Here is a 90,552-nt window from a genome sequence, read left to right as displayed (position 1 = left end):
GACATGGGCACCACGGTGCAGCCCGCGCGCTCGGCTCCGTAGTGGGCGCCCAGGCCGCCCGTGAACAGGCCGTAGCCGTAGGCCACATGCACCATGTCGCCGGGCCGCCCGCCCGCCGCGCGGATGGAGCGCGCCACCAGGTTGGCCCAGTTGTCGATGTCATTCAACGTGTAGCCCACGACCGTGGGCTTGCCCGTGGTGCCCGAGGAGGCATGCACGCGCGCCACCTTCTGGCGCGGCACGGCGAACATGCCGAACGGGTAGTTCTCGCGCAGGTCCTTCTTGGTGGTGAAGGGAAAGCGGGCCAGGTCGGACAGCGTGCGCAGGTCGGACGGATGAACGCCCTTCTCATCGAAGGCGCGGCGGTAATGCGGCACATGGTCGTAGGCATGCTGCAGCGACCAGCGCAGGCGCTGCAGCTGCAACGAGGCGATCTCGTCGCGGCTGGCGGTTTCGATGGGATCGAGTTCGCCGGGGGCGGGGCGCTGGACAGGCATGGCTGGGCCTTTTCAGACGGGCTGGTTCAGGCCGGGCACGGTGGGCCGGCCCTTGAAGCTGTGCGAGCGGCCACGGAACAGCGCGATCACTTCCTGGCGCTGGTTGGTGACCTGCACGTCATAGACGCCGGTGCGGCCTGCACGCGAGACTTCGCGTGCCTGCGCGGTGAGCACGTCGCCGGGCCGCCCGGGCGCGACGAAGTCCACGCTCAGGCCCGAGGCCACCGTCATCTCGTTGCGCGCATTGCAGGCATAGGCAAAGGCCGTGTCGGCCAGCGCCGTGATGAAGCCGCCGTGGCAGATGTCGAAGCCATTGAGCATGTCGTCGCGCACGGCCATCTCCATGCGCGCCGTGCCGGGCGCGATCTCGGTGATGCGCAGGCCCAGGCCTTGCGCGGCGCGGTCGCGCGCCAGCATGCCGTCGCGCACCTGCTCGGCCAGTCGCTGGGCGGCCTCGCCCGGGGTGTGGTTGTCTTGCATGGCGGGCTCCTCAGCGGTCCGAGAACACGGCAGCCCGCTTGCCCAGGAAGGCGGCCACGCCCTCCTGGTAGTCGTGGGCTGCGCCCAGCTGGCCCTGCTGGCGCGCCTCGCGCGTGAGCGCATGTTCGTAGTCCAGCAGCTGGGCCGAGTCCATGGCCTCCCGCGTGCGCGCCAGGGCCCGCACCGGCATGGCGGCCAGGCGCTGCGCCAGGGCCTGGGCCTCGCTGCGCAAATCGGCATCTTCCACGCAGCGCCAGATCAGGCCGATGCGTTCGGCCTCGGCCGCAGGCAGCTTGTCGCCCAGCAGGGCCAGCCCCAGGGCGCGCGCACGGCCCACCAGGCGCGGCAGCAGCCAGGTGCCGCCGCAGTCGGGCACCAGGCCGATCTTGGCAAAGGCCTGGATGAAGCTGGCCGAGCGTGCGGCCAGCACCAGGTCGCAGGCCAGCGCGATATTGGCGCCCGCGCCGGCAGCCACGCCGTTGACCGCGGCCACCACGGGCACGGGCATGGACTTGAGACGCAGGCACAGCGGCTGGTAGCGGCGCTCGATCAGGTCGCCCAGGTTCTGGTCGGGCGCGGCCTCGGGGTCGGACAGATCCTGGCCCGCGCAAAAGCCGCGCCCCGCGCCCGTGAGCACCACGCAGCGCACCGAGGCATCGCCGGCAGCCTGTTCCAGGGCCGAAAGCAGCTGCTCGTGCAGCTGCGCGTTGAAGCTGTTGAGCGCGTCGGGGCGATTGAGCACCAGGGTGCGGACGGCGTCGTGCTGCTCAACCAGAACCAGCGATGGGGGCATGGAAGTCTCCGTGGCCTGTCTGCCGTCTTTATGCGGCAGATCAAACATAATTTACCGAATGGTCGGTAAATGTTAGTCGCCAGACCCTTTCCACCACAAGCGCCCAGGCACCGAGGAAACCCTAGGCCCCATGAAAAAAGGCCCTCACGGGCCGATTTGTCGAAGGTTCAGGGCTTGAAGCCCGAGCGCTGCACCACCGGCGTCCACTGCGCGCGGTAGGCCTTGAGCATCTCGGCCGTCTGCGCGCTGCTGCTGGAGACCGGGGTCAGCCGGCTGGCCTCGAATTTCTGGCGCGTGTCGGGCTCCTTCATGATCTCCTGCACCATGCGCGACAGGCGCTCGGCAATGTCGGGCGCCATGCTCTGGGGCGCGAACAAGGTGTTCCAGCCCATGCCCGACAGGTTCAGGCCCGATTCCTTGAGCGTGGGGATGTCCGGCGCCATCGTGCTGCGGCGCTCGCCCGACACGGCCAGCACGCGGATCTTGCCGGCCTCGTGCTGGGGCAGCAGCACGTCGAAGGTGTCGATGGCCAGCGGTACCTGGCCGCCCACCAGGTCGGTCAGCAGCGGGGCCGAGCCCTTGTAGCCCACGGTTTCGGTCCGGACCTTGGCGGCCTCGCCCAGCATCAGCGAGAAGAAGTGCGGCAGGCTGCCCGTGGCCGGCACGCCCACGTTGGCCTGCTGCGGATTGGCACGCAGCCAGGCCAGCAGGTGCGACAGCTGCCTGACGGGCACGGCACTGGCCACGGCCACGCCGAATTCGTAGCGATTAACCTCGCTGACCGGGCGGAAGTCCTTGTCGGGGTCGTAGCCCGAGTCGGGGAACACCAGGGGCGCCACCAGCATCACGGCCGGGTTGGCCAGCAGCAGCGCGGGCTGGGAGGCCGGCGCGTTCTTCACATACTGGGCCGACAGGCGGCCGCCCGCGCCGGGCTTGTTCTCCACCACTACGGGCGAGCCCACGCGCGCCTGCAGCTTGTCGGCCACGATGCGCGCCACGCGGTCGGTGGCGCCACCGGGCGGGTAGCCCACGACGATGCGCAGCGGCGCCTTGCCCGGAAACAGCGGCTCGGCCGCCGTGGCACTTCCAGCCAGCCCGCTGGCAGCCCAAACGGCCGAGGCCGGTGCCAGGGCCAGGATCTGGGTCAGGGTTCTTCGCTGCATCGCAAACTCTCTCCTTGCATGGACGGATTCCTGTGCGGAACGCACGCCGCACAATGTAGCGGCCTCAAAAAGCCCGTTGCCGCCGATATTGACCAGGGTTAACCCGGGGCAAGACGCCCTGCGCTGCTCGGGCATCGCGGCAACCTGGCGAAGCCGACTCGGCGACAATCGCCCACCATGAGCTTCGCCCCCCTGACCAACGACACCTTCCTGCGCGCCTGCCGGCGCCAGGCCACCGACTACACGCCGCTGTGGCTGATGCGCCAGGCGGGCCGCTACCTTCCCGAATACAAGGCCACGCGCGCCCGGGCCGGCAGCTTCATGGGCCTGGCCACCAACGTGGACTACGCCACCGAGGTCACGCTGCAGCCTCTGGAGCGCTTCCCGCTGGACGCGGCCATCCTGTTCTCCGACATCCTGACCGTGCCCGACGCCATGGGCCTGGGCCTGTCCTTTGCCGAAGGCGAAGGCCCGCGCTTTGCCAAGGTGGTGCGCGACGAGGCCGCCGTGGCCGAGCTGGCCGTGCCCGACATGGACAAGCTGCGCTATGTGTTCGACGCCGTGACCAGCATCCGCCGCGCGCTCGATGGCCGCGTGCCGCTGATCGGTTTCTCGGGCAGTCCCTGGACCCTGGCCTGCTACATGGTCGAGGGCAAGGGCAGCGACGACTACCGCCTGGTCAAGAGCCTGATGTATGCGCGCCCCGACCTGATGCACCGCATCCTGTCCGTCAACGCCGACAGCGTGGCCGCCTACCTCAACGCCCAGATCGATGCAGGCGCCCAGGCCGTGATGGTGTTCGACAGCTGGGGCGGCGTGCTGGCCGATGGCGCCTTCCAGGAATTCAGCCTGGCCTACACGAAGCGCGTGCTGGCCGGACTCAAGCGCACGGGCGTCGATGGGCAGGACGTGCCGCGCATCGTCTTCACCAAGGGCGGCGGCATCTGGCTGCCCGACATGAAGGACTTGGACTGCGAGGTGCTGGGCCTGGACTGGACGGCCAACCTGGCCCGCGCCCGCGCCATCGTCGGCGGCGAGGTGGGCGGACCCGGCAAGGCGCTGCAGGGCAACATCGACCCCAATGTGCTGTTCGCGCCGCCCGAGCGCGTGGCCGAGCAGGCGCGCGCCGTGCTCGACAGCTTCGGCGCCCCGCACACCGACAGGACCACCACGGGCCCCACGCACATCTTCAACCTGGGCCACGGCATCAGCCAGTTCACGCCGCCCGAGCATGTGGCCGCCCTGGTCGAGGCCGTCCACGGCCATTCGCGCGCCATGCGCCAGCGCTGAGCGCCCGCCCTGTTCCTCATCACACGCCGGGCCGGATGCCAGCGCAGCGCCGGCCCCCTGCCGTGACAGCCACCGGCCCGGCTGGGCCGCGCTGTCCACAGTCCGCGCGCCCGGCCGGCGCTTGCTGCACAAGATGGCCACAGACCATCTTATGCACAGAAAAATCTGAGCGAGGTCTTAGGACTCACAGTTGTCACCCGCGCCTGCACGCGGGCGACATATCGATATAAGCCGTTGTTTTTGAATATTTTTTTTGATAGCACCGTTTTCAGAATGCACCACTCGGAAAGGTCAGACAAATGGGGGGATGGCCATAGATCCGAATAATCCCCACAAAGTTATCCACAGAAATTGACGATATACCCAGAAACCCGTAGCCACCGCCCGGGATGTCTGGTGTAGAACGCCGCTTCCCACGCCTCGGACGCTGCCCAAGGCTTATGCTTGGCGGCTTTGTTGCCGCTGCTCGTGCCCTGCGGCGCCAGCGTTTTCAGGCCCCGGTTTCTTCCCATGCCCCTTCCCGCCCATACCGTCCATGTCGCCGTCCAGACGCCGGCGCACAGCGCCGTGGGTGATCTGCTGAGCTACACCTGCGAGCAGCCGCTGGAGCCGGGCACCCTGGTGCGCGTGCCGCTGGGACGCCGGGAACTGCTGGGCGTGGTCTGGGACGCGCCGGCCCAGCCGCCCGCCATGCCCGAAGGCGTGGAGCTGCGCGCCATCTGCGCCGTGCTGGAGGGCATCGCGCCGCTGCCGGCGGCCTGGCGGCGGCTGGTGGCCTTCGCCGCCTACTACTACCAGCGCAGCGTGGGCGAGATCGCCGTGACGGCCCTGCCGCCGCAGCTGCGCGACATGACGGCCGAGCAACTGGCGCGCCGGCTCAGGCCGCCCAGGACCGCATCCAAGAAAGCGTCCAAGGCCGCACAGGCGATGCAGGCAGTGCAGGTAGTGCAGCCCCCCGCGGCTGCGACTGCAGCGGCGGCGGCAGACATTCCCCCCATCGTGCTCAGCGCAGAGCAGGCCGATGTGTTCGCGCAGGTGGCCGCCCACCCCGGCCCCTTCCTGCTCTACGGCAGCACGGGCAGCGGCAAGACCGAGGTCTACCTGAGGACCACCCAGGCCGCGCTGGATGCCGACCCCGGCGCCCAGGTGCTGGTGATGGTGCCCGAGATCAACCTCACGCCCCAGCTGGAGCAGCGCTTCCTGGCGCGCTTTGCGCCGCAGTACGGCGCGGCCTGCGTGGTCAGCATGCACAGCGGCATGACCAACCCGCAGCGGCTCAAGAGCTGGCTGGCGGCACACACGGGCACGGCGCGCATCGTGCTGGGCACGCGCATGTCGGTGTTCGCCAGCCTGCCGGGGCTGTCGCTGATCGTGGTGGACGAGGAGCACGACGCCAGCTACAAGCAGCAGGAAGGCGCGCGCTACTCGGCGCGCGACCTGGCCATCTGGCGCGGGCGCGATACCGGCGCCAAGGTCATCCTGGGCAGCGCCACGCCCTCGCTGGAGAGCTGGTACGCCAGCCGCCCGCCCAATGCCGACGAGCCGCAGGGCGGCCGCTACCTGCGCCTGCACATGCCCAGCCGCATCGGTGCGGCCGCCCTGCCGCGCGTGCGCCTGGTGGACATGGGCCAGCAGCCGCGCAAGGCCGTGTTCTCGCCGCCGCTGATCGATGCCATCACCGAGCGTGTGCAGCGCGGCGAGCAAAGCCTGGTGCTGCTCAACCGCCGCGGCTTCGCGCCCGTGCTGTTCTGCGCCGACTGCGGCTGGAAAAGCGACTGCCCGCACTGCAGCGCCCACCAGGTCTTCCACAAGGCCGACCGCACCCTGCGCTGCCACCACTGCGGCTACACCCAGCGCGTGCCCATGGCCTGCCCCGGCTGCGGCAATCCCGACATCCTGCCGCTGGGCAAGGGCACGGAGCAGCTGGAGGAAGAACTGGCCCGCCTGCTGCGCAACGTGCAGCGTCCCGACCGCGAGCCCGCCCGCGTGGCGCGCATCGACGCCGACACCACGCGCGCCAAGGGCGCGCTGGAGGAGCAGCTGGCCCAGGTGCATGCCGGCGACATCGATGTGCTGGTCGGCACCCAGATGGTGGCCAAGGGCCATGACTTCCGGCGTATCACCCTGGTGGCCGCCGTCCAGCCCGACAGCGCGCTGTTTTCCAGCGACTACCGCGCGCCCGAACGCCTGTTCAGCCTGCTGATGCAGGCGGCCGGCCGCGCAGGGCGCGACGCGCACTACGTGGCCGCCCAGGGCAGCCATCCGGAGATGTGGATACAGACGCACGACCCGTCCCATCCCGTCTACACCGCGCTGCGCTCGCACGACTACCCTGCCTTTGCGGCGCGCCAGCTGCGCGAGCGGCGCGATGCGGGCATGCCGCCGTTTGCCTTCCAGGCCATCGTGCGGGCCGATGCGCGCAGCCAGGAGGCCGCCCAGGCCTTTCTGGCCGCCGCCGCCCAAGCCGCGCGCCAGGCCGGCCTGCCCCATGTGGACGATGTGTTTCTCTACCCGCCCATTCCCATGTCCGTCCAGCGCGTGGCCAATGTGGAGCGGGCGCAGATGCTGATCGAGTCGGCCCAGCGGCCCGCCCTGCTGCGCTTTCTCTGGGCCTGGCAGGCGCATCTGCACTGGATCAGGGCACAGCCCGAGCACCGCGCCCTGGTGCGCTGGCTGGTGGACGTGGACCCGCTGGCCATCTGAACGTGGCACAGCCTCTGGAACGGCCCCAAAAAACCTCAAGCCTTTCAGGCCTTTGGTGCAATCCCACAAAGCGTTCACCGCTCCTTTTTCGGAAGCGCTTTTAGCGCATCCGCCGCACGGCTCCCATCGGGATTTGCGCTGATGCAGGCGGGGCATGTTTATTGCATCGTGCCGCATTCAGCCCACAAGGCTGGATCATTCAATGCCTTTCCAGGAGCGATACATGCCGTTCACCCCCTTCCGTATGACCTTGATGGCCGTCGCGCTTGCGCTGGCAGGCTGCGCGTCCCAGCCCGGCGCCAGCCAGGCCCCCGCAGCCGCAGCGCCCGCCGCGGCGACCGCCCCTGCACCCGCTCCCGCCGCACAGGCCGGCAAGCCCAACGTGGTCGTCCTGGCCACGGGCGGCACCATTGCCGGCGCGGGCGCCAGCGCCGTCAACAGCGCCACCTACACGGCCGCCAAGGTCCCCGTGGACAAGCTGCTGGCCGGCCTGCCCGAGCTGAGCAACATCGCCAACGTCTCTGGCGAACAGGTCTTCCAGATCGCCTCCGAAAGCTTCACCAACAAGGAACTGCTGACGCTGGCACGCCGCGTCAACGAGCTGGCCAAGCAGCCCGGCGTGGACGGCATCGTCGTCACCCACGGCACGGACACGCTGGAGGAGACCGGCTACTTCCTGAACCTGGTGGTGCCCACCGACAAGCCCATCGTCATGGTCGGCTCCATGCGCCCCGGCACGGCCATCTCGGCCGACGGCGCGCTGAACCTGCTGGGCGCCGTGGCCACGGCCGCCTCCAAGGACTCGGCGGGCAAGGGCGTGCTGGTCAGCATGAACGACAACATCGACTCCGCGCGCGATGTGGCCAAGCTCACCAACATCAAGACCAATGCCTTCTCCAGCCAGTGGGGCCCGCTGGGCATGGTGGTCGAGGGCAAGACCTACTGGTTCCGCGCCCCCGTCAAGCGCCACACCAGGGGCAGCGAGTTCAACATCGAGCAGATCACCGACCTGCCCGCCGTGGACATCGTCTACGGCTACGGCAACGTGCCGGCCACGGCCATCGACGCGCTGGGCAAGGCCGGCGTCAAGGCCATCGTGCACGCCGGCACGGGCAACGGCTCGGTGGCCGACCGCATCGTGCCCAAGCTCAATGAACTGCGCCAAAAGGGCGTGATCGTGGTGCGCAGCTCGCGCGTGCCGGCCGGCTTCGTGCTGCGCAACGCCGAGCAGCCCGACGACAAGTACGACTGGGTCGTCGCCCATGACCTGAACCCGCAGAAGGCCCGCCTGCTGGCCGCCGTGGCCCTGACCAAGACGCAGGACACGAAGCAGCTGCAGCGCATCTTCTGGGAGTACTGATAGCACCCCCTGAGGCGCTGGCGCGCCTTCCCCCTCTCTACCCGCTTCGCGGGGGAGGGGGACGACACCCTCGGTGCGGGGCGGCCCTTCCTCGGTGTCTCTCGCCTTGGGGTGCGTCGGTTTTTTTGCGTTGCGCCCTGAAAGCCCGGTCATTTTTGGCCGGGCTTTTTCTATTGCCGCTTGCTAGTTCGATGTGAACAGCGGGGTGAGGGGGCCTTGGGCGATGTGGCAGTGCGCTTGTTCCAGGGCCTGGGCGAAGGCGTCGGAGCGCAGGTAGGCGTATTCGACGGCGCGCTGGGCGCCTATGGCGTCGCCCTGGACGGGGGCGGTGGCGGGGTGGCACATCATGAGGCTGCCGGGCTGCAGCTGGGCCAGCCATTGGGCCATGTGGCGGCCATAGCCTTCGGGCGTGGGCTGGTCGAAGGCGTAGACGCCGCCGAAGCCGTGGTTGAGCGGCACGCCCTGGCGGCGCAGGCGGCGGGTGGTGGTCCAGCCGCCCAGCAGGGCGATGATGGCGGCCTTGGGGTCGCGCCAGAGCTGGCCGGCGGGAGCGGTGGAGCGGACCCAGGGCAGGTCGTCGGCGTTGTCGCCATAGCGCTGGCGCAGTTCCTGCACCAGCGCGGCGCGCACGCCGGGGAGCTGGTGCACGTGCTGGTGGCCGTCGATGAAGTCGGGGGCCATGCCCAGCGCGTCCTCGAAGGCGTCGAGCTGGCGGCGCCAGGCGTCGCGCATGGCGGCGCCGCCGAGTGCACCGGCATAGGCGCGCGCGATCACGGCACCGATGCCGGCGGCAGGCTGCAGGCCGTGGCCCTCGGTCAGGTTGAAGTGCAGGCCCAGCGACAGGCGCGGGCGCAGCGCGGGCAGGCGCCTGGCCGCCTGCCTCCAGTGCGGCGAGGTGGTCATGCAGCTGGTGGCCGACAGCCGGCCCTGCAGCGTGAGCTGCTCCACGGCCTCGTCGACCAGGGGGTGCAGCGCATAGTCGTCGGCGCACAGGACGACGGTTCTGGCCGGGGACTTCTCCCCGTTTATGGCAGGCATGGTGTTCATGGGGATTCCTTGCGTCCGGGGGCCGCAAAGGCCCAGAACTTGGCCAGGACGAAGGTGCCCACCGCCACCAGCACCAGCACCAGGGCCAGGCTCCAGAAATAGTGCCAGTGCAGCCAGTGCAGGGCCGCCCAGTACAGCAGCTCGTTGGCCACGAAGGAGACGCAGGCCACGGCGAAGTATTTGGCCACCACGGCCCGGCCACGCGCCTGGGTCTGCACGAAGGTGAACAGCGCATGGCCGTTGTAGCTGACCACGAAGGCCACGAGAAAGGCCAGCACATTCGCATGCAGCGGCGCCATGCCCGCCAGCTGCACCAGCAGGGCGACCACGGCCAGGTGCGTGGCGGCCGCGCAGCCGCCCACCAGCACGAACTGCAGCGCCTGCGGCAGGCGGCGCAGCTGCGCGATCACATCGTGCATGGCTACTCCCGCGGCGCCAGCGGGCTGCGGTCCTCGTCGCGCGCCAGCAGATAGGTGGGACGGCGCTTGACCTCGTCATAGATCCGGCCGATGTACTCGCCCAGGATGCCGATGGACATCAGCTGCACGCCCGAGAACAGCATGATGCTGGCCGCCAGCGTAGGCCAGCCGTCCAGCGGGTTGCCGAAGATCAGCGTCTCCATGGTGATCCACAGCCCGTAGAGCAGGGCCGCCAGCGAGATCATCCCGCCCACGATGCTCCACACGCGCAGCGGCAAGGTGGTGAACGAGGTCAGCCCCAGCAGGGCCAGCGAGCCCAGGCGCCGGAAATTGAAGCTGGACGCCCCGGCCGTGCGGTCGGCCGGCACGAACGGCAGTGCCGCCGCCTTGAAGCCCACCCAGGCGTACAGGCCCTTCATGAACCGGTGGCTCTCGGGCAGTGCCTTGAGCGCGTCGGCCACGCAGCGGTCCAGCCAGCGGAAGTCGCCGGCATTGGGCGGGATCTTCACCAGGTTGCCGGCATTCATGAGCCGGTAGAACAGGTTGGTGCCCACGCGCTTGGCGCCGCTTTCGGCGCCCCGGTCGGCGATCACGCCATAGACCATGTCGTAGCCGGACTGCCACAGCTCGCACATCTGGGGCAGCATCTGCAGCGGATGCTGGAAGTCGGCGTCGATCAGCACCACGGCATTGCCGCGCGCATGGTCTATGCCGGCCGACAGGGCCGCCTCCTTGCCGAAGTTGCGAGACAGCGCCAGGTAGCGCACGGGCAGCTCCTGCGCCATGCGCAGCGCGATCTCGTGCGTGGCGTCGCGGCTGCCATCGTTGACGACGATCAGCTCGTAGTCGGGCGTCAGCGTGCGCACGGTCGCGTCCAGGGCGCGCAGGAACGCCTCCAGGTTGCCCTCTTCATTGTGGGCCGGCACCACGCAGCTCAGCCGCAGCGGCGCGCGCGGCAGCATTCCCTTGGGAGCGGCCGGAGCAATGTCAGCATGCAATTCGGTCATAGGCCAGCATTGTCAGCGGGCTGGCTGCCCGCGCGCGGCAACACATCAAAAACCGCATACGCATAAGGTGTGGGCACAGGAAAACGCCAGCCCGAGCGTTGCAGCGTGAGCACACGCGGCTCCTGCGGCAGGCCCAGCTTCGCCAGCCAGGCCTGCGCCTGCCGCTCGCAATCGCGCGATTTCGCGGTCGGCCCGGGCTCGCCGGCCACGGGGCCGCGCGGGCACAGCAGCAGGCCGGGCTGGCGGCGCCAGTCCGGCAGCGCCAGCACACGCGCATATTCGCTGTCGGGCAGGCCGGGGATGGTGCGCAGATGCGGCTGTGCATAGAAGGAGAGCATGGCGTTTTCCGCCCAGTCGCCGCCCACCCACTGCAGCGGCTGCTCCGGGTGGCGCTGGTTCCAGGACAGCACGATGGCCTGGGCCGCATCGGCCGCGGGCCGGTAGTAGTCGGAACTGCTCTTGCGCGCATTGCCCCAACCCGCGGCCACGCCAATCACCAGCACCACGGCCAGGCTCGGCCACCAGGCGCGGCGCAGCGCGGCCAGGGCGGCCTGCGTCGCGGCAGGCGCCTCGGCGTCCAGGTTGCGCAGCCACAGCAGCACGAAGGCATAGCCGATGGGAATGGCCCAGGGCGTGGACAGCTCCACCACGCCGGTGGCGCCAAAGCCCAGCGTCGTCAGCCAGGGCATGAGGGCCAGCCAGAACAAGGTGTCGCCCCGCCCCTGCCAGGCCCAGCTGCGGCGCAGAAAGCGCGCGCTCCAGCGCAGCCAGCCACCGCCTTGCTGGCGGGCCTGCATGAAGCCATACACCAGGCACACGGCCAGCCAGGCCGGCAGCCAGTAGAAGATGGGCGCCAGCGCAAAGCGCAGCACATAGCCCCACACCACCTGCCCGCCGCCCTGGTCCATGGCATAGCCCAGCGTCACCCACTGGTGGTGGGCAATCCAGGCCACATGCGGCGCCAGCGCCAGGCCAAAGGCTGCCAGCGCCACATAGGGCCTGGGAGTGAGCAGCCACTGGCGACCTTCGCGCACCAGGAGGATGGGCAGCAGAAAACCGGCCAGGAACACGCCGCTGTAGTACTTGCTGAGCATGCAGGCGGCCGAGACCACGCCCAGGGCCACGCTGAAGGCCAGGCCCCGCACACCCTTTTCCTGCCAGCTGGCCAGCAGCAGGGCCGCCGCCCAGGGCCACAGGGACAGCAGCTGGCTGTTGGCGTTGAACTTGCCGGCCAGCGTCGTATACGGGAAGCACCACAGCAGCAGCAGCGCCCCCAGCGGCGCCAGGCGCGCCAGCCCCAGGCGCCGGCCCAGCACATAGACACCCCACAGGCCCACGCCCACATTGGCATAGGACAGCAGGCGGTAGAAGGCGTCGTTCTGCGGAAACACCATGAACCACAGGCCGACCACCCAGGCGAAGAACGGCGGGTGCTTGTGCGTGCCCAGCTGCAGCGGCTGGGACCAGGCATAGTTCTCCAGCATGTCGTGGTAGCCGTCCAGGTTGCCATTGGCCAGCCAGGACACCAGGGCCCAGAGCAGGCAGGCCAGCGTCACCATCCAGAGCAGGCCCGCGCCCGTGGGGGCGCCGGCCGGGGCAGAGGGGGAGGGTTTCATGCAATCCCGTCGAGGTGGTGAAAAAACATGGGCGCGATTGTAGAGAGCGCCAGCCTGCCGACAGGCCTGGACTGTCCGGGCCTGCCAGGCCTGCCGCTCGGACCTGCTCAGGTCATCAACGCCACGGCGCCCGAGAAGCTCAGGAAGGCCAGCACCGTGGACACCAGGATGATGCGGGCCACCCGCCCGCCATGCGCACCGAAGCGCTCGGTCAGCAGCGAGACATTGCTGGCGCTGGGCAGTGCGGCCAGCAGCACCAGGGCCACGAAGGCCTCCTCACCCAGCGGCAGGCCCAGCGCCATGGCCGCGCGGGCCACGGCCCAGACCAGCAACGGATGGACCAGCAGCTTGGCCAGCGCGATGGGCACGTAGTCGCGCGCGGCCACGCGCTCATGGCTGTTCATCTGCGAGCGCGCCAGCACGGCGCCTATGGTGAACAGCGCCACGGGCGAGGCCGCGCCCGCCAGCATGGCCACGGTGCGGTCGATGGGGCCTGGCAGCGTCCAGCCCGCCGCCGACGCCACTGCGCCCAGCACGATGGACCAGGGCATGGGGTTGGAGGCCATGCCCGCCAGCGCGCGGCGCAATGCCACCGTCACACCGTGCCCGCCCGGCATTCCAAGGCGCGACAGCGCAATGCACAGCGAGGTGGTCACCACCATGTCGATGGCCATGGTGACGATGACCGGGCCCGCCGCACGCTCACCCAGCAGCGCCACCAGCATGGGCACGCCCATGAAGCCGGTATTGGGGAAGGCGGCCACCAGCGCGCCGAAGGCCGCATCGTTCCAGCCCACGCGCCGCAGCGTGAGCGCCACGGTGGCGCCCACCATCAGCAGCGCGCACAGCAGGTAGACCACGGAGACGCCCACATCCAGCAGTTGCGCGATCGGCGTCTGCGCGCCAAAGCGAAACAGCATGCAGGGCAGCGCGAAATACAGCACGAAGGCGTTGAGCCCCGGTATCGCCGCCTGCGGCAGCACGCCACGCCAGGTGGCTGCGAAGCCGCAGGCCACGAGAGCGAAGAAGGGGAAGGTGATCAGCAGGACGGACAGCACGCGGCGATTCTGGCAGCAAGCCGGCGCGTACGCTGCGCGCCCGTGGCGCACCGGTGACGGCGGGCGAAAAAAACCTGCCGGAATCCGTCTCCGGCAGGTCTGGCGGCAAGAGCGCGGGCGCTCTCAGAGTGCCAGGTCCTTTTCGATCTCCTGCACCTTGCGGCGGGCCAGCGCCAGGTTGGAGCGGCTCTTGTCCAGCACCAGGTAGAAGAACACGCCTTCATGGGCGGCCACGGGCCGGATGACGTGGTACTGGTGGGTCAGGGTGATCAGGATGTCGTCGATGGCATCGTCCAGCTTGAGCATGCGCATGGTCTTGAGCTTGGCGCGCACCACCTCCGTGTTGCCGGCGGCCGCCAGCTCCATGTCGAGGCCGGAGCCCGCGCTGCCCATCAGCATGCCGCTGGTGCTGTCCACCAGGGCTGCGCACAGGGCGCCATCGATGCCCAGCAGGCCGTTCAGAGAATCATGTATCGAAGCCATATGCCACCTCTTTCAAATAGCAAGGGCAGGCGATGCGATGGACTCATCGCGCCCGCTCCTCGGGGGAGAAAACTCTTGAATCGGATACGGGGGTCAGAGACGGGACAGATCGCCGGCCACTTCGCCCGCGGCCCACAGCGCACGTCCCAGCAGGGCGCTTTGATCGACCACCATGCACAGGATGGCCGGGTGGCTGCCGCCCACGGCCTGGAAAAGGACGGTACCCAGTTCGGTCTCGAAGGTCAGGCGGTGGCAGGACTTGTGGCCTATCTCGGCGGCCACGGCCTTTGCCATGGCCATCAGCGAGCCCGCCATGGCAGACAGGCGCTCCGTCGGCAGCTCGCTCTTGACCCGCAGGGCCGTGATCTCGAAACCATCGGGCGTGCACAGCAAGGCGATATGCACGCCCTCGAGAGGCGCCACCACGCGATTGAGTGCAACTTGGCCAGCTTCGATCACGGTGGAGGAAATCTGGGGATGCGTTGGTGTCTTCATGCCTGACTTTGCAAGGAAAGCAAGGAAACGAGCACCCCCAGCGCATCCAGCAACTGCTGCCGGTCACGGGGGTCCGCCTGGATGACAGGCACTATACCGCGACCTCGATCGGCCAAGGCGGTGCTGAACGCCTCCTGCTGTTGTTCGCTGGCGTCACGGCAACTGAGCAGCAGCACCTGGGGTTCGACCTCCAAGGTGGCGATCTCGGACAGGAGCTGCGCGGCATAGTCCGGCGCCGAGGCATCGCCCACATCCACCATCAGCAGCACGCCCACCGAAGCATTGAGCACCCAGCGGCGCACGAAGTCGAAGCGGTCCTGGCCCGGGCTGCCCACCAGCTGCAGCCGCATTCCCTCGCCCAGATCGATCTCGCCGAACTCCGCGCCCACGGTGGTGAACTCCTTGGAATGGGCGGCCCGGTCGAGATTGGGCACATCCGTTGCGGCCATCAGCGCTCCGCACAGGCTGCGCAGCGCCGTGGTCTTGCCGATGCCCATGGGGCCGATCAGGCTCACCCGCACCAGTCCCGCACCGGGCTGGTCGCTCATCCACATGCTCATGCCTGCCCTCCGCGGCGTATCCAGCCGGTCAGCCGCTGCACCCACTGGCGCGACAGGCCTGGCGCCACGGCAGTGGCAGCCCCGTGCGCCTGCGCGCGGTGGCCGCCCAGCGGCATTGGATCGTCCGCACGGGCCGGCCTCAGGCTGCAATCGAGCATGCCGCGCAGCCGGGGGTGGCGCAGCAGCTCGGCCACGGCGGCAGGCGCCATGCCGCTGTGCTCGCACAGTGTGGCCACATCCATCGGGCCACGGCACAGCATGGCCAGGGCCCGCAGGGATTCGGCACTGTTCCAGGGCGCGGGCAGCGCCACCCAGGCCTTGAGCCGGAATTGATAGCGGCAGCCCTCAGCCTGCTGCTGAAGGTCATCCAGGGCGCGCACCAGGGTCTGCGAGGACGCCACCTGCTGGCGCACCGTCCAGTCCATGAGAAAGACGGCGGCCCGGTCCAGCATGTCGATCAGGTCGGAGAGCGTGAAATCCAGATCCAGATAGGTGGCCAGGCGCTGGGGCGTGCGTTCCAGGTGCTGCCCCTGGGGCACACCGCCCACATAGACCACGCAAGGCAGCCATCCGGCCGCCTCGGGCACGGGCAGGCTGCCGTCCACCACCAGCACCTGGGCGCTGACCAGGGGCACCTGCCGCCAGCCGCGCAGCGACTTGCGGGACGCCACGGCAAACAATGTCTCAAAACGCTGCTTGAGCAGCGGCGACCACAGCTCGGCAGCCAGGCCAATCTCATCGGTAGTGCGAGCCAACTTTAACGCCTCCCCGGATAGCAGCGGGAAATGAACAGATCGAGGTCGCCTGGAGCAAATATAGGCGAGCGCTGATATTTTCGATAGTTTTCGCTCAACGATCACACCCATCAATGTGAACTTTTCTATCGGTGGCTGTACAGCCACAGACAGCTCCCCGCGGGTCGCGAGATTTGTCGCCGAATTCCAAGGGTGCTTACACCTGCCCGGACGGCCCCGACCCCCGAAGCGGTATGCTCCCGCTTCCCTCACTTTCACGCCTTTCCCCGCGCAACGCACCCATGTCCGCAGGACTCAATCTGGCCCAGCTCCAGGCCGTCCACTACACCGAAGGCCCCTGCCTGGTCCTGGCCGGCGCGGGCTCGGGCAAGACACGCGTGATCACGCACAAGATCGGACGCCTGATCGAGACGGGCATGGCGCCACGGCGCATCGCAGCCATCACCTTCACCAACAAGGCAGCGGCCGAAATGCGCGAGCGCGCAGCCGGCCTCATCGGCCGACAGGCCAAGGATGTGCTGGTCTGCACCTTCCACGCCCTGGGCGTGCGCATGGTGCGCGAGGACGGCCATGTGCTGGGCCTCAAGCCCCAGTTCAGCATCCTGGATGCCGACGACGTGACGGGCATCCTCAAGGACTGCTCGGGCGGCACCACCGACCTGGCCACGGCGCGCCAGTGGCAATGGACCATCAGCAACTGGAAGAACGCCGGCTGGGACAGCCGCAAGGCCCTGGCCATGGCCCAGGACGACAACGAACGCAGCACGGCGCTGATCATGCAGCGCTACGAAGAGCGCCTGACCGCCTACCAGAGCGTGGACTTCGACGACCTGATCGGCATGCCCATGCGCCTGCTCAAGAACCACGCCGAGGTGCGCGAGAAATGGCAGCGCCTGCTGGGCCATGTGCTGGTGGACGAATACCAGGACACCAACGCCACGCAGTACGAGCTGCTCAAGCTGCTGGTGGGCAGCCGGGCCCACTTCACGGCCGTGGGCGACGACGACCAGAGCATCTACGGCTGGCGCGGCGCCACGCTGGACAACCTCAAGAAGCTGCCGGTGGAGTTCCCGCAGCTCAAGGTGATCAAGCTGGAGCAGAACTACCGCTCCACCTCGGCCATCCTGCGTGCGGCCAACAACGTGATCCAGCCCAACCCCAAGCTCTATCCGAAGACGCTGTTCTCGGAGCTGGGCGAAGGCGAGCCCGTGCGCATCGTGGACTGCGACACCGAGGAGCACGAGGCCGAGCGCGCCGTGGCCCGCATCCAGAGCCTGCGCGCGGCCAGCAACCCGCCGCCGGACTGGAAGGATTTCGCCATCCTCTACCGCGCCAACCACCAGGCCAAGCCCTTCGAGAAGGCCTTGCGCAAGGCCAACATTCCCTACAAGGTCTCGGGCGGCACCAGCTTCTTCGACCGCGCCGAGATCAAGGACCTGTGCGCCTGGTTCCGGCTGTGGATCAACAACGACGACGACCCCGCCTTCCTGCGCGCCATCGGCACGCCCAAGCGCGGCATAGGCCACACCACGCTGGGCAAGCTGGGCGAGTTTTCCTCGCAGCACAAGCTCAGCATGTTCGGCGCCCTGTTCGCGCACATGCTGGAAGCGGCCCTGCCCAAGAAGGCGCATGACAGCCTGCTGGAGTTCGGCCGCTACATCAACGACCTCGAATACCGCGCCCGCCACACGCTGGGCGCCGAGCAGTCGCGCGGCTTCATGCTCGACTGGCTCAAGGAGATCGGCTACGAGCAGTACCTCTACGACAGCGAGGACAGCGAATCGGTGGCCGCCGCGCGATGGAGCAACGTGCTGGAGTTCTGCGACTGGATGGCCCAGCGCGCCGGCGGCCAGATCGAGGATGCGGCGGGAACGACCACGCACACCGAGGTCAAGAGCCTGCTGGAGGTGGCGCGCAACATCGCCCTGCTGTCCACCATCAGCGAGCGCGAGAAGGAGCAGGACATGGTCATCCTGTCCACGCTGCACGCCTCCAAGGGCCTGGAGTGGCCGCATGTGATGCTGGTCGGCGTGACCGAGGGCATGCTGCCCTTCAAGCTCGACGACGACGATGGCCGCCAGCAAAAGGTCAGCGACGAGACGGCCCAGCGCCTGCAGGAAGAGCGCCGCCTCATGTACGTGGGCATCACGCGCGCCCGGCGATCGCTGGCCGTGAGCTGGACCAAGCGCCGCAAGAAGGGCCGCGAGATGGTCTCCACCCTGCCCAGCCGCTTCATCAAGGAAATGGGCCTGGACGCCGCCACCTCGCGCGAAGACCCGCGCGAGAAGCTGCGCCAGCTGCGCGCCGAGTTCGCGCTCAAGGCACAGCAGTCCACGCCCGCCGACTCCTGATTCCCCGAAAGACACCGCATGCGTTTTTACCGCCCCGTTCTCAGCCTGGCGCTGGTGGCCGTGACCGCCGCCTGCTCCAGCACCGCCTTGCAGCCCACTGCCCAGGCCACCCCACAGTCCACCGCCCAGGCCAAGGCCGCACCCAAGGCCGCCCGCACAGCCTCCGCACAGCCCCCTCTCTCATGCCCCGAGGGCGAGGAAATGAAGGACAGCCAGCTGCAGGGCGAATGGACCGGCACGGTCGAAGGCCAGGCCCAGCCCGTGCGCCTGCAGCTGGGGCCGCACCCCCAGTGGAAGGGCAACGTCAAGGGCACGATCGCGCGCGGCGCAGACACCCGGCCCATGGTCGGCGACGTGGCCGATGACCACATCACGCTGGAAGAAAGCGCCGACGGCAAGCGCATCACCGCCACCTGGCTGGGCGATGTCGTCGAAGGCAGCTGCGCCCGCGAGATCCGCGGCAACTACCTCGAAGGCGAGGATGCCGCGCCCCGGCCCTTCGTGCTGCGCAAGCTCACGCCCTGACCGGCCCCCGAGCCTGCACACGAGCCCCCTGCTGCCTCTTCACTCATTACCCCTTACTCTTCGCTCCTTCCATCACCGGACCCCTGCCATGACGAATCCTCCACACCTGGATCGCCGCAAGCGCCCAAGCCGCACGCCGACACCCCTGCAGTGGGCCCTGGCCATGGGCCTGGGCGCCACGCCCTGGCTCGGCGCCCAGGCGCAGGCAGCGCCCCGCCCCCTGTCCGAGGACGCCTGGCGCCAGTGCGCCGCCACCACGGACAACCAGTCTCGCCTGGCCTGCTTCGACACCTGGGCACAGCAGCAGCAACCGCTGACCGCGCCGCCGGCCACCGGCTGGAGTGCTCCGGCCGCCAGCGCCGCAGCCGATCCTGGCGCCCTGCCCACGCCCGCCCCCGTGGTGACGGCCGACAGCGGCCAGGGCCTGGCGCTGCCCACCACCCCCACCAACGGCGGCTGCCGCGACCCGCGCTACAGCGAGCTGTCGCGCTACTTCGAGCTGGAACCGGGCAGCGACTGCGGCACCTTCAGCTTCCGCGGCTACCGGCCCATGTCCGTATCCGTGGTGACGGCCGACCATGTCAACCGGCAGCCCACCACGCCCGGCAAGGACCCTGCGCAATCGCAGCCCTACAAGACCGAGGAAATGCGCGTGCAGCTGTCCGTGCGCACCAAGGTCGCCCAGGGCCTGCTGACCGGCAGCACCTCGGCGGGCAAGGACTCGCTGTGGGTCGGCTACACCCAGCAGTCGTACTGGCAGCTGTTCAGCCCCGCCATCTCGCGGCCCTTCCGCAACACGGACCACGAGCCCGAGATCTTCTACGTCTACCCCACCGATGCCCGGCTGCCCTTCGGCTGGCGCTGGCGCTACAGCGGCGTGGGACTGGTGCACCAGTCCAACGGCCAGAGCGATCCGCTGTCGCGCAGCTGGAACCGCTGGTATCTGATGACCGGCTTCGAGCTGGACAACCGCTGGCAGCTGCACGCCAAGGCCTGGCAGCGCATCCGCGAAAGCGCCGAGCACGACGACAACCCGCGCATCCAGGACTACATAGGCCGGGGCGAGGTGAAACTGGGCTGGAACGTCAATGCACAGAACTATCTGGGCTTCACTGCGCGCGGCTCGCTGGGCCAGGGCCGCGGCTCCGGCCGCGTCGAATGGCTGCGCACCCTAGGCGAAGGATGGAACGGTGGCAAGAGCAATTTGCGCCTGCATGTCCAGCTTTTCAGCGGATACGGTGACAGCCTGATCGATTACAACTACAAGCGCACCGTGCTCAGCGTGGGCTTCAGCCTTCTGGACTTCTAGAAGGCCGGCCCTCGCGGGCACGCTTTGCCGCTTGCCCTTCGCGGGGAAGCCCCGCCCCGCTGGCTGCATTGCCAGCGGCCGGGGCCATGCGTCAGAATGCGCCGATGCCCCGGGCCTTTGCAGGCAGGCCCGGAACCCGCCCCAGAACGAACCGCGGAGGTCCGCCATGGATTTGCAATACCAGCTCAAGGCCGGCAGCTACTGCCTGTACGACATGCGCGAGACGCCCAGTGCCATCACGGGCGAGCGCCGCTGCCGGCTCAGGACCGAGCTGGTGGCCATTGCCTTCGACCTGGTCACGGGCCAGGTCCATGAGCATGGCTCGCCCACGCGCATCCATGCCTGGGCGCTGTGCATGCGCCGGCGCCTGCGCGCGGCCGGCGACTGGGACCAGGCCGACAGCATCGTCGTGGTCTCGGGCCCCCTGCCGGTGGACGAGATCAACAAATGCCTGGGCATACGCGGCTATTGCCGCCGCATGTTCCAGCGCCTGGCCAGCCTGCCGCACGGCAAGCTGCAGCCCCACGCGCATGCGCACGCTCATGGTGCCCACGGCGCCTACGGAGCTTACGGCGCCCATGCAGGCCGGCACCAGAGCCATCAGGGCCAGCAGCGGCGGGCTGCCTGAAGGCCCGCGCGCCTGCCCGGCGCGGCCTCACTCGGGACTCAGGTCCTGCTCCTCATCTTCATCGCGCGGCTCGGCATGCTTGACGATGGTCACCGGCAGCCGGCTGTTGCGCGCCACCTCGCGCGAGACCGAGCCGATCAGCACGCGCCGCAGGCCGCCCTGGCCCAGCGCGCCGATGATGATCTGCTCGCAGCCCGTGCTCTCGGCAATGTCGGCCAGCGCGGCGGCGGGCTCGCCCAGGCCGATCTCCACCTCGTAGGAAATGCCGGCCGCCCGCACCAGGGCCACGGCCGGCGCCACCAGGTGCATGCCGGCGTCCACGCTGGCGGCGGCGATCATGTCCGAGTCCTGCGTGGCCAGCTCGAACAGCGAGGCCTCCTGCTGCACATGGGCCAGCACGAAATGCGCCTGAAGGCCCTGGCGCACCAGGGAGATGGCGTGGTGCACGGCATCCAGCGAGGGCTCGGACCCGTCGACGGCAATCATGATCTTCAGCATGCAGACCTCCTTTTTTGTAGCTGGCGAATCGCAACCACCCCAGTGTAGACGCGGGCCGGCTAAGCCGGACGGGCTCCGGGGACAGTCGCGGCGCGTCCGACACGCGCATGCGGCCATCTGGGACAATGGAGGGCTATGCTGCAATTCGACCTGCTCAAGACCGATCCCTCCAGCCACGCGCGCCGCGGCCAGCTCACGCTCAACCACGGCGTGGTGCAGACACCCATCTTCATGCCCGTGGGCACCTATGGCACCGTCAAGGGCGTGATGCCGCGCAGCCTGCAGGAGATGGGCGCGCAGATCATCCTGGGCAACACCTTCCACCTGTGGATGCGCCCGGGGCTGGACATCATGCAGAGCTTCGGCGGCCTGCACGGCTTCGAGAAGTGGGACAAGCCCATCCTCACCGACTCGGGGGGCTTTCAGGTCTGGAGCCTGGGCGCCATGCGCAAGATCACCGAGGAAGGCGTGCACTTCGCCAGCCCCGTCAATGGCGACAAGCTGTTCATGTCGCCCGAAGTCAGCATGCAGATCCAGACGATCCTGAACTCGGACATCGTCATGCAGCTGGACGAATGCACGCCCTACGAGACCAACGGCCACAAGACCACCGAGGCCGAGGCACGCAAGAGCATGGAGATGAGCCGCCGCTGGGCCAAGCGCTCCAGCGACGAATTCCAGCGCCTGGGCAACCCCAATGCGCTGTTCGGCATCGTGCAGGGCGGCATGTACGAGAACCTGCGCGAGGAATCGCTGCAGGCCCTGGTCGAGATGGACTTCCCCGGCTACGCCGTGGGCGGCGTCTCGGTGGGCGAGCCCAAGGACGAGATGCTGGCCATCATGGCCCACACGCCCCACCGCCTGCCGGCCCACAAGCCGCGCTACCTGATGGGCGTGGGCACGCCCGAGGACCTGGTGCAGGGCGTGGCCGACGGCGTGGACATGTTCGACTGCGTCATGCCCACGCGCAATGCGCGCAACGGCACCATCTTCACGCGCTATGGCGACCTGAAGATCCGCAATGCACGCCACAAGACCGACCACCAGCCGCTGGACCCCAGCTGCACCTGCCACGCCTGCGCCGGTGCCAGCGGCGTGAGCTGGGAGCAAGGCGGACGCGACGGCTTCTCGCGCGCCTACCTGCACCATCTGGACCGCTGCGGCGAGATGCTGGGCCCCATGCTCACCACCATCCACAACCTGCACTACTACCTGAACCTGATGCAGGAAGTGCGCAATGCGCTGGAGGCGGGCAACTTCACTGAAATGCGCGCACGCTTCAAGGCCGAGCGCGCCCGGGGCGTCTGACGCCCCGCAGCCGATCGTTCAGGTCACTCAGGTGGCCAGGGTCGCTCAGGTCGCCATATCCTTGAGCGACCAGGACACGCCGGTCTCGAAGCCGGCGCGCATCTCGTCGGCCACGCGCTCCAGCTCGTCCAGAAACAGGCGCATGGCTGCCGCCCTGGTGTAGCCGATGCGCTGGTACAGACAGCTTGGCAGCTGTGCTCCTGCATCGTGCAGGGGCCGCCAGAGCAGGCGGCCGGCCGCCACATCCTCGGCCACGTTGTCGGGCACCAGGAATCCCAGGGCCGTGCTGCCGGCCACCAGGCGCCGCACCATGGGCACGGAGCTGGTCTCCACCAGCGGCCGCTGCTGGTGCAGGGCTGCGCTGTCCATCTGCTCCAGCATGCTGCGCAGCTCCATGCCCGGCGCCATCAGGATCAGCGGATAGGCCACGCAATCGCGCAGGCGCAGCAGGCGCGGCTCGGTGGCCAGCGGATGGCCGGGGGCCATCACCGCGCCCAGCGGCTGGGGCCAGGCCCGCACCTCCTGCACGCCGGGCGGCGGCGGGCGGCGCAGGCAATAGGCCACATCGATCTCGCCCTGCGCCACGCCGCGCAGCAGTTCCTCGCCCGTGCCCGAACGCACGCTGAAGGTGATGCCCGGATAGCGCCCGTGCAGGCTGGCGATCACCAGCGGCAGCAGGTACTCGGCCGTGGCATGCGACACACCCACGCGCACATGGCCCCGGCGCAGGGCGCGCAGGTCCTCCACCTGGGCCAGCGCGTTGTCGAAGTCACGCTGGCTGCGCCGCACGGCCGCCAGCATCAGCTCCCCGGCCGTTGTCAGCTGCATGCCGCGCGGCAGGCGGTCGAACAGCGGCACGCCGACCTGGGCCTCCAGGTTGAGGATTTGCTGGTTCACGGCGGCCGCCGTCAGGTGCAGCGTGACGGCGGCCTTGCGCACCGAGCCACGGCGCGCCACCTCGTCAAAACAGCGAAAGGCCTGGGAGATTGCGGGCATGGCGCGGAGTGTAAATTTTTATCTGACACCTCATCCAAAACAAACAGCTATTCCTGACGCTTGCGACTGCCTACAGTGGCGCTCATTCCCCGCCCTCCTTTGAAAGCAGCCCATGGCAAGCACCGTAGACCAAGTCACCCAGCGCCGCCGCGGCGTCGGACTCATCGCCCACGACCCCGCCCTCTCGGCCGGCGGCTACACCCTGATCGCGCCGCAGACGGCCGACGGCCATGTCTACCTGGTGGACATCGAAGGCCGCGTGGCCCATGAATGGAAGCTGCCGGTGCGCGCGGGCCGGCACGCCGTGATCCTGCCCAACGGCAACCTGGGCTACAACGGCAACCACCCCCGCTCGCCCGATCGCTATGCGCCGTGGTCCATGTGGCACGGCGGCGATTTCTACGAGGTCACGCCGCAGGGCGAGATCGTCTGGCGCCACGAGGACCCGGACCACCACCATGACGCGCAATGGCTGCCCAACGGCCACCTGCTCTATGCCGCCTGCGCGCCCGTGCCCGAGGGCTTTGCCGAACGCGTGCCCGGCGGCACCGCGCACGGAGCCGGCGAGGTGATGTACGGCGACGTGATCCGCGAGGTGGACCGCAGCGGCCGCCTGGTCTGGGAGTGGAAGGCCTGGGAGCACCTAGAGCCCGAGGATTTCCCCATCCACCCGGGCTTTGGCCGATACCACTGGCCGCTGGTCAACGGGCTGGGCGTGAGGGCCGACGGCAGCGTGCTCATGAGCCTGCGCACCACCTCCGGCATCATCGCCGTGGACAAGGCCAGCGGCGCGGTGACGCTGCACATTCCGCCTTCCGTGGTCTCGCACCAGCATGCGCCCGTGGCGCTGGACAACGGCCACATCCTGGCCTTCGACAACGGCAACTTCCGCGAAGGCGCCCACGTGGCCTTCTCGCGCGTGGTGGAGATCGATCCTGCCGACCACCGCGTGGTCTGGAGCTACCAGGACGAGATGGTCAACGCCTTCTACACCGCCTTCATGGGCAATGCCCAGCGCCTGTGGAACGGCAACACCCACATCACCGAATCGGCCACGGGCCGGCTCTTCGAGGTCACGCCTGCGGGGGAAGTGGTCTGGGAATACATCCTGCCCTGGTTCGCCGAGTATCCCGATGCCGCAGCGCGCCGCACCGGCCCCGGCCGGCTCAACAGCGTGTTCCAGACCTGGCGCTACCACGCGGACCAGCTGCCCTGGCTGGGCGCTGCCGGGAGGCTGGCATGAGCCTCAACCGCAGGCAACTGGCGGCCTGGATGCTGGGCGCGCCCTGGCTTTCGCCGGCAGCCCGCGCCTCCACGGCTGGGGCCGACGCCTGGCCCAGCCAGCCGCTGACCGTGGTGGTGCCCTTTTCGCCAGGCGGCAGCGTGGACGTGGCCGCACGCCTGGTCATTCCGAGGCTGGCCGAGCGGCTGCACCAGCCCGTGGTCATAGAGAACACGGTGGGCGCCTCGGGCACCATCGCCACCCAGCGTGTCATCAAGGCCCGGCCCGACGGGCACACCGTGCTGTTTGGCGTGGCCAGCTGCGTGCTGATCGCGCCGCTGGTCTCGCCAGAACGCTTTCGCTATGACGGCCTCAGGGAGCTGCTGCCCGTGGCGCCCGTGGCCTCTTCGGCCTTCGTGCTGGCAGGCCGCCCCGACCTGCCGGCCGCCACGGCGGCCGAGCTGGTGCAGCTGTCACGCCAGCAACCGGGCCGGCTGACCGTGGGCACCGACGGCGTGGGCACCAGCCTGCACCTGACGGCCGAAATGCTCCAGCAGCAGGCCGGCCTGTCATGGACGCATGTGCCCTACAAATCCGGCCCGCAGGCGCTGACCGAGCTGGCGGGCGGGCAGATCGACCTGGCCGTGCTGCCCGTGGCCCTGGTCCAGTCCTTCGTGCGCGAGGGCAAGCTGCGCGGCCTGGGGGTGACATCGCGCCAGCGGGCCGCCACCTTGCCGCAGACACCCAGCCTGTCGGACACGGCGGTCTGGCAGGCGTTCGATGTCGAAGCCTGGCAAGGCCTGCTGCTGCCAGCCCGCACCGATGCCCGCATTGCAGAGCGCCTGGCCCGGGAGACCGCCGCCGTGCTGGCCGAGCCGGACCTGGTGCGCAAGCTGGCCGAGGCCGGCTTCAAGCCCATGGTCATGGAGCAAGCCCAGTTCACCGCCCACCTGCAAAGGGAGAGAAAGCTGCTGGAGGCCACCGTGCAGGCCGCCCGCCTGCAAGGCACAGGCTGACCCGGCCAGGCCCGGCCAGGCGCTGCTTGCGGTGCTACTGCAGGGCGCCGGGCGAGACAAACGAGAGGCCGGCCATCTGCACCAGGGTCCGGCCCCGGGTCAACGGGTAGGAGGGCGAAGGAGACAACGCGCGCGGCTGCAGCCGGAAAAAGGCCTTGCCGCCACAGCGCTGGCCCAGCATCTCGAACTCGGCGCCTTCCAGGCGGCAATCCACCTGCAGGCCCGGTGCGGGCTCATGGGCGATGCCAGACAGCTGCGACAGGCGCTGCAGCGCATCGGGCTCGGGCAGCACGGTGGTTTCGGCGCTGCCATCGACATGCTGGACATGCACGGGCCGGCCAGCCAGGACCTTGAGCGGATACACCAGTTCCAGGCCCGCCCGCCCGGCGCGCAGGCCCCGCTGCAGGCCGCCGTCGACATCCCCCTGGGCACGCGCCCAGCACGTGAAGCTCAGTCCGCGCGCCGAACCCACGATGCGCACGCGCCAGGCCAGGCTCAGCTCCTCGCAGTCCACCACCGTTTCGTAGAAGGCCTCGAAGCGGCCGGCCCGCTCGCGCAGGCTCAGTTCGCCCGCGCCATGCACACAGCGGTCACCCTGTCCGTCGCGCGCCACAAAGGCCATGGAGCGCAGGATGTCGACGCCGCCATAGCGGACATTGCGCAGGCCGCCGTCGGCCAGTTCGGTGCGGAGCGGGCCGGCCTGCAACTGGCGGGGGCCGGACTGCAGATGCCTATCCCAGCCTTGCGCAGACACCACGATGCCAGCGCCCTCGGGCCCGTTGCCGGCGATTTCAGCGAACCATTGGTTCATATTTGCACCCTTGTCCATTCCGAGCATGGATGCCGATGCTATGGACGATCGGTGCGCATGAATAACGATGTTTTCTGTCACTCGTCGTGAGCTGCACTCACAAGCGGTCAGGCATTCCGGCATCAGTCCGGGGAGCCGGTGCGCCGCTCAAGGCCTGCGGGGCCTGTTGCGGCTCCAGCACCGTGCAGTTGCGGCCCTGGGCCTTGCCTCGGTACAGCGCCGCATCGGCGCGCGCGATGGTGGCCTCCACCGATTCGCCCGTGCGGTACTGCGCCGCGCCCAGCGTGCAGGTGACGCGGGCGCCATCGCCCAGGGTGTGCGTCCACGGAGCCTCGGCAATGCGCAGGCGCAGGCGCTCCAGCAATTCGCCGGCCTGGGCAAGGCCGGTGTCCGGCAGCACCAGCAGGAATTCCTCGCCGCCATAGCGGCCCACGCCATCTGTACTGCGCAGCTGCGACTTCAGCAGCGCGCCGAAAGCGCGCAACACGCGATCGCCGCCTTCATGGCCAAAGCTGTCGTTGATGCGCTTGAAGTGATCTATGTCCAGCAACGCCACGCACAGCACCTCGCCACGCTCCTGGGCGGCGGTGCGCACTTCGTGCAGCCGCTCCATCACGCCGCGCCGATTGCTGACGCCGGTCAGGTCGTCATGGCGCAGCAAGGCCTCGATCTGCGCCAGCGCAGCGGCCAGCTTGTCATTGGCGATGCCCAGCCGGTACTGCATGCTGCGAAAGAAGGTCGCCTGCACGCTGCAGCGCACCACGGCCCCCAGCACCACGCCGAAGGCCAGCAGCTGGCCCGCAGCCGTGTCCGTGGTCATGCGCATCAGCGGACCCCGCCAGCAGATGATGGCGGCCACGGCAACGAGGGTGCCTATCCACGTCAGCCAGAAGCTGGTGCGGCTGCGTGCGAGAAAACCGTCGGCGCTGAAGGCGATCAGCATCACCATCGACTGGAACGCCAGCGCGGGTGCCGCCATGACCATGCCCAGCACGCCGATGATGGACACCAGCTGGTGCGTGAGGAACATGCCCGGATCGCGCAGCTTGTGGCACCAGTCGCTGGCATAGGCCCAGGTGATGAAGCCCATGCCGGCCGCCACCCACAGTCCATAGCCCAGCACCACGGGCCAGGGCGCGTAGCCGGCCCATGCATGGCCCAGGAACAGCAGCAGCGCATAGAGATGGCTGAGCAGCACGGAGATGTGCAGCTGCCAGGTGCGGCGTTTCCAGCGCTCCAGGTGCAGCGCCTCGTCCACCAGCGGTGACGCCGGCTTCGGCCCCCAAAGGAGGCGGTCGGGAAGATTCCGGGAAATGGAGGAAAGCACGGGCATGCAATGAAGCGCGGCGGGCCGGCGGCCCCGATGGGCGCCCATTGTGACCGCATCCGGGAAATCCCGAGGAGCGCGCTCCCCCGCAGGGGATGAACAGGCCCTATCGCAGGCTGTGCGTCTAGGACGCGCGCGGCGGCCGCACATCCTCGGCCACCACGATCTGGTTGCGCCCGCAGGCGCGGCCATGCAACAGGGCTGCCTCGGCCCGCTGCACCAGCCGCTCCGAGGTCTCGCCCGCCTGGAACTCCGCCACGGCCAGGGTCAGGGTCAGCGGGTCCTTGTCGGGATCGGGGATGGGCGTTTCGCTCCAGCGCTGCTGGCGCACACCCTCGCGCACGCGCTGCAGGGCCCAGACGGCCTGGACCGAGGCGGTATCGGGCATCACCAGCATGAAGGTGTCGTCGCGGTAGCGGCCTATGCCGTCCACGGTGCGCAGATGCGTGACCAGCAGGCCGCTGAGCATGAGCAGCACGCGGTCCTGCAGCGAGGGGCCCTTGTAGGCCTGGTGAACACCCACGCGCTCCACCCACGGGTCCAGCTCCAGCAGAACCACGCAAAACGGCTCGGGCTTGCGGGCATGGCGTTCGCGCAGGCCATCGACCACATCCATCAAACGCGCGTAATTGGCCACGCCGGTGAGTGTGTCGCGCCCCGTGGGCAATTGCAGCGAGCCCACGCGTTTTTGCAACTGCTGCACATCGTCGGCCAGTTGGCCGCAATAGCTCGACAGCTGCGCCAGCTCCTCGGTGTACTGGCGCTGCATGCGGCTCAGCGCCTGCCACAGCGCCAGCGCATGCACGGCCAGCGGCAGCAGCACGCTGGCCAGCCACAGGATGCGCACGGCGACCGGGCCCGGCGCCATCTGCGGCATGGGCCTGGCCACCACCACGGCGCAGAGCATGGCCAGCATGGCGCACAGCACCACCACCTGGCCCGTGGGCAGATGCAGCGCCTGCTCGCGCTCGCCATCCCAGGGCAGCCAGGCGACGGCCGCCAGCCACAGCAGGGCACAAGCCCAGGCCAGGGTCGGCTGCCATGCCGCCAGCAGCAAGGCCATCGTGGCCTGTATCCAGCCATGGCCGCGCAGCGTCCGGGTCAGCGGCAAGCCGGCTGCATGGCAGCGCCAGATCCAGGCCATGCCGGCCAATGCCGACAGCGCGGCGTAGGCCGCCCATGCTTTCCATGAAGAAGGGCCCGCCAGCACATGACCTGCCAGAAGGGCCGCCCCCACGGCCCAGGCCGCAAGGGGAAGGACATGGGCGGACCCGCCGGCCGGTGGGTGGGCGGGTTGCGCTGGCGTGTGTTGTGGGGGATACGGCAGCTGGCGTGACATGGCATCCTCGCTGAAGACATCTGCGCCCCGGCCGAGCGCGCAAGCCATGGTGTACCACAACCCCGTGCAGCTTCAAGGGGCTTGGAGCCCCTGACGGCCAGGCCGGCTCAGCCTGGCGCCGGCCCGGGCTCCTGCGCCCGGGGCAGCACCGCACCCGCCTTCCTGCCGTGGCCATCGGCCTGGGCGCCGCAGCTGTGGCAAAAGCGTACAAAGGCGCTCTTGCGGGTGTTGCAGCTGCCGCAGCGGTCGAACAGGCCGATGCCGCAGTGGGGACAGAAGTCGATGGCGCCGTCCTTCAGATCCACGGGGCGCTCGCAGCCCGGGCACACGCCCTTGGCCAGGCGGGCCAGGGCCACGTCGTAGCCCAGTTCCTGGCGCCGCTGCGTCTCCGGCAGCGATTCCTGCTGCTTTTGCCTTTCAAGATAGCGGTTCAGGCCCAGGATGGCCGCGCGCCCCAGCAGCACCGTCACCACGATACCGACCACATAGCGCACGTAGCCGCCGTAGTCGGGCAGGTACGGCACAAGTTCAACGAAGAAAGCGAACAGCGCAAAGAAGATGAATCCCCAGACGAAGGGCCACCAGGTGCTCTTGCGCTGTTTGGCGAACAGCCAGCCGGCCGCCAGCAGCAGCGGCAGGGTCAGCGCCAGGCGGTAGAGAAAGACACGCAGCTCGACGGCGCGCATCTCCGTGCGCCAGGATTCCATGGCACCGTCGCGCAGATCGTCCCATTGGCGGTTGGCCGCGTCCAGGCGCTGCCGCGCCCGCAGGCTCGTATCCTGCAGCCGCTCCACGGAGGCGCGGGCGGTGTTCTCTTCCTGCTTGATGGCATCCAGCGCCTGGGTGCGCGACAGCAGCTCGCTGTCCTGCTCGGGCCGGGCGGTGGCACGGCGCGTGGCCACCCAGTTGTCGAAGGTCTCGCGCGCCGAGCGGTAGCGCGACTGCGCGGCCTGGTACTTGAGCCGTGCGTTCTCCAGCGCCGTTTCCGCCTTGTCGTGGTCGGCATCGGCGGCCTTGATCTCGGCCTTCACGGACTCGGCCGCCTCGGGCGCGATGAAGTCCTCCACCGTGCGCGGCGACTCGACCTGGGGCAGGTCGCCCACCACCAGGCCGCCCAGGCCGATGAGGAAGGACGCGAACACCACCGCCACCAGCCACAGGCCTCGGCGGAACCATTTCTCGGGCAGACGCAGGGCCTTGCTCATGGGGAAACTCCTGTTTCAGTGGCCTGCGGCCGAGGAAGACCGCAGGCGGAGGAAGAGCCGGTCCGGCTCAGGGCAGCACGCGCACCGGACCCGCCAGCTGGCTGCGCTGCAGCCACTGCGTCACCGACTCCACGGTCACGGTCTCTATGCGGCTGGCATAGCGCTTGTCGTTGGGATGGTCGTCGAAGGCGATGTTGGCGGCCGTCACGCGCCCGCCCAGCCGCGACAGCGCGCGGATGACAAGCACGCCCGGCTCGTAGCCCTTGAACTGCAGCCAGGCCTGGGCCTGCTCGCGCCGCTGCACGGTGGCCGGCTCCATGGCGGCGGCCAGGGTTTCGGTGGCCCACTGGTTGGACTGCTGGTAGCGCTGCCCCCAGGCATAGCTGACCATGCTGTAGGGCTCGTGCTGCAGGCGCAGCACGGTCTGGGGCTGGGTCAGAAAGGTCCACAGCGCCTGCTGCACGGCGGGCGTGGGCACCTGAACGCCGGCCTCGTAGCGCCACAGGTCGTCCAGGAAGAACTCGCCCAGGCCCTGGCGGTAGACATGGCCGCCGGCCGTGCCGCATTCGTTGAGCTTGTGCGCCACGCGCCAGGGGCCTTCGGGGGTCCTGTAGGCCCAGCCGTAGTGCGAGTAGTGCAGGTCGTACTTGCTCAGGTCCTGGCCCACGCGCGCCAGCAGCACGACACGGGTGCCGTTCTTCGCGTACTCGGCATCCAGCGCCTGGGATGTGCGCTGGGCAAGGTCCAGCCCCTTTTGCAGGGACTGGGGCGTGAGGGGCTTGTCCTCGCAGCTGCGCCCTGCATGGGCCGTGCCCAGCGCGGCGGCCAGCAGCAGGCCCAGGCAGGCGGCACGGGCTGCAGGGGAAGGAGAAAGCGGCGGTTTCATGGCGGGCATCACAGGCGTTCGTTGTGCAGCAGGGCCTTGCCCATCTCGTTGGGGATGAAGGCCAGCACCTTGCCGGCCGCCGAGATGATGACGCCCGTGCCGATCACGCTGCAGGTCAGCACCGTGCCCACGGCGTAAGCCGAGGCGGAGGCGCCTCGCCCCACCACTTCCACGCTGGCCTGGGCGCCGTCGGAGGCACGCTCCAGCAGGTAGACCGTGCCCGTGGCCGAGGCCTGCACTGCCTTCACTGTCAGCACCGCGCCGCCCACCGACAAAGCGGCAGGCACGGCCACCACGGCGCCAGCGGCCGCCGAAGCCACCGAAGCCGTGCCCACCACGGAGGCCACGGGCAGCATGGACAGCGCCACCGAGGCCTCGCTTTGCGCATGGGCAGGCGCCATGGCCAGGGCTGCGCACAGCGCACCAGCGGCCAGCAGGGCACGCGGCAGGCGCGTGAAAACGGATTGGTTGACCATCATTGCTTGGACTCCTGGAAATGCGGGGAAGGGGTGGACATCACTCGGCGTCGGCCGGTTGCGCGGCCTCGCGGCGGCCATGCATGCGGGCCTGCGCCAGGTCGGCCTCGTGGCGGTCACGCAGCATCTTGGCCAGCGTGAAGGCGGTGGTGATGAGATAGAGCCAGCTCACGCCCAGGAAGGCCTTGTAGGTCACGTTGATGTCCATGCTCACCAGCCCCCAGCCGGTCAGCGCCATGGACACGGCAAAGCCGCCCCAGACCACCAGCTTCCACATGGGCGTGTCGCCTGCGCCGCTGCGGCCGCCCTCGTTGTCCCGCACGAACTTGGCCAGCACGAAGGCGGCCGAGAGGCAGAACACATAGCCCATCACCATGAAGGCCTGCTCCAGCTGCTCGCCGGGCAGCCATGCCAGGCCGATGGCGCACAGCGAGACCGCAATGCCGAACGACACCCACACCTGCAGTTGCCAGGCCCGGGTATCACGCTGAACGACGATGGGAGAAGAGGACATTTGCCGAGGTGCCCCTCAAGGGCATTGGTTGAACACGGGACGCATGGTGCCCAGACGTAACTTGCGTGTCTGCATTCAACCGTAACAGTGGCCAGACACAGGCCATCGAGTATCTTCAAACGGTACTTTTCAAGTTTTTGACTGTTGTTTACACCCCAAAAAGTTCCTGCATGTGACACCAGCACACAGGACATCGGGCACGGCACCTGGGCGACAGGAACCCTGCGGCGCGCCACAGACAATGCGCCCACCCCGGCTGCAGTGCAGCGGGCAATCGCACGTTCGCCACGCTGATTGATGGAGATCTCCCATGACCAAACCCTTTGACCTCGTCGTCCACGGCGCCACCGGCTTCACGGGCCGGCTGGTGGTGGAGTACCTGCTCAGGCGCTACCCCGCAGGCAGCGGCCTGCGCTGGGCCATGGGCGGGCGCAATGCCGCCAAGCTCGCGGCCGTGCGCGACGAGCTGGGCGCGCCCGCCGATACCCCGCTGGTGGTGACCGACACCGGCAATCCCGCAAGCCTGCAGGCGCTGATGGAGCAGGCCCGCCTGGTGCTGACCACGGTGGGCCCCTACCAGCTCTACGGCAACGAACTAGTGGCCGCCTGCGCCCGCGCCGGCGTGGACTATGTGGACCTGTGCGGCGAGCCAGCGTGGATGCGCCAGATGATCGATGCCCACGAGGCCGCAGCCCGGGCCAGCGGCGCGCGCATCGTGTTCTCCTGCGGCTTCGATTCCATTCCCTTCGACCTGGGCGTGTTCATGCTGCAGCGAGAGATGCAGGCCCGCTTCGGCCAGCCCGCCCAGCGCGTGCGGGGCCGGGTGCGCAAGATGAAGGGCACCTTCTCGGGCGGCACGGCCGCCAGCCTCAAGGCCACCATGGCGGCGGCCGCCGCCCAGCCGGGCGTGCTGGATCTGCTGCGCAATCCGTTCTCGCTCACGCCGGGTTTCGAGGGCCCGCGCCAGCCCTCGGGCAGCAAGCCCATGGTGGACGAGGTGCTGGGCCTGTGGGTGGCGCCCTTCGTGATGGCGGCCATCAACACGCGCAACGTGCACCGCTCCAACTTTCTGCTGGGCCATGCCTATGGCGCCGACTTTGTCTACGACGAGATGATGGTCACAGGCGCGGGCGAAAAGGGCGAGGCCCTGGCCAACGCCGTGGCGGCCGACAAGTCGCTGGGCGCGGACGACGGCCCCAAGCCTGGCGAGGGGCCATCGCGCAAAGAGCGTGAATCGGGCTTCTACGACGTGCTGTTCATCGGCACCGACACGGCCGGCCACAGCCTGCGCGTGGGCGTCAAGGGCGACCGCGATCCGGGCTACGGCTCCACGTCCAAGATGATCACCGAGGCAGCCGTCTGCCTGCTGCAGGACGCCCCGGACACGCCCGGCGGCATCTGGACCACGGCGCCCGCCATGGGCAACGCGCTCATCGCCAGGCTCAAGGCCAATGCCGGCCTGAGCTTCACGGTGGAGGAACAGAACCCCTCTTAGGCCGCCAGCAGCCGCTGCACGCGCTCGCGCAGCAGCGCGGGCTGCACCTCGGCCTGGGCCATGGGCTGGCCCACGTTCAGGCCCACGCGGTTGAACAGGCCACGGCGGAAGGGACGCACCATGGCGCCGCCCTGCTCGATGCGGCTGAAGTACGAGCCCCAGAGATTGGTCAGCGCCATGGGGACCACGGGCACCTGCAGGCCATCGGCCTGGGCACGCTCGATGATCTTCATGATGCCGCCTCGGAACTCCTGCAGCTGCCCGTCGCGCGTGATGCCGCCCTCGGGGAAGATGGCCAGCAGGTCGCCCTCGCGCAGCACCTGGGCGGCGCGCTCGAACGCAGCCTCGTAGGTGGCGGGATCTTCCTTCTGGGGCGCGACCGGAATGGCCTTGGCCAGGCGGAACAGCCAGCCCAGCACGGGCACGCGGAAGATGCGGTGGTCCATCAGGAAGTAGATGGGCCGGGGGCTGGCGGCCATGAGCAGCACGGCATCGACAAAGCTCACATGGTTGCAGGCCAGGATGGCCGCGCCGGTGGCCGGAATGTGCTCGTCGCCCTGCACCTTGAAGCGGTACACGAAGCGCGAGGCCACCCAGGCCACGAAGCGCAGCAGGTACTCGGGCACCAGCAAGAAGATGTAGGCAGCCACCACGGCATTGGCAATGCCCGTGATCAGGAACACCTGGGGAATGCTGAAACCTGCGGCCAGCAGCGCGCCGGCCAGCACGCTGGAGGCGATCATGAACAGCGCGTTGAGGATGTTGTTGGCCGCGATGATGCGCGCGCGGTGCGTGGGCTGGCTGCGCATCTGGATCAGCGCGTACATGGGCACGCTGTAGATGCCGGCCGACAGGGCCAGCATGCCCAGGTCGGCCATCACGCGCCAGTGCGCGGGCTGGGCAAAAAAGGCACCCACGCCCATCAGCTCGGAAGCCGGCAGCGCGCGCGAGGCAAAGAACAGGTCCACGGCGAACACGCTCATGCCGATGGCGCCCAGCGGCACCAGGCCGATCTCCACATGGCGGCGGCTGAACACCTCGCACAGCAGCGAGCCCGTGCCGATGCCCACCGAGAACACCACCAGCAGCAGCGAGGCCACATGCTCGTCGCCATGCAGCACCTCCTTGGCAAAGCTGGGGAACTGGGCGAGGAACACGGCGCCGAAGAACCACATCCAGCTGATGCCCAGCAGCGAGCGGAACACGGCGGGCTGCTCGCGGGCCAGCTGCAGGTTGCGCCAGGTTTCGGTGAAGGGGTTCCAGTTGATGACCAGGTGCGGGTCGGTGGCCGGCGCATTGGGGATGAACTGCGCAAAGATCCGCCCGATCACCGCCAGCGCCAGGCAGGCCACGGCCACCTGCAGATGGCCGACCTCGGGCACGGCCACCAGCAGGCCGCCGGCCACGTTGCCCAGCAAGATGGCCACGAAGGTGCCCATCTCCACCATGCCGTTGCCGCCCGTCAGCTCGCGCTCGCTGAGCACCTGGGGCAGGTAGGCGAATTTCACGGGGCCGAACAGCGTGGAGTGCAGGCCCATCAGGAAGACGCAGCCCAGCAGCAAGGGCACATTGGCCTGGATGAAGCCCCAGGCGGCCAGCGCCATGATGGCGATCTCCAGGTTCTTGACCAGGCGGAACATGCGCATCTTGTCCCACTTGTCCGTCAGCTGGCCCGAGGTGGCCGAGAACAGCAGGAACGGCAGGATGAACAGCGCCCCGATCACCAGCCCCGCCATGGCCGAAGGCAGCCAGGAGACGCTGAGCTGGTAGGTCACCATCACGGTGAGCGCGAACTTGAACAGGTTGTCGTTGGCCGCCCCGGAAAACTGCGTCCAGAAGAACGGCGCAAAGCGCCGCTGGCCCAGCAGGGCGAACTGGTTGGGGTGCTCGTGCGCGGCCGATGGCACGGCGCCGGCCGTTGCGGTGGGGGCAGACGGGCTGCCGGTCTCTTGCTGGAACATCTTGTCTTCCCTCAACGGTTGGTGGCGCCGCCGTGGCCGCACGCATCGGCGCACATTGTGCCCGTACTGGCCATGCGCGCCGTGCCGGCCGCACGCAGCGCGGTGATCACGGGCAGGGCGGCGGCCGCCGCCACCACATGCTTGAGGCTGTGGCCGGACACCAGCCCGCCGGTGGCCTCGAAGACGGCCGCATCGCCCCACTCCAGCAGCTTGGCCGCGCCATACCAGGCGATCACCATGCCCAGGCGCAGCGCCAGCGCGCCATGGCGCGGCGCCACGCAGGCCAGGCCCAGCACCGCCAGCATGCCGCCGCCCTGCACCAGCACCCAGGGCAGCAGGTTGCCGCCATGCAGCCAGACCAGCACCGAGGCCACGGCGGCGACCAGCATGGCCACCGCGGCGCGCACGGCCACGCGGTCGGCAATGCGCGATTGCAGCGCCAGTCCCAGCATGCCGGCAAAGGCCATGGACATGCCCAGCCGGTCGCCGGCCAGGGTGGCATCGTGGGGGGCCCAGTGGTAGACGGACGAGCCTATGGCCGAACACGCCAGCCCCGTGAAGAACAGCGCGGCCAGCCAGCGCAGGGCCGGCGCCAGCGCCTGGCTACGCCGGTCCAGCAGCAGGCGCGCCCCCGTCACGGCAGCCCAGGCAAAGCCCAGGTTGCTGAGCACATCCAGCGCATGGGGCAGCGGCCCCCAGGCGCGCTGGTCGGCAAAGGCGTGAAAGTCCTGGGGCTGCGGCACTGCAGGGCCAATCAAGGCGGCCAGCAGCAGCAAGGCGGCGCCCCAGTACAGCGCGCGCAGGGCGGCGGCCGGTGAAATCAATGTGGATGGCATGTGTTGCTCCTCGTGGAAAGTGGCGCGGAGTGTGGCGAGCCACCGGCCCTTCCAGCATCGTTTTTCTGCACCCGCCGCGCAAACCAGCACCTCGGGTATCGATAATCGCTACCCATGAGCACCACTGCCGACCTCGTCATCGCCCTCAAGAAGGAACTCAAGGCCGCCCAGATGACCTATGCCGACCTGGCGCGCGCCCTGGGCATGGCCGAGTCCAGCGTCAAGCGCATGCTGGCCAAGGGCGACATGCCGCTGTCGCGCATCGATGCCATCTGCCGCGCGCTGAGCCTGGACTTCGCCGACCTGGCGCGCCGCGTGGCCGACAGCCAGCCGCTGCTGCAGGAGATGACGCCCGAGCAGGAGAACGCCGTGGTCGCCGACCGCAAGCTGCTGCTGATGGCCATCTGCGTGCTCAGCCAGTGGACGCTGGAGCAGATCGTGGCCACCTACCGCATGACCGAGGCCGAAGGCATCCGCTACCTGGCCCAGCTGGACCGCATCGGCATCATCGAGCTGCGCCCCGGCAACCGCTACCGGCTGCGCCTGGCCAAGACCTTCCGCTGGCGCGCACGCGGGCCGGTGATGGAGTACTTCCGCGAGAACGCCGTGCTCGACTATTTCGGCGGCGGCTTCGACCAGCCGGGCGAGGGCATGCTGATGGTGCACGGCTCCATCGGCCGGCATCTGGCGCCCAGCTTCGTGGAACGCATACAGCGGCTGGCCCATGATTTTTCCCAGCAGCACCTGCAGGACCAGCGCCTGCCGCCCGGCCAGCGCGAGGGCTACACCCTGGTGCTGGCCATGCGCAGCTGGGAATTCACGGCGTTCACGGCCCTGAGAAGAGGCACTGTCTGACGGCGGCTGCAGGACGGCAGCCTGCGCTGCAGCGCCTGGCAACAAGGCTTCACCAAGGCGATACACAAGATTGCAAGACTTCGCGTCGCGGCAACCCGGGCTTGACGCAGCACTCGCACCATGCAGTCATGGATTCCCGTCACAGGGACTCCAGCCCGATGAACCAAGGACAAGGAGCCGCCATGATTTCCCTTCGCACACCGCTGATCGCCGCGACCGTGGCCCTGGCCGGATGGGCCGGGACCGCGCAGGCCCAGGCCAACGTGACCTACGCGGCGCCGGGTGCCGCCATCTCTGTGCAGTTCGGCGCGCCGCCCCCCATGCGCTACGAGGCCGTTCCGGCACCGCGCCGCGGCTATGTGTGGGCGCCGGGCTACTGGCGCCCGCAAGGCCACCGCCATGCCTGGGTGGCCGGCCACTGGGTCAAGGCGCGCCCCGGCTATGTGTACCGCCAGCCCGTGTGGTCGCAGCACGGTGGCCGCTGGGGCTACGCACCCGGCCGCTGGGACCGTGACCGCGACGGCGTGCCGGACCGCCATGACCGCCGCCCCAACAACCCCTACCGCCATTGAGAGGCGCCTGCGCCCGGCATGAAGCCCGCCCCATCGGCGGGCTTTTTGCTGAGCGCTGCGGCCATGCCCACACTGGCTTCATACCAACATATGCATATAAAAGTGGCTCATTAAGTTCTCAGGAAAATATGGGAATTGATTCACCGGATTTCCCTGCACACCATGCGCCCCTCGCTTTTCCGCTCCTGGATTCCCGCCGCCGCCGCGGCCCTGGCCGTCCTCGGCTCCACCGCAGCGGTGGCAGCCGATTCGGCGGCTTCGTGGCCGCACCAGCCCGTGACCATGATCCTGGGCTTCCCGGCAGGCTCGGGCGTGGACGTGATCGCGCGCGGCGTGCAGGAGCCGCTGTCCCAGCGCCTGGGCCAGCCGCTGATCATTGACTACAAGTCGGGTGCGGCCGGCAACATCGCCAGCGAGATCGTGGCGCGCGCCAAGCCGGACGGCTACACGCTGGCCTTCGGCACGGCGGCCACGCACGGCAGCAATGCCGCGCTGTACAAGAAGCTGCCGTTTGACGTGGAAACCGACTTCGTGCCGGTGGCGCCGCTGATCGATGTGTCCAACGTGCTGACCATCAATCCCAACGTGATCAACGTCAGGAACCTCAAGGAGTTCGTGGACGAGATCAAGGCCAACCCCGGCAAGTACAACTACGCCTCCACGGGCAACGGCGCGGGCACGCACATGGCCTTTGCCGAGTTCAATGCGCGCCTGGGCCTGAACATGGTCCACGTGCCCTACAAGGGTGGCCCCGAGGCCATCACCTCGGTGCTGCGCGGTGAGACCTGCTGCATCATGAACCAGGTCCAGACCGTGCTGCCGCACTACAAGAGCGGCAAGGTGCGCCTGCTGGGCGTGACCACGGCCAAGCCCGTGGAAGTCATCAAGGAAGTGCCCACCATCGCCTCCAGCGGCCTGACGGGCACCAAGGGCTTCGACAGCTCGATCTGGTTCGGCATCTTCGCGCCCAAGGGCACGGACCCGGCCATCGTGGCCAAGCTCGGCCAGGCCGTGCGCGAGGTGCTGGAGCTGCCCGAGGTGCGTGCGCGCTTCGAGTCCCAGGGCAATGCCATCCGCATCGAAACGCCCGAGCAGTTCAAGAAAACCGTGCACAACGACCGCCTGAAGTGGGCACAGGTGGTCAAAGACGCGAAAATCAGCATCGATTGATGCCGCGCGCGCCCGCTGGCCCTGCCCCGCTGGCGCGCCTTTCCTCGTGAGTTCCTGGTGAGTCTATGTCCCTGACCGAACCGGCAGCCGCGGCCCCTGCGGGCCTGGCTGCCCTTGAAGAACGCCTGCGCGACGACCTCGTCGCCCTGGGCTGGCCTGCCAAGGCCTGGATTCCTCCCTCCACCCGCGACGGCCAGCCCGTGCACGATGTCCTGGTCATCGGCGCCGGCCAGGCCGGCCTGGCCCTGTCGGCCGCGCTGTCCCAGCTGGGCATCGCGGCCGTTTTGCTGGACAAGGCCCCGCTGGACTTCGAAGGCCCCTGGGCCACGACGGCGCGCATGGAAACCCTGCGCTCGCCCAAGGAGCTGACCGGCCCCGCGCTGGGCCTGCCCTCGCTGACCTTCCGCGCCTGGTTCATCGCCCAATGGGGCCGCGAAGCCTGGGCCGCGCTGGACAAGATCCCGCGCCTGCAGTGGATGGACTACCTGCGCTGGTACCGCCGCGTGATGCGCTGCGACGTGCGCAACGGCCACCAGGTCACCGCCATCCGCCCGCAGGCCGACGGCACGGTCGAGGTCGATGTGACGGCCGATGGCGCCTCGCACACTTGGCTGGCGCGCCGCGTGGTGCTGGCCACGGGCCGCGACGGCCTGGGCGGCCCGCAGATCCCCGCCTTCATGCAGGGTGTGGACCGCAGCCGCTGGGCGCACTCCTCCGACGTGCTCGACTACGGCCGCCTGGCCGGCCTGCACGTGGGCGTGGTGGGCGCGGGCTCGTCGGCCATGGACAGCGCGGCCACCGCGCTGGAGAACGGCGCCGCCAGCGTGGACCTGCTGGTGCGCCGCAGCGACCTGCCGCGCATCAACAAATCCAAGGGCTCGGGCACGCCCGGCCTCACGCACGGCCAGTTCCTGCTGCCCGACGCCTGGAAATGGCGCATACGCCACTACATCAACGTGCAGCAGGTGCCACCGCCGCACGGCAGCACGCTGCGCGTCTCGCGCCACGCCAACGCCCACTTCAACCTGGGCTGCGCCGTGCAGAAGGTGGAGCAGGCAGGCGACAAGCTGCGCGTGAGCACGCCGCGCGGCGTGTTTACGCTGGACTTCCTGATCGTCTCCACCGGCTTTGCCATCGACTGGCGCCAGCGCCCCGAGTTCGCCGACCTGGCGCCCCATGTGCGCATCTGGAGCGACCGCTTCGTGCCCGAGGCGGGTGCCGAGGACCAGGAACTGTCGGACTCGCCCGACCTGGGCCCGCTGTTCGAGTTCCAGGAAAAGACGCCCGGCGCCCTGCCCGGCCTGGACCATGTGCACTGCTTTTGCTATCCGGCCGCGCTGTCGCACGGCACGGTGTCGGGTGATATCCCCGCCATCAGCGACGGCGCGCGCAAGCTGGCCCAGGGCCTGGCCTCGCTGTTCTACCGCGAGGACCTGGAACACCACTACGCCCAGCTGCAGTCCTATTCCGAGCCTGAGCTCGACGGCAGCGAATGGACGCCCGCCGACCCCGAAGCCCGCGTGCGGGCCCTGGCAGACAAGACCTGAGATACCCATGACCACCGCCAACGACACCATCGACCGCCTGGCCGGCCTGACCGACCAGTCCCCCGTTTTCGCCACGCGCCGCCAGCGCGACAAGGTGGCCATTGCCACCCAGGCCTGCGAGGACCTGCTGCTGGGCGACGGCCTGGCCGACAGCCTGTCGCGCGCCGAACGCCTGGTGCTGGCCAGCGAGCAATGCCGCGTCAGCGGCGTGCAGGCCCTGGCCGATGAATACCGCCAGCGTGCCGAATCCCTGGGCGACGCCCTGACGCCCGCGCTGCACACCGTGCTGACCCAGCCCGGCGCCCAGACCGGCAACGCCCGCCTGGATGCGGCCCTGCACTTTGTGCGCACCCTGGCCCTGCACCCGGCCGAAAGCGACCGCACCGCGCTGCTGGCCATGCCCGAGTCCGGCCTGTCCATCGACGACACCGTGCTGGTGGCCCAGCTGGTGGGTTTCATCGCCTACCAATTGCGCCTGTTCGCGGGCGTGCAGGCCATGGACGCGCTGGGCGGCCAGGCCAGCGCACCGGCTGCCGAAGCCGCCGCCGCACCCTTCGTGCACCCCGCCAACCTGCCGCCACCGGGCGAGCCGCTGCGCCGCAACGGCTACACCAGCGAGACGCTGGACTGGACGTCCTGGCTGCCCGTGCTCGACCCCGCCACAGCCACGGCCGAGCAGCAGGCCGTGCTGGACCTGAGCCACCCCAAGGCGCGCACGTCGGACTTCTACCTGCTGCTGGCCCGCCAGCCGCGCGTGCTGTCGGAGCGCTCGCAGGCCTTCAACGCCATCATGTACGCGCCCGGCGGCCTGTCGCGCGCCGAGCGCGAGGTGGCGGCCACGGCCGTCTCCCGCTCCAACGGCTGCGTGTACTGCGCATCGGTCCACGCCCAGCGCTTCGAGCAGCTGGCCAAGCGCAACGATGTCATGGCCCAGATGTTCGACGACCCGGACACGGCCGGCACCAATGCGCGCGAACGCGCCATCATCCAGTCCTCGCTGGCGCTGACGCGCGCGCCCGGCAGCTTTGGCTCCGCCCAGCTGCAGCCGCTGCGCGATGCCGGCCTCACGGACCAGGAAATCCTGGACATGCTGCATTCGGCCGCGCTGTTCGGCTGGGCGAACCGGTTGATGCTCAATCTCGGGAAGGAAAAGTACATCACCCCCTGAGGCGCTTACGCGCCTTCCCCCTCTCTCGCTACGCGGGAGGGGGACGACAGCCTCGCTGCGGGGCGGCCCTTGCTTGCTGTCCCCTGCTTTGGGGCCGCGCCGGTTTTATCCGCTACGTCCAGCATGCGCACCACGTTCAGTACACATCTCTTCTGTAACGGCCTTCGACGATCAGGTCTTCGACGGCGGTAGCGCCCAGGATGTCGGCCAGCGCGGCATCGACGCCTGCGGCCATGCCGTCGGCGCTGCCGCAGACGTAGAGCACGGCGCCGTCGGCGATCCAGTCGCGCAGGGGTTCGGCGGCTTCGCGCAGGGCATCCTGCACGTAGCGGCGCCGGGCCTGGTCGCGGGAGTAGATGAAGTCGGCGCGCTGCAGCTTGCCTGCGGCCAGCCAGCCGGAGACCTCGGCCTCGCAGTACCCGTCATGGGCCCGCTGGCGTTCGCCGAACAGCAGCCAGTTGCGGTGGCGGCCTGCGTGCATGCGCGCCAGCAGGTGGCCGCGCAGGCCGGCATAGCCGGAGCCGTTGCCGATGAAGATGGCCGGAGCGTCGGGCTCGGCACCTGCCTCTTCACGCGGCTCGAAGGCGCGGTTTTCCACCAGTCTCATGGCCACGGAGGTGCCCCGGGCCGCATGCGCCGTCAGCCAGCCCGACGCCACGCCCAGGCCGCCGTCATGGCGGGCCTGGCGCACCAGCAGCCGCACATGGCCGTCCTGCGGCAGCGAGGCGACCGAGTAGCTGCGCGGCAGCAGGGGCCGCAGCGCATCGGCCACGGCCTGGGGCGCGGTGCCGGGGGCGATGTCGCCCGGGGCCGGCAGCACGCTGGCGGCCAGCGCCTCGGCCAGCGTGCAGGTCTGCTGGCGCCATTGCACGGGGGCCGAACCATCACATTCCTGGACGGCCAGCCAGGCCTGCACGGTGGCTGCGCCATGGCGTGGCAGCACCTCGGCCAGCGCACCAGCCCGCCACAGCGGGGCCACGCCTTCGGGCGGTGCCAAGTCCAGCACATAAAGCCCTGCGCCCTGGCTGCCCGCGTTGCACAGGCTGCGCGCCTGCAGCGGCCATGCGGCAAAGGCCGTGGCATCGGCAAGCGGTTCCGCCGAAGACGCAGGCAGGGCATCGCACACGGGCAGCACGGCGCCGAAATGCCCTGCCAGCGCCTGCTGCCAGGCATGCCAGGCCTGGGTGTCCTCGCCATCCATCTCGATCAGCGGAAACACGGGCTGTGCGCCCAGGCGGCGCAGCTGGTGGTCCAGTGCATGGCCAAAGCCGCAGAAGGCCGCGTACTGCCGATCGCCCAACGCCAGCAGGCCGTATTGCAGGTGCGGCAGGGCCGAGCCCGAGGCCGCGCCCAGCAGGCGGGCAAAGCGGCGCGCGGCATCCGGCGGGTCGCCTTCGCCAAAGGTGCTGGCCACGAAGAGCACGCGCCGGTGGTGGCGCAGTTGCTCGGCATCCAGCGCCGCCACGGATTGCAGGCTGGCCGCCATGCCCGCCCCCCGCAGCGCAGCCACGGTGGCCACGGCCAGGCGCTCGGCGCGGCCGGCCTGGCTGGCGAAGGCGACCAGCACGGTGTCCTGGCCTGCAGGCGCGGACGGTGGCGGGTCCGCCATCAGCGCCTGGCGCTCCTTGGCCAGGGCGCGCGCCTTGCGCCGGCGGTCCAGGTAGAGCATCCAGCCCGTGATGGCGAACAGGGGCATGATCAGCGAGGCCAGCGTCATGAAGATGCGCCCCGGCATGCCGAAATAAGTGCCCATGTGCAGCGGGTAGATGGCGCCCACGGCGCGGCGGCCCGTGGGCAGGTCGGCATAGCGCTCGTCGCGCTGCACCGTGCCATCGGGCAGCAACGCCATCTGGTTGCGCGCGCGCTCATGGGCGGCATCGGCATCCAGCCAGCTGATCTGCAGGGGCTGGCCCGCGCGCTCGGGCAGGCGCAGCTGGGCGAACTGCCAGCCATGGGCGATGCGCTCGAAGGCGGCCCAGCCGGGCGCGATGTCGATGGGCTGCTGCGCGCCAGCCGGCTCAGGCCGGCCGCCACCGGGTTTCGAGGACGGCGCCGCGGGAGCGGCCACACGCGGCGGCACGCCGGCCCAGCCATCCACCGTGCTGCGCACCACGCCAAAGGCCCAGTACATGCCGGTGCAGGTGAACACCACATAGGCCACCAGGGCCCAGGTGCCCGCCACCGAGTGCAGGCCCCAGAGAAAGGAGCGGCCCTTGAGCGCCGGGTCGAAGGTCAGCCAGGTGCGCCAGGACAGCGGCCGGCGCGGCCAGCGCAGGTACAGGCCCGACAGCGACAGCATCAGCAACAGGCCGGCCAGGGTGCCCGTGATCGGCTTGCCGTCATCGCGCGGCAGCAGCAGCCAGCGGTGCAGGCGCTCCACCCATTCGAAGAACTCCGTGCCGTGTTGCTCGGGCAGCTGCGCGCCCGTGTAGGGATCGACAAAGACCGTCTGGCCCCGGCGCTGGCCGGCCGGTGGCTTGAAGGCCACCTGGGCCGAGCGGCCGGGCTCGGCAAAGACGGTGATGCGCTGGACCACGCGCTGCTCGCCGGCCTCGCGCAGCGCCTGCGCAATCTGCGGCGGCCCCAGCGGTGGGTCATCGCGCGCAGGCACGGAGACAGTGCCGGGATTCAGCCAGCCCAGGATCTCCTCATGGAACGAGAACACCGCGCCCGACAGCCCGATGACGATGAGCACCATGCCGGCCGTAATGCCGACGAACCAGTGCAACTGGAACCAGATTTTCTTGAAAGTCATGGGGAGCAGGCGGCGGCGTTCAGCGGTCCATCACGGTGCGCAACGGAACATCAGGACAGAACGGTGCATGGAAGGCAGGCGTGCAGGAATGAAGGGGCCAGGCGCCTGTGCGTCGGCCGGGACCCAGGGATGCAAGGCACCCATCAGCGCGAAATTCTAAATTGTTCTCATTTACGGCGTGTTGCACGCGCGATAGGCCCGCAAGGCGGCCTGGGGTTTCGTGCAGGCTTGAGCCGCCGGGATGCAGCGCCTCTACCCAATGGAAATCGCCTGCCGAAACAGGTTCGGCAGGCGATGGTTCAGCGCCTCTTCAACCGTGTGTCAACCGCGTCTACGGCGCAGATTCCACAGGCCTGCAGCCAGCATCAGCAGCATGGCCATGGCGAGCATGCGCGGTTCGAGGGCAGGGATCGGCCGGGCACCCGGTGCCGCCCCCACACGCGCCGGACCGCTGGGATCCACGATCACGCCATTGGCTGCGCGATCGCCATCACCCTGGCCGCCATCGGTGACCACCACCGAGGTCGTATTGCCCGACACCACCGCACCCGCAGGCTGATACCAGGAGTCCGCCGCCCCTGCGGACGCTGGACCGAACTTCCAGTACGCCATGCCGGTCACCGGCCCCGGCCAGGTGACGCTGACCGTGATCGAGCTGCTGGGCGTACAGCCACGGGCCACGAAGTGCACATTGCCGTACGGGAAGCTCAACTGGCCCGGCGCACCCGCCGCAGCAGCGACGAAGGACGACTGCGACACATCGAACCCGCAGCCCGCGCCACCACCGCTCAAGGTCGCCGTGGCATTGCCTGCCCCGGTGGCTGTCGGACCCGTGAAGGTCTTTCCGAGCACGTTGAGCGAAGTCGTTGTGGCAGGTCCGGTATTGCCATTGCCTGGATTGGTCTGGGTCGCGCTGATCGTGTGCAGACCCGGCGTCGGCAAGCCGCCGCTTGGCGTGCAGCTCCACGTCTGATCGGCCGCGACGATTGCCGTACACAGTGTCGTCGAGCCATCCTTCACCGTGATCGTGTAGCCCGGCGTGCCGGTGCCGGAAATCTGCGGATAGCCTCCCACCGTGGTCGGCGAAACGGTCAGCGTCGGAGCCACCGGCACCTGCGTGCTGGGAGTGACCGGCGTTGCTGGTGTCGATGCACAGTTCACAGTGCAACCGGCCGTCGGATTGACAGGGCTGATGCCACCCGACGGATCGTAGGAAGCCGTATTCGTGCTCGAGCCCACAGCCGTCGGCACAGCCGGCAGGTTGAAGCTGCTGTTGCTGCCAGCTGCCACCGGGGTGGTGAAGCTCACCGTGCAAGACAGGATCGCCGTGCCATTGCCCACGAAGGGGAAGGTATTGGGCGTGCAGGTCGCGCTGGCCACATTTGCGCCGGTCGGCACGCCCGTGATGCTGATGCCTGCCGGCACCAGGTCCTTGATGGTCACGCTGGTGGCGGGACCGAAGGCACTGGCAGCGTTGGACACGGAGAACGCGTAGTTGAACGCAGTCCCCACAGCCAAGCTGCCGGGGTTGGCCTTGGTGACCGTCAACGCTGGCGTGCCAGGCGTCACCGGAGTCACCGGTGTGGAAGCGCAGTCTGTCGTGCAACCGGCCGTCGGATTGACGGGGCTGATGCCGCCCGACGGATCGTAGGAGGCCGTGTTCGTGCTCGAGCCCACAGCCGTCGGAACAGCCGGCAGGTTGAAGCTGGTGCTGCCACCCGCTGCGACCGAGGCCGTGAAGTTCACCGTACACGTCAGCACGGAGCTGCCATTGCCCGCAAACGGGAAGGTATTGGGCGTGCAGGTCGCACTGGCCACGTTTGCACCAGTCGGCACGCCCGTGATGCTGATGCCTGCCGGCACCAGGTCCTTGATGGTCACGCTGGTGGCAGGACCGAAGGCACTGGCGGCATTCGCTACCGTGAAGGCGTAGTTGAACGGCGTGCCCACAGCCAAGCTGCCAGGGTTGGCCTTGGTGACCGTCAACGCAGGCGTGCCAGGGGTCACCGGCGTGGAAGGCGTCGATGCGCAATCCGTCGTACACCCCGCCGTCGGATTGACGGGGCTGATGCCGCCCGACGGATCGTAGGAGGCCGTGTTCGTGCTCGAACCCACCGCCGTGGGCACAGCCGGCAGGTTGAAGCTGGTGTTGCCACCGGCCGCCACTGCCGCAGTGAAGTTCACCGTGCACGTCAGCACGGAGTTGCCATTACCCGCAAACGGGAAGGTGTTGGGCGTGCAGGTCGCACTGGCCACGTTCGCGCCGCTCGGCACGCCCGCGATGCTGATGCCCGCAGGCACCAGGTCCTTGATGGTCACGCTGGTGGCAGGGCCGAAGGCACCGGCCGCATTCGCTACCGTGAAGGCGTAGTTGAACGCCGTGCCCACGGCCAGACTGCCAGGGTTGGCCTTGGTGACCGTCAGCGCAGGCGTGCCAGGCGTGACCGGAGTCACCGGCGTGGAAGCGCAGTCTGTTGTGCACCCTGCCGTTGGATTGACGGGATTGATGCCACCCGACGGATCGTAGGAAGCCGTGTTCGTGCTCGAACCCACCGCCGTCGGCACAGCCGGCAGATCGAAGCTGGTGGTGCCACCGGCTGCCACTGCCGCCGTGAAGTTCACCGTACACGTCAGCACGGAGCTGCCGTTACCCGCAAACGGGAAGGTATTGGGCGTGCAGGTCGCACTGGCCACGTTCGCGCCGCTCGGCACGCCCGCGATGCTGATGCCCGCAGGCACCAGGTCCTTGATGGTCACGCTGGTGGCGGGACCAAAGGCACTGGCCGCATTGGACACGGAGAACGCGTAGTTGAACGGCGTGCCCACAGCCAGGCTGCCGGGATTGGCCTTGGTGACCGTCAACGCTGGCGTGCCTGGCGTCACCGGAGTCACCGGTGTGGAAGCGCAGTCTGTCGTGCACCCTGCCGTCGGATTGACGGGGCTGATGCCGCCCGACGGATCGTAGGAAGCCGTGTTCGTACTCGAGCCCACCGCCGTCGGAACAGCCGGCAGGTTGAAGCTGGTGCTGCCACCGGCTGCGACCGAGGTCGTGAAGTTCACCGTACAAGCCAGCACGGAGCTGCCGTTACCCGCAAACGGGAAGGTGTTGGGCGTGCAGGTCGCGCTGGCCACGTTCGCGCCGGTCGGCACTCCTGTGATGCTGATACCCGCAGGCACCAGGTCCTTGATGGTCACGCTGGTGGCAGGGCCGAAGGCACCGGCCGCATTCGCTACCGTGAAGGCGTAGTTGAACGCCGTGCCCACGGCCAGACTGCCAGGGTTGGCCTTGGTGACCGTCAGCGCTGGCGTGCCAGGCGTGACCGGAGTCACCGGCGTGGAAGCGCAGTCTGTCGTGCAACCCGCCGTCGGATTGACCGGGCTGATGCCACCCGACGGATCGTAGGAAGCCGTGTTGGTGCTCGAACCCACCGCCGTCGGCACAGCCGGCAGATTGAAGCTGGTGGTGCCACCGGCCGCCACCGGCGTGGTGAAGCTCACCGTGCAAGACAGGATCGCCGTGCCATTGCCCACGAAGGGGAAGGTATTGGGCGTGCAGGTCGCGCTGGACACGTTCGCACCGCTCGGCACGCCCGTGATGCTGATCCCCGCAGGCACCAGGTCCTTGATGGTCACGCTGTTGGCAGGACCAAACGCTCCAGCGGCGTTGGACACGGAGAACGCATAGTTGAAGGGCGTGCCCACAGCCAGACTACCGGGGTTGGCCTTGGTGACCGTCAACGCTGGCGTACCAGGCGTGACTGGAGTCACCGGTGTGGAAGCGCAGTCTGTCGTGCAACCGGCTGTCGGATTGACGGGGCTGATGCCGCCGGACGGATCGTAGGAAGCCGTGTTCGTGCTCGAGCCCACCGCCGTCGGCACAGCCGGCAGATTGAAGCTGGTGGTGCCACCGGCCGCCACCGGCGTGGTGAAGCTCACCGTACAAGTCAGCACGGAGCTGCCATTGCCCACGAAGGGGAAGGTGTTGGGCGTGCAGGTCGCACTGGCCACGTTCGCGCCGCTCGGCACGCCCGTGATGCTGATGCCTGCCGGCACCAGGTCCTTGATGGTCACGCTGCTGGCAGAACCGAAGGCACTCGCCGCATTCGCTACCGTAAAGGTGTAGTTGAAGGGCGAACCTACGGCCAGGCTGCCCGGGTTGGCCTTGGTGACACTGAGGTTCACCACGCTCACAAAATGAATTTGTGCGGCGCTTGGCGAATACGCGTTTGCTCCCACGGTGAACGTGCCACCCAGGGTTCCTGCAGGAATGCTGGTGGCGATGCTGTAGGTACCACTTGCTGTACTGGTGGCAGTGATCGAGCAGATGCCCAGAGTTGTGCCGCTTGTTCCAGTGGTGCAAGTGGCTGACGCGCCGTCCGCGCCACCGTTCAGCTTCACGCCGGGGGTACCGGCGAAGGTGACGACCTCGCCGCCCTTGGGGTTGCCACCGGCATCGCGCACATATGCTTCCACCACATCGGTTGCCGTGCCATTTGCCGCCGCGTTGTCGCTCACGACACGCAGGCCCGAATTGCTTGCCGAGGCATTGCCGGCGACAAAGGCCATCGATTGCGGGCTGTTGCCGATGGCAACCGCCCCCACCGTGGCGGCAACCGAGTAAGTCGATGCGGTCACGCTGGTGAACGACACCGAGCAGGTCGCCGCCACACCGGCAGTCGTGCAGCTGGCGGTGGCAGGAGAGGCTCCGGCAGGCGTCACGCTGAAGTTCACGGCAACGCCAGTGACCGGATTGCCGAACGCATCCTTGGTGACCACGGAAACGACGTCCTGGCCGCCGCCGGCTGCCTGGTTGTTCACATCGACCGACATGGTCGAATTGGCGGGATCGACGGCACCTGCCGTAAAGACATAGGCAGCCGTAGTGCCGTACGTATTGCCGCCGGAGCTGATGCCGCTGCCGCTCAATGCGCCCCCCGCGATGCTTGCGCCGGAAGCGTAGGAGCCCGCGACGGTTGTCCTGGCGGTGACCTGGCAGGTACCAGCCGCATTGGTGGTGCAGGTACCGCTGAAGGTGATGTTTGCGGTGGGAGAGAACGTGACAACGCTTCCGGCCACCGGATTGCCGTTGACATCTCCCACAAACGCTTCAAGCACATCCGTCGCCGAGCCATTGGCCGTGGCCGGACTGCTGACGGTACGCACCCCCGACCTGGCGGGGTCGGCGGCATTGGCCGTGAAGTTGATCACGGCCGGACTGCCATTGGCCACGCTCTGGGTGGTGGTGCCGTTGTTGTCCGTGGCTGTGAAGCTCGCCGCACTCGCGACGGTGGATGTCACCGTGATGGAGCAGCGCGCTGGATTCGCATTGGCCGCAATCGTGCAGGAAGTTGCCGACGGCGTGCCGGCGCCGGTATGGACAAAGCCGATGGTGTGGGCAACCGTATCGACGGTTGCATTGCCATTGGCGTCCTGCAGTGCGACGGTCACCGTGCCGGTGCTCGTACCGTCGGCCATCACCGAGAGCGGTGTGGCACTGAGCAGATTGCCACTGGCTGTATTGCTGGGCGGCCCGGCAATGAAGTTGACCGATACCGGACTGCCATTGCTCACGGCCTCTCCGTTGTCCGTTGCCGTGAAGCTTGCGGTGCCGACCGTGGCCGATTTCACCGTCACGGAGCAGGTGGCCGGATTGGCGTTGGCCGCGATCGTGCACGTGGGTGCGGCCGGCGTGGTCGTGCCCACGCCCGTTTTGGTGAAGACAATCGTGTGCGCCACCGTATCCGTGGCGGGATTGCCATTGGCATCGCGCAGGGTCACGCTGATCGAGCTCGTGGCAGTGTTGTCTGCGACAACGCTGAGCGGACTGGCACTGATCAGGTTTCCATTCGCGCCATTGCTGGGCGAGCCGGCCGTGTAGTTCACCGCAGCCGTAGCCGTGGCGGCCGAGCCATTGATGGTGAAACCAAAGGTGCCGCTGCCGACTGCGGTAGGTGCCGTGACGGTGGCCGTGTACACCCCTGCGCTGCACGCCCCCGCGCCGACCGCGGGCGAGCCCTGTGTTCCACCGTTCAGCGTGAAGGCCACCGTGTTGGCACAGGTCGCAATCGAATTGCCTGACGCATCCTTGAGCTGCGCCGTCAATGTGCTGGTTGCAGTGCCATTGGCAATGATCGAGGTCGGACTCGCAACGATGGTCGAGGCGCTGGTACTTGGCGGACCCGCCGTGTAGCTCACTGAAGCCGTAGCAACTGCGGCAGAGCCGTTGATGGTGAATCCGAAGATCCCGCTGCCGACCGCCGTGGGCGATGTGACGGTGCCCGTATAGATGCCGGCGGTACACGAGGCCGCGCCCACACTCGGCGTTCCCTGCGTTCCGCCGTTCAGGGTGAACGCCACCGTGTTCGTGCACGTGTTGATCGGATTGCTGCTGGCATCGACCAGTTGCACGCGCAGCACGCTGGTGGAGCTGCCGTTGGCCACGATCGATGCCGGAGTGGCGACTATCGTCGATGCACTCGTGCTCGGCGTTGCGGCCGCATAGGAGACCGTTGCGGTGGCAACAGCCGCAGCCCCGTTGATGGTGAACCCGAAGGTGCCGCTGCCGACCAGCACCGGCGATGTCACCGTCCCCGTGTACATGCCGGCACTGCAGCCCGTGACGCTGACGGCAGGAACGCCTTGCGTCCCCGCATTGAGGGTGAAGGCCACCGTATCGGTACAGGTGGAGACAAGGTTGCCTAACGCATCCTTCAACTGCACGGCCAAGGTGCTGGTGGAGACGCCATTGGCCGCAATCGATGGCGGACTCGCGGCGATTTCAGAACCGGTCGTGCTGGCCGGGAGCGCGGTGAAGCTGTAAGCAACCGGCGAAGGCTGATAGGTCACTGCGCCAGATACCGGACTTCCACCCAATGGAAGATTGGAGAACGTGGCACCAGCGACTGACGACGACAAGGTCACGGGGGTGGCGAACGTTCCGGCGACACTGCTGCTGGCATTGATGGGAGACGCGCACTTTCCGCTGGAGTCGGTCGTGCAGCTGACTGCGGCGGAGCTGCCATTGAACGTGACACCTGCAGGCGGCGCTGCGAAGGTAACGGTGTCACTGCCCCCCGTCCAGGCATTGCCTTGGCCGTCAACAATGTAGACCTCCAGCAAGTCGCTGCTGCCGACAGGTTGATTGTTGGTCGTCGCCAGAACGCCGGATTTCAGGGCACAGGGAAAACCGGTGACGCTTGCAGCCGTTGAAAGCTGCGAGGTCTGGGCTCCACCGGAATTGCTGTCCGTCACTGTGACCCGCACCTGGCCGCTGAGATACGAAGGAACGGTCAGCGTTCCCGAGGCTCCGGCCATGGTCCCTGAGCCCAGATAGACCTGCGCATCGTTGACGCCCGCGCCGGTCGGCGACCAAAAGGCTTCCACCGTATACGGTGCCGGCTCGCTCGCATTGGCATTTGCCGTGATATTGAATGTCCAGGTGCAGGCGGCGGTGTCACTGGCGCCAACGCCAAGGGTCGGGGTCCATCCGGTTTGTCCATTGGCCGTCGTCAGCAAACTGATACCTGAGTTTGCAGCCACAGGCACGGAAAACAGCGTGTTCTGAGAAATCTTGAAGAAATCATGCGTAGTGATACGAATGGCACTTCTCGACTGGCTTGTCATCTTGTTGTTGCCAATCAACCCTGGTGCCGTACCCGTCCCACTAATATTCAACCCGTCCCCGCCGCCAGTGAAATTGTTATCGGTCACCGTCACTACCTGCGTCGTGCCTGAGGCTGCCGTATTCACCGTTGGTGCCGACACATGCATTGGCGATGAAGCGGTATAGGCGGCAATAGGCAGCGAGAAGGTATTACCCGTCACGGCAAGACCAATTCCATTGCCCAGGTTGATCGTTCCATCAACCGACACCACGGCCCTGGGCGCATTTCCACCAGTCGGGCTCAGTGCGATATTCGAATCTTTGATCGTCAATCCGTTGACGGTCATGTTCGACATGACCTGGAAGAACTGCTCGAGCTGCATTCCCCCGATAGGGTTGGGCAGATTCGTTACCGTGAAATTATCGACAACAATGTTGGAAACTGTGCCTGCACCGTTGCTTGCGGCAACGGAAATAGCCGAGCCCTTGTTATTGCCGTAATTTCCATTCCATATCGCGGAATTGATCGTGCTATTGGTAAAGAATACGTTTTGTGCGCCTTGATGAATCTCCGCGTACAGCTCGCAGTTGAACGGCGTCCCCTCTCCCGCAGGGGTTGGCGCCACATTCACCAGGCCGACGCGGTCAATGGTGACATTGTTCGCCGGGGAGCCAACGACGAATACCGCTTCGCCACAGGTCATGTTGGGCGAATTGGTGAGCGTGATGTTCTTCCCACCAAGATAAAAAGTTTCCCAGGGGGAGTCCGCCCAGTTCTGGACTTGTATGACTCCCCCGAAATCGATGGTCAACGAGCCCGTGCCGGCTGGCACGGTGCCTTTGAGCCAGTACCAGGCACCGCCGCCACCAGTGGTGGTCGTCGAATCGCCGCCGCTGATCATCTGGCTTTGACCACAGGCATTGGTGGCTCCCGTCACGGCGCCGGACTGGGCTCCGCTGATGAATGTATTGGCACAGCGCACGTAAACCGTCTGATTGTCGACATACGGATGGAGGTTTCCCGCCGCATCCTTGGATGTCCCGCTCTGTATGGTCCGTACCGACGTGGTCAGTGTCGGCGCAAAGACGATGGAAACATCGGCACTCGGATCCAGCGTTTGCAGCGTGTAGTTGGCTGCCTGAATGGCCGCTCGCAGCGTACATGCGCCAGCAAAGGTGCCCCCCAGCGTGCTGACACAGGTGGTTGGTGTCGTTGCATTGGCATTGGGAGCATCGCTGTTGTCGGTGACCGTGAAGACGATGGTCGCCGCCAGTGCCGTGGATGAGATACCCGCGCATGAAAGCAGCAGCAAAGAGAAAAGGCACTTCGCTGCACGCCACTTGCGAAAAAATGCCGAACCAGGCAGGCGATTGAGAGCATGCATGATATTCCCCGTTTTCTCAAGGAGATATGACAGGAAAATGATTTTCCCAATGGCAATGGCCATCAGTTGTACCCAGCGCATTTGCATCGCCGTACCTCGAATAGTTCTATTTGAATCACGAGCCCACAACTCACCTTGCAGCCGGTGAGTTTGGAAGCAAAATTTTTCGCGCAGATCCTGCGCGTCAATCAAAAAAAGGCGGATTTCCATCAACGCTTGCGCGCTGCTCCACTGCCTATTGAGCGGACACACCTTCAGTCGGGTTTGCGACGCAAAACATTCCTCCCTCGACAAACCATATTCACCGTGCTTGTATTTTTTCAGTGATGGACCAGTTTCCATGGACCCGCACCTGTGCAACGGTAAGTCGCCTATCAGACATATATACAACCCATGGTTAACCCATGCAGGTCCAATCGACCAGAACAAGCACTGACAAACCACTGCACATATCGATAGGCTAAATCATGTTTTTTTCTATTTCAATAGTTTTTTTACATGAAACCGGAGACACGTACCAGCGCTACGAGGGAGGCGCTTGAGCGATCTAGGGAATACCCTGAATCAGCCACACCACATACAGGTAACTGGTGGTATCCCCAATACGACTGGAGCTGGCTGCGCAAGCCCCATAGAATCGCCCCTGCAGGAGAGCAGGCGGGCGCCACGGTGCCGAGCCTCACCGAAGGCGCAAACTCCCATACACGCTCAGGTTCCGTACTGCAAACACAACATGCCGTCTGGAGAGCCGCCGCACGCAATGTGCGGCGCACCGAAGGAGCAAGCCCCGTTCCCATGGACGGCGGTGAATCTCTCAGGTACCAAGGACAGGGGGAGCGGCAGCTGCGTCACGACGGACGCCGGCTGCCTGCTATCCAGACCATAGCGGCCAGCTTTCGCGTGACCCGGCACATGCCTTTGAAAGGGCATCGTCATGCGCGTCATCGTTCTCGGAGCCGGTCTGATCGGCACCACGTCGGCCTACTATCTGCAATCCCTCGGTCATGAAGTGACCGTCATCGACCGCCAGGCCGCGCCCGGCGCCGAAACCAGCTTCGCCAACGGCGGGCAGATCTCGGTCAGCCATGCCGAGCCCTGGGCCAACCCCGGCGCACCGCTGAAGCTGCTGGGCTGGCTGGGCCGGCAGGATGCCCCCCTGCTGTTCCGCCTGCGCGCCGACATGCGCCAGTGGCTCTGGGGCCTGTCCTTCCTGCGCAACTGCACGCCCGCGCGCACGCGCCACAACATCCAGCAGATCGTGCGCCTGGGCACCTACAGCCGCGAGGCCCTGCAGCAGCTGCGGTCGGACACCGGCATCCAGTACGAGCAGCGCACGCAGGGCATCCTGCACTTCTATACGAACGCCCGCGAGTTCGAGGGCGCGCTCAAGCCCACCGAGCAGATGCAGGCCCTGGGCTGCGACCGCCGCCTGATCGATGCCGACGAGGCCGTGCGCCTGGAGCCGGCCCTGGCCCATGTGCGCGGGCAGATAGCGGGCGCCACCTATACGGCCGAGGATGAATCGGGCGACGCCAACCTCTTCACACGCGAGCTGGCGCGCATCGCCGCCGCCACGGGCGTGCAGTTCCGCCAGAGCCACCACGTGACGGCGCTGCGCACCACGGGCGCGGGCGCCAGCCGCCATATCGACCATGTGGAGGTGACCAATGCCGAGGGCCGCTATGAACGCATCCAGGGCGACGCCTATGTGCTGGCCATGGGCTCGTTCAGCCCGCTGCTGGCCCAGCCGCTGGGGTTGCGCCTGCCCATCTATCCGGCCAAGGGCTACTCCGTGACCCTGCCGGTGCTGGACCCCGCCAAGGCCTATCAGGTCAGCCTCACGGACGACGAGTTCAAGCTGGTGTTCTCGCGCTACACGGGCGCGCAAGGCGACCGCCTGCGCATTGCGGGCACGGCCGAGTTCAACGGCTACGACCGCAACCTGGACCCCGTGCGTTGCGAGGCCATCGTGCGGCGCGTGCAGCAGCTGTTCCCCGGCGCCGGCGATACCGGGCGCGCCCAGTTCTGGAGCGGCCTGCGCCCCGCCACGCCCAGCAATGTGCCGCTGATCGGACGCTCGCCCATCGCCAACCTGTTCCTGAACACCGGCCACGGCACGCTGGGCTGGACCCATGCCTGCGGCTCCGGCATGGCGCTGGCCGACCTGGTCAGCGGCAGGCAGCCGGCCGTGGATTTCGATTTTCTGGGAGCCGCAGCCATGGACCCGGATCGCAGCGCAGGCACGGTGCGCCCGCGCGCGGTCTGAGGTGCAGACGGTGTGTACCGTGTGTACGGCGTGTACGACGCCTAGGCAGTGAACACCGTCAACACCCCGGCGAAGCGGTGCAGGCGGGCGTCCATGATCTCGGCTTCGGCAACGAAGCCGATCAATGGCACATCGCCCAGTGCGTGGCGCAGGGTGCGCAGTTCGGCATCGGGGCCGCCGAACAGGCCGCCGCCGCGGCCCCGGCAACTGATGTAGATGGCGCCACGGATGCGGGGCTGTGCCTCGCCTTCGGGCACCGCCTCCTCGGGCTCCGCCGCATCGCGCAGCGCAGCGCCCAGTTGCAGCAGTTCCTGGCGCGCCACCTGGGCCTGGCGGCGGCAGAAGATCACCGAATGCCCGGCCTCCACGGCCGAGGACAGGGCCACGCCCTGGCGCAGCGGGTCCAGGCCAACCAGGGTCAGCACCTGGGCCTCTTCGGTCAGCACGCCGTGGGCCAGGCCCCGGCCCGGCGGCGCAATGGCCGCCAGCGTGGTGCGGACCGTGGTCAGCGCGGGCTGCCAGTCGCTGCCTTCCAGCTCCACGCCCAGCAGTTGCAGCAGGCGCTGCAGGGCCGGATCGCCATCAAGCCCGGTGACCAGGGCGCCGCGCGCCTCGGTGATCTCCAGCCCCTCGCCCAGCGGCACGCAGCCCTGGGCCATGCCCGTGATGCAGGGCACGCCGGCACCGAAGGCCACGCCTGAAAAGCCACCACGAAAAATGCCGCGCGCGTCCGCATGCTGCGCATGCAGATCCTCGGTACGGCAGGCGATCTGCACGCCCTCCACGCCATCTTCCCCGTCATCGCCCACGCCGCCGAACAGCAGGCCGGACTCGGTGCGCTCGGACAGCTCGTACAGCAGCTCTGCCAGCTCGGGCTGGCCGCCTGCGGCATGGACCAGGGCCGAATGGGCGGCGAAGCCGGCCTCGCCGCCAGGCGCATGCAGGGGCGCCAGGCCCGAATACAGGCGGTAGTGGGCGGCCGGTACATCCAGCAGCATCACCGCGAGCGCGGTTCCTGAAAGGTACTCATGCGACATGGCCAGAACGCCGCCGGCCGAGCAGCCGGCCCAGTCCGCCACATGGGGCAGGGCCCTGGCCAGATGCTGCAGCAGTGGCCGTGCGTGGGCGGCATGCGCATGGGACAGGTACACCAGTCCCAGACGGGGCCGCTGCGCGTGGCCGGGCCCGGCCATCTGCAAGCGCAGCTGCTGCAGCACCGCGTCGGCCGCGGCGCGCCAGTCGGAATGGCTGGCATGGCCTACAGGAAACAACGACATACCAACCTTCTTTCTAGCCCCGCCAGCACCCGGCTTGCGGGTGGCTGGGGCCTTGCGCATCCATGGGTCCGGCCCGATCGGTCAACGCGCCGGCCGGCTCTTGGCTGCCGGCTTGCTGGCGGCCGGCGCCTTGGCTCCAGCCTTTGCAGCGGTTTTCCTGGCAGCCGCTTTGGCGGGAGCCTTGGCAGCGGTCCTGGGGGCTTCGGCCTGCGCCGCAGCCTTGGCCGCCGGCTTCGCGGACGGCGCCTTGGCAGGGGAGACCGCCGCCGCCTTGCCCGCCTGCGCAGCAAAGGCGCTGGCCTGTGCCGCCATGCGGTCCATGGTGGCCTTGGCCAGGTCACCGGCCATGCCGGTGGCGCGCTGGGCGGCCGCCACGGCCTCCGGGGCCATGGGCTCGGCCATGGCCTTGGCGGCGATCTGCTGGAATTGCTGGGTCAACGCGCCCCACCACTGCATGGCCTGGCCCATGGCGGCGGCCTGGGCGGACTCGTCCTTGGGCGCCGCAGTCTCCGCGGCTGCGGGTCTGTCGGCGGCCTTGCCCGCCTCGGGGGCTGCAGGCGGCGCGGCAGCGGCCTGTGCGGGCTCGGGCTGCGGCTTTTCCTTCTTGCTCGCCCGGCTGGCGGCCGAGGACATGGGCCAGTCCGAAAGGTCGCCCTGCCCCGCGCTGGCGGCGCCCTTGGCCGCAGCGGTGGCCGCGGCGGTTGCGGCTGCAGGGAACTGGAAGGCCTGCGCCAGCTCGCCCATGCTGACGTTCATGCCCTGCAAGGTGGACAGCGTCATGCGCTGCACTTCCAGGGCCTGGATGGTGGCGGCCAGCGCCTTGCCGTTCTGGTCGAGCCAGAACTGCACGGCTTTGAGTTCGGTGATGCGCTTGTCCACCTCTTCGATGCTCACCGTGGGCGCCACCCATTCGGGCAGGCGCCCCAGGGGCCGGGCGGTGGCCGATCCTGCACTCTGGGCCAGGCCCTGCAGGAAGTCGAAACCGGGGATGAACTTGCCGAAACCGAAGGAGGACGCATCACTCATGGCAGCACTCGCTAGGACTGGGTTGGAAGAACATGCCGGTGAAGCACACCGGCCATGCGCTCAGCTTAACCCAGGCACACGCCAAGTCCATCGCAAGTCATGCACGGCCCGCTGCGCACAAACCCGGTGGATGACAAAAAGCTCAGTGGGAGTGGCCGGCATGTCCGCCGTGTCCGCCATGCGCGCCGCCCTGCGCAGCCGATGCCGCACCTGCGCCGGGCGCCATGGCGCGCACGGGGACCTGCAGGCTCAGGCGCGAGGTCTCGCCCTTGGCGTCCTTGAACACCAGGGTGATGGGTACCTGACTGTCCTTGAGCAGCGGGCTCTTGAGCTGCTGCAGCATGACGTGGTAGCCGCCGGGCTTCAGATCCACGGCCACGCCCTTGGGCAGGTCCAGGCCGTCGATGGCGCGCATGCGCATCACATCGCCTTCCATCTTCATTTCATGCACCTCGGCCACGCCGGCGGCGGGCGACTCCACGCCCACCAGGCGCAGCGGCTCCTCGGCCGTCAGGCGCATGAAGGCGCCCGTGGCCTGCTGGCCCGGCACGCTGGCACGCGCCCAGGCGGCGTCGGCCTTGACATGGGCCGCATCGGCATGGGCATGGGCCAGGCCCATGGACAGGGAGGCGGCGATCAGGAAAGGGGTGGTCCATTGACGCAGTGTCATCACGGTTTCTCCAGAAATTTCAATGCATAGCGGCACGGTCTTCGTGCCTTGCAAAAAGGGTTGGCCAAGCGAAGGAAGCGGGAGTGAATCCGGGAGTCACCGGGGCGGGGCGCGGGCCTGGGGCAGGGCCGGCATGGCCACGCTGTGGACGGAGGCCGGGTGCGCCCGTGGCTGCGCATCTGCCACCAGCGGTGCCGGGGCCGCACTGCACCGGGCGGGCGGCGGCGCCAGCGGGGGCAGGCACAGCGGGCAGTCGATGCCGTGGCTGCCGGCAAGGGCATCGTCCTGACCGGCCGGCGAGGGCACCCAGACCGATTCGCCAGCGGCCGAGCACAGGCGCTCCCAGCCCGAGGCGCGCGCCAGCGGCGCAAACGCCGATGCCAGCGCCACGCACAGCCACAGGCCCAGCGCCCAGCGGGCGCAGGCAGCCAAGGTGGAGGGCAGGCGAAGCGGCATGGCGTCATTCTAGGGGTCTGCCCCAGGACGTCATGTCCGTGACCCCGCCAGGCCCTGCCCGCCCCTACCATCGCAGGCGCATCCCCCAGCCCTCACCAACACCCTAGGAGACACCCATGCTCACCCTGTGCGGATTCGCGGCCAGCAACTACTACAACAAGGTCAAGCTGGCCCTGCTGGAAAAGCAGCTGCCCTTCAACGAGGAACTGGCCTGGCTGGGAGAGACCGACATGGCGCTTTCTCCGCTGGGCAAGGTGCCCTACCTGCGCATCGACGACGGCCGGGGTCTGTGCGAGTCGGCCGCCATGGTCGAGTACGTGGAGACGCTGTCGCCCTCGCCGGCCCTGCTGCCGGCCGACGCCTTCGAGGCCGCCAAGGTGCGCGAGCTGTGCGTGTACCTGGACCTGCACCTGGAGCTGGTGGCGCGCATCCTCTACCCGCAGGCCTTCTTCGGCGGCCAGGTCAGCGACTCCACCCGGGAGCGCACGCTGGCCCAGCTCGACAAGAACGTGGCGGCCTTCGCCAAACTCGCGCGTTTCTCACCCTTTGTGGCGGGCGACAGCTTCACGCTGGCCGACTGCTGCGCCATCGTCCACCTGCCCCTGGTCAGCGCGGCCAGCAAGATCGTTGGCGGCCGCGACGTTCTGGCCGACCTGCCCGTGCGCGAGTACCTGGCACGCATGGCCGAGCGGCCCACGGTGCAGCAGGTCAATGCCGACCGCAAGACCAATACGGCGCTGATGATGGCCCGCTACGCCAGCGACAAGACCCCGGCCTGAGGCGCGGGGCCTTCACTCACTCCTGCAGCCAGCGCAGCAGCCCGCTGGCGCGCTGCGTGGGGCTGCCAACGGCCGAGGCCAGCAGGCCCGGCACCTCGGAGAACAGCGAGAAGGCCTGGCGGGCGCGCGTGATGCCGGTGTAGACCAGCTCGCGCCCCAGCACGCTGCCGCCGCGCGAGGGCAGCACCAGGGCGGTGTGCTCGAACTCCGAGCCCTGGCTTTTGTGCACCGTCATGGCGAAGGCGGTCTCCACATGGGCCATGCGGCTGACGCCGACCGAGCGCAATTCGTCGCCCTGCAGGAAGTAGACGCGCAGCAGTTGCCCTGGCTGCCCCTGGTGCGCTCCCGGCAGCGCAATGCCGATGTCGCCGTTGAACACGCCCAGCTGCGCGTCGTTGCGCGTGACCATGACGGGACGGCCCGCATACCATTCGCCGCCCCGGCGGATCACGCCCTGCGCATCCAGGGCCTGCTCCACCGCGCGGTTGAGGCCGGACACGCCCCAGTCCCCCTCGCGCACGGCGCACAGCAACCGGAAGCGCTCGAAGGCCTGCAGCACAGCGACCACCCAGGCGCGGTGCGCTGCCTCGTCGGCGCCGGCCGCATCCGGCCGGCCCTGCAGCGCCTGGGCATAGAGGTCATAGCTGGCAAGACCGCCGCGCCCGTGCACGGCCAGTTCGGTCACGGCGTGCACGCCGCCGCCATGGCGTTCCCACAGCTCGGAACCGGCGCCGGCTTGCGTGCCGGCATCGAGCAGGGCCTGGGCCTTCACCGCCTCACCGGCATTCACGGCGTGTGCCAGCTGGCCGATGGGGCCGCCGAAGCGCCGGCTCTCGCGCAGCATGACGGTGTGCTGCGCCAGCGCTGGCGCACGATCGCCGTCGGGCGCCGCGAACTGCGGCGGCAGCCGCTGGCCCGCCACGCGCAGTGCGTAGTCCAGCGTGTCGGGCAGGTAGCGCCCGGCCTGGGCATCGCGGCACAGGTCGCCCAGCACGGCGCCCGCCTCCACCGAAGCCAGTTGGTCCTTGTCGCCCAGCAGCACCAGGCGGGCGCCGGCCGGCAGTGCCTCCAGCAGCGCCGCCATCATCTCCAGGTGGACCATGGAGGCCTCATCGACGATGAGCACGTCAACGTCCAGCTGCCGCCCTGCATGGAATCCCCAGTGCCGCGTATCGGGCCGCGCGCCCAGCATGGAGTGCAGGGTGCGCGCCGCACCCATGCGCTGCACCAGGCCCGCCAGGTCGATCTCGCCGCCCATGCTGCCCTGCAATTGCAGCAAGGCCCCGTCGATCGATTGCTTCAGCCGCGCAGCCGCCTTGCCCGTGGGGGCGGCCAGGGCCACGCGCAACTGGCCGGCATCGGGCGCCGTGGCAAACAGCAGGGCCAGCAGCCGTGCGGCGGTATAGGTCTTGCCGGTGCCGGGGCCGCCCGTGATCACCGACAGCCGGCCGCGCAGCGCCAGCGCGCAGGCCAGCTTCTGCCAGTCCACGGCGCCACCGTCCGCCGCAGGCGGGAACAGGCGGTCCAGCCAGTGGCGGGCCAGGGCTTCGTCCAGCGGCTGGCCGGCCACGGCCTGCGCCGCCGTGCGCTGGATGACGTGGGCGGCCACGGCGCGTTCGTAGTCCCAGTAGCGGCGCAGGTACAGCAGCGGCGCGGGGCCGTCTGCGCCGGCCAGCACCAGGGGCTGGCCGAGGTCCTCGCTGCCATCCTGTCCATCTACCTGCTCCCCGTGCACCACGCGCACCACGGGGCTGGCGCTCAGCGCCGCAACCCAGCCGGACAGGCGCGCAGGCAGCATCTGCCACAGGGCCTGCTGCGCGGGCAGCGCCTCGGCGGGCCAGGCAAGCACGTCGTTGGGGTTGCCGGCCAGCGGCGCCAGGGGCAGGCAGCTGTGGCCGCGCCCCTCCATCTGCGCCAGCAGTGCGGCGGCCACCAGCAAGGCGGGCCCAGCCTGCGCATCCTGCCCGGCGACGAAGGAGGCCAGCGCCGCATCCAGCCGGCGCAGCAGGCCCGCGTCGGCCCAGCGGCGCAGCAGGGCCAGCACTTCATTGGTGCCTGGCGGCACGGCGCCCGGCGGTTTGCCGCCCAGCGGTTTGCCGCCCAGCGATGCGTCGCCCGGCGAGTCGTCGCCCGGCGGTTCATCGAACAGGTCCAGCGTGGCCGTATCGACGGTGCGCGAACGGGGGCGCGGGCTCATGGCAGTTCCTCCGCGTTGGCGCGGCCGGGACCGAGCAGTTCATCGAGCGCATCGAGCAAGGGCAGCTCGGGCGCCATGGCATGCATGCCACCGGCCGGGCCATCGATGCCGCGCAGAAAGTAGTACAGCGCGCCGCCCAGCTGGCGCTGCGGCTCGTAGGCCGTGCCCAGCCGGCTGCGCAGCAGCCGGTGCAGGGCCAGCAGGTAGAGGGCGGCCTGCACGTCGTAGCGGTGGTGGAGCATGGCGCGCGCCAGGGCCTCCTGGCCGTAGGCGGCGCCGTCCGGGCCCAGGTGGTTGCTCTTGTAGTCGAGCACCCAGTAGCGGCCCTCGTGGCAGAACACCAGGTCGGCAAAGCCCATGAGCATGCCGTGCAGCGAGCGCTGGGGCAGCGCGGGCCGCTCCTGCCCCGGCAGGATGAAGCGCCGGCACAGCTGGTCGATGCGCTCGGCCGGCAGCTGGCGCGCGGGCAGCCAGAACTCCATCTCCGACAGTTGCGGGCCCAGCGTGGCCAGCGTGACATCCAGCGGCGCCAGCGGCTGGTGGACCACGGCCGTGAGCCAGGCCAGCAGGTCGCGCGCCTGCTCGCCCCGGCCCGCGCGCTCGCAGCGGCGCACCAGGCAATCAGCGAGCGCACCCTGGCCGTCCACGGGCAGGGCAAAGTCTTCGCCGCCCAGCCATTCAAGCTGGTCGTGCACGAAGTTGCCGACCACGGGGCCGCGCAGAAAGCGGTGCCAGACCGCAGGCCCGCCGGCCGGTCCATCCTGCAGGGGCTGCAGGCCCGCCAGGCCGGCGATGTCCGCCAGTTCCGGCGATGGCGGAGGCTCCAGCGCCTGCTCATCCTCGGCCGGGCGTTGCACGGCCACGGGCAGCACGGGCAGGCTGGGCGCGGCCATGGCACGCACCAGGGCAGAGAAGCTGCCGATGCCCCAGCGCGTGTCGAAGCGTGCGTCGTAGGGCCGGGCATCGTGCAGCGGCGTGGCAGCGTCCGGCGGCTGCCAGCGCGTGCGCTGCAGCGGCTCGGCGTCCAGATCGCGCCAGGCCATGTGCGGGTCTTCTCCGCACAGCTGTCGCAGGCCGTCAAGCCAGCCCTGGGCCGAGCGCGGCTCGGTACCGCCCAGCAGGTAGCCGGCGGCGCCCTGCTCGTTCACGCAGGCCTTGCCGTTGCCGCGCCTGAGCGGGGCCAGGCCCAGCCACAGCGCATGGCGCGGGCGGGTGAGCGCCACATAGAACAGGCGCAGGTCCTCGCGCAGCCGCTCGCGGTCGGCCAGGGCCAGATCCTCGTCGCTGAAGTCCAGCAGCAGCCTGCGGGCCGGGGCGGCATCGTCTTCCACCCCCTCCTGCGCGGACAGGGTCAGGAACGGCGTCCTGGCCCGCTCCATGGGGCGGAAGCTGCCCGCGAACGGCAGGCAGACCAGCGGGTACTCCAGGCCCTTGCTCTTGTGCACGGTGACGATCTTGACCAGGTCGGCATCGCTTTCCAGGCGCACCACCTGCTCTTCGCTGCCGCTGCCCGGCGCCTCGATCTGGGTGGCCAGCCAGCGGATCAGGGCCTGCTCGCCCTCCAGCTGGGCGCTGGCGGTCTGCAGCAGCTCGGCCAGGTGCAGGTAGTTGGTCAGGCGCCGCTCGCCACCCAGGGCCGGGTCCTGCAGCCAGCGCGCGGGCAGGTCCAGGCGGTACAGGGTCTGGCGGAGCATGGCCAGCACGCCCAGGCGCAGCCAGATGCTGTGCAGTTCGCGCAGCTGCTCGCTGCGCGCGTCAAAGGCTTCCTCGTCGGCGGCCAGCCAGGCCAGCTCGTCCAGCGACAGGCCGATGAGCCGCGTGGCCAGGCCCGCGCGCACGGCCTGGGCGTCCAGCGGCGCGGCAACGGCGCGCAGCCAGTACAGCAGGTCATGGGCCTCGTCGCTGGCAAACACCGAATCCTGGTCCGACAGGTAGACCGAGGCCACGGCGCGCGCCTGCAGTTCGCGGCGCACGGTGGCCGCCTCTCGGCCCGTGCGCACCAGCACGGCGATGTCGGCGGGCCGCAGGCGCACAAGGCGGCCATCGGGCTGCACAAAGCCGGCCTGCGGGTCGGCCAGCCACTGCACGATCTGCTCGGCGCAATGGGCCGCAAAGCGCCGCCGTACCTCGTCGGCCGACAAAGGCAGGGGGATGCCGGTGTCCTCGTCACGGCCCGCGCTCCAGGCCACGGTGAGGGCGGGCATGGCGCCGTCGCGCGTGTGCAGTTGCTCGCTGCGCCCCTGGGCGGCCACGGGCTCGAACGGCAGCGGGTTGTGGCTGCCGCGCCGGAACATGAAGGCGCCCTCGCCCGGGCGCTGCTCGGCCTGCGCGAACCAATGGTTGACGGCGCCCACCAGCGCCTGGGTGGAGCGGTAGTTGGTGCCCAGCACGTAGTGGCGCCCCTCGGTGGCGCGGCGCGCCTGCAGGTAGCTGTGGATGTCGGCGCCGCGAAAGCCGTAGATGGACTGCTTGGGGTCGCCGATAAGCAGCAGGGCGCTGTGCGGGTCGTTGGCCGCGGTGCGGTAGATCTGGTCGAACAGGCGGTACTGCAGCGGCGAGGTGTCCTGGAATTCATCGATCAGCGCCACCGGGTACTGGGCCAGGATGCGCTCACGCAGCACGGCACCGTTGTCGCCGGCCAGGGCCGTGTCCAGGCGCTGCAGCATGTCGGCAAAGCCGAAGCTGCCGGCCTGGCGCTTGAGGTGAGCCAGCCGCTGCGCCACGCGCGCGGCCGCATGCAGGCGCACGGCCACGCTGACGGGCGGCAATTGCTCCAGCTGCACCAGCAGCGCCTGCAGCTCGGCCAGCTCCAGCGGCATGAGCACATCGCCGGCCGCCCCCTTGAAGGCCTCGGCCAGGCCTTCGGGGCTGAGGCGGTGGCGCGCGGCCTCGGTCAGCGCCAGCGGACCGTCCAGCGGGGCGCGCGACCAGTCGGCCAGCGCGGCCAGCCAGCCGGTGTAGCGCGCGGGCTGCAGCTTGCGCTTGTCCCACAGTGCGCCATGGCCGTCGAGCTGTCCATCCAGCCACAGCTGCAGGCGCTGGGCCTTGTCGTCCCAGCCGGCCGCCAGGGCCAGCAGGCGGCTGCGGCGCTGTTCCATGGCGCGCTGCAGGCAGTCGGCCAGGCTGCCCTCGCCCGCACCGGGCACGGGGGGCTCGCGCAGCAGGGCACGCATGTCTTCGACCAGGGCATCGACGTGGGGCCAGATCTTCAGGGCCTCGTCCAGCAGTTCGTCGGACAGCGGGTAGCACTGCTGGCGCCAGTAGTCCTGCGCGGCCTCGGTCTGTCGCTGGCTTTCGTCAGGCTCCAGCGTTTCGTCGAAGAGGTTGCCGCTGTCGAAGGCATGCTCGCGCAGCATGCGCTGGCACCAGGCGTCGATGGTGTGGATGGCCGCGTCGTCCATGCATTCGGCCGCCATGGCCAGGCGCCAGGCCGCGCGCTCGCGGGCCGCGCCTTCAGGGTAGGCCTCGCGCAGCGCGTGCAGGAAGCCGTCGTGGGGCGCAGGTTCGGCCTCGCCGCGAAAGCACTGCACGGCCTCGATCAGGCGCTTGCGTATGCGGTCGGACAGCTCGCGCGTGGCCGCGCGCGTGAAGGTCATGACGAGGATGTCGGGCGGCATCAGCGGCCGCTCGAAGGCCGTACTGCTGATGCCGTCCAGGCTGCCCTCGCCATGCCCCAGCACCAGGCGCAGGTAGAGCGCAGCGATGGTCCAGGTCTTGCCGGTGCCGGCGCTGGCCTCGATCAGGCGGCTGCCCCACAGCGGAAAACGCTGTGCGTCGAGCACATGGCTGGTCACGCCGCCGGTCACTTCGCTGGTGCTCATGGTGCATCCGCCTGGTAGGGCTGGACCTGCACCTGCGCGGCCACCCAGTCGAGCAGCGGCGCGTGGACGGCATGGGCCAGGGCCTCGAAGCGCCCATCGGCGACCAAGGCCTCGAAATCGGGATAGCAGCGTGCCCAGGACGGGTCCTCGCCTTCGCCGCTGACCAGATGGCCGCCCTCATAGGCCTGCTGTGCCGCAGCGGGAAAGCCTTCGGCCATGGCCAGGCCGCTGCGCAGCGGCAAAGGCAGCGGGCCGTTCTGGCCTTCGCGCCACAGGGCCATCAATGCACGCAGCCGTGCCAGCGCGTCGGAGGGGTCCATGGGCAGGACCTGCACCAGGCCGTCGCGCGCCACCACGCGCAACTCGGCCTGCGAGCCGCTGGCGGCCAGCGCCAGGCTGCGCAGGTAGACCGGCATGAGCTTGTCGGCATGGGGCCGGCCCTTGGCATTGAGCAGGTTGCGCGGGTCCAGCAGCAGCCAGCACTGTGCGTCGTCCGCATCGGGGGACTCTTCGGTTTCGCAGGACTGGCGCAGCCCGTCGATCCAGTCGTCGAACACCAGGCCATCGTCCTCGATCAGCAGCCGCCTGCGCGGCGCGGGATGGGCATACCGATCCAGTTGCTGGCGCCAGGCCCGCAGCGAAGGCGTGACCGAGGACTGCAGCGCCCGCGCGCCGCGCGCGCCCAGCCCCGCCAGAGGCAGCCGCCCCGAGCGCGTGAGGCGCGCGACGGCGGCGCGCACGCTGTCTTCCATGGCCTGGGGCGCCTGCCCGGGCTCGTCCAGGCCGGCCGCCACCTGCTGCTGCAACTGCTGCACCAGCAAGTATTCGGTCAGGCCGTCGAGCTGGAACAGCTCCTCGTCCACCACGGGGTTGTCCTCCTGCTCGAAGCGCACCTGCAGGCGCTGGCGCAGGTAGGCGCGCGCCGGGTGGCGCAGGAAATCGGTGAGCCGGGCCAGCGTCAGCGGCGCCGAGGCGTCGGGGACAAAGGGCGGGCGCGACTGCGCGGGCAGCGCAGGCAACGCGTCCGCGCCGTCAGACTGCGCATGCGCGGCCCGCCATTCGCGCGCATACGTGGTCCAGGGCGAACCTTCTTCGAAATAGCGGCGGCTGAAGGGCTGCAGCGGGTGCTGCTGCGTGCGCTGCGCCAGCAGCGGCTGGCCGCCTTCGCCGCGCCAGCCGGCCTCCAGGTAGTCGCGCAGCTGGGAGACCAGGACCGAGGGCGGCTGCTCGCTGTTGTCGCGCACATGGTGGCCAGTCCAGCTGATGTAGAGCGCGCGGCGCGCGGACAGCAGGGCTTCGAGCATGAGCTGGCGGTCATCGTCGCGGCGCGCGCGGTCGCCGGGGCGCTGCTGGCCGGGCAGCGCCATCAGGTCGAAGTCGCTGCGCGTGGCGCGGCGCGGATAGTCGCCATCGTTCATGCCCAGCAGGCAGACCACCTCGAAGGGAATGGCCCGCATGGGCATCAGCGTGCAAAAGGTCACGCCACCGGCCCGAAAGCGCTGCGACAGCGAGGGCTGCTCCAGCGCCTGCATCCAGGCCTCCTGGGCCACGCCCAGTTCCACGGCCTGCGCATAGCCGGCCTGCTCGCAGGCGCGCTGCCAGTCCGTGAGGGCGGCGTCCAGTGCGGCCAGCATGGCCTCGTCCTCATCGTCCTGCGCCTTGAAGAAGTCCTGCAGCAGCGCGCGAAAGCGCTGCGCCCAGGCCTCAGGCATGGCGGGCTGCTCGGCCTCGCGCCACCACGCCAGCATGCGCTCCAGCAGCGCGGCCAGCACGCCGGCCAGCTCGGCCGACAGGCCGCCCACCTCGTCATAGGGCTCGATGCCGCCGAAGGCCTGGCCGTCCTGCGCCACGCCGCTGGCATAGCCCAGCAGCATGCGCTGCAGGCCGAACCAGGCGCTGTTGTGCTCGCCGCAGGCCTGCAGGCCCAGGGCGCCGCGCTGCGGCGCATTGAGTCCCCAGCGGATGCCGGCCCCGGCCATCCAGCGCGTGAGCTGGGGCAGGTCGTCGGCCGCCAGACCCATACGCGCGGCAATCGCTGGGACGTCCAGCAGGTCGCACAGCTCGCTGAGCCGGCAGCGCTGCTGCGGCAGGCGCAGCAGCCATTGCAGGGCAACGGCCAGCGGGCTGCTGGCGCGTGCGCCCAGGTCGGCAATGTCAAAGGGAATGTGGCGCGGATCATGCCTGCCGTACTGGCCGAACACGGCGCGTATCGAGGGCGCGGCGGTCTCTATGGACGGCAGCATGACTACGACGTCACGCGGTGCCAGCGGTGCCTGCCCCGGCTGCCCGGGATCCGGTGGCCGGGCCAGCATCTGCAGCAGCTGATCGTGCAGCACCTCCAGTTCGCGCACCACGCTGTGCGCGCTGTGGAACACGATGGAGCGGTCGGCCCGCGCCACCTCCAGCGGCGGGTGCTCGGCCAGCGGCACCAGGTCGCGGATGCGCTGCTGCACCTGGGCCAGCAGCGGCGCGGTGCGCAGGTCCTCGGCATCGGTTTCGTCGAACAAGTCCACGCGCGGCATCTGCAGCTGGGCTGCGGCACCCGTGGTGTCGAAGGCGTCGAGCTGGCGCACATAGTCGCGGCTTTGCCGGCCCCAGGCGGCCAGCAGCGGATGGGCGTGGGCATGCATGGCCTCCAGCGGCAACTGCGCCAGGTCGCGGCCGCCGCGCAGCGGCTGGCGGCGCCGCGCCATGCGCAGCAGCTCGCGCCCGTCGATGGCGTCGGCCCAATGGAAACGGCAGGGATTGGGCACGGCCAGCAGCACCTGGCTGTGGCGGGCAATGGCGGCCAGGAACTCCAGCAGGCTCAGCGGCAGCTGGCTGATGCCGAACACCACCACGCGGCGAGCCAGCGGCGCGGCCGGCGGCTCGCCGGACTGCAGCGCGGCCAGCACCCGGCCCTGCAGGCGCGCGCGCGTGGCGCCGCGCTGGTCCTCGTCCAGCTCGGCCAGCACGGCGCGCCACAGGCGCGGCTGCCACAGCTGGCCTTCGGGCACCGAGGCGTCCGCCACACCAGGGCGCAAGGGCATGGGCAGCACGTCATGCCCGGCCTCCCAGGCGTCCAGCCAGTCGGCGCGGTAGATCTGGTATTGGTCGAAAAGGTCGGCCAGGCGCTGGGCCAGCTGCAGCAGCCGCTCGGGCTCGCCGGGGCGCAGAAAGCCTGCAATGGGGGCGAAGGCCGGGTGATGCAGGCACTGCGGCAGCAGGCGCATGAGCCGCCAGGTCATGGGTGTCTTGTCCAGCGGCGATTCGCGCGGCACGGCCTGGCGGCCCAGCACCTGGCGGTAGCTGCGCCAGACAAAGCGCGCGGGCAGTTCCACGCGCGCGGCGGCGCACACGCCCAGCTGCTCGGCCATGCGCATCTTGAACCACTCGGCCATGCCGTTGCTCTGCACCAGCACCACCTCCGGCTCCAGCACGTCCAGCGGGTGCGCAGCCAGCCATGCCAGCACCGTATCGGCCAGCACCTCCGTCTGATTACCGTGCAGGGCGATCAAGCCCGGCTGCCAATGCGATGCCACCTCTGCGCTCCCGTGCTCCAAGCCATGCGAGCAGCGAGCTTAACGCGGTTGACACGGGCCGGGACCGCGCGGGTCCATTACCAATGCAGGTAGAACATGGCCTTGGCCAGCAGCACGATAGCCAGCATGTGGCAGAACACGCTCAGGTGCAGGCGGTGCGAGCGGCGCCCGCCCAGCACACCGCGCCGGCGCCACCACATGGCTGCCAGGAAATGTCCGAACACGCTGAGCGCCAGCCCGATCTTGAGCCCCAGCAGCAGGCCGAAGCTGCTGGCCAGCGGAGCGGCAAAGGCTGCAGCCAGTGCCGCGCGATGCTGCCAGCCCAGACCCAGCCCCGCGCCGTACAGCACCAGCAGCACCCAGGGCATGACGGCCACCGCTCGGTCGCCCAGCGCCTGCTCGGTGGCGCGCGCCACGATGGCGGGCAGGTGGCGGCGCGCCCCGGCCAGCAGCACCACTTCAAAGAACACCGTACCCGCGAAGGCGATGGCAGCCAGCAGGTGCAGGGTCAGCAGCAGGCCGTAGCTCATGCGCGCCTCCTGTGCGGCAGGGGCAGCGGCAGGGATGCGGGAGCCGGCAGCAGATCGGCCAGCGTGAAGCCGTCCAGATGGGCCAGGAAGCTGTCCAGCGCCCCGCCCAGCACGCCGGCCAGCCGGCAGTCCTGCGCAAGCGTGCAGGCAGGTGGGCTGGTGCCCGTGAAGCATTCGACGATGGCAAGGTCCGGCTCCATGCCGCGCACCACGTCGCCCAGGCCGATGTCGGCCGGCGCATGGGCTAGGCGCATGCCGCCGCCCTTGCCGCGCACGGTCACGATCCAGCCGCGCAGCGCCAGCTGGTGCGTGACCTTCATGAGATGGGCTTCGGAGATGGCATGGGCCTGGGCGATCTCGGCAATCGTGCACAGCCGCCCGGGGTGGCGCGCCACATGCATGAGCAGGCGCAGCGCGTAGTCGGTCATCAGAGTCAGGCGCATGGCAGGCCTGCGATCATGCCTGCCGGTCGGCACGCGGGCGCACCAGCAGCGGGGCGAAACGCCACAGGTACAGCGCAAAGGCCAATACCCAGGCAGCGGCCGAGGCATGCAGCGCCGCCAGCGACAGCGCCGTGGGCAGCAGGGCCGCCAGGCGCAGCACGGCAGCGGCAATGACCAGGGCATAGGCGGCGACCATGCTGCGGTCGGTGCGCAGCGGCAGGCCCAGGTGGCCCATCGACGTCCGTGTGCACATGCCGATGATGAGCAGGGCAAAGCCGCCCGCACCGATCACATGCACGGGCCAGGCGGGGCGCAGCACCCATCCCGCCGCATGCGCGCCGGCCACCAGCAGGCCCGCACCCAGCGCCGCGTGGCCCAGGTAGAGAATCCACAGCAGCGGCACGCGGCGCACGGCCTGGGGCTTCCAGGCCAGCACCTGCCACAGGGCGATCAGGCCCGCCACGGCCAGGCCGGCGGCCAGGCCCGGCCACCAGCCCGCCAGCAGGCAGGCGATGGCCACCACGCCCGCACCCAGTTGCCACTGGCCGCTGGCCGTGTGCATGGGGATCTGCAGGCCGGACACGGCGCGCATGGTGAAGAAGGGGATCACGCGCCGCGCGATCAGCAGCGCAATCACGGCCATGCACAGCAGGCCTGCGTTGAAGCGCTGCATGAGCGCGCCGTAGTCGCCTTGCCAGATGGACCACAGGTACAGCGCATCGGCCACGCCCAGGCCCGCCAGCAACAGGGGCAGCCCGTAGTTGCGCCGGCTGCGCGCGGCATGGATGGCGCGGCCCAGCGCCAGCGCGGCCCAGGCGAAGAAGGCGGTCTCGCACAGCGCGGCTACCGCAAAGGCCTGCGGCCCCGGCAGCAAGAAGCCTGCGCGGGCCACCAGCCATAGCAGGCACAGCGCGCCCAATGCCCGGCCCTGCAGGGGATTGCGCCCTGTCCAGTTGTTGCCTGCCGTGAACAGAAAGCCCACGGCGATGGTGGCCACGAAGGCCCACAGCATCTCGTGCGCGTGCCAGAACACGCCGGGCATGCGCCCCGCGATCCACTGCGGAGCATGGACCCACAGCGCCACCGACAGCGCGGCCCAGAGGCAGCCAAGCAGGTACAGCGGCCGAAATCCCAATTCGAGGAATGCCGTCCATTGCGGCGCCGGCTCCCGGGTTCTCAGGGGTTCCTCCAGCTCCATCCATTGCGCCATGATGTGCACTCCTTCCGGCCCGCTGCGCCTGCATAAGATGCATCCAGCGTACATCTTCAAGTGCACCGGCGAGGCGGCGGCGCAACCACCTTCTGACCCATATCAAGCAGGAGCCAAGCATGGCACTCGAACACGCAAAGCCACTGGAGGTCATCGCCCTGCACGCCCGCGACGGCATGCCCATCAGCACCAGCCTGATCCGAACGCCGAAGCTGCAGCTGCTGCGCCTGGTGCTGCCGCCCGGCCATGCCCTGCCCAGCCATCAGGTCCCCGGCGAGGCCACCATCCACTGCCTGGCGGGCGAGGCCGGCATTGCCACGCGCCTGGCCAGCCTGCGGCTGGTGGCCGGCTCGGTGGTGCTGGTGCCTGCCGGCGAGCTGCACGATGTGCACGCGCGCGGCGACCAGGGCTGCGTGCTGCTGGTGACGATTGCGGGCGCGAACGACTGAACGCGGCCGCAGCACAGGCAGGATCACGCATTGCCTGAGGCACAAAGAAAAACGGACTGCTTCTTGCGAAGCAGTCCGTAATCTTTTTCACTGTATCTGGTGGCCTGGGACGGAATCGAACCGCCGACACAAGGATTTTCAATCCTCTGCTCTACCGACTGAGCTACCGGGCCGAGAACTAGATTATATGCAGGATTTTTTGACCCAAAAACGAAAAAGCCAAAATTCCTTCAAAAAGTCTATCCGCGCTTGTTGCGGCCCAGGTCCACGCCCAGCTGGCGCAGCTTGCGGTACAGGTGGGTGCGCTCCAGGCCGGTCTTCTCGGCCACGCGGGTCATGGAGCCGCCTTCGCGCGCCAGGTGGAACTCGAAGTAGGCCTTCTCGAAACCGTCGCGCGCCTCGCGCAGGGGGCGGTCCAGATCGAAACCCTGGTGTGCATGCGGCACGTTGTTGTCCACCGGCACACGGCTGGCCGCAGGCGTGACGACGGCTGCGATGTCGGCGGGCTCGGCCACTGCGGCAGGCGCTGCAGCCGGCGCCTGGCTGGCGGCATTGCGCGCCAGGCCCTGCTCCACCGCCTTGAGCAGCTTCTGCATGGTGATGGGCTTTTCCAGGAAGGACAGCGCACCGATGCGCGTGGCCTCCACCGCCGTCTCGATGGTGGCGTGGCCGCTCATCATGATGACCGGCATGGTCAGCTGGCCCGCCGAGGCCCATTCCTTGAGCAGCGATACGCCATCGGTGTCGGGCATCCAGATGTCGAGCAGCACGAGGTCGTAGGTGTTGGAGGCGCGCGCCGTGCGCGCCTGGCCGGCGTTCTCGGCCACGTCCACACTATGACCTTCGTCGTTGAGGATTTCCGACAACAAATCCCGGATCCCCAGTTCGTCGTCGACCACCAGTATGTTTGCCATGTGTCTTAAGCCTATGTGCTGAGGCGCGGGGGGGCGTCAGGCCTATCCTGTACGCTCAGGCGCAAATGATAGCGACACTTGCGCACCTTGAATCACCCCGCCGTCGTCCCTGTTGCCCAGGTCGATGCGGGCGCCATGCTCGTCTGCGATTTTCTTGACCACGGCCAGGCCCAGTCCGGTGCCCCGCGCCTTGGTCGTGACATAGGGCTCGAAGGCCCGTTGAAGGATGTTGGCCGCGAAGCCCGTGCCGCTGTCGCTGATGCTCAGGCGCACGCGGCGCGTGGACTCATTCCAGCGCGTCTCTATGGTCACGGGGCCGGGGGGCTGGCCGCTTTCCTGCGCACGCTGGGCCGTGGCGTCCTGGGCATTCTGCAAAAGATTGTGAATGACCTGGCGCAGCTGCTGGCCATCGCCGGAAATCGGCGGGCATTGCGGGTCCAGCACACACTCCACGCGCACTTCGGCGTTCTCTTCACCGTACAGCTGCAGCACGTCGGTCACCAGCGCGTTGAGGTCCAGCGACTGCAGATTGGCGGCAGGCAGGCGCGCGTAGTCGCGGAATTCATCGACCAGGCGCTTCATGGCGCCGACCTGATCGACGATGGTCTTGACGGACTTGGCCAGCAGCGCCTGGTCAGCCGGCTGCAGCTTGTCGGTCAGCCGCATGGCCATGCGCTCGGCCGACAGCTGGATGGGCGTGAGCGGGTTCTTGATCTCATGGGCCACGCGGCGCGCGACCTCGCCCCAGGCCTGGGCGCGCTGGGCCGAGACGATCTCGGAGATGTCGTCGAAGACCAGCAGCCGCTGCGCATCGGGCAGTTCCGCACCGCGCATGACCAGGGTGGTGGTGTGCTGGATGACGCCGCCATCGGTGGAGGCATGCAGCTCATGCACCAGTTGCCAGCGATCGCGCCCCTGCTCGCCCAGGAAGAGCGCGAACTGCTCCTGCACGACTTCGCCGAACTGCTCCAGCCCCGGCACCTGGGACAGCGCCCGTCCTTCATGGACGGCCATGGGCGCGCGCAGTATGCGCGTGGCCCCGGGATTGCTCAGGACGATGGCGCCCCGCGCGTCCAGCACGATGACGCCCGATGTGAGGTTGTCGAGGATGGTCTGCAGGTTGCCGCGTGCGGCATCGAGCTGGCCCATGCTGCGGTTGGCCTCGGCGCGCGCGTCGGCCAGTTGCTGGGTCATGAGCGCGAAGGAGCGCGTGAGCCCGCCGATCTCGTCGCGCGTCTGCAGCGCCGGCTTGGGCCGCAGGTCGCCGCGCGCCACGTCGCGCATGCCCTGGGCCAGCAGCAGCAGCGGCCTGGCCAGCTGGTTGCCCAGCACGATGGCCAGCACCACGGCGCCGAAGACCGCCAGGAACAGGCTGAGCGTGAGCGTGCCTATGTACATGCGCTGCAGGCCGCCGCGTGCCAGCGCGCGTTCCTGGTATTCGCGGTTGGCGGCCTGCACGGCAAGGGCGTTGGTCACCAGCGCCTGCGGCAGTGCAATGGTGGCCTGCAAATAACGCGGCTCGGTCAGCAGTCCCACGCTGGGGTTGGGAACCACGGCCAGCGTGCGGACCTGGGCATTCGGCGCTGTGGCACCCGGCTGGGCCGTGCCGTCGTCGTCCAGTCCTTCGATGCTGGCCACGGCGCGCTGCTCGCGCAGCGAGCGCAGCATTTGCGCGCTGGGGCGTTCGGGCTGCAGGTTGAAGCGCGACTGGCCTGCGCTGGCGATGGCGCGCAGGCCCGGGAAGTCGCCGCTGCGCGTGGTCTGCGAGGGCCCCATGACGGCAAGCTCCGACGCACTCCAGAGCACGACATCGGTGGCACCCAGCTGGTCGCGCACGCGCTCCAGGATCAGCGCGGCGCCCGCATCGGAGACCTGGGACAGCTGGGCGCCTGCGGTGCGCGTGTTGTTGGCCATGTCGTTGGCCACGGTCTCCAGCGTGGAGCTGGCCAGGCTCACGCCTGCCGACAGCGCACCCTCGACCTGCACGTCGAACCAGCTCTCGATGGAGCGCGAGACGAACTGGTAGGAAACGATGTAGATCAGCAGGCCCGGCACCAGTCCCACCAGCGTGAAGATGCCGGCCAGCTTGAGCAGCAGGCGGCTGCCGAAGCGCCCCCGCTGCAGGCGTATGGCCAGGCGGATGCCGCCCCAGACCAGGATGGCCAGCAGCAGACCGGCCACGACCACGTTGGCGGCGAACAGCCAGTTGTAGTTGCGCTCGTAGTCCAGCCGGTTGTTGGTGGCCAGGGTCAGCAGGAACAGCAGCAGCACGCCGACCAGCCCCATGAGACCGGCGCCCACGCCCACGGCCCAGCGCGTGCCGCGCGACAGGCCGGCCGAGGCCGGCAGGGCCATGCGTTCGTCGGCGTCGGTGTCCCGGTTCATGGCGCGTCTTCCAGCATCTGGGCGCGCGACAGCTGCAGGTTCCAGCCCGAGCGGCCCAGCGCACCGATCTGCAACGGCCTTGGCAGCTGGGACAGGTCGATGCGAAAGCGCAGCTGCACCGAGACACCCGACTGCGTGGGTGCCGTGTCCATGATTTTCCAGCGCGAGATGCGCCGCATGGAGGACAGCGCATCTTCCAGGGTCTCGAAGGTCTGGCCCAGGGCCAGCCCCAGCCCGGCGCTGGAGAAGGGGGTATTGGAGATGTGCAGGCGCCAGCGGCGTGTCAGCGGCTGGTGGCTGAGGCGGTAGTGGCGGCTGGCGGTGGCCAGTTGCTGATCGGACCAGTACCAGCGCTCACGCTGGACCTGAGCCTCGGCCACGAAGTACATGGGAATGCCCTGACGCAGCGCGTCGTCGATCTGGTAGGGCAACTCGAACTGGAGATTGGCGGACAGCAGCAGACCATCGTCGGAGCGCTCGAGCTGCATGGATCCGATCTCGGCGGTCAGCGCATCGGCCCTGGCCTGCAGGCCCAGGCCGGCCAGCACGGCGGCCAGCACAAGTGCCCCGGCCAGCCGCGCCAGCAGGCGCAGCCAGGCTGGCGACCTGGTCCGGGGACGGGGGTCAGCGCGTCTTTTGCAGCAAGGCGTAGAAGAAGCCGTCGTGGTCACCCAAAGCATTGTCAGCCAGCATGCCGGCTTTGTAGTCCTTGCCCGGGATTAAATGCCCCGGCGCCGGCAGTGTTCGCGCCTCACTGTTGCGTGCAACAAACGCTTGAACCTGTGCCTCGCCCTCTTGCCTGAAGACCGAGCAGGTGCAGTACAGCAGGCGCCCGCCAGGCTGCAGCAGGGGCCACAGGGTGTCGAGCAGCCGGGACTGGATCTGGGCCAGCTGGTGCACATCGCTTTCGCGGCGCAGCCAGCGCACGTCGGGCTGGCGCCGCACGATGCCCGAGGCCGTGCAGGGCGCGTCCAGCAAGATGGCGTCGAACAGCTGGCCACCGCATTGCGCCTCGAACCACTGCGCAGGCTGGGACGCATCGGCCACGACCACTTGCGCCTGCAACTGCAGCCTTCCCAGCGTGTCCTCGATGCGCGCGGCGCGCTCGGCGTCTATCTCCAGCGCCGTGACCTGCAAGGTCTGCGGCGCTGCGTATTCCAGCAGGTGGGCCGTCTTGCCACCGGGGGCGGCGCAGGCATCAAGTACCCGCAACGCTCGGCCGGCGGGCTGCTCCAGCCCTTGCAGCAGCAGCGGTGCGGCCAGTTGCGCCGCCGCATCCTGCACGGAGGCCAGGCCCTGATCGAAGCCCGGCAGGGATTGCACGGGCAAGGCCTGCTGCAGTTGCAGGCCGCTGTCGGCCACGGCAAGCGATGGCACGTCCATGGCCTGCAGCGCCGCCTGGTACTGCGCGCGGTCTGCCCTTTGGCGATTGACGCGCAGCGTCATCGGAGGCTGCTCGTTGTTGGCCTGCAGGATGGCCTGCCAGTGATCGGGATGGTCCTTGCGCAGGCGGGCAATCCACCAGGCGGGATGGTTCCAGACCGCCTGCGGCTGGGCTTCGGTGGCGGCGACCAGGGCATCGCGCTCGCGCAGAAAGCGGCGCAGGCAGGCGTTGACAAAGCCGGACTGCGCGCGGGTCGGCCCCTGCTTGGCCGCTTCCACGGCCTGGTTGACCAGGGTGAACGGCGGGTATGGCGCGCGAGATTCATCCCAAGCCAGGGCCAGGGCGGTGTTCAGCAATGCGCTGACGCGCGGCGGCGGGTTGCGCGAGGCCAACTGCTTTTGCAGCGCCTGGGCACGGCCCAGTTGGCGCAGCACCTGGAACAGCAGGGCCTGCACGCCGGGACGCAGCGGCTGCGGCACACGCGCCAGCACGCTGCGGCTGGACTGGCCTTCGAGCACGGCCTGCAGGCATTGGGCGACGGCGTCGAGCTGCTGCCAAAGAGGAGGTGCGGCCGGTGCGGCATGCGCCTGCGAGGGCGCCGCAGCGCGGCGCGGGGAAGAATGCGTGCGTTGGTTCATGTTCCACTTTCCTGCACCTTGCTGGGCGCAGGTTCGACCAGCAGGCTGCGCACCGGGCGAAAGCCCAGCAGCCAGGCCAGCAGCCTGGCCGGATATTGCGCGATGGCGGCGTTGTAGCGCTCGGCCGCGGCGTTGAATTGCTGCAGTCCCAGGCGGTTGCGCACCTGGTGCTCGGTCCAGCGCTGCTGCCAGGGCTGCAGCGGATCGGGGTCCGGCGACGGGGCATCTGATGGCGCAGTGCCAGTGCCAGCGGCGCCGGCGCCGGTGTCAACGGCGACCTTGGTCATGGCCTGCCAGGCCACCTCCAGCGCCGTGCAGGCATGCTCCAGCGAGGCCAGCGCGCTCTCGCGCAGCGGCCGGCCACGGGCATCGACCAGCGCCGCCTGCAACTGCGCGGCGGTCTGGTGCAGCGCGGCCTGGGCATGCACAAGGGCGGGGCTTTGGCCTTCGCCCTTGGGCTGTGCCTCGAAGGCCTGCAGCATGGCATGCCACTGGCCCAGGTATGCATCGAGCGTACCGAACTGCTGCACGCAGCCGCTGCGCAGCCGGGCCAGCCGGTTGTATGCGCCGACGGCCCAGAACACCAGCAGTGCCAGCAGCATCCATTCAAGAGACAAGGACCACATCGTCTGCAATGGCCCGGCCGGAAGCTGGTCCGGCCGAACTCTGGTTATTCCCAAAGAAAAACGCTCCCGCCTGCGCAGGGCAGGCCGGGAGCGTCACATCATCAAGCACTTGCGCCATGCACTGCTCTAGGAGACAGCATGTCCCAACAAGAGGGACGCCGAGCAAGGGCCGCCCCCGCAGCGAGGGCGTCGTCCCCCTCCCGCGTAGCGAGAGAGGGGGAAGCGGCACAGCCGCTCAGGGGGTGACACCGCCTATCAGTCAGCGGAAGCGTCACCGGCGACGGCAGCCACGCCAGCGTCGTCGTCAGCCATCACACCGGCCAGTTCGGCCGCTTCGGCATCGGCGATGGCGCGGCGCTCTGCGTCGTCCATGGCGTCCTTGGCCTTGCGCGCCTGGTGGTATGCCAGACCCGTACCGGCGGGGATCAGGCGACCCACGATGACGTTTTCCTTCAAGCCACGCAGCTCGTCGCGCTTGCCCATGATGGCAGCCTCGGTGAGCACGCGGGTCGTTTCCTGGAACGACGCGGCAGAGATGAAGGAGTCGGTCGACAGCGATGCCTTGGTAATACCCAGCAGCACGTTGGAGTACGTGGCAGGGATCTTGCCTTCGCGCTGCAGCGCCTCGTTGGTATTGAGGATCTCCGAACGCTCGACCTGCTCGCCAGCGATGTAGGTCGAGTCGCCGGTGTTCTCGACCACGACGCGGCGCAGCATCTGGCGAACGATCACCTCGATGTGCTTGTCGTTGATCTTCACACCCTGCAGGCGGTAGACGTCCTGCACTTCATCGACGATGTAGCGCGACAGCTCCTCGATGCCCAGCAGGCGCAGGATGTCCTGCGGATCGGCCGGGCCGTCGACGATGGACTCACCCTTGTTGACCACCTGGCCTTCGTGCACCAGGATGTTCTTTTCCTTGGGCACGAGTTCTTCCCAGACCTTGCCATCCAGATCGGTGATCTGCATGCGCACCTTGCCCTTGGTTTCCTTGCCGAAGGAAATGGTGCCGGTCATCTCGGCCAGCGTGCCCTTGTCCTTGGGCGTGCGGGCTTCGAACAGCTCGGCCACGCGGGGCAGACCGCCGGTAATGTCGCGGGTCTTCTGGCCTTCGACAGGGATACGGGCCAGCACTTCGCCGGGGCCCACGTCCTGGCCGTCACGCACCTGGATCAGCGCGCCGACCTGGAAGCCGATCGTCACCGAGTGGTCGGTGCCGGGGATCTTGACTTCCTGGTTGTTGGCATCGATCAGCTTGACCTGGGGACGCACGACCTTGGCAGAGCCACGGCGCTTGGGATCGATCACCACCAGCGTGGACAGGCCGGTCACTTCGTCGACCTGCTTGGCCACGGTCAGGCCCTCTTCCACATTCTCGAAGCGCACCTGGCCGGCGTACTCGGTAATGATGGGTCGGGTCAGCGGATCCCAGTTGGCCAGGATCAGACCGGCCTTGACCTGCTGGTCGGGCCTGACGGTCAGCACGGCACCGTAAGGCACCTTGTGGCGCTCACGCTCGCGGCCGTTGTCGCTGATGACGATTTCGCCCGAACGCGAAATCACGACCAGCTCACCCTTGGTGTTGCTGACGTAGCGCATCGTGCTGTTGAAGCTGATGGAGCCGTTGGACTTGGCTTCCACGCTCGAGGCGATGGCAGCGCGCGAAGCGGCACCACCGATGTGGAAGGTACGCATGGTCAGCTGCGTGCCGGGCTCGCCGATGGACTGGGCGGCGATCACACCCACGGCTTCGCCGAGGTTGATCAGGCCGCCGCGGCCCAGGTCGCGGCCGTAGCACTTGGCGCACAGGCCGTAGCGGGTTTCGCAGGTCAGCGCGGTGCGGACCTTGATCTCGTCCACGCCTTGCGACTCCAGCTCGTCGATCACGTCTTCGTTGAGCAGCGTGCCTGCGGGCAGCAGCACGGCCAGCGTCTCGGGATGCACGACGTCCTCGGCCGTGGTACGGCCCAGCACGCGGTCGCGCAGCGATTCGATGACTTCACCGCCTTCGACGATGGCGCGCATCAGTGCGCCATTGCTCGTGCCGCAATCGTCCTCGTTGACCACCAGATCCTGCGTCACGTCCACCAGACGACGCGTCAGGTAGCCGGAGTTGGCCGTCTTCAACGCCGTGTCGGCCAGACCCTTTCGGGCGCCGTGGGTGGAGATGAAGTACTGCAGAACGTTCAGGCCTTCACGGAAGTTCGCCGTAATGGGCGTCTCGATGATGGAGCCGTCAGGCTTGGCCATCAGGCCACGCATGCCGGCCAGCTGGCGGATCTGCGCGGCCGAGCCGCGGGCGCCGGAGTCGGCCATCATGTAGATGGCGTTGAACGATTCCTGCTCGACTTCGTTGCCGTGGCGGTCGATGACCTTTTCCTTGGCCAGCTGGGCCATCATGACCTTGGAGACTTCGTCGCCGGCCTTGCCCCAGATGTCCACCACCTTGTTGTAGCGCTCGCCAGCGGTCACGAGACCGGAGACGTACTGCTGTTCGATCTCTTTCACCTCGGCTTCGGCACGGCCGATGATCTCGGCCTTTTGCGGCGGCACCAGCATGTCGCCGATGGCGATCGAGATGCCGGCGTGCGTGGACAGGCGGAAGCCGTTTTGCAGCAGCTTGTCGGCAAACACCACCGTGGCCTTCAGACCGCACTTGCGGAACGAGGCATTGATGAGCTTGGAGATCTCCTTCTTCTTGAGCGCCTTGTTCATGTGGCTGAACGGCAGGCCCTTGGGAAGGATCTCGGACATCAGGGCGCGGCCCACGGTGGTTTCCACCAGGCTGGTCGAAGGCTCGAACTCGCCGGAGTCCTTGTTCTTCGTCCACTCGGTCAGGCGAACGCTGATCTTGGCGGCCAGCTCGACCTGCTCGGCGTCCAGCGCGCGCTGCACTTCGCCGATGTCGGCGAAGACCATGCCCTCGCCCTTGCCGTTGATGCGCTCGCGCGTCGCGTGGTACAGACCCAGCACCACGTCCTGCGAAGGAACGATGGAGGGCTCGCCCGATGCGGGGAACAGCACGTTGTTGGAGGCCAGCATCAGCGTGCGGGCTTCCATCTGTGCTTCCACCGACAGCGGAACGTGGACGGCCATCTGGTCACCGTCGAAGTCGGCGTTGAAGGCCGCGCAGACGAGCGGGTGCAGCTGGATGGCCTTGCCTTCGATCAGGATGGGCTCGAAGGCCTGGATGCCCAGGCGGTGAAGCGTGGGAGCACGGTTCAGCATGACCGGGTGCTCCTTGATGACCTCTTCGAGGATGTCCCACACCACGGGCGTGCCGGATTCCACTTCCTTCTTCGCCGCCTTGATGGTGGTGGCGATGCCGCGCTGCTCGAGCTGCGCGAAGATGAAGGGCTTGAACAGTTCCAGCGCCATCAGCTTGGGCAGACCGCACTGGTGCAGCTTGAGGTACGGACCCACCGTGATCACGGAACGGCCCGAGTAGTCCACGCGCTTGCCCAGCAAGTTCTGGCGGAAACGGCCGCTCTTGCCCTTGATCATGTCGGCCAGCGACTTCAGGGCACGCTTGTTGGCGCCCGTCATGGCCTTGCCACGGCGGCCGTTGTCCAGCAGCGAGTCCACTGCTTCCTGCAGCATGCGCTTTTCGTTGCGCGCGATGATTTCCGGAGCCTTCAGCTCCAGCAGGCGGCGCAGACGCGAGTTGCGGTTGATGACGCGGCGATACAGGTCGTTCAGGTCGGACGTTGCGAAGCGGCCGCCGTCCAGCGGCACCAGCGGACGCAGGTCCGGGGGCAGCACGGGCAGCACTTCCATGACCATCCAGCCCGGCTTGATGCCGGACTTCTTGAACGCTTCCAGCAGCTTCAGGCGCTTGGCGTTCTTCTTGACCTTGACTTCGGAGCCGGTCAGGTCGCCGCGCAGGCGCTCGGTCTCGACGTCGATGTCGATGCCTTCGAGCAGGTCCTTGATGCCTTCGGCGCCCATCTTGGCTTCGAACTCGTCACCGTACTCGGTGCGCTTGGCCTCGTAGTCGTCCTCGGTCATGATGCTGAACTTCTTCAGCGGGGTCATGCCGGGGTCGGTCACCACGTAGGCTTCGAAGTACAGCACGCGCTCGATGTCGCGCAGCGTCATGTCGAGCACCAGGCCCAGACGCGACGGCAGCGACTTCAGGAACCAGATGTGGGCGCAGGGCGCAGCCAGGTCGATGTGGCCCATGCGCTCGCGGCGCACCTTGGTCTGGGTCACTTCGACGCCGCACTTCTCGCAGATCACGCCGCGGTGCTTGAGGCGCTTGTACTTGCCGCACAGGCACTCGTAGTCCTTGATGGGGCCAAAGATCTTGGCGCAGAACAGACCATCGCGCTCGGGCTTGAACGTGCGGTAGTTGATGGTCTCGGGCTTCTTCACCTCGCCGAAGGACCAGGAACGGATCTTCTCGGGAGAAGCCAGACCGATCTTGATGGCATCGAAATGCTCATCGGGCGTGAATTGCTTGAACAGGTCGAGTAGAGATTTCATAAGACTCTTTCCCTTTTCAATATTTAAGAACGCTCAAGCTCGATGTCGAGGCCCAGGGAGCGGATTTCCTTGACCAGCACGTTGAACGACTCGGGCATGCCTGCCTCGATGGCGTGCTCGCCCTTGACGATGGATTCGTACACCTTGGTACGGCCCACCACGTCGTCGGACTTCACGGTCAGCATTTCCTGCAGCACATAGGCGGCGCCGTAGGCTTCCAGCGCCCACACTTCCATTTCCCCGAAACGCTGGCCGCCGAACTGGGCCTTGCCGCCCAGGGGCTGCTGCGTCACCAGAGAGTACGGACCCGTGGAGCGGGCGTGCATCTTGTCGTCGACCAAGTGGTGCAGCTTCAGGTAGTGCATGTAGCCGATGGTGGTCGGACGCTCGAAGCGGTCACCGGTGCGGCCGTCATACAGGTAGGCCTGCGTGCGGCTTTCGGTCAGGCCCTTGCGCTCCTTCAGCTCTTCCGGATATGCCAGATGCAGCATGTCCTGGATTTCCTGCTCGGAAGCGCCGTCGAACACCGGCGTGGCAAACGGCACGCCCGTGGTCAGCGCCTGCGCCATGGACACGATCTCGTTGTCATCGAGCTGGGCCAGGTCTTCCTTGCGGCCGCGCGAGTTGTAGATCTCTTCCATGAAGGCACGGATTTCGGCGGCACGGGCTTCCTGCTGCAGCATGTCGCCGATGCGCTGGCCCAGGCCCTTGCCGGCCCAGCCCAGATGCACTTCCAGCACCTGGCCGATGTTCATGCGCGAAGGCACGCCCAGCGGGTTCAGCACGATGTCGGCAGTGGAGCCGTCGGCCATGTAGGGCATGTCCTCGACCGGAACGATCTTGGAGACCACGCCCTTGTTGCCGTGGCGGCCGGCCATCTTGTCGCCGGGCTGCAGGCGGCGCTTGACGGCCAGGTAGACCTTGACCATCTTGAGCACGCCAGCGGGCAGCTCGTCGCCCTGGGTGAGCTTCTTGCGCTTTTCTTCGAAAGCCAGGTCGAAGCTGTGGCGCGTCTGCTCCAGCGAGTTCTTGATGGACTCGAGCTGGGTGGCGACCTCGTCCTCTGCAGGACGGATGTCGAACCAGTGGAACTTCTCCACGCCGTCCAGGTAGGCCTTGTCGATCTTGGCGCCCTTGGCCAGCTTTTGCGGGCCGCCGTTGGCCACGCGGCCATTGAGCAGCTTCTCGATACGGTCGAAGGCGTCGGCCTCGACGATGCGCAGCTGGTCGTTCAGGTCCAGGCGGTAGCGCTTGAGTTCATCGTCGATGATCTGCTGGGCACGCTTGTCGCGCTGGATGCCTTCACGGGTGAAGACCTGCACGTCGATCACGGTGCCTTGCGAGCCCTGGTCCACGCGCAGCGAGGTGTCCTTCACGTCGGAAGCCTTCTCGCCGAAGATGGCGCGCAGCAGCTTCTCTTCAGGCGTCAGCGTGGTCTCGCCCTTGGGCGTGACCTTGCCGACCAGCACATCGCCGGGCTGTACTTCCGCACCCACGTAGATGATGCCGGACTCGTCCAGGCGGTTGAGCTGCTGCTCGGACAGGTTCGGGATGTCGCGCGTGATTTCCTCGGCACCGAGCTTGGTGTCGCGGGCCATCACCACGAGTTCTTCGATGTGGATCGAGGTGTAGCGGTCTTCGGCCACCACGCGCTCGTTGATCAGGATCGAATCCTCGAAGTTGTAGCCGTTCCAGGGCATGAAGGCGATCAGCATGTTCTGACCGATGGCGATTTCGCCCAGGTCGGTCGATGCGCCGTCGGCCACCACGTCACCCTTGGCCAGCTTGTCGCCACGCTTGACGATGGGACGCTGGTGGATGTTGGTGTTCTGGTTGGAACGCTGGTACTTGATGAGGTTGTAGATGTCCACGCCGACTTCGCCGGCCACGGCTTCCGCATCGTTCACGCGGACCACGATGCGCGTTGCATCGACATAGTCCACGATACCGCCGCGGGTTGCCGTCACCACGGTGCCGGAGTCCACTGCCGCCACGCGCTCGATGCCCGTGCCCACCATGGGCTTTTCGGGACGCAGCACAGGCACGGCCTGACGCGACATGTTGGCGCCCATCAATGCGCGGTTCGCGTCATCGTGCTCCAGGAACGGAATCAGCGAGGCAGCCACCGACACGATCTGTGCGGGCGACACGTCCATGTACTGAACGCGCTCGGCCGACACCAGGGTCGAATCACCCTTTTCGCGCGCCGACACCAGGTCGCCGATCAGGCGGCCTTCGGCATCCAGCTCGGCATTGGCCTGGGCGATGATGTACTTGCCTTCCTCGATGGCCGACAGGTAGTCGATCTCCATCGTGACCTTGCCGTCGGCCACGCGACGGTAAGGCGTCTCGATGAAGCCGTACTCGTTCAGGCGGGCGTACAGGGCCAGCGAATTGATCAGGCCGATGTTCGGGCCTTCAGGCGTTTCGATAGGGCAGACGCGGCCGTAGTGGGTCACGTGCACGTCGCGCACTTCGAAGCCTGCGCGCTCGCGCGTCAGACCGCCCGGGCCCAGGGCCGAGACGCGACGCTTGTGCGTGATTTCGGCCAGAGGATTGGTCTGGTCCATGAACTGCGACAGCTGCGACGCACCGAAGAATTCCTTCAGGGCGGCCGAAATCGGCTTGCTGTTGATCAGGTCATGGGGCATTAGCGGCTCTTGCTCGGCCTGACCCAGACGCTCCTTCACGGCCTTCTCGATACGTGCCAGGCCCGTGCGGTACTGGTTCTCAGCCAGTTCGCCCACGCAACGCACGCGGCGGTTGCCCAGGTGGTCGATGTCATCGACCTCGCCCTTGCCGTTGCGCAGATCCACCAGGATCTTGACCACGGCCAGGATGTCCTCGTTGGACAGCACCATGGGGCCGGTGGCGCCATCGCGGCCGACCTTGGCGTTGAACTTCATCCGGCCCACGCGCGAAAGATCGTAGGTGTCGGGGTTGTAGAACAGGCGCTGGAACAGGGCCTGCACGGCGTCCTCGGTCGGCGGCTCGCCGGGGCGCATCATGCGGTAGATGGCCACGCGCGCAGCGAACTCATCGACGGTTTCGTCGGTGCGCAGGGTCTGCGAAATGTAGGCGCCCTGGTCCAGCTCGTTCGTGTAGATGCACTGCAGATCCTGGATGCCGGCGCTGCGCAGCTTCTTGAGCAGGGACTCGGTCAGCTCTTCGTTGGCCTTGGCGATGATCTCGCCAGTGTCCGGATCGACGATGTTCTTGGCGACCACGCGGCCGATCAGGAAATCTTCGGGGACGCTGATGAACTTGGTGCCCGACTGCTCCAGCTCACGCGTGTGGCGAGCAGTGACGCGCTTGTCCTTGGCGACCACGACCTTGCCCGACTTGTCGGTGATGTCGAAGCGCGCGACCTCGCCGCGCAGGCGCTCGGGGACGAACTCCATCTGCGCGCCCGAATCCATGAGGCGGAAGTTGTCGTTGACGAAGAAATTGGCCAGGATCGATTCCGGCGTCAGGCCGATGGCCTTCAGCAGAATGGACACGGGCATCTTGCGACGACGGTCGACGCGGAAGAACAGCAGGTCCTTGGGGTCGAACTCGAAGTCCAGCCACGAACCGCGGTAAGGAATGATGCGTGCCGAGAACAGCAGCTTGCCCGAGCTGTGGGTCTTGCCCTTGTCGTGTTCGAAGAACACGCCAGGCGAGCGGTGCAGCTGCGAGACGATGACGCGCTCGGTGCCGTTGATGATGAACGAGCCCTTGTCGGTCATCAGGGGCACTTCGCCCATGTAGACCTCTTGCTCCTTGACTTCCTTGACCACCTTGGACTGCGAGGTCGAAGACTCACGGTCATAGATGATCAGCTGAACCTTGGCGCGCACGGCAGAGGCGAAGGTCAGACCACGGGTCTGGCACTCGCGCACATCGAAAGCAGGCTTGGCGAGGTTGTACTCGACGAACTTCATCTCCACAAAACCGTTGTGGGAGACGATGGGGAAGGCAGAGTTGAAGGCCGCTTGCAGGCCTTCGATGGTGCGTTTTTTGGGGGCTACATCTGCCTGCAAGAATGCGGTATATGCATCTTTTTGCATCTGCAGCAGGTAAGGCACTTCGAGCACGCTGTCGCGGCTCCCGAAGCTTTTGCGGATTCGCTTGCGTTCGGTGTAAGAATAGGCCATGAGATCTCCGGGCAAAGACATGAGTCCTGGGTCTGCGACGACTGCCCCACATGGAAAGCTCCCTGCGGGCTTGGCGGTTGGCCACTACCAACCATGGCTGACGGCGATGCGTTGCACATCGCCCGAACCAAGGCATCTTCTGCTGTCGGGTTGTCAGAAGACACTAGAAAACAGGCTGCTCCAGACCGCTTTCTAGTGTGCTCTATGGATACGCTCTCCACAAGCGCCAAAGGCTGGAGGCCCTTTTTCGGAGCCTCCAGCCCTTGAGAGGACTGAATTACTTCAGTTCAGCCTTGGCACCGGCTTCCACCAGCTTCTTCACAGCGGCTTCAGCGTCAGCCTTGGCAACGCCTTCCTTGACGTTCTTGGGAGCGCCGTCGACCAGGTCCTTGGCTTCCTTCAGACCCAGGCCGGTGATTTCACGCACGGCCTTGATGACGGAAACCTTGTTCGCGCCGGCTTCGGTCAGCACAACGTTGAACTCGGTCTTTTCTTCTGCAGCAGCAGCGCCGCCAGCAGCGCCACCAGCAGCGGGAGCGGCCATGGCGGCAGCGCTCACGCCGAACTTCTCTTCAATGGCCTTCACCAGGTCATTGAGTTCCAGGACCGTCATGCCGTCGAGCGCGGTCAGAAATGCGTCTTTATCGAATGCCATTTTGATTTCCTAACAATATTGGTTAACTGCCGCGCGCTCAGGCTGCGACTGCTTCGGCTGCCGGTTCTTCGGCAGAGCCTTCGCTCTTCTTTGCCGCCAGGGCGCCCAGCACAACGGCCGTACGCGAGATAGGCGACATCAGCAAGCCACACAGTTGTGCCAGCAGAACTTCCTTCGAGGGGATGTTCGCCAGTTGCTTCACACCGTTCACGTCCAGGGCCTTGCCTGCAAACGCACCACCGCGGATCACCAGCTTGTCGTTGGTTTTCGCGAAGTCGGCCACCACCTTGGCGGCAGCCACTGCGTCTTCAGAGAAGCCATAGATCAGAGGGCCGGTCATCTGGTCGGCGACAACGTCGAACTGGCTGCCAGCCACAGCACGGCGGGCCAGCGTGTTCTTCAACACGCTCAGGCTCACACCCTTGCTGCGGGCGTCAACGCGCAGTTTGGTCATGTCGGCGACCGTGATGCCGCGGTATTCCGCGATCACAAGCGTTTGAGCTTTTGCGGCGAGGCTGGTCACTTCATTGATGACCGCTTCTTTCTCACTGCGATTAAGACTCAAGGTCTACTCCTTCAAATGCACACTCGGGGCAGGCCCCTCATGCGCGCTCTTGTTGCAGCGACCAACTGTTTTGGAAATGCATCCATCTGCAGCGGGATCGCCATCTGCGTTGGCCCCTGAGGTTTAAGTGCCGCAAGGCACACCAACGGTCTTGGATGACCCGGCGCATCGCTGCGCCGGCCCACCACTGAGGCAGCCCGCAAGCCGCCTCAAGATTTCTTGGCTATCAGGCCGAGATGGTTTGCGTGTCGACGCGAACGCCCACACCCATGGTCGACGAAACAGCCACCTTGCGCAGGTACAGGCCCTTGCTCGAGGCGGGCTTGGACTTGTTCAGGGCGTCGATCAGCGCAGCCAGGTTGCCTTGCAGCTTCTCGTTGTCGAACGAGCGGCGGCCGATGGTGGCGTGGATGATGCCGGCCTTGTCGACGCGGTATTGCACCTGACCAGCCTTGGCGTTCTTCACGGCCGTGGCCACATCGGGAGTCACCGTACCCACCTTGGGGTTGGGCATCAGGCCGCGCGGGCCCAGGATCTGACCCAGCGTACCGACGACGCGCATGGCGTCGGGGGCAGCGATGACCACGTCGAAGGGCATGTCGCCAGCCTTCACGCGGGCAGCCAGGTCGTCCATGCCGACCACGTCGGCGCCAGCAGCCTTGGCTTCTTCAGCCTTGGCGCCTTGGGCGAACACGGCCACGCGGGCGGTCTTGCCAGTGCCGTGGGGCAGCACGACGGCGCCACGAACCACTTGGTCAGACTTCTTGGCGTCCACGCCCAGTTGCACGGCCACGTCGATGGATTCATCGAACTTGGCGGTGGCGGCTTCCTTCACCAGCGCCACGGCGTCGGCGAAAGCGTACAGCTTGGTGGACTCCACCTTGCCCTGGAGAGCCTTTTGCTTCTTGGTCAACTTGGCCATTTACACGCCCTCCACAATCACGCCCATCGAACGGGCCGAACCAGCCAGCGTACGCACGGCGGCGTCGACGTCAGCAGCGTTCATGTCCTTCAGCTTGGTGTTGGCGATCTCTTCCAGCTGAGCGCGGGTGATCTTGCCGACCTTGTTCTTCAGGGGGTTGGAGGAGCCCTTGTCCAGCTTGATGGCCTTCTTGATCAGCACAGTCGCCGGAGGCGTCTTGATGATGAAGGTGAAGCTCTTGTCGGCAAAGGCCGTGATGACCACGGGCAGGGGCAGGCCGGGCTCGACACCTTGGGTCTGGGCGTTGAACGCCTTGCAGAATTCCATGATGTTGAGGCCGCGCTGACCCAGCGCAGGACCGATCGGAGGAGAGGGATTGGCCTTACCAGCTGGCACTTGCAGCTTGATGAAGCCGACGATTTTCTTCGCCATTGAATGCTCCTTGCGGGTATAGCGCCGCCGGCCAACCAACAACAGTTGCAGCCGGCAGCTCCCCGGGGGTTAAAAGACTCTTGCTGACACGCCCTGCACCGAGCCTAAAAATGCAGAGCCAGAGATTGTAAGCGGTAACTCAGGTTTTTTCAACCTGGGCAAATTCAAGCTCGACCGGCGTGGAGCGACCGAAGATCATCACCGAGACGCGCAGGCGGCTCTTTTCGTAGTTGACCTCTTCGACCGAGCCATTGAAGTCCGTGAAGGGGCCTTCCTTGACACGCACCAGTTCGCCGGGCATGAATTCGATCTTGTGGCGCGGCTTGTCCGTGCCTTCCTGCATCTGGCTGACGATCTTGCGCACTTCCTCTTCGGAGATCGGTGCTGGGCGGTTCTTGGCACCACCCACGAAACCCGTCACCTTGCTGGTGTGCTTGACCAGGTGCCAGGTGTCGTCGTCCATGACCATCTCGACGAACACGTAGCCAGGGAACAAGCGGCGTTCGGTGGTACGGCGCTGGCCGTTCTTCATCTCCACCACTTCCTCGGTGGGAACCAGGATGCGACCGAACTTGGACTGCATGTCCGAACGCGCGATGCGCTCGATGATGTTGCGCTCCACGGCCTTTTCCATGCCGGAGTAGGCATGGACGATGTACCAGCGCAGATCCGGATTGGCAGGCGTTGCCCCTCCGTCGTTCACACCTGTTTCGACAGCATCCATTACTTCCTCCAGCCCAAAATCAGGTCATACAGGACCCACTCCAGCGTCTTGTCCGTGAACCACAGGAACAAGGCCATGATGACCACAAAGCCGAAGACGTACAAGGTCATCTGCATGGTCTCCTTGCGCGTCGGCCAGACGACCTTCTTGACTTCGCGCCAGGCATCCTGCGCAAAGCTGACGAAACGCTTTCCGGGCTCGGAAACAAGGAACGTGCCAGCAGCCGCAGCCAGACCGACCAGCAGCACCAGCCACTGAACGATGGGACCTTGCTTGCTCAGCAGATAGAAACCTGCGATCGCAGCAACGACTAAAGCCGCGACTGCGGCAAGCTTGGCTTTGTCAGCTCCGGAGCTGACCGTTTCAACCTGAGTAGTGGCCATAATCCATTTCTAATGCGCATTTTTTGCGCAACGCCAAGACACCGAAGCCCGCTTTGGGGCGGGCTCGTTGCGATTCCACCATCAGGTGGCAGGGGCAGTAGGAATCGAACCTACAACCTTCGGTTTTGGAGACCGACGCTCTGCCAATTGAGCTATACCCCTACGAATCAGTTA

The 90,552-nt window shown here is 67.9% G+C and carries 67 protein-coding genes, 2 tRNA genes, 1 pseudogene and 1 riboswitch; of the genes and pseudogenes, 19 read left to right on the top strand and 51 right to left on the bottom strand.

The window, feature by feature from the left end:
- The 4 genes and pseudogenes from ACF8NF_RS22245 to ACF8NF_RS22230 form a co-directional block, all read right to left on the bottom strand.
- Positions 1-497, bottom strand: a pseudogene (locus tag ACF8NF_RS22245) (phenylacetate--CoA ligase); the annotation flags it as partial.
- A 12-nt stretch (positions 498-509) separates the two neighbouring features.
- Positions 510-977, bottom strand: coding sequence for a hydroxyphenylacetyl-CoA thioesterase PaaI (gene paaI / locus ACF8NF_RS22240; RefSeq protein WP_016450385.1), 468 nt, complete (start codon positions 975-977; stop codon positions 510-512).
- 10 nt (positions 978-987) lie between these two features.
- Positions 988-1,770: an enoyl-CoA hydratase-related protein gene (locus ACF8NF_RS22235; RefSeq protein ID WP_013800319.1), complete on the bottom strand. Its 783-nt coding sequence runs from the start codon at positions 1,768-1,770 to the stop codon at positions 988-990.
- Between the two features lie 167 nt (positions 1,771-1,937).
- Complete coding sequence (locus tag ACF8NF_RS22230; protein ID WP_016450384.1) at positions 1,938-2,933, bottom strand: tripartite tricarboxylate transporter substrate-binding protein; 996 nt, start codon at positions 2,931-2,933, stop codon at positions 1,938-1,940.
- A gap of 177 nt (positions 2,934-3,110) precedes the next feature.
- Here ACF8NF_RS22230 and hemE point away from each other — a divergent pair, with 177 nt between their 5' ends.
- The 3 genes from hemE (at position 3,111) to ACF8NF_RS22215 (ending at position 8,286) form a co-directional block, all read left to right on the top strand.
- The gene (gene hemE / locus ACF8NF_RS22225; RefSeq protein ID WP_046987045.1) at positions 3,111-4,223 is read left to right on the top strand and encodes a uroporphyrinogen decarboxylase; all 1,113 of its coding nucleotides are present in this window, start codon (positions 3,111-3,113) and stop codon (positions 4,221-4,223) included.
- A 510-nt stretch (positions 4,224-4,733) separates the two neighbouring features.
- Positions 4,734-6,926 carry a primosomal protein N' gene (gene priA, locus ACF8NF_RS22220; RefSeq protein WP_392451293.1) on the top strand — a complete coding sequence of 731 codons (2,193 nt, stop codon included), beginning with the start codon at positions 4,734-4,736 and terminating at the stop codon, positions 6,924-6,926.
- Between the two features lie 223 nt (positions 6,927-7,149).
- Positions 7,150-8,286 (top strand): asparaginase, encoded by a 1,137-nt coding sequence (locus ACF8NF_RS22215; protein ID WP_209672377.1) that lies wholly within the window; start codon positions 7,150-7,152, stop codon positions 8,284-8,286.
- Between the two features lie 183 nt (positions 8,287-8,469).
- On the opposite strand, the gene ACF8NF_RS22210 is transcribed toward ACF8NF_RS22215, so the two are convergent.
- The 9 genes from ACF8NF_RS22210 to ACF8NF_RS22170 all read right to left on the bottom strand — a co-directional run bounded on the left by ACF8NF_RS22210 (position 8,470) and on the right by ACF8NF_RS22170 (position 15,726).
- Positions 8,470-9,333, bottom strand: a complete 864-nt coding sequence (locus ACF8NF_RS22210; protein WP_338499551.1) for a ChbG/HpnK family deacetylase — start codon at positions 9,331-9,333, stop codon at positions 8,470-8,472.
- Positions 9,330-9,752, bottom strand: a complete 423-nt coding sequence (locus tag ACF8NF_RS22205) for a GtrA family protein (protein WP_017406517.1) — start codon at positions 9,750-9,752, stop codon at positions 9,330-9,332. The genes ACF8NF_RS22210 and ACF8NF_RS22205 overlap by 4 nt, the downstream gene beginning before the upstream one ends.
- A 2-nt stretch (positions 9,753-9,754) precedes the next feature.
- Positions 9,755-10,759, bottom strand: coding sequence for a glycosyltransferase family 2 protein (locus tag ACF8NF_RS22200; RefSeq protein WP_016454509.1), 1,005 nt, complete (start codon positions 10,757-10,759; stop codon positions 9,755-9,757).
- Positions 10,756-12,375, bottom strand: a complete 1,620-nt coding sequence (locus ACF8NF_RS22195) for a glycosyltransferase family 39 protein (RefSeq protein ID WP_272206859.1) — start codon at positions 12,373-12,375, stop codon at positions 10,756-10,758. Before ACF8NF_RS22195 ends, ACF8NF_RS22200 begins: the two co-directional genes overlap by 4 nt.
- Positions 12,376-12,482: 107 nt before the next feature.
- Positions 12,483-13,433, bottom strand: a complete 951-nt coding sequence (locus tag ACF8NF_RS22190) for an AEC family transporter (protein ID WP_016450376.1) — start codon at positions 13,431-13,433, stop codon at positions 12,483-12,485.
- 123 nt (positions 13,434-13,556) lie between these two features.
- A complete protein-coding gene (locus ACF8NF_RS22185) occupies positions 13,557-13,916 on the bottom strand; it encodes a hypothetical protein (RefSeq protein ID WP_016450375.1) in 360 nt (119 codons plus the stop codon).
- A gap of 93 nt (positions 13,917-14,009) precedes the next feature.
- Positions 14,010-14,411 (bottom strand): hypothetical protein, encoded by a 402-nt coding sequence (locus ACF8NF_RS22180; protein WP_016450374.1) that lies wholly within the window; start codon positions 14,409-14,411, stop codon positions 14,010-14,012.
- A complete protein-coding gene (locus tag ACF8NF_RS22175; protein WP_016450373.1) occupies positions 14,408-14,971 on the bottom strand; it encodes an ATP/GTP-binding protein in 564 nt (187 codons plus the stop codon). The genes ACF8NF_RS22180 and ACF8NF_RS22175 overlap by 4 nt, the downstream gene beginning before the upstream one ends.
- Positions 14,968-15,726 carry a hypothetical protein gene (locus ACF8NF_RS22170; protein ID WP_392451292.1) on the bottom strand — a complete coding sequence of 253 codons (759 nt, stop codon included), beginning with the start codon at positions 15,724-15,726 and terminating at the stop codon, positions 14,968-14,970. Before ACF8NF_RS22170 ends, ACF8NF_RS22175 begins: the two co-directional genes overlap by 4 nt.
- 281 nt (positions 15,727-16,007) lie before the next feature.
- Between ACF8NF_RS22170 and ACF8NF_RS22165 the strand changes: the two genes are divergently transcribed.
- The 4 genes from ACF8NF_RS22165 to ACF8NF_RS22150 all read left to right on the top strand — a co-directional run bounded on the left by ACF8NF_RS22165 (position 16,008) and on the right by ACF8NF_RS22150 (position 20,539).
- Complete coding sequence (locus tag ACF8NF_RS22165; RefSeq protein ID WP_016450371.1) at positions 16,008-18,077, top strand: ATP-dependent helicase; 2,070 nt, start codon at positions 16,008-16,010, stop codon at positions 18,075-18,077.
- An 18-nt stretch (positions 18,078-18,095) separates the two neighbouring features.
- Positions 18,096-18,602 carry a hypothetical protein gene (locus ACF8NF_RS22160; RefSeq protein WP_154833289.1) on the top strand — a complete coding sequence of 169 codons (507 nt, stop codon included), beginning with the start codon at positions 18,096-18,098 and terminating at the stop codon, positions 18,600-18,602.
- Positions 18,603-18,690: 88 nt separating this feature from the next.
- Positions 18,691-19,911: a phospholipase A gene (locus ACF8NF_RS22155; RefSeq protein WP_392451291.1), complete on the top strand. Its 1,221-nt coding sequence runs from the start codon at positions 18,691-18,693 to the stop codon at positions 19,909-19,911.
- A 166-nt stretch (positions 19,912-20,077) separates the two neighbouring features.
- Entirely contained in the window at positions 20,078-20,539 is a 462-nt protein-coding gene (locus ACF8NF_RS22150; RefSeq protein WP_160855432.1) for a hypothetical protein, read from the top strand.
- Positions 20,540-20,566: 27 nt separating this feature from the next.
- On the opposite strand, the gene ACF8NF_RS22145 is transcribed toward ACF8NF_RS22150, so the two are convergent.
- Entirely contained in the window at positions 20,567-21,037 is a 471-nt protein-coding gene (locus ACF8NF_RS22145) for a universal stress protein (RefSeq protein ID WP_016450367.1), read from the bottom strand.
- A gap of 135 nt (positions 21,038-21,172) precedes the next feature.
- Between ACF8NF_RS22145 and tgt the strand changes: the two genes are divergently transcribed.
- Positions 21,173-22,345: a tRNA guanosine(34) transglycosylase Tgt gene (gene tgt, locus ACF8NF_RS22140; protein WP_016450366.1), complete on the top strand. Its 1,173-nt coding sequence runs from the start codon at positions 21,173-21,175 to the stop codon at positions 22,343-22,345.
- A 45-nt stretch (positions 22,346-22,390) separates the two neighbouring features.
- On the opposite strand, the gene ACF8NF_RS22135 is transcribed toward tgt, so the two are convergent.
- Positions 22,391-23,341, bottom strand: coding sequence for a LysR family transcriptional regulator (locus tag ACF8NF_RS22135; protein WP_017406524.1), 951 nt, complete (start codon positions 23,339-23,341; stop codon positions 22,391-22,393).
- A 112-nt stretch (positions 23,342-23,453) separates the two neighbouring features.
- On the opposite strand from ACF8NF_RS22135, the gene ACF8NF_RS22130 reads away from it, so the two are divergent.
- Together ACF8NF_RS22130 and ACF8NF_RS22125 are read left to right on the top strand one after the other, a co-directional pair.
- The gene (locus tag ACF8NF_RS22130; protein WP_392451290.1) at positions 23,454-24,584 is read left to right on the top strand and encodes an aryl-sulfate sulfotransferase; all 1,131 of its coding nucleotides are present in this window, start codon (positions 23,454-23,456) and stop codon (positions 24,582-24,584) included.
- Positions 24,581-25,579 (top strand): Bug family tripartite tricarboxylate transporter substrate binding protein, encoded by a 999-nt coding sequence (locus tag ACF8NF_RS22125; RefSeq protein WP_392451289.1) that lies wholly within the window; start codon positions 24,581-24,583, stop codon positions 25,577-25,579. Before ACF8NF_RS22130 ends, ACF8NF_RS22125 begins: the two co-directional genes overlap by 4 nt.
- A 34-nt stretch (positions 25,580-25,613) precedes the next feature.
- Here ACF8NF_RS22125 and ACF8NF_RS22120 read toward each other — a convergent pair whose 3' ends face one another.
- From ACF8NF_RS22120 to ACF8NF_RS22090, 7 genes are all read right to left on the bottom strand, one after another.
- The gene (locus ACF8NF_RS22120) at positions 25,614-26,390 is read right to left on the bottom strand and encodes a hypothetical protein (protein WP_239009577.1); all 777 of its coding nucleotides are present in this window, start codon (positions 26,388-26,390) and stop codon (positions 25,614-25,616) included.
- Positions 26,391-26,487: 97 nt separating this feature from the next.
- Positions 26,488-27,648 (bottom strand): diguanylate cyclase, encoded by a 1,161-nt coding sequence (locus ACF8NF_RS22115; protein ID WP_227740886.1) that lies wholly within the window; start codon positions 27,646-27,648, stop codon positions 26,488-26,490.
- A gap of 193 nt (positions 27,649-27,841) precedes the next feature.
- Positions 27,842-28,861 (bottom strand): GGDEF domain-containing protein, encoded by a 1,020-nt coding sequence (locus ACF8NF_RS22110; RefSeq protein WP_227472683.1) that lies wholly within the window; start codon positions 28,859-28,861, stop codon positions 27,842-27,844.
- A gap of 302 nt (positions 28,862-29,163) precedes the next feature.
- Positions 29,164-30,261 carry a serine endopeptidase gene (locus ACF8NF_RS22105; protein WP_392451288.1) on the bottom strand — a complete coding sequence of 366 codons (1,098 nt, stop codon included), beginning with the start codon at positions 30,259-30,261 and terminating at the stop codon, positions 29,164-29,166.
- A gap of 67 nt (positions 30,262-30,328) precedes the next feature.
- The gene (locus ACF8NF_RS22100) at positions 30,329-31,147 is read right to left on the bottom strand and encodes a DUF2145 domain-containing protein (protein ID WP_392451294.1); all 819 of its coding nucleotides are present in this window, start codon (positions 31,145-31,147) and stop codon (positions 30,329-30,331) included.
- A gap of 8 nt (positions 31,148-31,155) precedes the next feature.
- Entirely contained in the window at positions 31,156-31,626 is a 471-nt protein-coding gene (locus ACF8NF_RS22095; protein WP_016450357.1) for a hypothetical protein, read from the bottom strand.
- A 37-nt stretch (positions 31,627-31,663) separates the two neighbouring features.
- Positions 31,664-32,137: a YiaA/YiaB family inner membrane protein gene (locus ACF8NF_RS22090; protein ID WP_012202471.1), complete on the bottom strand. Its 474-nt coding sequence runs from the start codon at positions 32,135-32,137 to the stop codon at positions 31,664-31,666.
- 310 nt (positions 32,138-32,447) lie between these two features.
- Here ACF8NF_RS22090 and ACF8NF_RS22085 point away from each other — a divergent pair, with 310 nt between their 5' ends.
- A complete protein-coding gene (locus tag ACF8NF_RS22085; RefSeq protein ID WP_392451287.1) occupies positions 32,448-33,632 on the top strand; it encodes a saccharopine dehydrogenase family protein in 1,185 nt (394 codons plus the stop codon).
- On the opposite strand, the gene ACF8NF_RS22080 is transcribed toward ACF8NF_RS22085, so the two are convergent.
- Both ACF8NF_RS22080 and ACF8NF_RS22075 read right to left on the bottom strand, forming a co-directional pair.
- The gene (locus ACF8NF_RS22080; protein ID WP_392451286.1) at positions 33,629-35,593 is read right to left on the bottom strand and encodes an MFS transporter; all 1,965 of its coding nucleotides are present in this window, start codon (positions 35,591-35,593) and stop codon (positions 33,629-33,631) included. The genes ACF8NF_RS22085 and ACF8NF_RS22080 overlap by 4 nt on opposite strands.
- A gap of 11 nt (positions 35,594-35,604) precedes the next feature.
- Positions 35,605-36,429 carry a hypothetical protein gene (locus ACF8NF_RS22075; protein ID WP_133073643.1) on the bottom strand — a complete coding sequence of 275 codons (825 nt, stop codon included), beginning with the start codon at positions 36,427-36,429 and terminating at the stop codon, positions 35,605-35,607.
- A gap of 114 nt (positions 36,430-36,543) precedes the next feature.
- Here ACF8NF_RS22075 and ACF8NF_RS22070 point away from each other — a divergent pair, with 114 nt between their 5' ends.
- The 5 genes from ACF8NF_RS22070 (at position 36,544) to ACF8NF_RS22050 (ending at position 41,741) form a co-directional block, all read left to right on the top strand.
- Complete coding sequence (locus tag ACF8NF_RS22070; protein WP_012202467.1) at positions 36,544-37,284, top strand: helix-turn-helix transcriptional regulator; 741 nt, start codon at positions 36,544-36,546, stop codon at positions 37,282-37,284.
- Between the two features lie 182 nt (positions 37,285-37,466).
- Positions 37,467-37,856 carry a YXWGXW repeat-containing protein gene (locus ACF8NF_RS22065; RefSeq protein ID WP_016450353.1) on the top strand — a complete coding sequence of 130 codons (390 nt, stop codon included), beginning with the start codon at positions 37,467-37,469 and terminating at the stop codon, positions 37,854-37,856.
- A gap of 162 nt (positions 37,857-38,018) precedes the next feature.
- On the top strand, positions 38,019-39,026 hold the full coding sequence (locus ACF8NF_RS22060; protein ID WP_017406536.1) for a tripartite tricarboxylate transporter substrate binding protein: 1,008 nt from the start codon (positions 38,019-38,021) through the stop codon (positions 39,024-39,026).
- 65 nt (positions 39,027-39,091) lie between these two features.
- Positions 39,092-40,573: a SidA/IucD/PvdA family monooxygenase gene (locus tag ACF8NF_RS22055; RefSeq protein WP_392451285.1), complete on the top strand. Its 1,482-nt coding sequence runs from the start codon at positions 39,092-39,094 to the stop codon at positions 40,571-40,573.
- Positions 40,574-40,580: 7 nt separating this feature from the next.
- Positions 40,581-41,741 (top strand): CMD domain-containing protein, encoded by a 1,161-nt coding sequence (locus tag ACF8NF_RS22050; protein ID WP_392451284.1) that lies wholly within the window; start codon positions 40,581-40,583, stop codon positions 41,739-41,741.
- A gap of 136 nt (positions 41,742-41,877) precedes the next feature.
- Here ACF8NF_RS22050 and ACF8NF_RS22045 read toward each other — a convergent pair whose 3' ends face one another.
- Positions 41,878-44,496, bottom strand: a complete 2,619-nt coding sequence (locus ACF8NF_RS22045) for a PepSY domain-containing protein (RefSeq protein WP_392451283.1) — start codon at positions 44,494-44,496, stop codon at positions 41,878-41,880.
- A gap of 321 nt (positions 44,497-44,817) precedes the next feature.
- Positions 44,818-53,826, bottom strand: a complete 9,009-nt coding sequence (locus tag ACF8NF_RS22040) for a beta strand repeat-containing protein (protein WP_392451282.1) — start codon at positions 53,824-53,826, stop codon at positions 44,818-44,820.
- Between the two features lie 388 nt (positions 53,827-54,214).
- Positions 54,215-54,325, top strand: a riboswitch (glycine riboswitch).
- A 93-nt stretch (positions 54,326-54,418) separates the two neighbouring features.
- Between ACF8NF_RS22040 and ACF8NF_RS22035 the strand changes: the two genes are divergently transcribed.
- Positions 54,419-55,750, top strand: coding sequence for a D-amino acid dehydrogenase (locus tag ACF8NF_RS22035; protein ID WP_392451281.1), 1,332 nt, complete (start codon positions 54,419-54,421; stop codon positions 55,748-55,750).
- A gap of 41 nt (positions 55,751-55,791) precedes the next feature.
- On the opposite strand, the gene ACF8NF_RS22030 is transcribed toward ACF8NF_RS22035, so the two are convergent.
- From ACF8NF_RS22030 to ACF8NF_RS22015, 4 genes are all read right to left on the bottom strand, one after another.
- The gene (locus ACF8NF_RS22030; RefSeq protein ID WP_392451280.1) at positions 55,792-57,027 is read right to left on the bottom strand and encodes an FIST N-terminal domain-containing protein; all 1,236 of its coding nucleotides are present in this window, start codon (positions 57,025-57,027) and stop codon (positions 55,792-55,794) included.
- 81 nt (positions 57,028-57,108) lie between these two features.
- Entirely contained in the window at positions 57,109-58,053 is a 945-nt protein-coding gene (locus ACF8NF_RS22025) for a PhaM family polyhydroxyalkanoate granule multifunctional regulatory protein (protein ID WP_209672390.1), read from the bottom strand.
- A 142-nt stretch (positions 58,054-58,195) separates the two neighbouring features.
- Positions 58,196-58,723, bottom strand: coding sequence for a copper chaperone PCu(A)C (locus tag ACF8NF_RS22020; RefSeq protein ID WP_016450406.1), 528 nt, complete (start codon positions 58,721-58,723; stop codon positions 58,196-58,198).
- A 96-nt stretch (positions 58,724-58,819) separates the two neighbouring features.
- Positions 58,820-59,179: a hypothetical protein gene (locus tag ACF8NF_RS22015; protein ID WP_016450405.1), complete on the bottom strand. Its 360-nt coding sequence runs from the start codon at positions 59,177-59,179 to the stop codon at positions 58,820-58,822.
- A gap of 116 nt (positions 59,180-59,295) precedes the next feature.
- On the opposite strand from ACF8NF_RS22015, the gene ACF8NF_RS22010 reads away from it, so the two are divergent.
- Complete coding sequence (locus ACF8NF_RS22010) at positions 59,296-59,958, top strand: glutathione S-transferase family protein (protein WP_016450404.1); 663 nt, start codon at positions 59,296-59,298, stop codon at positions 59,956-59,958.
- 16 nt (positions 59,959-59,974) lie between these two features.
- Here the strand turns inward: ACF8NF_RS22010 and recD are convergent, their stop codons facing one another.
- The 6 genes from recD to ACF8NF_RS21980 all read right to left on the bottom strand — a co-directional run bounded on the left by recD (position 59,975) and on the right by ACF8NF_RS21980 (position 71,680).
- Entirely contained in the window at positions 59,975-62,155 is a 2,181-nt protein-coding gene (gene recD, locus ACF8NF_RS22005) for an exodeoxyribonuclease V subunit alpha (RefSeq protein ID WP_017406615.1), read from the bottom strand.
- A complete protein-coding gene (gene recB / locus ACF8NF_RS22000; protein ID WP_392451279.1) occupies positions 62,152-65,976 on the bottom strand; it encodes an exodeoxyribonuclease V subunit beta in 3,825 nt (1,274 codons plus the stop codon). Before recB ends, recD begins: the two co-directional genes overlap by 4 nt.
- Positions 65,973-69,497: an exodeoxyribonuclease V subunit gamma gene (gene recC / locus ACF8NF_RS21995; protein ID WP_392451278.1), complete on the bottom strand. Its 3,525-nt coding sequence runs from the start codon at positions 69,495-69,497 to the stop codon at positions 65,973-65,975. The genes recB and recC overlap by 4 nt, the downstream gene beginning before the upstream one ends.
- A 77-nt stretch (positions 69,498-69,574) precedes the next feature.
- Positions 69,575-70,027: a hypothetical protein gene (locus tag ACF8NF_RS21990; protein WP_392451277.1), complete on the bottom strand. Its 453-nt coding sequence runs from the start codon at positions 70,025-70,027 to the stop codon at positions 69,575-69,577.
- Positions 70,024-70,470, bottom strand: a complete 447-nt coding sequence (locus ACF8NF_RS21985) for an Rrf2 family transcriptional regulator (protein ID WP_046242191.1) — start codon at positions 70,468-70,470, stop codon at positions 70,024-70,026. The genes ACF8NF_RS21990 and ACF8NF_RS21985 overlap by 4 nt, the downstream gene beginning before the upstream one ends.
- Before the next feature lie 13 nt (positions 70,471-70,483).
- Positions 70,484-71,680, bottom strand: a complete 1,197-nt coding sequence (locus tag ACF8NF_RS21980) for an NnrS family protein (RefSeq protein WP_392451276.1) — start codon at positions 71,678-71,680, stop codon at positions 70,484-70,486.
- Positions 71,681-71,799: 119 nt separating this feature from the next.
- On the opposite strand from ACF8NF_RS21980, the gene ACF8NF_RS21975 reads away from it, so the two are divergent.
- Complete coding sequence (locus ACF8NF_RS21975) at positions 71,800-72,129, top strand: cupin domain-containing protein (RefSeq protein ID WP_012202449.1); 330 nt, start codon at positions 71,800-71,802, stop codon at positions 72,127-72,129.
- Positions 72,130-72,226: 97 nt separating this feature from the next.
- Here ACF8NF_RS21975 and ACF8NF_RS21970 read toward each other — a convergent pair.
- From ACF8NF_RS21970 to ACF8NF_RS21900, 15 genes are all read right to left on the bottom strand, one after another.
- A tRNA-Phe gene (locus ACF8NF_RS21970) sits at positions 72,227-72,302 on the bottom strand.
- A gap of 66 nt (positions 72,303-72,368) precedes the next feature.
- Positions 72,369-73,043, bottom strand: a complete 675-nt coding sequence (locus tag ACF8NF_RS21965) for a response regulator (protein WP_016450397.1) — start codon at positions 73,041-73,043, stop codon at positions 72,369-72,371.
- A gap of 42 nt (positions 73,044-73,085) precedes the next feature.
- Positions 73,086-75,428, bottom strand: coding sequence for an ATP-binding protein (locus ACF8NF_RS21960; protein WP_126313041.1), 2,343 nt, complete (start codon positions 75,426-75,428; stop codon positions 73,086-73,088).
- On the bottom strand, positions 75,425-76,108 hold the full coding sequence (locus tag ACF8NF_RS21955; protein WP_016450395.1) for a DUF4390 domain-containing protein: 684 nt from the start codon (positions 76,106-76,108) through the stop codon (positions 75,425-75,427). The genes ACF8NF_RS21960 and ACF8NF_RS21955 overlap by 4 nt, the downstream gene beginning before the upstream one ends.
- Positions 76,053-77,450 (bottom strand): 16S rRNA (cytosine(967)-C(5))-methyltransferase RsmB, encoded by a 1,398-nt coding sequence (gene rsmB, locus ACF8NF_RS21950; protein WP_047219498.1) that lies wholly within the window; start codon positions 77,448-77,450, stop codon positions 76,053-76,055. Before rsmB ends, ACF8NF_RS21955 begins: the two co-directional genes overlap by 56 nt.
- Positions 77,447-78,076, bottom strand: a complete 630-nt coding sequence (locus ACF8NF_RS21945) for a LemA protein (protein ID WP_392451275.1) — start codon at positions 78,074-78,076, stop codon at positions 77,447-77,449. Before ACF8NF_RS21945 ends, rsmB begins: the two co-directional genes overlap by 4 nt.
- Positions 78,077-78,331: 255 nt before the next feature.
- Entirely contained in the window at positions 78,332-82,561 is a 4,230-nt protein-coding gene (rpoC, locus tag ACF8NF_RS21940; RefSeq protein WP_016450392.1) for a DNA-directed RNA polymerase subunit beta', read from the bottom strand.
- Positions 82,562-82,584: 23 nt separating this feature from the next.
- The gene (rpoB, locus tag ACF8NF_RS21935; RefSeq protein ID WP_016450391.1) at positions 82,585-86,697 is read right to left on the bottom strand and encodes a DNA-directed RNA polymerase subunit beta; all 4,113 of its coding nucleotides are present in this window, start codon (positions 86,695-86,697) and stop codon (positions 82,585-82,587) included.
- Positions 86,698-86,974: 277 nt separating this feature from the next.
- Positions 86,975-87,352 (bottom strand): 50S ribosomal protein L7/L12, encoded by a 378-nt coding sequence (gene rplL, locus ACF8NF_RS21930; protein ID WP_012202441.1) that lies wholly within the window; start codon positions 87,350-87,352, stop codon positions 86,975-86,977.
- Between the two features lie 37 nt (positions 87,353-87,389).
- On the bottom strand, positions 87,390-87,917 hold the full coding sequence (rplJ, locus tag ACF8NF_RS21925) for a 50S ribosomal protein L10 (protein WP_016450390.1): 528 nt from the start codon (positions 87,915-87,917) through the stop codon (positions 87,390-87,392).
- Between the two features lie 226 nt (positions 87,918-88,143).
- Positions 88,144-88,839, bottom strand: coding sequence for a 50S ribosomal protein L1 (gene rplA / locus ACF8NF_RS21920; RefSeq protein ID WP_016450389.1), 696 nt, complete (start codon positions 88,837-88,839; stop codon positions 88,144-88,146).
- The gene (gene rplK / locus ACF8NF_RS21915; RefSeq protein ID WP_012202438.1) at positions 88,840-89,271 is read right to left on the bottom strand and encodes a 50S ribosomal protein L11; all 432 of its coding nucleotides are present in this window, start codon (positions 89,269-89,271) and stop codon (positions 88,840-88,842) included.
- A gap of 139 nt (positions 89,272-89,410) precedes the next feature.
- Positions 89,411-89,995, bottom strand: a complete 585-nt coding sequence (nusG, locus tag ACF8NF_RS21910) for a transcription termination/antitermination protein NusG (protein ID WP_016450388.1) — start codon at positions 89,993-89,995, stop codon at positions 89,411-89,413.
- Entirely contained in the window at positions 89,995-90,378 is a 384-nt protein-coding gene (gene secE, locus ACF8NF_RS21905) for a preprotein translocase subunit SecE (protein WP_012202436.1), read from the bottom strand. Before secE ends, nusG begins: the two co-directional genes overlap by 1 nt.
- Positions 90,379-90,464: 86 nt before the next feature.
- Positions 90,465-90,540 (bottom strand) — tRNA-Trp (locus ACF8NF_RS21900).
- Positions 90,541-90,552: the final 12 nt, after the last annotated feature.

The sequence above is a fragment of the Delftia sp. WSY_22 genome, from assembly GCF_043104185.1.
Lineage (GTDB): Bacteria > Pseudomonadota > Gammaproteobacteria > Burkholderiales > Burkholderiaceae_C > Comamonas > Comamonas tsuruhatensis.
This window is presented reverse-complemented; position numbering and strand designations above follow the sequence as displayed.

Excerpts from the sequence above, each read along its gene's own strand:
- paaI (WP_016450385.1), bottom strand. The coding sequence starts at position 977 with ATGCAAGACAACCACACCCCGGGCGAGGCCGCCCAGCGACTGGCCGAG.
- ACF8NF_RS22235 (WP_013800319.1), bottom strand. The coding sequence starts at position 1,770 with ATGCCCCCATCGCTGGTTCTGGTTGAGCAGCACGACGCCGTCCGCACC.
- ACF8NF_RS22230 (WP_016450384.1), bottom strand. The coding sequence starts at position 2,933 with ATGCAGCGAAGAACCCTGACCCAGATCCTGGCCCTGGCACCGGCCTCG.
- hemE (WP_046987045.1), top strand. The coding sequence starts at position 3,111 with ATGAGCTTCGCCCCCCTGACCAACGACACCTTCCTGCGCGCCTGCCGG.
- priA (WP_392451293.1), top strand. The coding sequence starts at position 4,734 with ATGCCCCTTCCCGCCCATACCGTCCATGTCGCCGTCCAGACGCCGGCG.
- ACF8NF_RS22215 (WP_209672377.1), top strand. The coding sequence starts at position 7,150 with ATGCCGTTCACCCCCTTCCGTATGACCTTGATGGCCGTCGCGCTTGCG.
- ACF8NF_RS22210 (WP_338499551.1), bottom strand. The coding sequence starts at position 9,333 with ATGAACACCATGCCTGCCATAAACGGGGAGAAGTCCCCGGCCAGAACC.
- ACF8NF_RS22205 (WP_017406517.1), bottom strand. The coding sequence starts at position 9,752 with ATGCACGATGTGATCGCGCAGCTGCGCCGCCTGCCGCAGGCGCTGCAG.
- ACF8NF_RS22200 (WP_016454509.1), bottom strand. The coding sequence starts at position 10,759 with ATGACCGAATTGCATGCTGACATTGCTCCGGCCGCTCCCAAGGGAATG.
- ACF8NF_RS22195 (WP_272206859.1), bottom strand. The coding sequence starts at position 12,375 with ATGAAACCCTCCCCCTCTGCCCCGGCCGGCGCCCCCACGGGCGCGGGC.
- ACF8NF_RS22185 (WP_016450375.1), bottom strand. The coding sequence starts at position 13,916 with ATGGCTTCGATACATGATTCTCTGAACGGCCTGCTGGGCATCGATGGC.
- ACF8NF_RS22180 (WP_016450374.1), bottom strand. The coding sequence starts at position 14,411 with ATGAAGACACCAACGCATCCCCAGATTTCCTCCACCGTGATCGAAGCT.
- ACF8NF_RS22175 (WP_016450373.1), bottom strand. The coding sequence starts at position 14,971 with ATGAGCATGTGGATGAGCGACCAGCCCGGTGCGGGACTGGTGCGGGTG.
- ACF8NF_RS22165 (WP_016450371.1), top strand. The coding sequence starts at position 16,008 with ATGTCCGCAGGACTCAATCTGGCCCAGCTCCAGGCCGTCCACTACACC.
- ACF8NF_RS22160 (WP_154833289.1), top strand. The coding sequence starts at position 18,096 with ATGCGTTTTTACCGCCCCGTTCTCAGCCTGGCGCTGGTGGCCGTGACC.
- ACF8NF_RS22155 (WP_392451291.1), top strand. The coding sequence starts at position 18,691 with ATGACGAATCCTCCACACCTGGATCGCCGCAAGCGCCCAAGCCGCACG.
- ACF8NF_RS22150 (WP_160855432.1), top strand. The coding sequence starts at position 20,078 with ATGGATTTGCAATACCAGCTCAAGGCCGGCAGCTACTGCCTGTACGAC.
- ACF8NF_RS22145 (WP_016450367.1), bottom strand. The coding sequence starts at position 21,037 with ATGCTGAAGATCATGATTGCCGTCGACGGGTCCGAGCCCTCGCTGGAT.
- tgt (WP_016450366.1), top strand. The coding sequence starts at position 21,173 with ATGCTGCAATTCGACCTGCTCAAGACCGATCCCTCCAGCCACGCGCGC.
- ACF8NF_RS22135 (WP_017406524.1), bottom strand. The coding sequence starts at position 23,341 with ATGCCCGCAATCTCCCAGGCCTTTCGCTGTTTTGACGAGGTGGCGCGC.
- ACF8NF_RS22130 (WP_392451290.1), top strand. The coding sequence starts at position 23,454 with ATGGCAAGCACCGTAGACCAAGTCACCCAGCGCCGCCGCGGCGTCGGA.
- ACF8NF_RS22125 (WP_392451289.1), top strand. The coding sequence starts at position 24,581 with ATGAGCCTCAACCGCAGGCAACTGGCGGCCTGGATGCTGGGCGCGCCC.
- ACF8NF_RS22120 (WP_239009577.1), bottom strand. The coding sequence starts at position 26,390 with ATGAACCAATGGTTCGCTGAAATCGCCGGCAACGGGCCCGAGGGCGCT.
- ACF8NF_RS22110 (WP_227472683.1), bottom strand. The coding sequence starts at position 28,861 with ATGGCCTGGATCTGGCGCTGCCATGCAGCCGGCTTGCCGCTGACCCGG.
- ACF8NF_RS22105 (WP_392451288.1), bottom strand. The coding sequence starts at position 30,261 with ATGAGCAAGGCCCTGCGTCTGCCCGAGAAATGGTTCCGCCGAGGCCTG.
- ACF8NF_RS22100 (WP_392451294.1), bottom strand. The coding sequence starts at position 31,147 with ATGAAACCGCCGCTTTCTCCTTCCCCTGCAGCCCGTGCCGCCTGCCTG.
- ACF8NF_RS22095 (WP_016450357.1), bottom strand. The coding sequence starts at position 31,626 with ATGATGGTCAACCAATCCGTTTTCACGCGCCTGCCGCGTGCCCTGCTG.
- ACF8NF_RS22090 (WP_012202471.1), bottom strand. The coding sequence starts at position 32,137 with ATGTCCTCTTCTCCCATCGTCGTTCAGCGTGATACCCGGGCCTGGCAA.
- ACF8NF_RS22085 (WP_392451287.1), top strand. The coding sequence starts at position 32,448 with ATGACCAAACCCTTTGACCTCGTCGTCCACGGCGCCACCGGCTTCACG.
- ACF8NF_RS22080 (WP_392451286.1), bottom strand. The coding sequence starts at position 35,593 with ATGTTCCAGCAAGAGACCGGCAGCCCGTCTGCCCCCACCGCAACGGCC.
- ACF8NF_RS22075 (WP_133073643.1), bottom strand. The coding sequence starts at position 36,429 with ATGCCATCCACATTGATTTCACCGGCCGCCGCCCTGCGCGCGCTGTAC.
- ACF8NF_RS22070 (WP_012202467.1), top strand. The coding sequence starts at position 36,544 with ATGAGCACCACTGCCGACCTCGTCATCGCCCTCAAGAAGGAACTCAAG.
- ACF8NF_RS22065 (WP_016450353.1), top strand. The coding sequence starts at position 37,467 with ATGATTTCCCTTCGCACACCGCTGATCGCCGCGACCGTGGCCCTGGCC.
- ACF8NF_RS22060 (WP_017406536.1), top strand. The coding sequence starts at position 38,019 with ATGCGCCCCTCGCTTTTCCGCTCCTGGATTCCCGCCGCCGCCGCGGCC.
- ACF8NF_RS22055 (WP_392451285.1), top strand. The coding sequence starts at position 39,092 with ATGTCCCTGACCGAACCGGCAGCCGCGGCCCCTGCGGGCCTGGCTGCC.
- ACF8NF_RS22050 (WP_392451284.1), top strand. The coding sequence starts at position 40,581 with ATGACCACCGCCAACGACACCATCGACCGCCTGGCCGGCCTGACCGAC.
- ACF8NF_RS22045 (WP_392451283.1), bottom strand. The coding sequence starts at position 44,496 with ATGACTTTCAAGAAAATCTGGTTCCAGTTGCACTGGTTCGTCGGCATT.
- ACF8NF_RS22040 (WP_392451282.1), bottom strand. The coding sequence starts at position 53,826 with ATGGAAACTGGTCCATCACTGAAAAAATACAAGCACGGTGAATATGGT.
- ACF8NF_RS22035 (WP_392451281.1), top strand. The coding sequence starts at position 54,419 with ATGCGCGTCATCGTTCTCGGAGCCGGTCTGATCGGCACCACGTCGGCC.
- ACF8NF_RS22030 (WP_392451280.1), bottom strand. The coding sequence starts at position 57,027 with ATGTCGTTGTTTCCTGTAGGCCATGCCAGCCATTCCGACTGGCGCGCC.
- ACF8NF_RS22025 (WP_209672390.1), bottom strand. The coding sequence starts at position 58,053 with ATGAGTGATGCGTCCTCCTTCGGTTTCGGCAAGTTCATCCCCGGTTTC.
- ACF8NF_RS22020 (WP_016450406.1), bottom strand. The coding sequence starts at position 58,723 with ATGACACTGCGTCAATGGACCACCCCTTTCCTGATCGCCGCCTCCCTG.
- ACF8NF_RS22015 (WP_016450405.1), bottom strand. The coding sequence starts at position 59,179 with ATGCCGCTTCGCCTGCCCTCCACCTTGGCTGCCTGCGCCCGCTGGGCG.
- ACF8NF_RS22010 (WP_016450404.1), top strand. The coding sequence starts at position 59,296 with ATGCTCACCCTGTGCGGATTCGCGGCCAGCAACTACTACAACAAGGTC.
- recD (WP_017406615.1), bottom strand. The coding sequence starts at position 62,155 with ATGAGCCCGCGCCCCCGTTCGCGCACCGTCGATACGGCCACGCTGGAC.
- recB (WP_392451279.1), bottom strand. The coding sequence starts at position 65,976 with ATGAGCACCAGCGAAGTGACCGGCGGCGTGACCAGCCATGTGCTCGAC.
- ACF8NF_RS21990 (WP_392451277.1), bottom strand. The coding sequence starts at position 70,027 with ATGAGCTACGGCCTGCTGCTGACCCTGCACCTGCTGGCTGCCATCGCC.
- ACF8NF_RS21985 (WP_046242191.1), bottom strand. The coding sequence starts at position 70,470 with ATGCGCCTGACTCTGATGACCGACTACGCGCTGCGCCTGCTCATGCAT.
- ACF8NF_RS21980 (WP_392451276.1), bottom strand. The coding sequence starts at position 71,680 with ATGGCGCAATGGATGGAGCTGGAGGAACCCCTGAGAACCCGGGAGCCG.
- ACF8NF_RS21975 (WP_012202449.1), top strand. The coding sequence starts at position 71,800 with ATGGCACTCGAACACGCAAAGCCACTGGAGGTCATCGCCCTGCACGCC.
- ACF8NF_RS21965 (WP_016450397.1), bottom strand. The coding sequence starts at position 73,043 with ATGGCAAACATACTGGTGGTCGACGACGAACTGGGGATCCGGGATTTG.
- ACF8NF_RS21960 (WP_126313041.1), bottom strand. The coding sequence starts at position 75,428 with ATGAACCGGGACACCGACGCCGACGAACGCATGGCCCTGCCGGCCTCG.
- ACF8NF_RS21955 (WP_016450395.1), bottom strand. The coding sequence starts at position 76,108 with ATGCTTTGGGTGACCACGACGGCTTCTTCTACGCCTTGCTGCAAAAGA.
- rsmB (WP_047219498.1), bottom strand. The coding sequence starts at position 77,450 with ATGAACCAACGCACGCATTCTTCCCCGCGCCGCGCTGCGGCGCCCTCG.
- ACF8NF_RS21945 (WP_392451275.1), bottom strand. The coding sequence starts at position 78,076 with ATGTGGTCCTTGTCTCTTGAATGGATGCTGCTGGCACTGCTGGTGTTC.
- rpoC (WP_016450392.1), bottom strand. The coding sequence starts at position 82,561 with ATGAAATCTCTACTCGACCTGTTCAAGCAATTCACGCCCGATGAGCAT.
- rpoB (WP_016450391.1), bottom strand. The coding sequence starts at position 86,697 with ATGGCCTATTCTTACACCGAACGCAAGCGAATCCGCAAAAGCTTCGGG.
- rplL (WP_012202441.1), bottom strand. The coding sequence starts at position 87,352 with ATGGCATTCGATAAAGACGCATTTCTGACCGCGCTCGACGGCATGACG.
- rplA (WP_016450389.1), bottom strand. The coding sequence starts at position 88,839 with ATGGCCAAGTTGACCAAGAAGCAAAAGGCTCTCCAGGGCAAGGTGGAG.
- rplK (WP_012202438.1), bottom strand. The coding sequence starts at position 89,271 with ATGGCGAAGAAAATCGTCGGCTTCATCAAGCTGCAAGTGCCAGCTGGT.
- nusG (WP_016450388.1), bottom strand. The coding sequence starts at position 89,995 with ATGGATGCTGTCGAAACAGGTGTGAACGACGGAGGGGCAACGCCTGCC.
- secE (WP_012202436.1), bottom strand. The coding sequence starts at position 90,378 with ATGGCCACTACTCAGGTTGAAACGGTCAGCTCCGGAGCTGACAAAGCC.